Source organism: Streptococcus dentiloxodontae (assembly GCF_053206925.1).
Map to the genome: position 1 here is coordinate 1 of NZ_JBRUHR010000007.1, position 92449 is coordinate 92449.

At 41.2% G+C, this 92449-nt stretch carries 93 protein-coding genes, 2 tRNA genes, 4 pseudogenes and 1 other annotated feature; of the genes and pseudogenes, 82 read left to right on the top strand and 17 right to left on the bottom strand.

Annotated elements, in window-relative coordinates; genetic code table 11:
* The 6 genes from ACVRZ8_RS05055 to ACVRZ8_RS05080 form a co-directional block, all read left to right on the top strand.
* Positions 1-353 (top strand): hypothetical protein (locus tag ACVRZ8_RS05055; RefSeq protein ID WP_447448230.1); only part of this gene is annotated, 353 nt, incomplete at its 5' end.
* Between the two features lie 37 nt (positions 354-390).
* Positions 391-948: a hypothetical protein gene (locus tag ACVRZ8_RS05060; protein WP_447448231.1), complete on the top strand. Its 558-nt coding sequence runs from the start codon at positions 391-393 to the stop codon at positions 946-948.
* Between the two features lie 45 nt (positions 949-993).
* The gene (locus ACVRZ8_RS05065; protein ID WP_447448232.1) at positions 994-1407 is read left to right on the top strand and encodes a hypothetical protein; all 414 of its coding nucleotides are present in this window, start codon (positions 994-996) and stop codon (positions 1405-1407) included.
* 13 nt (positions 1408-1420) lie between these two features.
* Positions 1421-2932 carry a VirD4-like conjugal transfer protein, CD1115 family gene (locus ACVRZ8_RS05070; RefSeq protein WP_447448233.1) on the top strand — a complete coding sequence of 504 codons (1512 nt, stop codon included), beginning with the start codon at positions 1421-1423 and terminating at the stop codon, positions 2930-2932.
* A gap of 63 nt (positions 2933-2995) precedes the next feature.
* Positions 2996-3676 carry a hypothetical protein gene (locus ACVRZ8_RS05075; protein WP_447448234.1) on the top strand — a complete coding sequence of 227 codons (681 nt, stop codon included), beginning with the start codon at positions 2996-2998 and terminating at the stop codon, positions 3674-3676.
* 97 nt (positions 3677-3773) lie between these two features.
* Positions 3774-4307, top strand: a complete 534-nt coding sequence (locus tag ACVRZ8_RS05080) for a hypothetical protein (protein ID WP_447448235.1) — start codon at positions 3774-3776, stop codon at positions 4305-4307.
* A 314-nt stretch (positions 4308-4621) separates the two neighbouring features.
* Here ACVRZ8_RS05080 and ACVRZ8_RS05085 read toward each other — a convergent pair.
* A pseudogene (locus ACVRZ8_RS05085) lies at positions 4622-4756 on the bottom strand (helix-turn-helix domain-containing protein); the annotation flags it as partial.
* A gap of 287 nt (positions 4757-5043) precedes the next feature.
* Here ACVRZ8_RS05085 and ACVRZ8_RS05090 point away from each other — a divergent pair.
* From ACVRZ8_RS05090 to ACVRZ8_RS05150, 13 genes and pseudogenes are all read left to right on the top strand, one after another.
* A complete protein-coding gene (locus ACVRZ8_RS05090) occupies positions 5044-6897 on the top strand; it encodes an LPXTG cell wall anchor domain-containing protein (RefSeq protein ID WP_447448236.1) in 1854 nt (617 codons plus the stop codon).
* Between the two features lie 115 nt (positions 6898-7012).
* Complete coding sequence (locus ACVRZ8_RS05095; RefSeq protein ID WP_447448237.1) at positions 7013-7870, top strand: bifunctional methylenetetrahydrofolate dehydrogenase/methenyltetrahydrofolate cyclohydrolase; 858 nt, start codon at positions 7013-7015, stop codon at positions 7868-7870.
* Between the two features lie 4 nt (positions 7871-7874).
* Complete coding sequence (locus ACVRZ8_RS05100; protein ID WP_447448238.1) at positions 7875-8711, top strand: NAD(P)H-hydrate dehydratase; 837 nt, start codon at positions 7875-7877, stop codon at positions 8709-8711.
* 210 nt (positions 8712-8921) lie between these two features.
* Entirely contained in the window at positions 8922-11012 is a 2091-nt protein-coding gene (pbp2b, locus tag ACVRZ8_RS05105; RefSeq protein ID WP_447448320.1) for a penicillin-binding protein PBP2B, read from the top strand.
* 100 nt (positions 11013-11112) lie between these two features.
* Positions 11113-11709: a recombination mediator RecR gene (gene recR / locus ACVRZ8_RS05110; RefSeq protein WP_447448239.1), complete on the top strand. Its 597-nt coding sequence runs from the start codon at positions 11113-11115 to the stop codon at positions 11707-11709.
* Positions 11710-11883: 174 nt separating this feature from the next.
* On the top strand, positions 11884-12729 hold the full coding sequence (gene licT, locus ACVRZ8_RS05115; RefSeq protein ID WP_447448240.1) for a BglG family transcription antiterminator LicT: 846 nt from the start codon (positions 11884-11886) through the stop codon (positions 12727-12729).
* 19 nt (positions 12730-12748) lie between these two features.
* On the top strand, positions 12749-13321 hold the full coding sequence (locus ACVRZ8_RS05120) for a uracil-DNA glycosylase family protein (RefSeq protein WP_447448241.1): 573 nt from the start codon (positions 12749-12751) through the stop codon (positions 13319-13321).
* A 103-nt stretch (positions 13322-13424) separates the two neighbouring features.
* The gene (ybeY, locus tag ACVRZ8_RS05125; RefSeq protein WP_447448242.1) at positions 13425-13922 is read left to right on the top strand and encodes an rRNA maturation RNase YbeY; all 498 of its coding nucleotides are present in this window, start codon (positions 13425-13427) and stop codon (positions 13920-13922) included.
* Positions 13903-14307, top strand: a complete 405-nt coding sequence (locus ACVRZ8_RS05130; protein WP_447448243.1) for a diacylglycerol kinase family protein — start codon at positions 13903-13905, stop codon at positions 14305-14307. The genes ybeY and ACVRZ8_RS05130 overlap by 20 nt, the downstream gene beginning before the upstream one ends.
* A gap of 188 nt (positions 14308-14495) precedes the next feature.
* Positions 14496-15392 (top strand): GTPase Era, encoded by an 897-nt coding sequence (gene era / locus ACVRZ8_RS05135; protein ID WP_447448244.1) that lies wholly within the window; start codon positions 14496-14498, stop codon positions 15390-15392.
* A 30-nt stretch (positions 15393-15422) separates the two neighbouring features.
* Positions 15423-16208 carry an alpha/beta fold hydrolase gene (locus ACVRZ8_RS05140; RefSeq protein ID WP_447448245.1) on the top strand — a complete coding sequence of 262 codons (786 nt, stop codon included), beginning with the start codon at positions 15423-15425 and terminating at the stop codon, positions 16206-16208.
* A 4-nt stretch (positions 16209-16212) separates the two neighbouring features.
* Positions 16213-16320, top strand: a pseudogene (locus tag ACVRZ8_RS05145) (DNA mismatch repair protein MutT); the annotation flags it as partial.
* A 6-nt stretch (positions 16321-16326) separates the two neighbouring features.
* Positions 16327-16452: pseudogene (locus tag ACVRZ8_RS05150) on the top strand (oxygen-dependent tRNA uridine(34) hydroxylase TrhO); the annotation flags it as partial.
* Positions 16453-16507: 55 nt separating this feature from the next.
* Here ACVRZ8_RS05150 and ACVRZ8_RS05155 read toward each other — a convergent pair.
* The 3 genes from ACVRZ8_RS05155 to ACVRZ8_RS05165 all read right to left on the bottom strand — a co-directional run bounded on the left by ACVRZ8_RS05155 (position 16508) and on the right by ACVRZ8_RS05165 (position 18490).
* The gene (locus ACVRZ8_RS05155; protein WP_447448246.1) at positions 16508-17167 is read right to left on the bottom strand and encodes a DUF4386 domain-containing protein; all 660 of its coding nucleotides are present in this window, start codon (positions 17165-17167) and stop codon (positions 16508-16510) included.
* Positions 17168-17853: 686 nt separating this feature from the next.
* Complete coding sequence (locus tag ACVRZ8_RS05160; protein ID WP_447448248.1) at positions 17854-18069, bottom strand: helix-turn-helix transcriptional regulator; 216 nt, start codon at positions 18067-18069, stop codon at positions 17854-17856.
* A gap of 4 nt (positions 18070-18073) precedes the next feature.
* Positions 18074-18490 carry a hypothetical protein gene (locus tag ACVRZ8_RS05165; RefSeq protein ID WP_447448249.1) on the bottom strand — a complete coding sequence of 139 codons (417 nt, stop codon included), beginning with the start codon at positions 18488-18490 and terminating at the stop codon, positions 18074-18076.
* A 139-nt stretch (positions 18491-18629) separates the two neighbouring features.
* On the opposite strand from ACVRZ8_RS05165, the gene ACVRZ8_RS05170 reads away from it, so the two are divergent.
* The gene (locus tag ACVRZ8_RS05170) at positions 18630-18878 is read left to right on the top strand and encodes a hypothetical protein (RefSeq protein ID WP_447448250.1); all 249 of its coding nucleotides are present in this window, start codon (positions 18630-18632) and stop codon (positions 18876-18878) included.
* Positions 18879-18883: 5 nt separating this feature from the next.
* Here the strand turns inward: ACVRZ8_RS05170 and ACVRZ8_RS05175 are convergent, their stop codons facing one another.
* From ACVRZ8_RS05175 to ACVRZ8_RS05190, 4 genes are all read right to left on the bottom strand, one after another.
* Positions 18884-20596 carry an ABC-ATPase domain-containing protein gene (locus ACVRZ8_RS05175; RefSeq protein WP_447448251.1) on the bottom strand — a complete coding sequence of 571 codons (1713 nt, stop codon included), beginning with the start codon at positions 20594-20596 and terminating at the stop codon, positions 18884-18886.
* A 5-nt stretch (positions 20597-20601) separates the two neighbouring features.
* Entirely contained in the window at positions 20602-21312 is a 711-nt protein-coding gene (locus ACVRZ8_RS05180) for an ABC transporter permease (RefSeq protein ID WP_447448252.1), read from the bottom strand.
* Positions 21305-21952, bottom strand: a complete 648-nt coding sequence (locus ACVRZ8_RS05185) for an ABC transporter ATP-binding protein (RefSeq protein WP_447448253.1) — start codon at positions 21950-21952, stop codon at positions 21305-21307. Before ACVRZ8_RS05185 ends, ACVRZ8_RS05180 begins: the two co-directional genes overlap by 8 nt.
* 117 nt (positions 21953-22069) lie before the next feature.
* Complete coding sequence (locus ACVRZ8_RS05190) at positions 22070-22618, bottom strand: PadR family transcriptional regulator (protein WP_447448254.1); 549 nt, start codon at positions 22616-22618, stop codon at positions 22070-22072.
* Positions 22619-22927: 309 nt separating this feature from the next.
* Between ACVRZ8_RS05190 and ACVRZ8_RS05195 the strand changes: the two are divergent.
* From ACVRZ8_RS05195 to rpmG, 7 genes and pseudogenes are all read left to right on the top strand, one after another.
* A pseudogene (locus tag ACVRZ8_RS05195) lies at positions 22928-23368 on the top strand (NUDIX hydrolase).
* Positions 23369-23443: 75 nt separating this feature from the next.
* Complete coding sequence (locus tag ACVRZ8_RS05200; protein WP_447448255.1) at positions 23444-23968, top strand: mycothiol transferase; 525 nt, start codon at positions 23444-23446, stop codon at positions 23966-23968.
* Positions 23969-24027: 59 nt separating this feature from the next.
* A complete protein-coding gene (gene mutM, locus ACVRZ8_RS05205) occupies positions 24028-24849 on the top strand; it encodes a DNA-formamidopyrimidine glycosylase (RefSeq protein WP_447448256.1) in 822 nt (273 codons plus the stop codon).
* On the top strand, positions 24846-25451 hold the full coding sequence (coaE, locus tag ACVRZ8_RS05210; protein ID WP_447448257.1) for a dephospho-CoA kinase: 606 nt from the start codon (positions 24846-24848) through the stop codon (positions 25449-25451). The genes mutM and coaE overlap by 4 nt, the downstream gene beginning before the upstream one ends.
* A 95-nt stretch (positions 25452-25546) precedes the next feature.
* Complete coding sequence (locus tag ACVRZ8_RS05215) at positions 25547-27067, top strand: glycosyltransferase family 39 protein (RefSeq protein ID WP_447448258.1); 1521 nt, start codon at positions 25547-25549, stop codon at positions 27065-27067.
* A gap of 291 nt (positions 27068-27358) precedes the next feature.
* Positions 27359-28552: a multidrug efflux MFS transporter gene (locus tag ACVRZ8_RS05220; RefSeq protein WP_447448321.1), complete on the top strand. Its 1194-nt coding sequence runs from the start codon at positions 27359-27361 to the stop codon at positions 28550-28552.
* Complete coding sequence (rpmG, locus tag ACVRZ8_RS05225; RefSeq protein WP_447448259.1) at positions 28549-28695, top strand: 50S ribosomal protein L33; 147 nt, start codon at positions 28549-28551, stop codon at positions 28693-28695. Before ACVRZ8_RS05220 ends, rpmG begins: the two co-directional genes overlap by 4 nt.
* A gap of 32 nt (positions 28696-28727) precedes the next feature.
* Here rpmG and ACVRZ8_RS05230 read toward each other — a convergent pair whose 3' ends face one another.
* Complete coding sequence (locus ACVRZ8_RS05230) at positions 28728-29291, bottom strand: TetR/AcrR family transcriptional regulator (protein ID WP_447448260.1); 564 nt, start codon at positions 29289-29291, stop codon at positions 28728-28730.
* 134 nt (positions 29292-29425) lie between these two features.
* On the opposite strand from ACVRZ8_RS05230, the gene ACVRZ8_RS05235 reads away from it, so the two are divergent.
* The 5 genes from ACVRZ8_RS05235 to ACVRZ8_RS05255 all read left to right on the top strand — a co-directional run bounded on the left by ACVRZ8_RS05235 (position 29426) and on the right by ACVRZ8_RS05255 (position 35664).
* Complete coding sequence (locus tag ACVRZ8_RS05235; RefSeq protein ID WP_447448261.1) at positions 29426-30610, top strand: macrolide family glycosyltransferase; 1185 nt, start codon at positions 29426-29428, stop codon at positions 30608-30610.
* A 99-nt stretch (positions 30611-30709) separates the two neighbouring features.
* Positions 30710-30946, top strand: coding sequence for a preprotein translocase subunit SecG (secG, locus tag ACVRZ8_RS05240; protein WP_447448262.1), 237 nt, complete (start codon positions 30710-30712; stop codon positions 30944-30946).
* Positions 30947-31002: 56 nt separating this feature from the next.
* A complete protein-coding gene (gene rnr, locus ACVRZ8_RS05245; RefSeq protein ID WP_447448263.1) occupies positions 31003-33453 on the top strand; it encodes a ribonuclease R in 2451 nt (816 codons plus the stop codon).
* A gap of 53 nt (positions 33454-33506) precedes the next feature.
* Positions 33507-33974 (top strand): SsrA-binding protein SmpB, encoded by a 468-nt coding sequence (smpB, locus tag ACVRZ8_RS05250; protein WP_447448264.1) that lies wholly within the window; start codon positions 33507-33509, stop codon positions 33972-33974.
* A 316-nt stretch (positions 33975-34290) separates the two neighbouring features.
* A complete protein-coding gene (locus ACVRZ8_RS05255; RefSeq protein ID WP_447448265.1) occupies positions 34291-35664 on the top strand; it encodes an NAD-dependent succinate-semialdehyde dehydrogenase in 1374 nt (457 codons plus the stop codon).
* 59 nt (positions 35665-35723) lie between these two features.
* Here the strand turns inward: ACVRZ8_RS05255 and gloA are convergent, their stop codons facing one another.
* Together gloA and ACVRZ8_RS05265 are read right to left on the bottom strand one after the other, a co-directional pair.
* A complete protein-coding gene (gloA, locus tag ACVRZ8_RS05260) occupies positions 35724-36116 on the bottom strand; it encodes a lactoylglutathione lyase (RefSeq protein WP_447448266.1) in 393 nt (130 codons plus the stop codon).
* Positions 36117-36150: 34 nt separating this feature from the next.
* Entirely contained in the window at positions 36151-36828 is a 678-nt protein-coding gene (locus tag ACVRZ8_RS05265; protein WP_447448267.1) for an NAD(P)H-dependent oxidoreductase, read from the bottom strand.
* A gap of 169 nt (positions 36829-36997) precedes the next feature.
* On the opposite strand from ACVRZ8_RS05265, the gene ACVRZ8_RS05270 reads away from it, so the two are divergent.
* The 4 genes from ACVRZ8_RS05270 to gorA all read left to right on the top strand — a co-directional run bounded on the left by ACVRZ8_RS05270 (position 36998) and on the right by gorA (position 40940).
* The gene (locus tag ACVRZ8_RS05270; RefSeq protein WP_447448268.1) at positions 36998-37783 is read left to right on the top strand and encodes a hypothetical protein; all 786 of its coding nucleotides are present in this window, start codon (positions 36998-37000) and stop codon (positions 37781-37783) included.
* A gap of 9 nt (positions 37784-37792) precedes the next feature.
* On the top strand, positions 37793-38545 hold the full coding sequence (locus ACVRZ8_RS05275; protein ID WP_447448269.1) for a hypothetical protein: 753 nt from the start codon (positions 37793-37795) through the stop codon (positions 38543-38545).
* On the top strand, positions 38542-39438 hold the full coding sequence (locus ACVRZ8_RS05280; protein ID WP_447448270.1) for an ROK family protein: 897 nt from the start codon (positions 38542-38544) through the stop codon (positions 39436-39438). Before ACVRZ8_RS05275 ends, ACVRZ8_RS05280 begins: the two co-directional genes overlap by 4 nt.
* Positions 39439-39587: 149 nt before the next feature.
* Complete coding sequence (gorA, locus tag ACVRZ8_RS05285; protein ID WP_447448271.1) at positions 39588-40940, top strand: glutathione-disulfide reductase; 1353 nt, start codon at positions 39588-39590, stop codon at positions 40938-40940.
* A 111-nt stretch (positions 40941-41051) separates the two neighbouring features.
* On the opposite strand, the gene ACVRZ8_RS05290 is transcribed toward gorA, so the two are convergent.
* Together ACVRZ8_RS05290 and ACVRZ8_RS05295 are read right to left on the bottom strand one after the other, a co-directional pair.
* On the bottom strand, positions 41052-42296 hold the full coding sequence (locus tag ACVRZ8_RS05290; RefSeq protein ID WP_447448272.1) for a bifunctional folylpolyglutamate synthase/dihydrofolate synthase: 1245 nt from the start codon (positions 42294-42296) through the stop codon (positions 41052-41054).
* Positions 42297-42599: 303 nt separating this feature from the next.
* Positions 42600-43028, bottom strand: a complete 429-nt coding sequence (locus ACVRZ8_RS05295) for a DUF6556 family protein (RefSeq protein WP_447448273.1) — start codon at positions 43026-43028, stop codon at positions 42600-42602.
* A 232-nt stretch (positions 43029-43260) separates the two neighbouring features.
* On the opposite strand from ACVRZ8_RS05295, the gene ACVRZ8_RS05300 reads away from it, so the two are divergent.
* The 6 genes from ACVRZ8_RS05300 (at position 43261) to rpmA (ending at position 49776) form a co-directional block, all read left to right on the top strand.
* Positions 43261-44406 (top strand): cysteine desulfurase family protein, encoded by a 1146-nt coding sequence (locus tag ACVRZ8_RS05300; RefSeq protein ID WP_447448274.1) that lies wholly within the window; start codon positions 43261-43263, stop codon positions 44404-44406.
* Positions 44407-44561: 155 nt separating this feature from the next.
* Positions 44562-45776, top strand: coding sequence for a tRNA uracil 4-sulfurtransferase ThiI (thiI, locus tag ACVRZ8_RS05305; RefSeq protein WP_447448322.1), 1215 nt, complete (start codon positions 44562-44564; stop codon positions 45774-45776).
* A 292-nt stretch (positions 45777-46068) separates the two neighbouring features.
* Positions 46069-47577 (top strand): accessory Sec system glycosyltransferase GtfA, encoded by a 1509-nt coding sequence (gtfA, locus tag ACVRZ8_RS05310; RefSeq protein WP_447448275.1) that lies wholly within the window; start codon positions 46069-46071, stop codon positions 47575-47577.
* Positions 47570-48892 carry an accessory Sec system glycosylation chaperone GtfB gene (gene gtfB / locus ACVRZ8_RS05315; protein WP_447448276.1) on the top strand — a complete coding sequence of 441 codons (1323 nt, stop codon included), beginning with the start codon at positions 47570-47572 and terminating at the stop codon, positions 48890-48892. The genes gtfA and gtfB overlap by 8 nt, the downstream gene beginning before the upstream one ends.
* Before the next feature lie 136 nt (positions 48893-49028).
* Positions 49029-49102 (top strand) — a sequence feature (ribosomal protein L21 leader region).
* A 34-nt stretch (positions 49103-49136) separates the two neighbouring features.
* Positions 49137-49451: a 50S ribosomal protein L21 gene (gene rplU, locus ACVRZ8_RS05320; protein ID WP_447448277.1), complete on the top strand. Its 315-nt coding sequence runs from the start codon at positions 49137-49139 to the stop codon at positions 49449-49451.
* Between the two features lie 34 nt (positions 49452-49485).
* The gene (gene rpmA, locus ACVRZ8_RS05325) at positions 49486-49776 is read left to right on the top strand and encodes a 50S ribosomal protein L27 (RefSeq protein ID WP_447448278.1); all 291 of its coding nucleotides are present in this window, start codon (positions 49486-49488) and stop codon (positions 49774-49776) included.
* 213 nt (positions 49777-49989) lie between these two features.
* On the opposite strand, the gene ACVRZ8_RS05330 is transcribed toward rpmA, so the two are convergent.
* Positions 49990-50457 carry a DUF4190 domain-containing protein gene (locus tag ACVRZ8_RS05330; protein WP_447448279.1) on the bottom strand — a complete coding sequence of 156 codons (468 nt, stop codon included), beginning with the start codon at positions 50455-50457 and terminating at the stop codon, positions 49990-49992.
* 236 nt (positions 50458-50693) lie between these two features.
* On the opposite strand from ACVRZ8_RS05330, the gene ACVRZ8_RS05335 reads away from it, so the two are divergent.
* The 22 genes from ACVRZ8_RS05335 (at position 50694) to ACVRZ8_RS05440 (ending at position 73231) form a co-directional block, all read left to right on the top strand.
* Positions 50694-51389, top strand: a complete 696-nt coding sequence (locus ACVRZ8_RS05335) for a GNAT family N-acetyltransferase (protein ID WP_447448280.1) — start codon at positions 50694-50696, stop codon at positions 51387-51389.
* Between the two features lie 120 nt (positions 51390-51509).
* Positions 51510-52088, top strand: coding sequence for an MptD family putative ECF transporter S component (locus ACVRZ8_RS05340; RefSeq protein ID WP_447448281.1), 579 nt, complete (start codon positions 51510-51512; stop codon positions 52086-52088).
* Positions 52089-52216: 128 nt separating this feature from the next.
* The gene (locus tag ACVRZ8_RS05345; protein WP_447448282.1) at positions 52217-53122 is read left to right on the top strand and encodes a LysR family transcriptional regulator; all 906 of its coding nucleotides are present in this window, start codon (positions 52217-52219) and stop codon (positions 53120-53122) included.
* A gap of 9 nt (positions 53123-53131) precedes the next feature.
* The gene (gene lspA / locus ACVRZ8_RS05350) at positions 53132-53593 is read left to right on the top strand and encodes a signal peptidase II (protein WP_447448283.1); all 462 of its coding nucleotides are present in this window, start codon (positions 53132-53134) and stop codon (positions 53591-53593) included.
* Positions 53577-54473: an RluA family pseudouridine synthase gene (locus ACVRZ8_RS05355; RefSeq protein WP_447448284.1), complete on the top strand. Its 897-nt coding sequence runs from the start codon at positions 53577-53579 to the stop codon at positions 54471-54473. The genes lspA and ACVRZ8_RS05355 overlap by 17 nt, the downstream gene beginning before the upstream one ends.
* A gap of 228 nt (positions 54474-54701) precedes the next feature.
* Positions 54702-55223, top strand: a complete 522-nt coding sequence (gene pyrR / locus ACVRZ8_RS05360) for a bifunctional pyr operon transcriptional regulator/uracil phosphoribosyltransferase PyrR (protein WP_447448286.1) — start codon at positions 54702-54704, stop codon at positions 55221-55223.
* Positions 55224-55304: 81 nt separating this feature from the next.
* Positions 55305-56570 (top strand): uracil-xanthine permease family protein, encoded by a 1266-nt coding sequence (locus ACVRZ8_RS05365; protein WP_447448323.1) that lies wholly within the window; start codon positions 55305-55307, stop codon positions 56568-56570.
* Between the two features lie 36 nt (positions 56571-56606).
* Entirely contained in the window at positions 56607-57533 is a 927-nt protein-coding gene (locus ACVRZ8_RS05370; protein ID WP_447448287.1) for an aspartate carbamoyltransferase catalytic subunit, read from the top strand.
* Positions 57534-57588: 55 nt separating this feature from the next.
* Entirely contained in the window at positions 57589-58674 is a 1086-nt protein-coding gene (locus ACVRZ8_RS05375; RefSeq protein WP_447448288.1) for a carbamoyl phosphate synthase small subunit, read from the top strand.
* Between the two features lie 376 nt (positions 58675-59050).
* Positions 59051-62230: a carbamoyl-phosphate synthase large subunit gene (carB, locus tag ACVRZ8_RS05380; RefSeq protein WP_447448289.1), complete on the top strand. Its 3180-nt coding sequence runs from the start codon at positions 59051-59053 to the stop codon at positions 62228-62230.
* 605 nt (positions 62231-62835) lie between these two features.
* Complete coding sequence (locus tag ACVRZ8_RS05385) at positions 62836-64020, top strand: efflux RND transporter periplasmic adaptor subunit (protein ID WP_447448290.1); 1185 nt, start codon at positions 62836-62838, stop codon at positions 64018-64020.
* Between the two features lie 11 nt (positions 64021-64031).
* Positions 64032-64742: an ABC transporter ATP-binding protein gene (locus ACVRZ8_RS05390; RefSeq protein ID WP_447448291.1), complete on the top strand. Its 711-nt coding sequence runs from the start codon at positions 64032-64034 to the stop codon at positions 64740-64742.
* A 12-nt stretch (positions 64743-64754) separates the two neighbouring features.
* Complete coding sequence (locus ACVRZ8_RS05395; RefSeq protein ID WP_447448292.1) at positions 64755-65990, top strand: ABC transporter permease; 1236 nt, start codon at positions 64755-64757, stop codon at positions 65988-65990.
* Positions 65991-66031: 41 nt separating this feature from the next.
* Entirely contained in the window at positions 66032-66787 is a 756-nt protein-coding gene (locus ACVRZ8_RS05400; RefSeq protein WP_447448293.1) for a class I SAM-dependent methyltransferase, read from the top strand.
* Positions 66788-66960: 173 nt separating this feature from the next.
* On the top strand, positions 66961-67233 hold the full coding sequence (gene rpsP, locus ACVRZ8_RS05405; RefSeq protein WP_447448294.1) for a 30S ribosomal protein S16: 273 nt from the start codon (positions 66961-66963) through the stop codon (positions 67231-67233).
* 10 nt (positions 67234-67243) lie between these two features.
* Positions 67244-67483 carry a KH domain-containing protein gene (locus ACVRZ8_RS05410; RefSeq protein ID WP_447448295.1) on the top strand — a complete coding sequence of 80 codons (240 nt, stop codon included), beginning with the start codon at positions 67244-67246 and terminating at the stop codon, positions 67481-67483.
* A 139-nt stretch (positions 67484-67622) separates the two neighbouring features.
* Positions 67623-67694: transfer RNA gene (locus ACVRZ8_RS05415), tRNA-Gln, on the top strand.
* A 120-nt stretch (positions 67695-67814) separates the two neighbouring features.
* Positions 67815-67886: transfer RNA gene (locus ACVRZ8_RS05420), tRNA-Glu, on the top strand.
* A gap of 80 nt (positions 67887-67966) precedes the next feature.
* Positions 67967-68485 (top strand): ribosome maturation factor RimM, encoded by a 519-nt coding sequence (rimM, locus tag ACVRZ8_RS05425; protein ID WP_447448296.1) that lies wholly within the window; start codon positions 67967-67969, stop codon positions 68483-68485.
* On the top strand, positions 68475-69197 hold the full coding sequence (gene trmD, locus ACVRZ8_RS05430) for a tRNA (guanosine(37)-N1)-methyltransferase TrmD (protein ID WP_447448324.1): 723 nt from the start codon (positions 68475-68477) through the stop codon (positions 69195-69197). Before rimM ends, trmD begins: the two co-directional genes overlap by 11 nt.
* 168 nt (positions 69198-69365) lie before the next feature.
* Positions 69366-70364: an NAD(P)/FAD-dependent oxidoreductase gene (locus tag ACVRZ8_RS05435; protein ID WP_447448297.1), complete on the top strand. Its 999-nt coding sequence runs from the start codon at positions 69366-69368 to the stop codon at positions 70362-70364.
* 419 nt (positions 70365-70783) lie between these two features.
* A complete protein-coding gene (locus ACVRZ8_RS05440; protein ID WP_447448298.1) occupies positions 70784-73231 on the top strand; it encodes an FtsK/SpoIIIE family DNA translocase in 2448 nt (815 codons plus the stop codon).
* An 86-nt stretch (positions 73232-73317) separates the two neighbouring features.
* Here the strand turns inward: ACVRZ8_RS05440 and ACVRZ8_RS05445 are convergent, their stop codons facing one another.
* Positions 73318-73668, bottom strand: coding sequence for a DUF3397 domain-containing protein (locus tag ACVRZ8_RS05445; protein ID WP_447448299.1), 351 nt, complete (start codon positions 73666-73668; stop codon positions 73318-73320).
* Positions 73669-73841: 173 nt separating this feature from the next.
* Between ACVRZ8_RS05445 and ACVRZ8_RS05450 the strand changes: the two genes are divergently transcribed.
* From ACVRZ8_RS05450 to rplA, 3 genes are all read left to right on the top strand, one after another.
* Complete coding sequence (locus tag ACVRZ8_RS05450; protein WP_447448300.1) at positions 73842-75857, top strand: M13-type metalloendopeptidase; 2016 nt, start codon at positions 73842-73844, stop codon at positions 75855-75857.
* A gap of 181 nt (positions 75858-76038) precedes the next feature.
* A complete protein-coding gene (rplK, locus tag ACVRZ8_RS05455; protein WP_447448301.1) occupies positions 76039-76464 on the top strand; it encodes a 50S ribosomal protein L11 in 426 nt (141 codons plus the stop codon).
* A gap of 94 nt (positions 76465-76558) precedes the next feature.
* A complete protein-coding gene (gene rplA, locus ACVRZ8_RS05460) occupies positions 76559-77248 on the top strand; it encodes a 50S ribosomal protein L1 (protein ID WP_447448302.1) in 690 nt (229 codons plus the stop codon).
* A gap of 252 nt (positions 77249-77500) precedes the next feature.
* On the opposite strand, the gene vprA is transcribed toward rplA, so the two are convergent.
* Positions 77501-78961 carry a vinyl phenol reductase gene (vprA, locus tag ACVRZ8_RS05465; RefSeq protein ID WP_447448303.1) on the bottom strand — a complete coding sequence of 487 codons (1461 nt, stop codon included), beginning with the start codon at positions 78959-78961 and terminating at the stop codon, positions 77501-77503.
* Between the two features lie 100 nt (positions 78962-79061).
* Here vprA and ACVRZ8_RS05470 point away from each other — a divergent pair, with 100 nt between their 5' ends.
* The 14 genes from ACVRZ8_RS05470 (at position 79062) to ACVRZ8_RS05535 (ending at position 89372) form a co-directional block, all read left to right on the top strand.
* The gene (locus ACVRZ8_RS05470) at positions 79062-79628 is read left to right on the top strand and encodes a TetR/AcrR family transcriptional regulator (protein WP_447448304.1); all 567 of its coding nucleotides are present in this window, start codon (positions 79062-79064) and stop codon (positions 79626-79628) included.
* A 236-nt stretch (positions 79629-79864) separates the two neighbouring features.
* Positions 79865-80464, top strand: coding sequence for a hypothetical protein (locus ACVRZ8_RS05475; RefSeq protein WP_447448305.1), 600 nt, complete (start codon positions 79865-79867; stop codon positions 80462-80464).
* Positions 80465-80867: 403 nt separating this feature from the next.
* Positions 80868-81920, top strand: a complete 1053-nt coding sequence (gene hisC / locus ACVRZ8_RS05480; RefSeq protein ID WP_447448306.1) for a histidinol-phosphate transaminase — start codon at positions 80868-80870, stop codon at positions 81918-81920.
* Positions 81921-82024: 104 nt separating this feature from the next.
* Entirely contained in the window at positions 82025-83008 is a 984-nt protein-coding gene (locus ACVRZ8_RS05485) for an ATP phosphoribosyltransferase regulatory subunit (protein ID WP_447448307.1), read from the top strand.
* A complete protein-coding gene (gene hisG / locus ACVRZ8_RS05490; RefSeq protein ID WP_447448308.1) occupies positions 82998-83648 on the top strand; it encodes an ATP phosphoribosyltransferase in 651 nt (216 codons plus the stop codon). The genes ACVRZ8_RS05485 and hisG overlap by 11 nt, the downstream gene beginning before the upstream one ends.
* Entirely contained in the window at positions 83645-84928 is a 1284-nt protein-coding gene (hisD, locus tag ACVRZ8_RS05495) for a histidinol dehydrogenase (protein ID WP_447448309.1), read from the top strand. Before hisG ends, hisD begins: the two co-directional genes overlap by 4 nt.
* Positions 84915-85562: a phosphoserine phosphatase SerB gene (gene serB / locus ACVRZ8_RS05500; RefSeq protein WP_447448310.1), complete on the top strand. Its 648-nt coding sequence runs from the start codon at positions 84915-84917 to the stop codon at positions 85560-85562. The genes hisD and serB overlap by 14 nt, the downstream gene beginning before the upstream one ends.
* The gene (gene hisB / locus ACVRZ8_RS05505; protein ID WP_447448311.1) at positions 85559-86143 is read left to right on the top strand and encodes an imidazoleglycerol-phosphate dehydratase HisB; all 585 of its coding nucleotides are present in this window, start codon (positions 85559-85561) and stop codon (positions 86141-86143) included. The genes serB and hisB overlap by 4 nt, the downstream gene beginning before the upstream one ends.
* Complete coding sequence (gene hisH / locus ACVRZ8_RS05510; protein WP_447448312.1) at positions 86140-86745, top strand: imidazole glycerol phosphate synthase subunit HisH; 606 nt, start codon at positions 86140-86142, stop codon at positions 86743-86745. Before hisB ends, hisH begins: the two co-directional genes overlap by 4 nt.
* 273 nt (positions 86746-87018) lie before the next feature.
* Positions 87019-87738, top strand: coding sequence for a 1-(5-phosphoribosyl)-5-[(5-phosphoribosylamino)methylideneamino]imidazole-4-carboxamide isomerase (gene hisA, locus ACVRZ8_RS05515; protein WP_447448313.1), 720 nt, complete (start codon positions 87019-87021; stop codon positions 87736-87738).
* Between the two features lies 1 nt (position 87739).
* Positions 87740-88498 (top strand): imidazole glycerol phosphate synthase subunit HisF, encoded by a 759-nt coding sequence (gene hisF / locus ACVRZ8_RS05520; protein ID WP_447448314.1) that lies wholly within the window; start codon positions 87740-87742, stop codon positions 88496-88498.
* Entirely contained in the window at positions 88495-88836 is a 342-nt protein-coding gene (hisI, locus tag ACVRZ8_RS05525) for a phosphoribosyl-AMP cyclohydrolase (RefSeq protein ID WP_447448315.1), read from the top strand. The genes hisF and hisI overlap by 4 nt, the downstream gene beginning before the upstream one ends.
* A 29-nt stretch (positions 88837-88865) precedes the next feature.
* On the top strand, positions 88866-89180 hold the full coding sequence (gene hisE / locus ACVRZ8_RS05530; protein ID WP_447448316.1) for a phosphoribosyl-ATP diphosphatase: 315 nt from the start codon (positions 88866-88868) through the stop codon (positions 89178-89180).
* A 12-nt stretch (positions 89181-89192) separates the two neighbouring features.
* Positions 89193-89372: a DivIVA domain-containing protein gene (locus ACVRZ8_RS05535; RefSeq protein ID WP_447448317.1), complete on the top strand. Its 180-nt coding sequence runs from the start codon at positions 89193-89195 to the stop codon at positions 89370-89372.
* A gap of 190 nt (positions 89373-89562) precedes the next feature.
* Here ACVRZ8_RS05535 and ACVRZ8_RS05540 read toward each other — a convergent pair whose 3' ends face one another.
* Positions 89563-90339, bottom strand: coding sequence for a DUF6261 family protein (locus ACVRZ8_RS05540; protein ID WP_447448318.1), 777 nt, complete (start codon positions 90337-90339; stop codon positions 89563-89565).
* 457 nt (positions 90340-90796) lie between these two features.
* Here ACVRZ8_RS05540 and ACVRZ8_RS05545 point away from each other — a divergent pair, with 457 nt between their 5' ends.
* Positions 90797-92305 carry a type I restriction-modification system subunit M gene (locus ACVRZ8_RS05545; protein WP_447448319.1) on the top strand — a complete coding sequence of 503 codons (1509 nt, stop codon included), beginning with the start codon at positions 90797-90799 and terminating at the stop codon, positions 92303-92305.
* The last annotated feature ends 144 nt before the right edge of the window (positions 92306-92449 follow it).

The following is a 92449-nucleotide window of genomic DNA, read 5'->3' on the forward strand; positions in this document are numbered from 1 at the left end:
GCGACCGCATTACTAAACTGGATCCTGAGAAGGCAGAGGCTCTGGGTCTAAATGCTTCAACGTCAGAAGAGGGGACGGCTTCTCAAAAATCTGAGGCGCAGGAACAAGAAGATGAGCCGCGTAATCCCATGGGTGAGACGAAGTCGACCGTGACTGAGAGGGCGCAGAAGCAGCTGACGGCTTATGGCAAGTCTAATCCTGAGGTTGTTGAGGCGACCAAGGAGGAGCGAGGCCGGGGCGGAGGCCCCGATGGACCCAAGGGTCCCGAAAAAGGGCCAAAGGATCCTAAAGGCCCCAAGGGACCAAAAGGACCAAAAGGCCCGAGCGATTCAGACGGACCCGATGGACCGTAGGGGGTACTGGTCTTTATAGGAAAGGATGTAAGTTATAATGATAAGGGTAGAATATTGGGAAGATATTTCTGATAAGTGGTATTTGGTCGCAAATGATCATAATGGTCTAATCGTCAAAGAAGAAACTGACCTAAAAGATCCAGCACTCATTTTAAAATTCAAAAGTGAGGCTATACCGCTTACCAAAGCGAGGACACGGCTATTTCAGCATTATGTTTCCTCCAGAGTGAGGGTGAGCTCATTTGATATGAAAGAGTATTTTCTAAGAAAGATAGATTTAGAGAATCATAAAAAGGTCAATCGTTTGGCTAGTGAACATCCTAAGGCTATTTTTAGACAAATAAAAGCAGAGTTTGATTATTTTGGGAAAGCTTTTTTGAAAGGGTTTCTGGAAGTTTATCATATAAAATTGACCAATGAGGTTGATAAATATGAGCGGGCTCTGCATATTGTAGGAGAGAGCAACCTAGGCGGCGATGAGGATTTTTTCAGTATTGTAAAACCTACAAGAGGAGACGTAGAAGTTGTCGTATCCGGCTTTGTTGATTTTGAACATGCTAGGGAGAATTTGGATCGTTTTCTTGGTGGGTATTAGAAAGAATGACGAACCTTACAGAAATGATATAATGTGGAGGATTATATGAAAAAAAAATTGCTGGTTATAGCAGGTGTTGTAACTTGTATTATGTTGGAATATGTCTACTTGCTATTTGTAACGGCGGGTAAAGCTGTAGTAGATTTAAAATTGAATCTGACAACAGCTATCCTTTCTCAGGAGATAAAAGAAACGGCTAAGCATCCTATTCATGCAATGCTCGAGTATTTTACAGATAAAAATTGGTTTTTCATTATTGGTATGATTGCCATTTTATTAGGAATGGTTTTTCTTACAGTGAAGCGTATCAAAGAACTGGATAAAGAGTGGGAAAGCAGTGATGGCGGAACTCACGGAACAGCTAAATGGGGGTCATTTAAGAGTCTTGTTAAAGATGGAAATTTCAAGTACAAAACAGAAAAGCAGTTTTTTAATGAATGGCGGGAGAGCTTAAAATAGAGAGGATAAACGAATGAATGGGACAATTCTAGGTGTATTAGACAAAAAGGTTATTTATCAGGACAATGAAACAAGACCGAATCGCAATGTATTTGTTGTCGGAGGACCGGGCTCATTTAAAACACAGTCTGTTGTTATTACAAATGCTTTGGCAGAGACGGAGAACTCTCTCGTATTGACAGATCCAAAAGGAGAAGTTTATGAACTAACAGCAGGTATCAAGGAAAGACAAGGGTATGAAGTTCATGTTGTCAATTTTATGGATATGACTCGCAGCAGCCGCTACAATCCTCTTGATTATGTGACAAAAGATATTCATGCAACAGAAGTCGCAACAAAAATTGTTGACAGTGCTAATTCAGATGGTAAAAAGGATGTCTGGTATTATTCTCAACGAACATTGCTGAGGGCTCTTATTTTATACGCAATCTATGAGTTACCGCCTGTGGATCGTAACTTTAGGGGGATTACTGATTTCCTGCAAAATTATGATGTTGAAGAAGAAGAGGATGGCAGCAGCCAGCTGGATAAGGCATTTATGTCTTTAGATAGACGCCATCCTGCCAGAAGAGCGTATGAACTTGGGTTTAAAAAGTCTACTGGAAGAATGCGCAATTCCATTATCATGAGTTTATTGACTACCATCGCCGACTTTGTTGATGATGAAGTGGCTAACTTTACGAGTTTCAGTGATTTTCATTTGCAGGACATTGGCCGTAAAAAAATTGCACTTTACATCATTATTCCTGTTATGGATAATGCCTTTGAAGGACTTGTCAATCTATTTATCACCCAGCTTTTCTCTCAACTTTACCTTCTAGGTGCTGAAAATGGTTCAAAGTTACCGCGTCAGGTTGATTTTATTTTTGATGAATTTGTTAACTTAGGGAAATTTCCTAATTTTGAAGAATTTCTTGCCACTTGCCGCGGATACGGAATAGGAGTAACGACTATTTGTCAAACCATCACCCAGCTTCAAGATAAATACAGCAAGGAAAAAGCTGAAAGTATTCTGGGAAATCATAATGTTAAGATTTGTTTGACAGCAAGTAATGAGACGACGGCTAAATATTTTAGTAAACTTCTGGGTCAGGCGACCGTTAAGATTGAAACCGAAAGTAAGTCTGATTCTAAGAGCGGAGATATTTATTCTGTGATAAGCAGACAAACAGGCTCCGCCATCAATGAAAATGTGAACTATTCATCAAGAAGCTTAATGAATCCTGATGAAATCATGAGGTTGGCGCCAGATACTAGTATTATAGTTTTTAATAACAGACCGCCTATTCGAGCTAAAAAAGCATTCCAATTTGAATTGTTTCCAGAAGCTGTTACTTGGTTTCCAAAAAGCCAAAAAGATTACCATCCTATGACTAGCCCGCTGCAAATAGAACGCTTCCGAGAATCTGAACGTCTTTTCCAAGAAAAATTAAGAAATCAGCAGGGAATTCCTAATGAAATAGTTTCAGAAGATTTTTCCATTGATGGTGTAGAAGTACCAGACGAGCTTTTGTTTTCGGAATAATTTTTCAGGACACATATAGGAATAAGAATTATAGCTAGTTGCTTTAAGATAAAGAAAGGAAAAATGATGACAGAAGAAGAATTTTTTGAACAAATAGAAGAAAAACGAAAAACAGATCCTTTAATTGGTGCCAAGTTAGGAGCCCAATATATTTACAAACGTCTGTATGATAGTCTGATTGATCCTAACAATCGTATTAATATGACAGAATTTCTGTTATGGGGAAGCGGTTTAACAGGAATGAGCTGTCAAATGGCGGTACGAGAGAGTTTGAAAAAGGGTGATGATGTACCTCAAATGGCTCTTGTTCCGGTTGATTGCAAAAATGGGAGCAGGATTTTTATTGGTGAAGGAATTAACCATTATCTTTTTGAATCCGAAATGCCTGTTTGGAATTTTATCATGGCTACTTATCTTAAGTTAAATCCTGAGGCTGATCTTCCTGATATTAATGAAACTGTTGAAACAAGCCTGAAAAATGCAACCAATGAGGAATATAAAGTATGGGGAATGGAATATCCTAAAAACCTTCTTGGGCTATATCGAAAAATATGGTTTAATTTTGAACCAGCTATTAGACGTTACTGTCCTCAAGAAAGCGAGTGGCCTATCCTCTACGTCTTAGTTCTGCAAATGATCATAGAAGAAGCCGCAAAAGTTATAGATTTATCAATTGTTGTAAATAAAGCCATAGAAAATCTATTAGTCAGTTCAAAACTTGATTATTCGAGTAATGCTCAATAATCATAAGCAGTAAATACAACCAGCAATAGAAGCAATGTTATTAGTAAAACAAACAATAACATTGCTTATTTTTTATTAAGTTAAGAGAGGATCTAACATGAAACAGCAACCACAAGACCGCCTTTACCAGCTTTACCGCCATGCCTTCCAGCTTTTGGAGGAACAAATCGCTATTTACATCAAGGAGCATTACTCCGGAGTCAGCAAGATTGGATTCTCGCCTATCTTTATAGACGGTGACGGCCGATTTACGATGTTTAGTATAGATGTTGTACCGGTCATTTACGATAATGATGGCAATCGAGCAATATTAGGTGGGGAAATCGGTAATGTTATTTATGATTCTTATGGATTATTGAGTGGGATAGATTCACTTGACATAGATGTCTATGGCAATGATTTTATTTATTTATCAAACTCTGCAACAGGAGAAGAAATCAATGTTTCCAAGCATGATCATTTACCTGATGAGGCAAAATTGTCAATCAGTGAAAAAATTGATGAGAACATTGTGGCTTTGGTTGATAATCATCAGCTTAAACAGGTGTTCAAATCAAAATTAGGAAGTGTGGATTCTAAGATCCGTTACAATCTAAAAATTCAAAGGGGAGAGTATTGGGAATGGGATTGACAGATGAACAGATGCAAGAACTTCCAAAAATTGTCAAAGAAAAAGTAGCAGGGACTCAGGTTTATGCTCGGGAAGGGTTTCATACAAGGGCTATGAAGTCCACTGTCAATGCGGTAGATACCAACGGCGTTCTCGGTCTGAAGCAAGGACATTTGACCAAACAGTATGAGGCGGTCAAGCGTTTTTATGAAGAAACTATGGCCAAAATTGCACCTTATCAAGGCCGTGTTTCCAATATGTCTGGTTTCAGCCAGTCTGGTCCAGCAGTCGCCAAGCTTGCAGCAGACTACCATGTTGAGAAGGTGATCAATTTCATGGATTGGGGCAGTCAAATGGCGGTCAAGAATGGCGATATCACGATTGAAATGCCCTTCTTGGAGCCACCGCTCAATATTTCGACGGTCAGCTAATGTCAACTGTTTCCCTTTTGGTGTATAATAATCTTGCATCTCAGAGTCTTTCTAGTGTGTTTGTGGTAAATGACATTCTCTCTCTGAGATGTTTTTTAATACCTTTAAGTGGCTAACTTCATTTTAGAACTTTCACATAATCTATTTTTTCTATGAAAATCGACTGTTAATATTAAGTCAGTTGATTTTTTTTAATTTTATGATAAAATATTTTTGAATTATAAAGATTAAATGGAATTAATCTTAATTTTATATTTCACTAATGTTTAGAACTCTGAACTTCTGAATTAATAGTCAAATATAGGTCATGAGAAAAGGGGATAACTATGAATAAAAAACCTTTATTTGGTATAGCTCTTGCTGGTGCTGCTTTGGCAACGTTTTCATCTGCTGGTGCTGTGTTGGCAGATGAGACAACAGAATCAGATGCTGCCAGTATTTCTACAGCTAGCAGTGAACAGAGTACAGATCAGCAGATTACAAGTCAAGAAGCAGTAGTCAGTGAAACTCAAAATAATCTTGCTCAAGCTGAAGCAGATGTTGCAAAGGCACAAGCAGATGTGACCAATGCTGTAGAGACAAACCAAGCAATTGATGCTGCGGATCAAGCGGTTGATGAAGCGAAAACCCAGCTAGATCAAGAAGAATCTAGCTTAGAGACTGATATTTCTGAAGATGAGACTGCAGTTGCAGAAGCTGATAAGGGATTACAAGAAGCTATTCAAGCAGATGCCAAGCGTCAAACAGATATTGACGCTAAGCAGACTGAAATAGCTGAAAAGCAAGCTGCTATAGATTCTCTTAAAAATCAGCTGGGATCAAATAGCTCAGCTGCAGAAATAATAGAGACTCATGATATGGAAGCGGTTTTGGATGCTATTTACAAGGAACAAGAACAAGACGGTTATACAACTGCTCGTTTAAATGGCAGTGGGGAACCTGAAGTGGTTACCATTGTTGCAGATCCTAATGCATACAGTTTTAATGAATCAAATTATGATACCTATTTGAGACAGTATATTAGGGATGCAAGAAATGCTAATGGAATTAATACCAGTGTTCCGACTCGTAGTGAATCAGCTCAAGCAGATGCATGGGCACAGGCTCGCGCAGACGAGGAAATTGCAGAAGACAATAGTGCTGACCATGAAACCAGTTTAGATATAAAGAATTATATTTCTGATTATCCGAATGGAACAACATGGTGGCATAGTTCAGAAGATGTCTCAGTTACAAGCAAGGAAAGTTTTAATGTCGGTAGTGATCAGGAACTTGCTTATTATATAGTCATGCGTTATTTAACTGAATATATGAACATTAAGGGTACAGCTTCAGATATGACTAATAATGATAAAGCTATCTTTGGACATGCCATTTCAGTTTTAGCTGCTCGTGCTGATGAGTTTGGTGTGGGCGCAGCGCTTGACAATGCAGATGATGGTAACGATTATTTTGATACTGTTTTAGAGTTTATTCTTTTTGATAATAATCCAAACGGCGATACTATTGGTTATATTAAAGATCGTTTCACTGCTTCTAAAAATGATGCTGGTGAATACGTTCTTAATTTTGACGGTAAAGAAGTTAAAGGATTACCTTATACAACTTTCCAATACGTAACAGAAAATTATGCAACTTATTTGAATCTTGAAAATCAAATAGTAGCGAATCAGAAAGCGCTTGATAACCTGAAACAAACACTTTCAGACTTGCAGGCTACTCCTGAGAAAACAAAAGCTGCAGAGATTTCGCTTCAGGCGGCTAATGAAAAATTAAAAGCAGATCGTGACAGACTTGCTGCTCTTAGGGCAGCTTTGACCAGTGCGCAAGCAAATCGTGCCGCCTTACCGGCAAATAAAATTGATGTGGCGCCGCTTGAGGCTGTCTTAGCATCTGCTAAGGAAAACTTAGCAAATAGTCAAAATCAGTATCTTACTGAATTAAGCTTTTTAAATAATTTAAGAGCTTCTCAATTAGGAACTGTATATCAAGGAAACGATCCAGAGTCAGTCATTATACCAGTTAATTATAATAATAAGGCTTACGGAGTTCCTTCTCAAGGAGGCCTTCCAACAACAGGAGACGATTCAGGTTATTTAGCTGGTGTTGTGGGAGCTGGACTCTTAATGATGGCTTTGGGTCTCTTTCCTAGAAAACGAGAACAAGGGCATAAAAGATAAAATTATGCAGCGGCATTTTAGACAGTAATGAGAATATAGAGTTGTTAAACGGTATCACAGATGCCGTTTTTTTGGTAAAATAGAGCTAACGAATATTTCAAGGAGATAAAGATTTATGACCGCGCAAGTTATTGATGGGAAAGCTGTCGCTCAAAAAATGCAGGCCAGATTGGCAGAAAAAGTTGCTGTACTTAGGGAGAAAGAATGGATTGTTCCAGGATTGGTTGTGATATTGGTAGGAGATGATTCTGCCAGTCAAATTTATGTTCGCAATAAAGAGCGCTCTGCTAAAGTTGCTGGTTTTCGCAGTGAAACCGTTCGGCTTTCCGAAAATATCAGTGAGGAAGAACTGATTGATATTATCGAGAAATACAATGAAGATGATCTTTTTCATGGAATCTTGGTTCAGCTGCCTCTGCCTAATCACATTAATGAAAATCGAATTCTTTTGGCTATTGATCCCAAAAAAGATGTGGATGGCTTTCACCCCATGAATACGGGAAATCTTTGGAATGGCCGCCCTCAGATGCTGCCATGTACTCCAGCTGGTATCATGGAACTTTTACACGATTATCAAATTGATTTAGAAGGCAAGACGGCCGTCATTATTGGCCGCTCAAACATTGTCGGCAAACCAATGGCACAGCTTCTTTTGGATAAAAATGCGACGGTAACATTGACGCATTCTCGCACACATCATCTGGCTGCTGTCTGCCGTCAAGCGGATATTTTAATAGTTGCTATTGGCCGCGCTAACTTTGTTACCAAGGATTTTATCAAAGAAGGTGCTGTTGTCATTGATGTTGGTATCAATCGCGATGAAAATGGCAAATTGGTGGGTGATGTAGATTATGAAGACGTCCTTGATACCGCTGGCTATATTACACCTGTTCCAGGAGGTGTTGGGCCTATGACAATCACCATGCTTATGGAGCAAACTTATCAGGCAGCTCTTCGCAGTGCTAAGGGGTAGTTCCATGGAACTTAATCGTAAACTGGCGCAAAAGGTTATTAGACCGCGTCAAATAGTCAGTCATAAAGGCACTTATGGTCGCGTTCTGCTGATTGGCGGTTTTTACCCTTACGGGGGTGCGATTATTATGTCTGCCTTGGCTTGTGTCAATAGCGGAGCGGGGTTAGTGACAGTAGCAACCGAAAAAGAAAATATCCCTGCTCTGCATGCTCATTTACCTGAAGCTATGGCCTTTGAGGCAGGAGATTTAAATAGGTTAAATCAGCAAATAACAGCAGCTGATCTTGTCTTGATTGGTCCTGGTTTATCTGAGTCAGCTAAGGCCGAGCAGGTTTTCTTGGAAGTTTTGCATTCGATTAAGTCTAAGCAGGCTTTGATTATTGATGGCTCTGCCTTGAATTTGCTGGCAACAGATAAACCCGAATGTTTTGGAACAAAACAGCTGATTTTGACACCTCATCAAAAAGAATGGGAGCGGCTGTCGGAGTTAACGATTCCGCAGCAGTCTATTTCTAATACACAGGCAGCACTAAGTGATTTTCCAAAAGAAACCATCCTAGTTGCTAAAAGCCATGCGACTAAGGTCTTTCAAGGGCAAAAAGTGTCAGAACTCAAGGCGGGCGGGCCTTATCAGGCAACTGGAGGAATGGGTGACACCTTGGCAGGCATGATTGCAGGCTTTGCAGCTCAATTTGGTGCGAATTTTGAAGCAGTGGGAGCGGCAGTCTGGCTGCATTCGGCTATTGCTGATGATTTGTCCCATGAGTCCTATGTCACCTTACCGACAGCAATTAGTGCAGCTATTCCCAAATGGATGAAATCTATCAGTCAAGAAAATTAAATCAAGTATTTCAAGGTTCTTATCGGACTTTGAAATATTTTTATTTTTGAGCAGACGATGAACGACAACTGTAAAACCTGTGAAATATGCGCTTTAGGATTTTCTCAAAAGTTTACAGTTTCTTTAAGCTGACTGAAGAAATTTTATGATAAAATATAAGAGAATTTTTGATAGATGAGGCGATGATTAGTGAGGGACTTTTTTAAACGAATTAAGAACAAAAATAAGAAGCAGCAGGAAAAGGAAATTCCAAAAGCTGCCAAGCCAAGAAAACCAATAAAGATTTCGCGTCGCGTTTATATTTTGTTTGGAATTGTTTTGGCTATTTTTTTGGTGCTTTTTGGGCGCCTAGCTTATATGCAGGTTACAGACAAGCAGTATTATACAAATCTTTTAGAGAAAAACTCGACCTATACGGTAAAAACTGCCAGTGAGCGGGGACAGATTTATGACGCTGATGGTGTTGCTTTGACCACCAATCAGAGTAAGACTGTTATCACTTTTACCCGCAATAATCTTGTGACTTCTGATACGATTAAAAAGGTTGCTCAGAAACTGGCAACGATGGTCACTTTGACTGAAACAAATGTTTCTGATCGCGAGAAACGTGATTACTACTTGGCAGATTCTGATACCTATGCCAAGGTTGTTAAGGATTTGCCGGATAATAAAAAGTTTGATGATTATGGCAATAACCTGAGTGAGTCTACTATTTATTCCAATGCCATAGATGCTGTTACTGACGATATGGTTAATTATTCAGAAGACGAGCTCAAGATTGTTTATATCTATTCTCAAATGAATGCCGTCTCTAACTTCTCAACAGTAACCTTGAAAACAGGAGATTTGACTGAGGAACAGATTGCGCTTGTATCGGCAAAACAGGACGAATTGAGCGGTATTTCTGTCGCTACGGATTGGGATCGAGCAACAGTCAACTCTGCCTTGTCATCCATTGTAGGGACAGTTTCATCCTCGGAATCCGGACTGCCAGAAGAAGATGCCAAAGACTATCTTTCAAAAGGTTATTCTCTCAATGACCGAGTTGGGACATCTTATTTAGAGAAGGAATACGAATCTACCCTTCAAGGACAGCATACTGTGCGTAAAATAACGGTTGATTCAGAAGGTGCTGTTGAGTCAGATAAAGTTACTCAAGAAGGCAGTAAAGGACATAATTTACAGCTATCTATTGACCTTGATTTCCAGCAGGGGGTCGAATCAATTCTCAGTAAATACATGTCTGCAGAAATCGCTGACAACAATGCCACATACTCTGAGGGAATGTATGCCGTAGCTTTAGATGCTGACACAGGTTCAGTTTTGGCAATGGCAGGTCAGGCTCATAAGCAAGGAGCAGCAGATTTTACAGCTGATGCTCTGGGAACCGTCACTGATGTTTTTATTCCAGGGTCGGTTGTAAAAGGAGCGACTCTTGCAGCAGGCTGGAAGTCAGGTGTTATCTCTGGCAATCAAGTTCTGAATGATCAGCCGATTAGCATTTCAGGATCAGCTCCAATTACTTCTTGGTTCACAGGGTCAAGTTCCAGAGCGATTACGGCAGTTCAGGCTCTGGAATATTCTTCTAATACTTATATGGTTCAGATTGCCATGAAGCTTTTAGGTCAGGATTACAGTCCGGGTATGACCCTGTCAACAGATAAGATGGACGAGGCTATGAAGGCCCTTCGTGATACTTATGCTGACTTTGGAATGGGAGTCTCTACAGGATTGGATTTGCCGGGAGAATCAGAAGGTTATATTTCGGATGATTACAATGCTGCCAATGTTCTGACAGAAGCTTTCGGACAGTATGATTCGTACACTACGATGCAGTTAGCACAGTACGTAGCAACGATTGCCAATGGGGGAAATCGAGTAGCGCCGCACATCGTTTCTGGTATTTATGATGCAGGTGACAATGGTGAATTGGGGACGCTGAACTCAACGATTGATACCAAGGTGCTTAGTACTTTGCCTATTAGTTCAGATCAATTGGGAATTATTCAGGAAGGTTTCTATAATGTTGTTAATTCAGGAGATACCTTAGCAACTGGTAAATACATGAACAGCTCAGCTATTAGCATCAGTGGAAAAACAGGGACTGCTGAAACCTACTCATCAGATAAATCTGGTAATACAACATCAACTGTTAACCTTAATGTTGTGGCCTATGCAACGGCTGATAATGGTAAAAAAATTGCAGTTGCCCTCATGTACCCGCATGCTTCAAATTCTGATACGCATAATCACCAATATGCGGTAAAAGAGATCATGGAACTTTATCAAAACATGTACTAGACTTTATCATTTACCCTATCGATAAAGTACATGCCTTCGTCTTGCACGAGGGCTTTTTCTGTGTTATAGTTGTTAAGATTGAATTTAAGAGAGGTGTTTTATGCTTTATCCTACACCAATAGCTAAGCTGATTGACAGTTTTTCCAAGCTTCCTGGAATTGGGACAAAAACGGCAACCCGATTGGCTTTTTATACTTTGGGCATGTCTGACGAAGATGTTAATGATTTTGCAAAAAATCTCTTAACGGCCAAGCGGGACTTGACTTATTGTTCTGTTTGCGGCAATTTGACGGATCAGGATCCCTGTGTTATTTGTGATGATGAAACACGTGATCAAACTACCATTTTAGTTGTTGAAGAGTCTAAGGACGTGTCAGCTATGGAAAAAATTCAAGAATATCACGGCCTCTATCATGTTTTGCACGGCCTCATTTCTCCAATGAATGGCATCGGACCAGATGATATTAACCTTAAGACTTTGATTACACGGCTGATGGATTCCAAGGTCAGTGAGGTCATCATTGCAACCAATGCGACAGCTGATGGCGAAGCAACTTCGATGTATATCTCACGGGTACTCAAACCTGCAGGAATTAAGGTGACTCGCTTGGCGCGTGGTTTAGCAGTTGGATCGGATATTGAGTATGCAGATGAAGTAACTCTGCTTAGAGCTATTGAAAATCGCACAGAACTTTAATCTTGACGAAACATAGCTGTTGCAGAAAATAACTTGACTGATGAAATCTAAGAAGGGGAGATGCTCTCTCCTTCTTTTTTAGTTTGTTTTTGAGTAACTGTTTGAAGAAAATAGGCAGTGTTTGCATTTTTTTGGTAAAATAAGGGTATATTGAAAAAACAAAAGAGGCTGCATATGCGCATTGAGAAAGTTCTAAACAACAATGTGGTTCAAGTTATTGGGAAAAACGAGACGGAGTGCATTGTTATGGGGAAAGGATTAGGATTTCAAAAGAGCGCAGGAGATGAAATTGATCCTAAAAAAATTGAAAAGACTTTTATCTTAGATGATATGGAATCAGCCAAGGAGCTGACGCAGGCTTATGTAGATCTGCCAGCTGATGAGATGCAGGTATTTTTAAATATTATTACCTTTGCAGAAAGTGCCCTGCAAACAAAATTTGAGCCATCACTTTTTGTAGCTTTAGCAGATCATTTGCATTATGCCATTCAAAGGACAGCTGAAGGTCTTGCTCTGCAAAATCCTCTGGCTTGGGAAGTTCGGAAATTTTACCCGCGTGAATATGAGATTGGAAAGCAAGCGATTCGCTTAATTTCTCATCATTTGGGGGTGAGGATGGCTGAGGATGAATCTGCCTCTATAGCGCTGCATTTTGTCAATGCACAAAAAGATGGCGGAGCAATAGAAAAAAGCCATCAGGTCACAAAAATCGTCATGGATATTTTGGAGATTGTCCGTCTGCATTTTGGCTGTGTGCTAGATAATGATAGTATTTCCTATAATCGGTTTATCACGCATATTCAGTACTTTGCCCAGCGTGTGGTCAATGGTGTTCAGCAGGGTAAAAATGATGCTTTTCTCTATGAACAGGTCAAACTCAATTATCCCAGTTCTTTTACCTGCACACTTAAAGTTAAGGATTATGTAAAATCTGCTTATGACTTTGACATGAGCCGTGATGAACAGGTTTATTTGACCATTCATATTCAGCGTTTGGAGGAGAGTTCTTTGGAAAACTAATTATTAGGGAGGTGTTTTGATGTCTATTAAATCTCAAATAATGGCTGATGCCGACAATCAATTTTATACCGAACAGGGGATTGAGCCTTTGTATACAGCGCCAAAGACAGCTAGAATTATGGTTGTTGGTCAGGCTCCTGGTATTGTGGCTCAGGAGACGCGGCTTTTTTGGAATGATCGCAGCGGAGACCGTCTCAGAGACTGGATGGATGTGGATCGCGAAACCTTTTATGAATCCGGCCTTTTTGGCATACTGCCTATGGATTTTTATTATCCAGGTAAGGGAAAGTCTGGTGATTTGCCTCCTCGTAAGGGTTTTGCTGCAAAATGGCATCCGCAGTTATTAGAAGAAATGCCTGATTTGCAGCTGTTTCTCTTAGTCGGAAATTATGCACAACAGTATTATCTCGGTAAGGACTACCGTAAGAACTTAACGGAAACCGTTAAACACTTCGGCGATTATCTTCCCAAATATTTCCCTCTGGTTCACCCGTCTCCCCGCAATCAACTTTGGATGAGTAAGAATCCTTGGTTTGAAGAAGAGGTGCTGCCAATTCTAAAAGAAAAAGTAGCCGCAGCTTTGAAGGACTGATGAGGCTTTATTCATCGAAAAATTTTAAGCAGGTGCAAGCCTGTTTTTTATCTGCTCTTATGGTATAATGAAGTGATTAAAGTATTTGAAAGTAGTACCAAAGATGTACATAGAATTAATTGATGAGACTGGCCAGGTCTCTGAGGCAGTGAAAAAACAGACGATGGAATTGCTGGAATTTGCTGCTCAAAAAACCGGTAAAGAAAATAAAGAAATGGCTGTAACCTTTGTGACCAATGAACGCAGCCACGAACTTAATTTGAAATACCGTGATACAGACCGTCCCACAGATGTTATCAGTCTGGAATATAAACCTGATCTAACCGTTGCCGTTGATGAGAAAGATTTGGCTGCTGATCCTGAATTGGCTGAGATGATGGCAGAATTTGATTCTTACATTGGAGAACTGTTTATTTCTGTTGATAAGGCTCAGGAACAGGCTGAGGAATATGGCCATTCTTATGAACGGGAAATGGGATTTCTAGCGGTTCACGGATTTTTGCATATTAATGGTTATGATCATTACACGCCTCAGGAAGAGGCTGAGATGTTCGGTTTACAGGAAGAGATTTTGACTGCCTATGGACTTACGCGACAATAAACCACAAAGAAAGTGGAAAAACAGAGATTTCACATCTAGTTTAGAATTTGCTGTCACAGGTGTAGTGGCTGCCTTTAAAGAAGAACGCAACATGCGCAAACATGCTATTTCTGCGGTTTTGGCTATCTTGGCAGGCCTGGTCTTTCAAATTTCTGCTGTAGAGTGGCTCTTTTTGCTGCTGGCCATTTTTTTGGTTGTCACTTTTGAAATTATCAATTCGGCTATTGAGAATGTCGTTGATTTGGCCAGTGATTATCACTTTTCGATGTTGGCTAAGAATGCTAAGGATATGGCAGCAGGAGCAGTTCTGGTTGTATCTGGCTATGCGGTGATTGTAGGATTGATTATTTTTGTACCGCGTATCTGGCAGCTGCTGTTTGGTTAAATGGCGAACTGACTGATGGGCGTCAGCTTACCAGCTAAAGATAAGAGATTTTCGGTGAGAATTTATGTTTCTTTGGTTCTCTATTTAAATTTTAATATGAATTTTTAAAGAAAGGATGGAGCTTTCTGGTTTAGGGAAACAGCATGATGTGCTTTTGTTTGACTAGCTGGAAGGCTCCTTTATTAGTTATGTTTAAATCAGGATTTGTAGCGATTTTAGGTCGTCCTAACGTTGGAAAGTCAACCTTTTTAAATCATGTCATGGGGCAAAAAATTGCCATCATGTCTGATAAGGCGCAGACAACGCGCAATAAGATTATGGGGATTTACACGACAGAGACCGAGCAAATCGTCTTTATTGACACGCCGGGTATTCACAAGCCCAAGACAGCTCTGGGCGATTTTATGGTGGAATCGGCCTACAGCACGCTGCGCGAAGTGGAGACGGTGCTTTTCATGGTGCCGGCTGATGAGAAGCGCGGCAAGGGCGACGATATGATTATGGAGCGTCTTAAGGCTGCTAAAGTCCCTGTTATTTTGGTCATCAATAAGATTGACAAGGTGCACCCAGACCAGCTTTTGGAGCAGATTGACGATTTCCGCGGTCAGATGGACTTCAAGGAGGTTGTGCCTATCTCAGCGCTACAGGGCAATAATGTCGAAACCCTCATGACTATTCTCAAGGATAATTTGGAAGAAGGCTTCCAGTATTTTCCAGAAGATCAAATCACCGACCATCCGGAGCGCTTTCTCGTGTCTGAAATGATTCGCGAGAAGGTTCTCAAGCTAACCGAGCAGGAAGTGCCCCACTCGGTGGCGGTTGTCATTGAGTCCATGAAACGCGATGACGAAACAGACAAGATTCATATCCGTGCGACCATCATGGTCGAACGCGACAGCCAAAAAGGCATTATCATCGGCAAGGGCGGCGCTATGCTCAAGAAGATTGGTAAAATGGCTCGCCGCGATATTGAGCTCATGCTAGGCGACAAGGTCTATCTCGAAACTTGGGTCAAGGTCAAGAAAAACTGGCGGGACAAGAAGCTGGACTTGGCTGACTTTGGGTATAATAAGAAGGAATACTAAAGGTTTGTATCTACCATGGAGGTAGGGAATATGAGAAATATTCAACCATTATTCATTGAAGAAACGGGTCAGCAAAATACTAAGAGCATCGTCTTCCTGCACGCTTCAGGGTCTAGCAGTCGGATGTGGCGGCATCACTTGGCTGCGCTTGCCAATGACTTTCACTGTATCGTTATTGATTTGCCCGGACATGGCAATAGTCGTGATATAGACTGGACAAGTTTTGATGATGTGACGGAAAGGATTGTAGAGATTATCAAAAGCAGGGGGCACGGTAAGCCGCACCTTGTTGGTCTATCATTGGACGGCAGTCTCATTCTCAAGCTGCTGGAAAGTCATTCGGATGCAGTTGATAAGGTGATTGTTGACGGTGCCTGTCACCATCCAATAAAAGGCTATCGCAAAGTCATTGCCACGGTCTATGTTATGTCACTGTTTAAGAATACAAAGCTGATTGCCAATTTGCTGACTAGGATGATGCAGGAAGATGGGGCATCTGAGGAGGATTTCAGGCTCTTCGTAAAAGATTTACAAAGGGCTTCCAGAAAATCATTTCGCCGAGCGATGATTCAGGCTAATTTGCTGAATGTTGATTTAAAAGCTGATAATCCAGCTTTCTTTGTCTCAGGCGGCAAGGAATCTGAGACTATTCATGCGGCACATCAGCTATTAGCTAAGAAAAATACCGACAGCCAATGCGCTTATTATCCCAACAAGGGGCATGCTTGGCTGTTTAGTGATGTTGATACGCATATTCAGCTGCTGCGCTATGTCTTTCAAGATGACGCCTTTCCAGAGAAATTGAAGAGGTTTTAATCCTATGGACTACATTTCCTATATCCGCTCCAAGGTGGGGCATGACAAGGTTATCCTGACCTTTGCTGGCGGGATTTTGGCAGACGGAGCTGGGCGTGTGCTCTTGCAGCTGTGCAGCTGTTCGCCTGAATGCTGGGTTCATCCCCGCAACCGTTATGTTGAAGAACATGGCCTGACCCGCAAGGAATGGGCTCAGCGTCTGGCGGCAATTGGAGAAAACATAGCCGAAGTTCAGCAAGCCTAAAAACATAAAAACCTTTAGATCGGATAAATACCGGCATCTAAAGGTTTTTATGTTTTTAGGCTTGTGGATTAGTCAATTTTTTAATCAGTAACCGGACAGCAAAGGCTAATTCTCCAAAGGCTGAGAGAAAAAGAAGAACACTCACAAGCTCTTCTATGTCAAATGAAAAGAGAAGGGAGAAGCTTTTTGCTAGGTAACCGAGGCTGGCCAGCAGTAAAAGAAGGCCAAACAGCTTATGCACGTAACCTGACTGATAGACGAGGAGGCCTAGAGCAATCAGATGGACTCCAAAGAAAATCTGCCAGATAACTGTCCCTGATTCCTGAAAATTTAGCAAAGTGTATAGGGAGGTCTGTTCGCTTTCTTTGGCTGTAAGGCTTGTTAGAATGGTCAGTGATAGTGTGGCATTAAGCGCCTGAATGACTGTCATAGTCAGTCGAGCCGCTAGAGCAGTCAAAGATAGGCTTTGATTTGCTTTTTTGAAGGTCTGATAGAGCAGAATGCTAAGCAGTATTTCCAAGATGCAAACTATGATGGCAAGGCTGATTCCCAGTCGAAAGAGCAGCAGATGATCAAGGATATGCTGTGCCGTTTCTGCCATGTCATGATGGACAATCAGCTGCGAAGGAATATAGAGCATGGGAAGAGGTGACAAGGTGGCAATAAATAGATAAAGCCAGCCAGCGTACCGTGCCTGTTTCTGTGTCCTTTTCATAAGATTCACTCCTTACACAAGATACAGCGCCCGTAAAAAGCGACTGGAATTTTAGGAGGTCAACGATGTTTGCCTGCAAACAAAGCGACCTATCTAAGAACTTGTATTCATAAGAATTTTTGTGACAGTCTGCCTTAAGTGGTGGGGACGGCAGCGACCGACTAGGTCGTTCCATGCCTAATTTTCGAGCCTAATACTCTTTGAAAATCAAAACTATACTTTGTTGACTTCAGCTTGCCGTACTCCAGTACTGTCTGCGCTTCGTCGCCTCGTCTAATTTTGATTTTCTTTGAGTATAAGGTCTCGAAAATCCCCACGATTGTTGCCCGAAACGGGCAACAATCTCATCACCACGGCGGCAACTGTCGTCTTAGCGACCTTTCGGTCGCTTTTTCTACCTATATCATTCAGATGAATTTTGTGAATATAGGTTCTAAATTCCGAGCTTTTAGGGCGAGTTCAATTAACAAGATACAAAGCCGTTAAGCGACTCAAAGAATTTTAGGGAACTTGATGACGATGCCAAAGCATATAGGAAAGTGAGTCTAAATTCACAGAGTCGTAGGCGAGTTCAGTTAAACGAGATACAAAGGGAACCCGCGGATAAAGTCAAAATAGGAGTACGACGACGAATTACTAAAAATTCTAGTCGGCCTCATCTTTTTGACACAATCCGCAGCCCGTATTCAGCTTTTCTCCAGATAAAAGAGCGTCTCCACAGAAACTTGGAAAAGCCGTGCCAGCTTAAGAGAAAGTTCAATGCTGGGCAAGAATTTTCCTTTTTCAATAGCATTGATGGACTGTCTGGAAACGCCGACTTGGTCAGCCAGTTCCTGTTGGGTCATATGCTTGACTTCGGTTCGGTAATATTTTACCCGCGTGATGACTTTTTCTGTTTTCATGGCTTTACCCCGCATAGTAGTAAGCCTTGGTGATACCGTGAACGGCAATAAGGATAAAGAAGCCTATTCGCAATAATAAAAGAATAGGTTCATGTGAGACATTTAGAGCGAAGGCAGCCATCAGAATGACAAAGAAGATGGACAAGCCGTAGGCGAAATTACGCAGGATATTTTGATTGACAAAGTGTTCCCACTCACCAGCCACATGCTTTTCACGCGGCGTAAAAAAGGAAATCAGAATATCAATGACAATGGAAGCCGTAATAACTGTTGCCAGCATGATGAGAAAAGCAGTCCCAATCAGAGGCAAACCAACTTTTCCAGCATGAGCTCCCAGAGCAGCATGGTAGACCAAACTCACAAAGCAGGAAATCAGAAAGATTTTCACAATTTCCAAGAAAATATAAACTTTTTTTGACATGGCAGCTCTCCTCTTTTTGTCAAGTTTTATTTACATATTTAGTATAAACTAAAACCAAGTCAATGTCAAGTTTTGTTGACATTGACTTGGTTGTTTTACACAAAATAATTTTCATGGTAGAATGCCTCAATAAATTTTTATGGAGTGGCAAATCATGCCAAAGGCTATGATGGCAGCTGCCTGTCAGAAAATCATTCAAGCCGGCATGAAGATGGTCATGGTGGAAACTGGTGGTGATTCCGGCGCAAAACCTACGAAGCTTTCGGCTGTGAATCCTAGCTGGTCGCAAGGTATTTTAAAAAACTGTAAAACGAAAAGAGCGCCATTCAAAAGAGTAAATGGCGTTTGTTCTTATCCAAGAAAATTGCAGTCAGGAATTAGCCGCTAATTTCGTCACAAGACTCGTACGCTCAAGCCTCTGCAGCGGTTGAGTGCAGCCATGACTTCCTGTTTTCTTGGTAAGGCAAGGCTCCCCTGAATGCCAGCATAGGAAGTCAGGCTCTCAAGGCCATTCTTTTCGATGTGAATATAGAGCCTGTCCACGATGTCCTTAAGACTGGTTTGATTATCTAAGAGGTTATTTCTGATATAGGCCAGCATAATGGCGAGGCTATTTGTTTGACTGCTATCCACCAGCTGTTCCAGTCCGGATAAATCAATGGCCTGATGTCCGTATAATATCGTGTATTTTCCTTTCACCTTAAACCGTCCCTCTTTACCGGATAGGGGAAATGACGCCTTTAAAGGAATGCGCGCAGCTTGCAGCTGAAAAGGTTCCTCAAGGAGAAGGGTACGCTGACTTTCCAGCTCTGCAGCAATATCTTTCGCTTTGTCAGTGACGTTCTTCGGCAAATACTCATCCATCATGATAATGTCATCTGCCACATCAAAATAATCTCCAGAACCGCCTACAATCAAAATAGTAGAAACCCTTTGCTGCTGATATAATTGTCTGACACGATCAATAAAGGGTGCGATGGGTTCTTTATCTGATGTCACCAAACGCTGCATACGGCTGTCTCTAATCATAAAATTAGTAGCAGATGTATCCTCATCAATGAGCAGCAAAGAGGTACCAGTCTCTAAGGCTTCCATCACATTGGCCGCTTGGGAGGTGCTGCTGCTAGCATTTTCTGTAGAAAATTGCTTCGTGTCTTTTTCGTTAGGCAAATGATTGATGAAGGGGCTGACATTGACTTTCTCGACCTGACGTCCGTCCTCTGCACGAATTTTAACTGCATCATGCCTAGTAATGACATAGTCTCGTCCGTCATTTGGGATATGATTGTAGACATCCCGTTGCAAAGCTTCTAACAGAGTTGATTTACCGTGATAACCACCTCCGACAATTAGTGTGACACCCTCTTTGATGCCCATGCCTTTTATAACTTTGCCGCTAGGCAAGGCTATCTCTGCTTCATCACTTGCTGGACTTTGAAAAGGGGTACCGTCCTCTAGCGGTTTATCGGATATCCCGCTTTTACGCGGCAGCAAGGATCCGTTGGCAATAAAAGCAACCAGTTTTCTTTTGGCCAGTTCTTCTCTGATATGCTCCTGATCAATCATTAAGGAGACCTGATCGTTCAACTTTTCAGCGTCTATATGTTTATAATAAAATGCTTGCGTAACGGCCTGAGGGACAATGGAAGTGAAAATGCGGCTGGCTTTTTTCCCCAGTATTCTTCTTCCCGAAGCGGGCAAACCCACGTTAAAACGAATGTCGATTTCAGACTTTTTGATGGAGACAGCTGTCCGTTCGATCATTTCCTGTCCGCCGGCATCTATTAAAATCAATCCGCTTGTGTCAGTGCCGATGATATTTCCCTGCTGTTGCGAAACGGCTTTCTTAAACTCTCTCGCTAAAAAGTCTGCTGCAGCAATCCGTTTGGTTTTTGTATCCAGTAAATCATCAGGAATAGCTGCAATGTCTCTCTTGATAACGACTTTTATGCTGGAAGGCGGCGCATAGGGATCAATTTGGACCTGCTCAATGCAGAGGGTAAATGCGTGATAGGCGTAAACCCCACTGATTTGCTTATATGCGCCGTATCCCTTGCCGTCTATTGCCTCTAATTTTTTCTGTAAATCAGTTACTGTTGCTGTCATGACGTTTACCTTTCTTTTAATTGAAAAGTCTTTTGCACGAGCCATGCTGCCAGAAAGGCAGACACAGCCAGCAGACCAAGAATGAGCAGATAGTTGGCAATGTCATGAGCGAGAATGGTGCGATAGCCTTTTTGGAGCCATTCAAAAGGATTTATCCATGAGATTGTCTGAACCAATCGAGGAGCATGATTCAAGGACCAGAAAATACTGCTGGGCAAAAGCAAGGCAAACATGACTAAATTGGTAAAAGTACTTAAATGCGCTTCGTCCTTTAGAAAGCGCGATAAAATAAAACTAAATGTGCTAAAGAGAACAGCTTCTGCCAAAAACAGCGGGATAAAAGACATTGCTTCTAAAAAAGTGATTCCAATTGGAAACAGACTGCCCTCAATGATTAACAGCAGCAGAGCAATAAAACTGGCTAAAAAGGCTTGGCTTAGAACGATACCGCTCAAATACTTCCAGATAGAAAAGGGGGTGACTGACAGTAACTCGAATACGCCCCGTTTTCTTTGAGAAAAGATAGAGAAGGATTGCGTGATACAAGCTTGACAAAAAATACTAAAAGTGACGATGCCAAACAGGCTGTCGGCGCTTAATGCGACCTTAAAATAACGAAATCCGATAATAAAGGCTAAGGGCAGGCAAATGGCCCAAAACAAGAGGACGATATCTTTTAAACTGTTTTTTAATGAAATGGTAAAGACGTTAGACATAATCAGCCTCCTTATTTGTTAATGTATAAAAAAGTTCTTCTAAGTTTGTGACATGGTATTTTGTCATGAGCTCATCGGGAGCGCCGCTTTCTAAAATCCTTCCTTCATGGAGCAGCATCACACGGTCAGCTGTGTTTTTTATTTCAATCATATCATGGGAAGCAAAAAGAACACTCTTTCCTTCTTGTTTTAGTCGCTGAATCATTTGCTGAACGTCTCTCTGTCCGCTTGGATCAAGACCGGCTGAGGGTTCATCCAGAATCACCAAGTCCGGCTGGTGAATCGTTGTAATGATAATCGTCAGCCTTTTTTGCTGCCCCAGTGACAATTTAGCAGCCTTGGTTTTTCTTGCTTCATAAAGATTGTGTTCTTTTAGCAGTTTTTCAATGTCATTTTTAGACAGAGAAACATCGTAAAAAGTCGCAAATAACTTTAGGTTATCGATAATATTCAACGCTTCAAAGAAGGGAGTTGTCTGCAGCTGGGCGCCAATTCTTTTATTAAAGTCCGGCATCCCATAGCTTATCTTGCCTTGGTCAGGTTTTATAATTCCAAGCAGAAGCCGAATAGTAGTTGTTTTCCCCGCTCCGTTTTTTCCTAGCAGGGCGACGATTTCGTTTTCTTTGATCTTAAAATTCATATCCTTGATGATTTTTCAATCTTTAAATTGTTTATGGACATGATGATATCCGATTAAGTTCATAATACTCTCCTTTGTATAATCAACTTTGACTATATCGGTAAAAAGAAAGCCGGTTTAAGACTCATCCTTTTGTCGGCTCAAAATAGTCAGAGTTTTATCTATTAAGGCAATTTGAGATTTAACCACCTCAAACATGTGTTCAAAAATAATTTGGGTCAGTTCTGGGATATGGTTTCCCATTGATTTCTTTTTGCTGTCCATTCCTTTCCTTAACAGGTCGTATTCCATTTCAAGCTCTTCCTTGTTTTTTTGCAAATGCTCTATTGCTTCTTGTACAGGCAACTGGTCAGCAAAAGAAATGCCAGTGTAAAGATGGGTGGGATAGTAGATTTTATTAGCAGTTAAGCACTCTTTGACGAGTTCGGTTTGGTACTTTCTTCCCGAATCCGTTATTTTATAGATGGCCTTTTGCCTGTTTCCGTTCGTTTCAATGCTTTCGATTTCAATATGGCCGGCCCTTTCCAGTTTCTGCAAAGCATTGTAAATGGATCCCGGCAGTACCCCCGCCCACCTCTGAGTATCGCTTACCTCTAATAATGATTTAATATCGTAACCAGACATGGACTTTTCATTTAAGATAGCCAGAACTAACAGCTTGATCATTTGAACACTTCCTTTGTTTATTCAACGTTGAATATATATAGTGTAGCAGTATCTTTTTCAAATGTCAAGTTATAAAAGTTAAAAGATGTAATCCAGAAATAAGAAGTGTAGCTTTATTTTTGCAAAGTATGATAAAATAAAAGCAATAACGGAGAAAATCAGATAAAGCAACCAAAATACCCGCTTGCTATGGCCGGCTTAGTTTTGGGGCTCTTTGCTCTGGGCAGTCTTTTAGAAGCTATTCTGCGCTGTTGCGCTATGTTTTTCAAGATGACGCCTTTCCAGAGAGATTGAAGGGGTTTTAATACTATGGACTACATTTCCTATATCCGCTCCAAGGTGGGGCATGACAAGGTTATCCTGACCTTTGCCGGCGGGATTTTGGCAGACGAAGCTGGGCGTGTGCTCTTGCAGCTGCGCAGGGATAAGAAGACGTGGACAATTCTGGGAGGTTCCATGGAAGTGGGTGAGTCCACGCTTGACACTGCTAAGCGTGAATTTTTTGAAGAAACGGGAATCAAGGTGGAAGCGACGCGCTTGCTCAACGTTTACAGTAACTTTGAAGAGGTTTACCCAAATGGTGACAGGGTGCAGACGGTTGTCGTGATGTATGAATTAAAGGCTTTGAACGATTTTGATATTTCTGATTTCCACAATGAGGAAACCCTGCGCCTGCCTTTCTTTTCCAAAGAGGAAATAGAGTAGCTTTCAAATGTGTCGGATAAGCATCATCTCATGTTAGAAGAATAGTTGACCAATAGCTTTGCCATAGGATCTTAAAGGCTGGGCTGCGACCTAGCTTTGTTTATATAAGGAGGAAATGTTATGACTTATTTAGAAATGCTGATTGACAGTGTTAATCGTGCGCGTGAACGGTTTTTGCGGATGCTGGACGGGGTCACGGTGGTTGAAGCGAATGCTTTTCCAGCAGCTGAGACGGCAGCTCAGATTAAGTCGCTGACTTGGCTGGCTTGGCATACAGCGCGGGAGCTGGATTTTCAGGTTGCAGACTTGGCCTCCCAGGAGCCTGTTTGGTTCAGTCAAGGCTGGAAGGAAGCGTTTCATTTGGATCTGCCTGATGATACGCAAGACTGGTGTCACAGCTTAGAGGAAGCACAGAAAGTTCAGGTGCCAAACTTGGATATCTTGCGTGGATACTTGAATGCGGCAGCTGATATGACGGTGGCCTATCTGAATTCACTGGATGAGAAGAGCCTTGATGATATTATTGATGCTTCTTGGAATCCGCCTGTCACTCGCGGTGTGCGCTTAGTGTCCGTGATAGATGATGCGGCCATGCATTCGGGACAGGCCATTTATGCTCGGCGTTTGCTTGGTCTGTCTGATTGATTTTTTGGGGGAAATAGCAGAGCAGGTAAGCACTACTAAAAGAAAAAGAGAGGAAGTTTATGCCCGAATTACCGGAGGTTGAGACGGTCAGGCGTGGTTTGGAGCGTTTGATTGTCGGCAGGAAAATCATATCGGTTGATGTGCGCGTGCCCAAGATGGTCAAGACGGACGTCGAGGCTTTCAGACTGGATTTGCCTGGCCAGACGGTTGAAGCCATGCGCCGCCGCGGTAAATATTTGATTTTTGATTTGGGAAGACAGGTTTTGATTTCTCATCTGCGCATGGAGGGCAAATACTTGCTTTTTCCTGACGAAGTCCCAGCCAACAAACATTTTCATGTTTTCTTTGGACTGGACGATGGCTCGACGCTGGTTTATCAGGATGTGCGCAAGTTTGGTACCATGGAACTGCTGTCCAAAACAGCGGAAGCGGCCTATTTTGAAAGTAAAAAAATCGGTCCCGAACCAACTCCAAAAGACTTTAAACTGGCTCCTTTTGAGCGGGCTCTGCTATCTTCCCAAAAGTCAATCAAACCGCTCCTTTTGGAGCAAAAACTGGTCGCAGGGCTGGGCAATATCTATGTGGATGAGGTGCTGTGGGCGGCAAAAATCCATCCGGAGCGTGGGGCCAGAAGTCTAAACAAGGCGGAAATCAGACGGCTGAGGCAGGAGATTATCCGTATTCTGCAGCTGGGGATTGACAAGGGCGGCTCAACCATCCGCACTTATCGCAACGCGCTCGGTGAGGACGGAACCATGCAGGAGCATTTGAAGGTTTATGGGCAAACCGGCCAGCCCTGTGCCCGCTGCGCTACACCGATTTCAAAAATAAAAGCAGGAGGACGCGGGACGCATTTCTGTCCGCGTTGTCAGAGAAGATGACGAAAATAATAGGCATTACAGGCGGTATCGCCTCTGGGAAATCGACTGTTACACATTATATCAGGCAAAAAGGTTATCAAGTGATTGATGCTGACCAAGCTGTCCATGAGCTGCAGGCCAAAGGCGGCAAGCTCTATCAGGCTCTGTTGACTTGGCTGGGGCAAGACATTTTGGATGCAAGCGGTGAGCTCAATCGCCCCAAGCTGTCTAAGCTTATTTTTGCAAATCCGGAAAATCTGGAGAAGTCTGCCCAGCTGCAAAATGCTATTATTCGACAAGAGCTAGCTGAACGACGCGATCGACTGGCCAAGACGGAAGCAATTTTTTTCATGGACCTCCCGCTCTTATTTGAGCAGGATTATGCAGACTGGTTTGATGAAATTTGGCTCGTAGCGGTCAGCCCAGAAGTACAAATCCAGCGGCTGATGGCACGAAATGGCTATTCGCAAGAAGAAGCGCAGCAGCGCCTTGCCAGCCAGATGTCTCTCGGCGAAAAGTGCAAGCTGGCAGACAGGGTCATTGACAATGACGGAGACCTCAAGCAGCTGCAGGAACAAGTGGTAAATCAGATAAACCGTTTGGAAGATTCCGAACAGGGTTAATTGTCCATTTCTACCTGATGGGGTGGTCGTTTTTGCTGTAATAAACATTTTTTTATAATTGATAATAATGAGGTATAAATAGATTGGAACGATTCTTGGCTAGATGGTTCAGATATGGTGCGATTGCTTTAGTTAGTGCTCTCTTTTTGTCAAGCCTGTTAGTGCAGACGATTATTTATGTCGTCAAATATGAATGGGCTGAGATGATTGGAGTTCGCCCTTGGGTTTATCTCACGCTGTTGGGCTTCATTCCTTTAAGCATTCTCCTGAATCATCTCTTTAAGAAAATTACTGCGAAACAGCTTTTTTGGCTACTGTCGGCCTTATTTTTGACAGCTGGACTGGTTTTGATTGTGCTGACAACGGACAAAACTCGAGATGATGCAGCGACAGTTTTTAGGGCTGCTGTTCAAATGAATGACGGAGATTTTAGATCACTGTTTAAGGATGGCTACCTCTACCGCTATCCTCATCAGCTTGGCCTAATGAGCTTTGAACGCGTCATTTTGTACCTTATTCCTATTCCCAGCATGGTTATATTTTTTATATTAAATATTTTTGCTGTTCTGACAACACATGCCATGACTTGGAAAATAGGTGAGCAGCTTTTTAAGGATGAACAGACTCTCAAATGGACCATTTTTCTCAGTTTCGCTTTTATACCGCAGTTTTTCAATGTTTTGTTTGTCTATGGTATCGGTTATGGCTTGTGTCTGGCAAGTATTGGTCTCTACTTTTTACTGAACTATTTGAAAAAGAGCCAATTGAGAGATGGGATAGCAGCCTGCTTCTTTTTAGGCTTGTCCTACTGGATTCGAAATAACATGATTATCCTTCTGGTTGCGATTGCCTTGCTCTTGTGTTTAGAGGCTCTGAAGCAAAAGAAGAAAAGCTATGTCCTTCTAACTATAGCCTTGTTTGGCTTTGGTTTAGGAATGAATAAAGCGACTGGCGCCTATTATCAAAACATTTCCGGTCAGAGATTGGACGGTTTGCCTAAGATTGCCTGGCTGGCCATGGGACTTCAGGAAGCTGGTCATAGGAACCGCCAAGTCGGCTGGTACAATGGTTATGTTAGGAAGGTTTATTTCAAAAATCATGGCGATTATAAAGTTATTAAAAAGGATGCCGAAAAGCAAATTGATATCCAGCTTAATAAATTTAAAACCAATCCGGCTTATGCTCTTGCCTTTTTCAGAACGAAATGGCTGACAACTTGGACAGAATCAACCTTCCAATCCATCTGGTCTGGTCCCAGTCAGCCTGAGAAGCAGCCTTTATTTGACAGGCTGAGTCGTTCTGTTTACAATGGCGGCTGGGGCTACCGTATCATATATCAAATTAGCCATGCTTTTTTGATTCTTATTTATGGCGGAAGCTTAGCCTACCTTGTCTTGAAAAAGCCCAGAGAATTTATTTACTTTTATGCCTTTATTTATCTGGCTGGCGGTGTTCTTTTTCATTTGCTTTGGGAGACCAAGAGTCAGTATGCCACACCTTATGTTTATCTGTTGATTCCCTTTGCAGCTGCTGGTCTTTGCGAAACTGCTGAAGCAATATCAAAGAAACTGGGTAAAAACACATCGTTTGTGAGTAACAAATCAGAAGGAGATTAGACGATACGAACAGTTTTAGGATTATTGATGACATGCTACCTCAGCCAAATTGACTGAACGGTCATGATAAAAAGGTTGCTGCATTCATCAGAGATTTGCAAAATCTGCTAGGATTTCACTGTGTCAAACTGGACTGGGCAACCGGAATGGTGATTTTGACGAAGGAAATTGCGGCCTCTTATTTCTAATTTTCTCATCATAGGCTGACTTATAGTCTGATATTGTGCTATAATAATCAAAGTTAAACAGGAAAGAAGATGAAGACCTATATCTGAGCAGCCTATTTCAGAGATTAATTGGAAGCAGAATTTACGTGTCGCTTGGCTTGGTAATTTTTTTACGGGAGCCAGTTTTTCGTTGGTCATGCCGTTTATGGCACTCTATATTGAAGACCTTGGTGAATCAGGTTCTTTGGTTGAGTGGTATGCGAGTTTGGCGGTTGCCATTTCAGCTTTGGCCTCAGCTTTGGTTTCCCCAATTTGGGGTCGCTTAGCCGATAGGTACGGCCGAAAACCAATGATGGTCAGAGCAAGTCTTGTCATGACCTTTACAATGGGGGGAATAGCCTTTGTTCCCAATGTGTATTGGCTGTTATTTTTAAGGCTGATGAATGGCCTGTTTTCTGGTTATGTGCCTAATGCGACAGCGCTGATTGCCAGTCAGGTACCAAGGAGTAAATCAGGCTATGCTCTTGGGACCTTGGCTACTGGCTTGACAGCAGGAACCCTGATAGGGCCGCTTTTGGGCGGCAGTTTAGCGCAATGGCTGGGCATGCGTCAGGTTTTCGTTTTTGTCGGCCTTATTTTATTGATTTGCTGCCTGATGACCATTTTTATGATTAGAGAGGACTTTGAACCGGTTGAAAAGGCTGATATGGTTCCGACTCGGACGCTGCTCAAAGAGATACCGCATAAATCTATTCTGGCGGGTCTCTTTGTGACCAGCATGATTATTCAGATTTCAGCTCAATCCATCGCTCCAATTTTGTCCCTTTACATTCGTCATTTGGGTGAGACAGAAAATATCCTCTTTGTATCAGGGCTTATTGTGTCTGCCATGGGAATTTCCAGCATGCTGTCCAGTCCTCATTTGGGTCGGCTGGGTGATGCTATAGGCAACCATCGTCTTTTAGTTCTGGCTCTTTTTTACAGTTTCACCATGTACCTGCTCTGCGGCTTTGCACAGACTCCATTGCAGCTTGGCAGTTTGCGCTTTCTCTATGGCTTTGGTGTTGGTGCTCTCATGCCAAGTGTCAATTCTCTTTTGACAAAGCTGACGCCTAAGGAAGGCATTAGCCGAATTTTTAGTTTTAATCAAAGTTTCAGCTATTTTGGACAGGTTGCAGGGCCTTTTGTTGGCTCTGCTGTGGCAACTGGATTGGGTTATCGTTGGACATTCTTTGCGACCGCAGGCATTGTCTTTATCAATTTCACCTGGTCAGTTATTATCTTTAGAAAATACTTAGGAGTAAAAGAAATCACGTGAGAGTAAAAATTAACCTCAAATGCAGCCAATGCGGCTCTATTAATTACCTGACCAGCAAAAATAAGAAAAATCATCCCGAAAAAATTCAGGTTCTTAAATTTTGCCCTAAGGACAGAAAAGTAACCCTGCATGTTGAAAGCTAAGGAACAAAGCAACCTTAGCTTTTTAAATTTCTCTAATGAGTGATTTCCAGACGGCTGATCAAATCATAGCTTTCTTTGACAAACTGCTGTCGCTCATAAGTTTCATGGTTTAAAAGCCACTCAATCATAGCGATAAGACCAGCAATCCTAATATGTGTTGTAAACTCTTTGGAATCCGCCATATTGGCAGCGAAAAGATTTTCGTGATGACAAAAGAATTCTTTCAAAGCTTTGCGGGCAGATATCATAACAAAAGGATAGTTTGCCTCGCTGAAAAGCCTTTTAAAAAGAGCGGCATTGTCCATGAGGCAATCGTATAAAAGGCCGAGGCTTTCCTGTAATATCTGCTCTTGATTCTCACGGTAATAGGCATCGGTTATAAAAACATCAAAGGGGAGCAGACTCAGTAAATAGGCGTCCAAGAGAGCATACTTATCCTCGAAATGCAGGTAAAAGGTTGACCGATTAATATCAGCTGCTTGACTAAGATCATTTATGGTAACCTCTGAGAAGTCTTTTTCTAAAATGAGCTTGGAAAAAGCTTTCCAAATGGCTTTTTGTGTACGCTTGACACGTCTGTCATGACTTTGTTTCATAGAAGATTTTCTTAAACTTTCTAGACAATAATAGATATCCGTTGATTATACAACAAATATCTTATTTTGCCCATTGTTTTTAGGTGTCGATTTGATAGACTTAAGGGCAATCATTGATGAAAGGAAATTCTATCATGAAACGTATTATTTTTATGGGTGTCCCAGCTTTTGGACACACTAATCCAACTTTGATGTTAATCAAAAAACTAACCGAAAAAGGACATGATGTCTGTTATTACAGTGTATCTGATTTTAGAGAAACACTTGAAAATTACGGAGCAGATGTTGTTTGTTATGATGAAAAAATAGATTCTATGACGATTGATCACATCAATCAACTGACTTACAATCAAAGTGCCCATTTTGCGATTTTACTGTCATTTCTTTCAGAAGCAGCAGGAGATATTCTGGAGAATTACAGTGAAACTATCAAACGTTATAGACCAGATGTCATTGTGGGGGATTCTCTTGCGATTTGGGCTCGGATTATCGCCAATCGTCTGGAAATTCCTTTCGTTTTGTTCAACACGCATTTTGCCTTCAATGAGCATACTCCTAATCTGTTAAACGAAGCTTCCTCAGAAGGAAAATTGAGAATGATTTTGCAGTATTCTGACATCATGACACATTATAAAAAATTGAAAAAGCTTGGTTACCCAACTCAGAAGATAACTGATTTAGCTTTGACGAGAGAAGACAGTCCTGTCATTGTAACAACTTCCAGAGATTTTCAGCCGGCAGGGCATACCTTCTCTGAACGGGTTCACTTTGTTGGGCCTATCATCCGTGACAGCCAAGCTAAATGGGATAAGACAGATCGCCCCTTGGTTTACATTTCATTGGGCACCGTTAATAATCAAGCTAAAGATTTTTATAAAAACTGTCTAAAGGGACTTTCGCATGAACAGGTAGATGTTGTTTTATCGGTTGGTAAGCAGACAGATATTGCCGAACTTGGTCTCATTCCTGATAATTTTCAAATTTATCACAAGGTGAATCAAATCGCGGTACTTCAAGCTGCGGATGTATTTTTAACCCACTGCGGACTCAACAGTACTAGCGAGGGTCTTTATTATCAAGTTCCCCTTCTTCTTTTTCCGCAGACAGCGGAGCAGGACATGGTGGCTAATCGTGTGTTAGCATTAGGAGCAGGACTTAGGCTGGACAATGATAAACCTGAAAACATTGCCGATGCTGTCAAACGGCTTTTGACTGATTCCAAATACAAAAAGCAGGCTCAGAAAATATCACAAGACTTTGTCGCAAGCGGCGGCTGTCAGACAGCGGTTGAACTTATTTTAGATGCTTGTTCTGATTAGTTAAAAGGAGCCTGCTTGCAATCATTTGAAACAGTCCTCGTCCTTGAATTTTGCAACAATTTATGCTATACTGGTGAGGACTTTTTCGGAGGAATAACTATGTACGACTTATTATTAACCTTGCTGTTGGTTATGTCGGCGGTGATTGTGATTGCGATCTTCATGCAGCCGCAGAAAAATCCAACAAGTAATGTCTTTGATGGTGGTGGTTCAGAAGCACTTTTTGAACGCAGCAAGCCTCGTGGTTTTGAAGCCTTCATGCAGCGCTTCACTGGAATCATGGTTTTCTTATGGATGCTGGATGCGCTTGTTCTTGCCATCATCTCAAGTAAGTAATGGGCTGACAGAGGTTAGCTCATTTTTTACGTGATCAGTCGTTAGAAAAGGATATCATGAAAGAACAAATTATTGCTTATTTGAGGGAAAATGGCAGAACCAATGTTAATGATTTGGCTGCAGCGCTCAATATGGCTGGAGGAGAGAAGTTTCCCCTCCTCATCAAAGAAATTTCAAAAATGGAAAGTAAGCGTCAGCTTCGTTTTAGTAATGACGGAACAATCGCTTTACGCAAAGAAACACACAAAAAAGACCAAATTACAGTAGAAGGTGTTTTTCGTGCCAATAAAAATGGTTTTGGTTTTCTTCATGTAGATGACAATGAAGAAGACATGTTTATCGGTCGCAATGATGTTGGCCATGCCATTGATGGGGACACTGTTGCAGTTGTTATTAAGAAACCAGCTGACCGTCTTAAGGGAACAGCAGCAGAAGCGCGTGTTGTGGAGATTGTTGACCATGCGCTGAAAACGGTTGTGGGTCACTTTGTGCTGGATGATGACAAACCCCATTATGCTGGCTACATCAAGTCCAAAAATCAAAAGATTCAGCAAAAGATTTACATTAAAAAAGAGCCGGTTTCACTTGATGGCAGTGAAATTATCAAGGTTGATATTGAAAAATATCCCAATCGCCACCATGACTATTTTGTGGGGCATGTCCGCGAAATCATTGGTCATAAAGGAGATGTCGGTATTGATGTCTTAGAAGTTTTAGAATCAATGGACATTGTATCTGAATTTCCCGAGGATGTTATGGCAGAGGCTAATGCAGTGCCTGACGCCCCTAGTGAAGCGGATTTGATTGGCCGTGTGGATCTGCGGCAGGAAGTCACTTTTACTATTGATGGTGCGGATGCTAAGGACTTAGACGATGCGGTGCATATCAAACGCCTACCCAATGGTAACTTTGAGCTCGGTGTGCACATTGCCGATGTATCCTATTATGTAACTGAAGGTTCTGCACTAAATCGTGAAGCGGTGGCGCGCGGGACGTCCGTCTACGTGACAGATCGTGTGGTACCAATGCTGCCTGAACGTTTGTCCAATGGTATCTGCTCTCTTAACCCTAATGTCAATCGGCTGACGCAGTCGGCTATCATGGAAATCAACACTCAAGGGCGTGTGGTCAATCATCAGATTTGTCAGTCAGTCATCAAGACAACATTTCGTATGACCTACAGCGATGTTAATGAAATGCTGGCTGGAAACAGTGAGAAAATCGAGCAGTTCAAACCAATCATGGATTCTGTTTCGGCTATGGCTGAGCTTCATAAGATCTTAGAAGATATGCGTGAGCGTCGGGGAGCTCTTGATTTTGATACGTCCGAAGCCCGTATTTTAGTCAATGATAAAGGCTTTCCGACAGATATTGTCGTGCGTGAACGCGGGACAGCAGAACGCATGATCGAATCCTTCATGTTGGCTGCAAATGAGTGCGTTGCAGAGCATTTTGCCAAGGCCCAGCTGCCTTTCATTTATCGGATTCACGAAGAACCCAAGGCTGAGAAATTGCAAAAGTTTATTGACTATGCTAGCATTTTTGGCGTGCAGATTAATGGTACTGCTAATAAAGTATCTCAGCTGGCTCTCCAGGATTTTATGACTCGTGTGCAGAGTCAGCCAGGATCAGAAGTGATGAATATGATGCTGTTACGCTCCATGCAGCAGGCTCGCTATTCTGAACATAATCATGGCCATTATGGTCTTGCAGCCAAGTACTACACGCATTTTACCAGCCCAATTCGCCGCTATCCTGATTTATTGGTGCACCGCATGATTCGCGAATATACCAATAATATGTCGGAAGAAACGCGTCAGCATTTTGATGAGGTGATTCCAGAATTGGCCAGTTCTTCATCCACTTTAGAACGCAGAGCCATTGATGCAGAGCGCTTAGTTGATGCCATGAAAAAGGCTGAATTTATGGAGGAATTTGTCGGGCAGACATTTGACGGAGTTGTTGCCAGTGTGGTCAAGTTTGGTCTCTTTGTTGAACTGCCCAATACGATTGAAGGCTTGATTCATATCACAACCCTGCCGGAATTCTATAATTATAATGAGCGGACAATGGCGCTTCAAGGTGAAAAATCGGGCAAAACTTTCCGTGTCGGTCAGTCTATCCGAATCAAGCTTTTGCGTGCTGATAAAGCAACGGGTGATATTGACTTTGAATATATACCAAGCGATTACGATATCATTGAAAAGGTTGATCATAAAGCTAGAAAAGAGCGTGAAGAACGTGCTAAGAACTTCCAGCGTGGGAACCGTAACCGTCGTGATAGCAATTATGGCAATGGCAGAGGCAGGCGTGACGAATCTGATGGCCACAGTAAAAGAAGCAAATCATCTTCTTATGATGAAAAACGCAGATCCTCTAAAAAACCGGACAAGCGAAAAAACCAAAACCGTCCGCACAATGACAATAAGGGTCGTGAGTCAGGCCGTAATCGCAAGAAAAAAAGTAATAAACCCTTTTACAGGGATGTTGCCCGCAAGAAAAAGTAACGAAAGGCTGCTGATTTTTACGCAAATCAGTTAACTAGAATTGAGGTGATAGCATGTCAAAAGATGGCAGCAATGTCCTTGCTCAAAACAAAAAAGCTAGACATGACTATACTATTGTGGATACCATTGAAGCTGGTCTTGTTTTGACTGGAACTGAAATTAAATCTGTCCGCGCTGCCCGTATTCAGCTCAAGGACGGCTATGCTCAGGTTAAAAACGGTGAAGCTTGGCTGGTTAATGTCCACATTGCTCCTTTTGAACAGGGAAATATCTGGAACCAAGACCCTGAACGCACACGCAAGCTCTTGCTCAAAAAACGTGAAATTGCAAGGTTGGAAAATGAACTAAAAGGCAGCGGTATGACGCTTGTTCCTCTTAAGGTCTATTTGAAAAATGGCTTTGCCAAAGTTCTTATTGGTCTGGCAAAAGGAAAACACGATTATGACAAACGTGAATCCATCAAGCGCCGCGAACAGGAGCGGGATATTAAACGGGTTATGAAGAGTATGAATGTGAGATAGTGAGGTATTTGAGCTATTAGGACTTAAAAAGCAGGGGTTAATGCTTTTTACTAAACAGGTATTTTAAACCGTAATCAGAGTTTGGACCAAAAGAGCTCCAAACTCTTTTTTAAATAGCTAAGCACTAATTTTGTGCCTCCTTTGTAAAATACTACGCTCATATAACTTAGATTTTTAGAAGTATTAAAATCGGGAAATATCCTTCTAAAAAATTGAAATCGTTTTCTAAAGTGTTATAATAAACTTGTGAAAAATTAACAAAGGTTTGGCTAAGCCTGTTTGACTTAGCTCTGCTATTTCCAAAAGGAGGAAATTTATGGCCTACAAAACAATTTATCCCTATACCAATGAAGTGCTTAAGGAATATGATAATATTTCAGATGCAGACCTAGAAAATGCTTTGGCAACAGCTCATGGTCTTTATAAGACTTGGCGAAATGAAGACCATTTAGAAGCCCGTAAGGCTCAGCTGCATCAAGTGGCTAACCTGCTGCGCTGTGATCGTGACAAATATGCTGAAACGATGACTAAGGATATGGGAAAACTCTTTACAGAAGCACAAGGAGAAGTTGATCTTTGTGCGGATATTGCTGATTATTATGCTGATAAGGCAGATGAGTTTCTTGCTCCAACACCGCTTCAAACGGATACTGGCGAAGCCTATTACCTTAAACAGGCTACAGGTGTCCTTTTGGCTGTAGAACCTTGGAATTTTCCTTTTTATCAAATCATGCGCGTTTTTGCTCCTAACTTTATTGTGGGGAATACCATGGTTTTAAAACACGCTTCCAGCTGTCCTGCTTCAGCACAGGCCTTTGATGATTTGGTCAATGAAGCTGGCGCTCCAAAGGGAGCCTTCCAAAATCTCTTTGTTTCCTATGGTCAAGTATCACAGATTATCGCGGACCCCCGTGTAACAGGTGTCTGCCTGACAGGTTCTGAACGCGGCGGTGCCTCTGTTGCTGCAGAAGCCGGTAAGAACCTCAAGAAATCTTCAATGGAACTCGGCGGAAACGATGCTTTCATTATCTTAGATGATGCTGATTTCGATCTCCTGAAAGATACGATTTTCTTTGCACGTCTGTATAATGCAGGGCAAGTCTGCACTTCTTCCAAACGCTTTATCGTCATGGCTGACAAATACGATGAGTTTGTGGATATGGTCGTTGAAACCTTTAAATCTGCAAAATGGGGTGACCCAATGGATCCAGAAACGACTCTAGCTCCGCTGTCTTCAGCTGGTGCTAAAGAGGAAGTACTGGAACAAATCAAACTGGCAGTGGATAATGGTGCCAAGGCCGTTTATGGTAACCAGCCAATTGAACACAAAGGAAACTTTGTCATGCCAACAGTTCTGACTGAAATTACCAAGGACAATCCAATCTACAATCAAGAAATCTTTGGTCCAGTAGCTTCTATTTACAAAGTCAATTCGGAAGAAGAAGCCATTAAACTAGCCAATGATTCCAGTTATGGTCTTGGTGGTACAGTCTTTTCAAGCAATCCGGAACGTGCCGAACGTGTTGCTGCACAGGTTGAAACCGGTATGAGTTTCATTAATTCAGGTTGGGCATCCTTACCAGAATTGCCATTTGGCGGTATAAAAAATTCAGGTTACGGTCGCGAATTGAGTCAGCTTGGTTTTAATGCTTTTGTTAATGAGCATCTAGTCTACACTCCAAAACGGTAATGGGATTTATTGCTGAAAAAAGCGCTTGAACTTAATGGTTCAAGCGCTTTTCGTATTTTTTATTTTTCATTAAATTGGCTAAGGCGAATAACTTCAATCTTGTAGCCATCAGGGTCTGTGATGAAATAGTACATTTTTGGTTTATTGGGAAGACCTGCTAGATCAGTCACGGTATAACCAGCTTTCTGATGAGCTTGGTGAGTCGCTTCAAGATCATCAACACCGACAGCGATATGACCATAGCCATTACCGAGATCGTAAGCTTCGTGATCGTAATTGTAGGTCAATTCAAGCTCATAGTCTGGATCGTCTTCCAGTTTCAGATAAACCAGAGTAAATTTGTAGTCAGGGAAGTCATTGCGGCGGACTTCTTTGAAGCCGAGCGCTTCTTGATAAAATTTAAGTGACGCGTCCAAGTCCTTAACACGAATACAGGTATGTAAAAATTTCATAGATTTTTCCTTTCTTTTTGTCAATAGCAGAGCATTAGTCCAACCAAGTGATGACCTCTTGGCGAGGTTTGCGGCTTCGCGGATGTTTGGGATCACGCAAGCGATAACCAAAAGAAATCATACTGGCAATTCCTTCTTTATTAGAATTGATAACACCAGCTTCAGCTAGATAAGCATTGACCTTGTCATAATCAAATCCTTCAATTGGGCAAGAATCAATATTAATCATGCTAGCAGCAGTCATCATATTGCCCATAGCGATATAGGTTTGCTTGGCTGCCCAATCCCAGACGGCACGCGGATTGTCGGCGATTTTCATATTTTCCTCTTGGAATGTTTTGTAAAGATTGAGACGCATATCCAAATCCTCACCCTGAGAAATCCCGCGGCGAAGCAGACTCTCCTTGACGGATTCACTGTCGTAGCGAACATTTTTCTCAGCCAAAAGCAGAACCAGATGACTGGCCGTGTCTAATTGAGACTGAGCTCCCCAAGCCAGAACTTTTAGAGCTTTGCGGTGCTTGGCAATCTGCTTGCGACCTAAAACGACAAAGCGCCAGCCTTCCAAACCAATCGAAGAAGGGCTAAGCCAAGCAGTATCTAGGATATATTCCATATCTTCTTTGCTAATATCTTGATCATTATAGACGCGCACTGCGACACGACGATCAAAGGCAGCACGAACTTGTTTTTTTATAGCATCTTTTGACATAATAATAACCTCCTCTAAACGAGTTGTTAATTATGATAGCACTTTCGATGATATTTTTCTAGTCATAGATAGGCTTTGCGCTCATACTTTCTGTGGCTGAAATTTCATTGCCATAAAGGCAAGAAATACAGTATAATAAAAAGAAAACAATCAGGATATAAATATGAGAATGATAAATCGAAAAGATAAAGATAATTTTGCTCATTTAGCCGATGATTTGGAAAATCAAATTATTGACAATGAAGCGGAGGAACAGATCGCATCATTAAAATTAAAAGTTTGGATCGTCTTGTCACTTGTTGTTTCGGTAATTGCGATTGCCGGAGCTATGACCTACAATTATGTTAATCAAAGAAAGCACTACAGTCAGGACGAATTGAAAAGGTATGTAGAATCTTTGAAGACCGACAAGTCTAATTATGACTATTACTGGTCAATATCCGATTATAAGTCTTTAGTAATGGATGAATCAGGTGAAACAGGAACCAGTCTTGACGATATTATCAGCAAATATGGCCATCCAACCTCGACAAAAGTTTTAGATGATTTAGGTGAGAACAATCGCATTTCCATTAACTATGACGATCATTATTTTCATGGTATCGGGGTTCAGTTGGATTTTATTAATACCAATGGAACTTTTCGACTTTACAGTAAACATGCAAGCGGACTCTTTGTGAAAGGTGTGGAGGAAGCGACCGAAGATAATTATCAGTATAAATGGACAAAAGAAGGTTACCAGTCTTTAAAAATAGGAGACAGCTGGCAGGATATTAGGTCTAAGTATGGCGAACCAAGTATGGTTTCTTGTACAGGAACTGGAACAAATATTTCAGTTTTAGTCTCTTATAACAAGGAGTATGGCAACTTTAATTCTGGCAGTGTCACTTTATCTCTGAAACCTAAGGGAAAGAGTTATGTTTTAGATTCTATGAGTGAGAAAAATGCTTTTTAAGGAGATGGTATGGGACGAAAAAATAACTTTTCAGCTCTTGAAGAAAGAGTAGCGGCTAAAAGACGCTATTATCAACGAGTTTTGCTTGGTCTTTTGGGAGTTTTAATAGCAGCAATCATTGTTTTTGGGCTGCTGATTGTTAATCATAATCGTTTAGATAAGGTGACTGATACGCCATTACCAACAGGTCCTAAAGCCAAGTATCAAGCTAAGTCGGGAGACTTTAGATTTAATTGGACAATAAAGGACATCCTAGCCATTACGATTGATCAAAAAGATTCTGATTTTACAAGTACTACTGCAGATGAAATTGCAGATAGTTACGGACAGCCATCTTCTGTCGAATATTATGAGCAACATAACCAATTGATTTTTCAATACGACCAAGAACAGGATCCTCGTTACAAGGATAAGGACTTCTCTGAGAATTCCCAATCTGTCCGATTAGGTTTTTTTGGATCAGGAGATAGTTACTATCTCAACAGTATCACCGCTGATGATGTAGGCTATAGTTCTACTTATGATTTTGATATGCTAACTAAGGAAGAATTTGATGCATTGGTAACAGGAGAGCAAGGAACAACTCTTGAAGACATTTTTGAAAAATTTGGATATCCTAGCTTATATACCAAAAGTTATGGTGATTTATCTATATCCTACAGCCAGTATCCAAAACAGGCTGTATTACAATTTGAAGAGACTAAGGACAAACATATCAGGCTGTCAAAAAAAAACTATTATGGAGAGGAGGCTGCCTCATGACCATTTTTGCTCTTGATCTGGGAGGTACAGAAATCAAATCTGCCTTGATTTCGGAAACATTTGAAGTTAAAAAGCACTTTGCTGTTCAACCGTCACCTGATAATTTACAGGATTTAGAAGAACTCATTGACCGATTGCTAATACCTGTCAAAGATCAGCTTTCGGGTCTGGCTATTTCTTGTCCAGGTACCGTTGATACGCATAAAGGAACCATTTATAAAGGGGGGCTTTTGACTTATTTAGACGGTTTTGAGGCTAAGAGTTTTTTTGAAGCTAGATATCACTGCCCTGTTGCTCTTTTAAATGATGGCAAGTCAGCTGTGCTGGCCGAATTAGCAACTGGCAATTTAAAGGGGATTGACAATGGTTTTGCTCTTGTGCTGGGTTCAGGATTAGGCGGCGGTATTATTATCAATGGTCAGCTTTATCAGGGATCAAACTTTCAAGCTGGAGAGTTAACTTTTATGGTGACTCCTCAGGCTGCGCCTTTGCAAAAAGCCGATATGGCCGGATCGAGTGTGTCAGCAGTGGAAATGATAGAGCGCTGTGCTCTTGCTTTGCAGTTAGCAGATAAAAAAGACGGCAGAGCTGTTTTTGAATACATCAGACTTAAAGACCAGCGTGTTTATCCTATTTTTCAAGCTTACTGCCGGCAGATTGCTATCCATATTAATAATGTTCAAGCTGTGCTGGACGCTCAGCGTGTTGTTATTGGCGGCGGTATTTCCCAACAGCCGATTCTGATTGAAGAAATTAGTCGGCAGCTGGATCAGCTGGAGATGGAGGATGGTTTTGTTTTCCGTGTTGTTAATCGGCCAGAATTGTTCTCCTGTCGGCACAAAAACGATGCAAATCTTATCGGCGCAGCTTATTTTTTTGCGTCAAGCATCTAAAATAACTTGATTTCTAATGTCTATTAAAAAGGTTAGCTGTTTTTGCGTAGCAGAAAGTTGTCTGCTGCTTTTTTTTATGCTAAAGTTGATTTACCTGTTGAGCTGTAAAAATCGAGCTCTGCAATGAACAAAAACGAATGGAGAAAAAGATGGTAAAACAATATGACTATATTGTTATTGGCGGCGGATCAGGAGGAATCGCTTCTGCTAATCGCGCAGCTATGCACGGTGCCAAGGTTATTCTTTTTGAAGCTAAAGAAGTTGGCGGAACCTGTGTTAATGTTGGCTGTGTTCCCAAAAAAGTGATGTGGTACGGGGCTCAAGTAGCAGAGACCCTGAATCATTATGCTTCTGACTATGGTTTTGATGTGACTGCTAAGTCACTTGATTTCAAGACCTTGAAAGCTAACCGTCAGGCTTATATTGATCGTATTCATGGCTCTTATGAGCGAGGTTTTGACAGTAATGGTGTGGAGCGAGTCTATGACTATGCTAGATTTGTGGATGCTCATACGGTGGAAGCAGCTGGCGAGCTTTACACAGCACCGCACATTCTCATTGCAACAGGCGGACATGCTCTCTATCCTGATATTCCCGGCAGTGAATATGGGATTACTTCAGATGGCTTCTTTGAACTAGATGATGTGCCAAAACGCACGGCTGTTGTTGGTGCAGGTTATATAGCAGTGGAGGTGGCTGGCGTGCTGCATGCTCTAGGCTCACAAGTTGATTTGTTTGTGCGTCGCGACCGTCCTTTGCGTACTTTTGATAAGGATATTATTGATGTTTTGGTAAATGAGATGGCTGCTAACGGACCGCGTCTCCACACGCATTCAATTCCTAAAGAAGTCCTTAAAAATGCAGATGGCAGCTTAACGCTTATTTTGGAAAATGGTGAAAAATATACTGTTGATACGCTTATTTGGGCAATTGGCCGTGCTGCCAATACGAAAGGCTATGGTCTTGAGAAAACAGGTGTTGCTCTTAACGAAAAAGGCTTCATTCAAACCGATGATTTTGAAAACACCAATGTTGAAGGAATCTATGCTCTTGGTGATGTCAATGGAAAATTAGAATTAACGCCAGTGGCTGTCAAAGCAGGCCGTCTTTTGTCTGAACGCCTTTTCAATCATCAATCAGAGGCTAAAATGGATTACAGCAATGTTGCAACAGTCATTTTTAGCCATCCGGCTATTGGCGCTATTGGTTACACGGAGGAAAAAGCCAGAGCCGAATTTGGCAGTGAAAATATCAAAGTTTACCGTTCAAGTTTCACTCCTATGTACACAGCACTTGGCAATCACAGACAGCCTTCTACGATGAAGCTGGTAACTCTCGGCGATGATGAGAAAGTCATCGGCTTACACGGTATCGGCTATGGTGTTGATGAAATGATTCAAGGTTTCGCTGTTGCCATTAAGATGGGAGCAACCAAGGCTGATTTTGACCATACAGTTGCCATTCATCCAACGGGAGCAGAAGAATTTGTCACGATGCGGTAACGCGGCATTATTTTGTAAACGGCCAGCTGCTGTCTGGCAGTTAAGATGAATAGATAGGAGAAGTAAAAAAACTCCGCTGTTATACTTAAAAATAAGACTGGCTGCTCAGTCTTATTTTTGATTAATCAGGTAATTTCTGACTTCTGAGATAAAATAAAGAGAACCCGTCACGACATAAAGCTGGTCTGTTGCTTGCCATGCTTTTTGCAGCCAAGATCTGTAATCGCAGACCTTGGGATATTTTCTTGGATAATCCGCTAAGGGCAGCGCTTCTGGAAAATCAAAACTGGTAACCGAGACCTCATAGCTAGCTAATTTTGACAGCATATCTTCTAAGGCTTTTCGCTTAAGACCGGCAAAAAGAATGTGAATCGTCTTGTCAGAAAATTCCTTGTCAAGAAGGTCAATAAGGCTTTGAATTCCCTGTGGATTATGAGCTCCATCCAGCAAGACGGTAGGGGAAATGAGTTCCCCGCGCCCTGGCCAGCTGCTTTCTTCGAGACCTGATTTGATAGTGTTTGGCTTGATATTTGGAAAGTCTTGAGATAGGATGACAGCGGCCATGGCAGCCAAAGAAGCATTGGCTTTCTGGTGAGTGCCCAGCATTTTTAGATGAATAGCGTTGATCTGCATAGAATGACAGTCAAAATCAAAAGCTCTGCCATTTTCCTTAAAAGAAAAATCGCTTCCCAATTCAAAAGTGGGCGCCTGAAAATATGAGGCATTGCGGTAGAAAAGCTGGCGAACATCGCTGCGCACAGTTCCAAAGATAAAAGGGGATTCCATGCTTAGAGCACCAACCTTGTGCCTAGCAATTTGAACCAAAGAACTGCCGAGCGTTTCCATGTGATCCCTGCCAATGGAAGTGCAAATCAGCATCTTTCTTGAAAAGACATTGGTGGAATCGTAAAGACCGCCAATACCCGCCTCAATAACAGCAATATCAACCTTTTCCTGCGCAAAATACAAAAGCATAAGAAAGGTGACTAATTCAAATTCAGTCGGCCTTCCAAGATCGCTGTTTCTTTCAAGTTTTTGAAGAAGTGGCTGCGCTGTTTTCAGCGTATCCTCCAATTTTTGATTGGATATTTCCTGTCCATCAATAGCAATGCGTTCATTGAAACGTGTGATAAAAGGAGATGTGAAAGTACCTGTTTTGTAGCCTGCTCTTGTCAGGATATGCTGGAGAAAACTGGTGGTTGAGCCTTTTCCATTGGTGCCAACGATATGAACGGCGTAAAAAGCTTTCTGAGGATTGCCCGCTTCTTTCAGCAGCCAGTTCATGCGTTCTAAATTCGGCCGCCGGCCGTTTGCCTTATGAGCATGAATAAAATCTAAGGTCTCTTGATAAGTCATGCTTTCTATTATAGCAAAAAGAGAGTGGGACAAGTTAAAATGCCTGAAAGATATTTTAGCCAGAAAAAATTGCTTTTATCAGTATCTTTCTGAATTGTTTTGGCACAAAGCTTACCTTGTTTATTTCTTGGTTTCAGAAGGTTAAGGAACATTAAGTCGTGTTTAATGGGCTGTGCTTACGATGTCAAAGCTTGTATAAAAGTAAAGCTGAATCTATCATGGTCAGTCGGGTTTACTCCAATGATTGCGTCAAATGATTATATTTAGACTATTAAAAAAGGCAGGATCTTGTCCTCCTCTTTGTTATTGGGCAGTGTTTCCGCCAGCTGTATTGCCGGCAGTGTTTGTATCTGCAGCGCTTGAACTTTGGGAAGTATCAGCCGCTGAGCTGGACTGATTGGAATCCGCTGCGCCATTATCAGCTTGGCCATTGTCCTCAGTGGCTTGGTAGCTGCTTGAATAATAGGTCTGAGATGTTTGCTCATCGTCTCCCTTTTCGTAAACGACACTAGTAGTGGTTGAGCTGCTGGATTTATCGGTTTTGCTGCTGTCATCTTTATTGCTATGTGTATAGGTATAAAGGGTAATAGAAGCAACGATAATTGAAAAGATAGAGGCAACGGTTGCAATAATCTTTTGAAGGCCTGAAAGACCGGTTTTAATATGCTTAGTAGCCTTTATATCTGTTTTTTTAGTTCGATTAGTATTTTTTCGTGAGTAATTTTGAGACATGGTTCTAATTTATTGGAGGTTATAGAACAACCTCCCCTTTCTTGGTGCTCCTTCTATTATATGACTTTCTCTTAAAAAATGCTAAAGAAAACTCGAATTTCAAGAAACCCACAGGACAAGCTATCTGTGTTATAATAAAAAGGATTGAATTCTTGCAAAGAAAAGGAGAACCATAGGTTGTTTTTGAAGAAAACAAATTGTTTTCTCATCACTTCATCTGTGGACTGTAAACATGATTTATTTTGATAATTCAGCAACAACTCTTCCTTATTCAGAAGTGCTAAGGACTTATCAGGAAGTTGCAGCAAAAATTTGGGGGAATCCTTCCAGTCTTCACAGCCTAGGAACCTCGGCAAGTCGCATTCTTGAAGCTTCACGACAGCAGATTGCAGCGCTTTTAGGCAGAAGGGCAGATGAGATTTTTTTCACCTCAGGCGGTACTGAAGGTGATAATTGGGTGCTAAAGGGTGTTGCCTTTGAAAAAGAGCGCTATGGTAAGCATATCATAGTATCTGATATCGAACATCCGGCGGTTAAGGAGTCTGCCAAATGGCTGAGCCAGCATGGTTTTGAGGTTTCTTACGCACCTGTGACTGCAGATGGCTTTGTAGACGTGGAGCAACTGGCTGCGCTTTTGCGCCCAGACACGATTCTGGTGTCAGTCATGGCAGTGAATAATGAAATAGGCTCTATCCAGCCGATTATTGCTCTATCTCAACTGCTTGCAGATAAGCCAACCATTTCTTTTCATGTGGATGCCGTGCAGGCTATTGGCAAAGTTCCAGTTAGCAGCTACCTGACAGAACGTGTGGATTTTGCGACTTTTTCGGGTCATAAATTTCATGCCGTACGCGGAGTTGGTTTTATCTATAAAAAAGCAGGAAAGAAGTTAGCTCCGCTATTGACTGGAGGCGGACAGGAGCAGAACCTGCGTTCAACTACAGAAAATGTAGCTGGTATCGCTGCAATGGCAAAGGCACTGCGCATGACCATGGATAAGGAAAGCACAGCTCTGCCGCGTCTTGCCAAGATGAAAGCAATCTTCTATGATGAATTGGCTAAGCACGAGGAGGTTTGCATCTTCTCTGATAAGGGGAACACTTTTGCGCCCAACATTTTGACCTTTGGTATCAAGGGTGTGCGTGGCGAAGTGGTGGTTCATGCTTTTGAAGATCATGCCATTTACATTTCAACAACTTCAGCTTGTTCGTCTAAAGCCGGTAAGCCGGCAGGAACTCTTATTGCAATGGGAGTTCCTGCCAAATTAGCTCAGACTGCTGTTCGTATTAGTCTTGATGATGACAATGATATGGGACAGGTTGAGCAATTTTTGACTGTTTTTAAACAGGTTTGTGAAAGAACAAAGAAAATACGGTAAGTCAGCTGACTGTCGTTTTAAAGAATTTTTTCCACATTAATTCAAAAGTGAAAGGAATAAATCCAGCCTAAACGCTGAAAAAAGAAGATGAGCTGTCGGAATGTCAGGTTTGTCATCTTTCTTTTTACTGTGTAAGGGGTCTGGTATTTGATATGATGCAATATTCAGAAATTATGGTGCGCTATGGTGAACTTTCAACGAAAGGCAAGAACCGCATGCGCTTTATTAACAAACTCAAAAGTAATATCAAGGATGTTTTGTCCGTTTATCCTTTGTTGCGAGTGACTTTTGACCGAGATCGCGGGCATATTTTTTTAAATGGAACAGCTTATGAGCCTGTTGCAGAATCGCTGAAGCAAATCTTTGGCATTCAGGCTTTTTCACCAGTTTATAAGGTTGAAAAGGATGTTTCTCTTTTAAAAAAAGCGGTGCAGGATATTATGACAGAACTTTACCATGACGGCTTAACCTTCAAAGTATCCGCTAAGCGCAGCGATCATGATTTTGAATTGGACTCTCGGGAGCTCAATCAGGTTCTTGGTGCTGCTGTTTTCGAAGTTTTGCCAACTATTCAAGTGCAGATGAAGAAACCTGATATTAATCTTAAGGTTGAAATTCGTCATGAGGCTGCCTATATTTCTCATGAGAATATCAAAGGAGCTGGCGGTCTTCCTGTTGGAACAGCAGGAAAAGGCATGCTTATGCTGTCAGGAGGGATTGATTCACCTGTTGCTGGCTACCTATCTTTAAAACGAGGCGTTGATATTGAGGCTGTTCATTTTGCCAGCCCACCTTATACTAGCCCTGGAGCGCTTAAGAAAGCCCAGGATTTGACACGCAAACTGACTAAATTTGGCGGCAATATCCAGTTTATTGAAGTCCCTTTCACCGAAATCCAAGAAGAAATTAAAGAAAAAGCGCCAGAGGCTTATCTTATGACCATTACCCGCCGTTTCATGATGCGGATAACAGATGCTATACGTGCAATACGAGGCGGCTTGGTTATTATCAACGGTGAAAGTTTAGGACAGGTTGCCAGTCAGACACTGGAGTCCATGCAGGCAATTAATGCTGTTACAAAAACACCAGTCATTCGGCCTGTCGTGACTATGGATAAGCTGGAAATTATTGATGTGGCGCAGAAAATTGATACCTTTGATATTTCCATTCAGCCTTTTGAAGACTGCTGTACCATTTTTGCACCTGATCGTCCTAAGACTAATCCCAAAATCAAAAATGTTGAGCAATATGAAGCTCGCATGGATATAGAAGGTTTGGTGGCGCGTGCAGTTGCAGGAATACTAGTGACGGAAATTAAACCAGAGGAAGCAGCAGATGAGGTAGACGAACTTATCAGTGATTTATTGTGAAACGGGTGACAATCTCTATTCTTGATTTTTGATGAATTGTTGAGGCTTGTTCATTGGAAAGCAGCAGTGCTGTTTGAAAAAGGCTAAAAAGACCCTCTTAATCACTCACTGGCTTAACAAGCAAAAGGGTCTTGTCCAGCAAAGTCAGTCTTGAATAGGACTGCTTCCTGCCAGTTGGTTCTGCCTTGTTTGCAACAGGGCAGTTTGTTATAATGAAAAATAACATTCGCAGATTGATGGAGAAGATGTTAGGGAAAATATCGGAAATGAGATAGCTAGGAGAAGACAGTGCATGACCGTTTATAATATCAACTTAGGTATTGGCTGGGCCAGTTCGGGTGTCGAGTATGCTCAAGCCTATCGTTCAAAAGTTTTTAATACTATTGGTGTTCCTGCCAAGTTTATTTTTACAGATATGTTCCAACAGGTTAATTTGTCTGATTTAACCCGTAATTTAGGTTTTAGCGATGATCAAATTATCTGGCTTTACGGAGCTTTTACAGACATCAAAGTTGCCCCTACAACTTTCACTCTGGCGGATTTGGAAAATGAAATTCCTTTTGAAATCACTAAGCGTGAAACCAAAGGAATAACCACCAAGCTGTTTTGTGAAAAAGATGATATTTTCTATTCTGCCTACCGCTGCCGTGAGGGTGAGGATATTATTCACCGAGTAGAAATGGTGTCCAGAGGCAGTTTAATTCGTAAGGATTTTTATTCTTACACAAAAATGTTTACAGAGTACTACACGCCGCTTAACAACAAGGCCCATCTTTACCAGCGCCGCTTTTTCAATGAAAATGGAACCGTGGCTTACGATGAAATTATTGATGACAAAGATTCCGTTTTTCGGTTTAAGGATCGTATTTTATCTTCTAAGGAAGAACTGATTGCTTATTTTATGAAAAAACTGAATCTGACGGACAAGGATTTGGTTCTTATTGACAGAGCGACAGGGACAGGGCAGGCTATTTTGCGAACTGTTAAACCGGCAAAAGTAGGTGTTGTTGTGCATGCGGAGCATTTCAGCGAAAATGGAGTGACTGACCATACCATTTTGTGGAACAATTACTATGAGTATCAGTTTGACAATGCGGATAAAATTGATGTTTTTATCACAGCAACCGATCGTCAGCGCCATCTAATGACTGAGCAGTTTGCCAAATACACTCAGTACAGACCGGCTATTGTGACCATACCTGTAGGAAGTCTGGACAAGCTTCGCTATCCGGCTGCGCAGCGGAAGCCATTTTCAATAATCACAGCTTCACGTCTTGCCACAGAAAAGCACGTAGACTGGCTCTGTAAGGCGGTTATCAAGGCAAAAGCAGCAGTTCCTGAATTGACCTTTGATATTTACGGTAAAGGCGGTGAAGAGGCTAAAATTTCCCAAATTATTAAGGAAGCCGGTGCTGAAGATGCGATTCGTCTCATGGGGCATCAGAAATTAACCGAAGTTTACCAAAATTATGAACTTTATTTCACCGCTTCAAAAAGCGAGGGCTTTGGACTGACCTTGATGGAAGCTGTAGGGTCAGGGCTCGGCCTGATTGGTTTTGATGTACGCTATGGGAACCAAACTTTTATTAAGAATGGCGAAAATGGCTTTCTTATTCCGCGCTCAGAAACCGATGATGAGCAGACCCTTGTTGCAGCTCTCACAGACCAATTGATTGCTTATTTTAAAAAGACGAATCTCGAGCAAGTTCATCAGACTTCTTATGATTTGGCTCAAGATTATTTATCAGAGCAGATTGAAACCAAGTGGAAAACTCTTGTCAAGGAGGTAACAAATGATTAATTTATTTGAGACCTACGATCAGGCTAGCTGGGATCTCCATTACAGTCTAATTGTAGCTGGCTATAATAATCCTACCATCAGTTTAACCGACGATGGCTTTTTACCAGCAGATGTGACATCACCTTATGTGTATTTTACTGGTTTTGATAAGGTTAATGGGCTGGCGCTCTTTTTCAATCAGGTGCCAATTCCTGATTACTGGGAAATCTCTGGCAATAACAATTACGGAGAAATTCACCGTTTCAATAAAAAACGCGGTCATATTCACTATGGTAATCCAACTCACAAGCGTCTGGTCAAAGCCGTTGACTGGTTTGACGATTCTGGCCGTTTGCGCGTGACTGACCGCTATAACAATAAAGGGTATCGATTTGCCCAAACGGTATATAATACCAAGCAAGAAGCAGTGCTGACGAGCTATTTCAATGCTGACAATCAGGAGATTTTGGTCGAAAATCATAATACTGGCGATGTGACGCTTAATTGGAAAGATAAGGTTCACATTTTTAAAGGGAAACATGATTTTGTGGTCTTTTATCTCAAAGAAGCAGGCTTTAATCTGGATCGTATCTTCTATAATTCTTTGTCAACCCCTTTTATGACAGCTTATCAATTACCTCGTAGCGGTCGAGATATTCTTTTTTGGCAAGAAGCGATTACAGATACAGTTCCGGAAAATTTGCAGATGCTCTTATCAGGTGCGCCACGTGAGACCAAGATTGTTATTCAGAGATACGAGGCCTATCAGAATCTGCTCAAATTAATTTCCAAGCAAGAAGCACGCAAAGTTGCCTTTCTTGGGGTCATGTATCCATTTGCACGTGAAAATCAAAATGGCAATGAAGCATTGATTTTGACCAATTCAGACCAAATTGAGCAACTAGAAAGTCTTGTGCAGGAAGTTCCGCAGGTCGTTTATCACATTGCTGCTCTAACCGAAATGTCAGGGAAACTGATGGCACTGGGCAAGTACGCTAATGTACATCTTTATCCTAACGTTACAACAGCCCAGATTAAAAACCTAACAGCGCGCTCAGATATCTACCTAGATATCAATTATCAAAATGAAATTTTATCGGCAATCCGTACTGCTTTTGAAAATAAGATGCTGATTCTTGCTTTTGATACGACAGTTCATAATCGCCAGTACATTGCACCAACTAACATCTTTAAAGTTAGTGACAGCAACCGTTTAAAGACCGTTTTGGCACGTGCAGCTAAAGCTCCAGCTTTTCGTAAGAGCCTCTTGCAGCAACAGTTGGAACACGCTCATGTTGCAAATAAAGCTGACTATCAGCGTGTTATCGGCCATTAGTTTTTAATTGTTTTAAAGAATAGCAAAGCTGCTACTATGTCAAAGAAAAAATCTGAAAAAGATTAGGTGTTTTGTAAAAGTAAGTCTTGTAAATAGAGTAAAATTGTGCTATACTTTTAAAGTTGACTATATGCACATCTCTGTGCAACCGCGCGACTACCGTTTTAAGCAGTTTCGTACTCACGGTACAAGGCGAGTCTTCACGAGCGGAATTTCCGCAACAAAATTTTATGGGAGGTGCATCATGAGCACATACGCAATCATCAAAACTGGTGGAAAACAAGTTAAAGTTGAAGTGGGTCAAGCTATCTACGTTGAAAAACTTGATGTTGAAGCTGGAGCAGAAGTCACTTTTGACCAAGTTGTTCTTGTCGGTGGAGAAACAACTCAAGTTGGTACTCCAGTTGTTGAAGGAGCTACTGTTGTTGGAACTGTTGAAAAACAAGGAAAACAAAAGAAAGTTGTTACTTTCAAATACAAACCTAAAAAAGGTAGCCACCGTAAACAAGGTCACCGTCAACCTTATACAAAAGTTGTTATCAATGCTATCAATGCCTAAGCTAACAGCCTAATCTAGGAAAGGACACAGTATTATGTTGAAAAATCTTGAAAACTTGCAACTTTTCGCCCACAAAAAAGGTGGAGGTTCAACTTCTAACGGACGCGATTCAGAAAGCAAACGTCTTGGCGCTAAAGCTGCTGACGGTCAAACCGTTACAGGCGGATCAATCCTTTACCGTCAACGCGGAACTCATATTTATCCAGGAGCCAATGTCGGTCGTGGCGGAGATGATACACTTTTTGCAAAAATTGAAGGTGTAGTGCGTTTTGAGCGTAAAGGACGCGACAGAAAACAAGTATCTGTTTATCCAGTTGCAAAATAAGGTAATAGAATTACAACCAATAACAAAAGACTTCTTGAGAAATCAGGAAGTCTTTTATGTTTAAGCATTTATAAGATAAAATAGCAATATGTGGATTTAGTCTAAGCCACTTGAGTATTTATATGATAGTAACCAATTACCATCTGTTTGCTTCACGAACTGTAATGAAACACTCTTATAGTCATTTCCTCCAGCAGTATTATAGTCAACAAATTAATCCCCAGTTGTTGATTCTGAAGATGTAGTTGGCTCTCCATATTTTGCTACAATATCGGTATAATTTGTACCACCTGTGCCAGTAAGACTGTCACCAACCACTAAACTGTCAAACTCACTTTTTGTCCAAGTGAATTTATGATCAACTTCTTCTTGAGAAGATGAAACTGAACTAGTGTAGGAAGAGCTAGCCTTATCAATAGTATCGCTCATCTTATTTAGTGCATTACCATATATAGACTGTGTAACTAGTACAATGATAATTGTGAGTATAGATAATATAGTACCAATTAAAGATAATGTTTTAGTTCTTTTTCTATTACTAATGAGTGCAATAATGCCTAGGATTAAAGCGGGCAGTGCGATAACAAAAGAAGCGTTGTTAACAATTGGTATCCATGAGCCAAGCAGTGCTACTGTGGCGAGAACGGTTGCTATGATTGCCAAGACTTTCTTTTCTTGCATAAATAATCTCTCCTCTCAGCTTTTAACGTGGTTCAGGTTCTGCACGTTGTACTATTAGTTCACTTTGTAATAATTAAATGTTTTTCTTTTATTCTAATAGAATTTCCCCTAGCTAATAATTTACTAAATTTTTAATCATTCTAATAGCAACTTGATTTTAATCTCATCTTTTAGATTGTATTTTTGTTTTCTCGTGCTAGAATAATACTAGTAACTAAATAGAAAAGGAATTCACTATGGTTATTAATCAATTTAACCAAGAAATCGGAGAAAGATTGGAACATTTTACTGCTGGCCAAATGCCTGATGTTCAATTATTAGAGGGGCGCTACTGCACTGTCGAACACCTTAATGCCAAGAAACACTTTGAAGACATTTTAGATTTCTACTATACCAATGCTGTAGCCTCGGACTGGACCTATATGTTTGATGAGCCTTTTAGCTCTAAAGAAGCTGTGCGTCAGCGTTTGCAGGAGTATGAAGAGTCGCAAAATCCTTATTTCTTTGCCATTCGTGATAAACTGTCGGGTAAGGTTCTAGGGACTTTCTCACTCATGCGTATTGATCCCAAGAACTGCGTGTTGGAGATGGGGCGCGTGATTTATGCAGCAGCTTTGCAAAAGACGCGAGCAGCAACAGAAGCCCAGTACTTGGTGATGAAGTATGTCTTTGAAGACTTGCAGTATCGCCGTTATGAGTGGAAATGTGACAGTCTCAATAAACCGTCCTCCAATGCTGCTAAACGCTTAGGTTTCATCTATGAAGGCACTTTTCGCAATCATGTGGTTTATAAAGGGCGGACACGCGATACCGACTGGCTGTCTGTTATTGATAGTGACTGGCCTAGACTGAAAGGGCGTTTTGAAAAATGGCTGGCGCCTGATAATTTTGATGAAGAGAGACAGCAGATTAAGTCTTTGAAAGATTTTTAACTAAAAGGTCTTGGTATTTTTGACAAATGGCAGAAAAGAACTCAGCCGCTGCTATTTAAACCTTTTTAAATGCCAGCAGTCATGATACAATAAATAAGACTAATTTTAAGGATGGAAATCGTGATAAAAACCTTTTTTTCATACATAAAACGTCTTCTGCTGGTGACTGTCTTATATTTTATCTGTTTAGGTTTGGGTGTACTTTTGAACATGCTGGTCGGTCATAATGCCAATATGTTTTATGCACCGGCTTTTGCAGCGGTTTTTGGCGGCATTATTTATTTTGGGCGCATGCTTAGTGAGAAATCTTTTGGTTTTATCACCTTGACTGCCTGCTTATTGTCGCTTTTCTTTTGGCGCAGCGGGCATTTTGCAGGAACGGTGATTCCTTATATTTTGTTTGGTCTTTTGGCAGATGTAATGGCCTCTTGGGGACGCTATCAAGATAGGTTAAAAAATGCTTTGTCCTTTATCATCTTTTCTTTTACAAGCTCAGGTCCTATCTTTTTCATGTGGTTGGCTCCTAAGGCCTACAAAGCCAGTCTTTTAGCGCGTGGGAAAGATCAAGCTTATATTGACAATGTTATGCTGGAACCTCGGGTGAGTATTATTCTTTGGTTTATTGTTTCTATTTTGGCAGGCTCTTTGTTAGGAATTTTTCTTGCTCAAAAGCTCTTGATTAAACGAAATCAAGAGTGAGTTGGATGGAGGACTTTGGCTAATCGTTTAAGTTTTTCTTGCTATGAGCAAAGATAATGAGAGAAATTCACGCGCAATGCGTGTTTTTTTTGTATAATAGGAGAAGCAGTAAAAAAGAAAGCAATACTATGAATATTCAACAATTACGCTATGTGGTTGCCATTGCTAACAGCGGAACCTTTCGCGAAGCAGCCAATAAACTATTTGTCAGTCAGCCTAGTTTGTCTGTAGCTATTAAAGATTTAGAGCAAGAATTAGGTTTCCAGATTTTTACACGCACGACTACAGGTGCGGTTCTGACCAGTCAGGGCATGACTTTTTATGAGCGGGCTCTTGAAGTCGTACGAAGTTTTGATAGCTTTGAAAACCGCTACCTTAATGCTTCAGAATTGGGGAAACAGTTTTCGATTGCCAGTCAGCACTATGATTTTTTGCCACCGTTGATTACGGCCTTTTCAGAGCGTTATCCGGACTATAAGGATTTTCGAATCTTTGAAACAACAACTATTCAGATTTTAGATGAAGTGGCTAAAGGGCATTCTGAGATTGGAATTATCTACCTTAATCGCCAAAACAGTAAGGGTATCCTGCAGAATATGGATAAACTTGGACTTGAATCGGTAGATTTGATTCCATTTAGGACACATATTTATCTGCGTAAAGGGCATCCGCTGGCGCAAAAAGAGAGCCTAGTCATGGAGGATCTGGCTGATTTGCCTACAGTGCGTTTTACGCAGGAAAAAGATGACTACCTCTACTATTCAGAAAATTTTGTGGACACATCGGACTCGTCGCTTATGTTCAATGTTACTGACCGTGCCACTCTCAATGGTATTTTAGAACGGACAGATGCTTATGCTACCGGCTCAGGTTTCTTAGACAGTCAGTCTGTTAACGGCATTACGGTTATTCCTTTGGAGGATAATCTGGACAACCGTATGGTTTATGTGCGCCGCAAGGGCATTGCGCTGTCTTCATGTGCCCTTAAGTTTGTTAACGTTATGTTTGATTATTTTGAAACCTATAAACCTTAAGGGGATACTATGCGAAAATATACTATTTTTATAAGCATTTTTATCCTTATTGTTTTGGATCAGCTGTCCAAGTGGTGGGTAGTTGCCAATATCAGGCTGAATCAGGTCATTGCTGCTGTCCCCAATCTTTTTAGTTTGACTTATTTGCGTAATTATGGCGCAGCTTTCTCAATTTTGCAGAATCAGCAATGGTTTTTCACTCTTATCACTTTGACAGTTATAGGTGCAGCAGTTTTTTACCTTATCAGGCGTTATAAAGAAAGCCTGTGGCTGGTTATGGCGCTGAGCCTTATCATTGCGGGAGGTTTGGGAAACTTTTTGGATCGTTTGCGTCTTGGTTATGTCGTAGATATGATTCATCTGGATTTTATGGATTTTGCAGTTTTTAACGTAGCGGACTCTTATCTAACGGTCGGAGTTGCGCTTCTTATTCTTATCTTATGGAAGGAAGACGATGGAAGTCATCATTAAAGAGACAGGCGCTCGTCTGGATAAGGCTCTGGCTTGTTTGACAGATTTATCTCGCAGTCAGGCGAAAGATGCTATTAAGGCTGGTCAGATTTTGGTCAATGGCAAAGCTGAAAAGGCTAAGTACACTGTTAAGGCAGGTGATGTCATCAGCTATGAACTGCCCCAGGCAGAATCGCTCAGTTATGAAGCAGAAGCGATACCGTTAGATATTATCTATGAAGATGACGATGTGGCAGTTGTTAATAAACCGCAGGGCATGGTGGTACATCCATCTGCAGGACACCGCTCAGCTACCTTGGTCAATGCTCTTATGTATCATATTAAAGATTTATCAACTATTAATGGCGTTATTCGTCCAGGGATTGTTCACCGTATTGATAAAGACACGTCAGGGCTGCTTATGATTGCTAAAAATGATAAGGCCCACCAAGCTTTAGCGGCTGAACTAAAGGATAAAAAATCGCTGCGCCAGTACTTAGCCATCGTTCATGGGAATCTCCCCAACGATCGGGGAGTCATTGAAGCTCCTATCGGACGCAGTGAGAAGGATCGCAAAAAGCAGGCTGTGACTGCAAAAGGCAAACCAGCTGTCACACACTTTCAGGTTTTGGAACGTTTTGGGGACTACACGCTGGTTGAGCTGACATTAGAGACTGGCAGAACCCATCAGATTCGTGTGCATATGGCTTATATTGGTCATCCTCTAGCAGGTGATCCTCTTTACGGTCCGCGAAAAACCTTATCTGGGCAAGGGCAGTTTCTGCATGCAAAAACACTGGGGTTTACTCACCCTAAGACTGGGGAGACACTGAGTTTTACAGCAGAAGCGCCAGCCCTTTTTCAAGAAACCCTCGAAAAGCTCAGAAATAAGAGACCATAGCAAAAGACGAACGTTAATCAAAAAAGTTCCAGTCCTGTTAGCTTTTTCTTCTTGTTTTTTGGACTGGTTTTTGGTACAATAGGAAAAACTAAATAGTTCCTTTAAAAGTATGTCCAGAGAGGCAGGCAAGGAGTCAGTATAAGTGCAAAGCGTGGGCGGTTTTGCATACTTTTATAGTATCTCCTTGGTCAAAGGAGATTTTTTTATGCCCATAGAAAGGTTCTTTTTATGAAAAAAAAGGAAATCGTTGATGACGTAACAGTTAAACGTGCCATTACACGAATTACCTATGAAATTATTGAGCGCAATAAAAATCTTGATAACATTGTGCTGGCAGGTATCAAAACACGTGGTGTCTACATTGCAAAGCGCATTCAAGACCGTCTCAAACAGCTTGAAAACCTTGATGTTCCGCTTGGCGAGTTAGATACCAAGGCTTTTCGTGATGATATTAAGACTGATGAAAATACAACCGCGATGCCGGTTGATGTCAGCGGAAAAGATATCATTTTGGTTGATGATGTGCTCTATACAGGCCGTACGATTCGAGCGGCTATTGATAATGTTGTCAGTCTTGGACGCCCAAGTCGAGTAAGTTTAGCGGTTCTTGTGGATCGCGGGCATCGTGAGCTTCCCATTCGTGCGGACTATGTTGGGAAAAACATTCCAACCAGCGAGAGTGAGGAAATTGAGGTGCATGTGTCAGAAATAGATGGCGAAGATTCTGTTTCCATCATCAATCCTGACTAGAGCTTAAAAAAGCAGCAGTTTGAACTATAAAAGCTCTGCTATTTTTCCAAAATTCTACTTAGAAAGTGATCTTTGACAATCGTGAATGATGTGAAATATGATGTTAATGACAGACCAAAGGCGGGGATGCTTTTAGGGCTGTCTTTCCAACACCTTTTTGCTATGTTTGGCTCGACAGTGCTTGTGCCGATCTTAGTTGGCATTGATCCAGCTGTTGCTCTGCTTTCTTCAGGGCTTGGGACGCTGGCTCATTTGAGTGTGACCAAGTATAAGATTCCAGCTTATATGGGTTCTAGCTTTGCCTATATTGCTGCTATGCAGATGCTTATGAAATCAGATGGGATTGCGGCTGTGGCTCAAGGAGCTGTTACAGGCGGCTTGGTTTATCTGATTGTTGCTTTGCTTGTTCGTTTTGTAGGCAATGAATGGATTGATAAAATTCTGCCGCCGATTGTGGTTGGTCCCATTGTTATGGTTATCGGCCTTAGTTTAGCTTCAACAGCGGTTAATGACGTCATGTATGATGCAGCCGGCAATTATAGCTTGACTTATCTTCTTATCGGTTTGGTTACCTTGTTGGCCGTTGTCTTTTTTAATATTTTTGGTAAAGGAATTGTTGGTGTCATTCCAATTCTTCTGGGCTTGATTGTAGGCTATATATTTGCTCTTTTGGTTGGTCTCATAACAGGTCAGGATATTGTCAGCTTTACAGGTGTTTCTTCGGCAAAATGGCTGAGCCTGCCGTCTGTCGAGATTCCTTTTCTGACTTATGGTTTGAGATTTTATCCCAGTGCTGTTTTGACTATGGCACCAATCGCTTTTGTTACAATGACCGAGCATTTCGGACACATCATGGTACTTAATAGTCTGACGGAACGTGATTATTTCAAGGATCCGGGACTTGATCAGACTTTGACTGGAGATGGTCTGGCTCAGATTATCGCCGGTTTCATCGGTGCCCCTCCTGTAACATCTTATGGTGAAAATATCGGGGTTATGGCACTGAACAAAATTTATTCTGTTTATGTCATTGCAGGTGCGGCTGTTATTGCAGTTGTGCTTAGCTTTGTTGGAAAAATCTCTGCTCTTATCCAATCTATTCCAACGCCAGTTATTGGCGGGATTTCTATTGCTCTCTTTGGTGTTATCGCTTCAAGCGGTTTGAAAATCCTAATTGAAAACAAGGTTGATATGGATAAGAAGAAAAATCTCCTGATTGCTTCGGTTATTCTTGTTTCAGGAATTGGCGGGCTGATGCTTGAAATTGAAGGATTGCAAATTTCAGGCGTTGCCTTCTCAACCCTGCTTGGTATTATTCTTTATCAGCTTCTTCCTGAGGGCAAGTAGAAGCGTCAGCTATTTATCATAAAAAAGGAACTGCTTATGGCTATCACAAACGGTATGGTCTCTCTAAAACACTTGGTAACGATGGAGACTCTGTCTAATGAAGAAGTGCTGGGTTTGATTGAGCGTGGCTTGGCTTTTAAAAAAAAGCAGGCTGATTTCAAGCTTGAACGTCAGTATTTTGCGGCTAATCTCTTTTTTGAAAATTCGACACGAACGCATAAGTCTTTTGAAGTGGCCGAAAAAAAACTGGGACTTGATGTTATTGAGTTTGATGCGGGAACCAGCTCGGTCAACAAGGGAGAGACGCTCTACGATACCATTTTGACCATGTCAGCTTTGGGCATCGATATTTGTGTGGTGCGCCACCCAGATGTTGACTATTATAAGGAATTGATTGATTCCAGAACGATTCAGACAGCTATTGTCAATGGCGGTGATGGTTCCGGTCAGCACCCCAGTCAGTGTCTCTTGGATCTCATGACTATCTATGATGAATTTGGTCATTTTGATAATCTCAAGGTCTGCATTGCAGGAGACATTACGCATTCGCGGGTAGCTAAATCCAATATGCAAATTCTTAAACGCCTAGGAGCTCAGCTTTATTTTGCTGGGCCTAAGGAATGGTATTCTCACGACTTTGATGTTTATGGAAAGTATGTGGCCATTGATGACATTGTAGATACCGTTGATGTCCTTATGCTTTTGCGCGTACAGCATGAGCGCCATGATAGTGAAGGCAGTTTTTCCAAGGAAGGCTACCATAATTTGTACGGGCTTACGCAGGAACGCTACAGTCGGCTTAAAAGCTCTGCTATTATCATGCATCCTGCACCAGTCAATCGTGACGTAGAGATTGCAGATCAATTGGTAGAAGCGCCGCAAGCACGCATTGTCAGACAGATGCAAAATGGTGTTTTTGTCCGTATGGCCATTTTAGAGGCTGTGCTCAATGGCAAGGTCTAAGTACAGATAAGCGAACGTTAAAGGAGCCCTGTGAGGCTTCCACGAGGAGAAAATAATGACAAAACGACTACTTATTTTAGAAGATGGAACAATTTTTGAAGGACAAAGCTTTGGGGCTGAACTTGATGTTACAGGTGAAATTGTCTTTAATACAGGGATGACTGGCTATCAAGAGTCCATTACGGATCAGTCCTACAACGGTCAAATTCTGACCTTCACTTATCCGCTTGTCGGCAACTATGGTGTCAATCGTGATGATTATGAATCCATTACGCCGACCTGCAAGGGAGTGGTTGTCTCAGAAAATGCGCGCCGTGCAAGCAACTGGCGCAATCAGATGACTTTGGACGACTTTTTGAAGGCTAAGAATATTCCAGGAATTTCAGGAATTGATACGCGAGCTTTGACCAAGATTATTCGTCAGCACGGTACCATGAAAGCAACTTTAGCAACTGAAGGTGACAACATTGAGCACTTACAGGATCAACTGCGCGCAACAGTCTTACCAACGAATAATATCGAGCAAGTATCAACCAAAACGGCTTACCCAGCACCTGGTATTGGCAAAAATATTATTCTCGTTGATTTTGGTCTCAAGCATTCGATTTTACGTGAATTTTCAAAGCGTAACTGCAATGTGACTGTTGTGCCGCATACAACGACAGCAGAGGAAATTTTGCACCTCAATCCGGATGGTGTTATGCTGTCAAACGGTCCTGGGAATCCAGAGGATGTTCCTGAAGCTTTGGAGATGATTCGCGGCGTGCAGGGTAAGATTCCAATTTTTGGTATCTGTATGGGGCATCAGCTTTTCAGCCTTGCCAATGGGGCAACAACCTACAAGATGAAGTTTGGGCACCGTGGTTTCAATCATGCGGTGCGTGAGATTGCGACAGGACGTGTTGATTTCACCAGTCAAAACCACGGCTATGCGGTTAATCGTGAGACGCTGCCAGAGTGTCTCATGGTAACGCACGAAGAAATCAATGACAAGTCAGTTGAAGGGGTTCGCCACCGCCATTTTCCAGCTTTCTCGGTTCAGTTTCACCCAGACGCTGCACCAGGACCGCATGATGCCAGTTACCTCTTTGATGAGTTCTTGGAATTGATTGATGCTTTTCAATTGGAGTCTGCTAAGTGATACTAAAGTATCTACTTAGCAGACGCTGGTTGCTAGAGCGACTAGCTACTCTACTTACTAATTGTTTTGAAAAATTATTATCGAATTTTTCAAAACAGTGTCGCATTAGATTTTCTAATGGTGCTAAAGCCTCTATTTAGAGGACAGCAGCTTCTATAGAAGCTGTTTGGCAAAACACCGCAATCTTCAACTGCTAAACGATTTAATGTCGTCCAGAGAGACGACGAATGAAGAAAGGAGAAGATACAAGTAAGTTCACAAAAGTGAACACGCCTACGAGGTTTTGGAAAAAGATAAATGTCTCCTAGATGCTTTGCATCAGTGTCGCATTTCCTATTTTCCTGTACCTCGCTTAACGGCGTTTGTATCATAATTTATGCCTAAACGTACGGATATTAAAAAAATTATGGTGATTGGTTCTGGTCCTATTATCATTGGTCAGGCGGCTGAGTTTGACTATGCGGGGACTCAAGCCTGTCTTGCCTTGAAAGAAGAGGGCTACAGTGTTGTCCTTGTTAACTCAAATCCTGCAACCATTATGACGGATAAGGAAATTGCAGATAAGGTTTATATTGAGCCGATTACCGCTGAATTTGTAACGCGAATTTTAAGAAAAGAACGCCCAGATGCCTTACTGCCAACCCTTGGCGGGCAGACAGGTCTTAATATGGCCATGGAATTGTCAAAGGCTGGTATTCTTGATGAGCTGGGTGTTGAGCTTTTGGGAACCAAGCTGTCAGCTATTGATCAGGCTGAAGACCGTGACCTTTTCAAACAATTAATGGAAGATTTAAAGCAGCCAATCCCTGAGTCTGATATTGTCAATACGGTTGATGAAGCGATAGCATTTGCTGCTGAAATCGGCTATCCAGTGATTGTTCGCCCTGCCTTTACTCTTGGCGGAACCGGTGGCGGTATGTGTGCCAATGAGGCAGAGCTGCGTGAAATTGCCGAAAACGGGTTGAAACTGTCACCTGTAACGCAATGTTTGATTGAACGCTCTATTGCTGGTTTCAAGGAAATCGAATACGAAGTCATGCGAGACAGTGCTGACAATGCTCTAGTTGTTTGTAACATGGAAAACTTTGACCCCGTTGGTATTCATACTGGAGATTCTATCGTTTTTGCACCGACGCAGACACTGTCAGATATTGAAAACCAAATGCTGCGCGATGCTAGTTTGAAAATTATTCGCGCGCTTAAAATCGAAGGCGGCTGTAATGTTCAGCTTGCCCTTGATCCAAACAGCTTCAAATATTATGTCATTGAAGTTAATCCACGGGTATCCCGTTCTTCAGCTCTGGCTTCAAAAGCAACAGGTTACCCTATTGCCAAGCTGGCAGCTAAAATTGCAGTTGGTCTGACCCTTGATGAAATGATTAATCCTGTTACAGGAACGACTTATGCAATGTTTGAGCCAGCGCTGGACTATGTGGTGGCTAAGATTCCGCGTTTTCCATTTGACAAGTTCGAGCACGGTGAGCGCCGCCTTGGTACACAGATGAAGGCAACTGGTGAAGTCATGGCTATTGGCCGCAATATCGAAGAAAGTCTTCTCAAAGCTTGCCGTTCTCTCGAAATCGGTGTTTATCATAATGAAATGGCAGAGCTGGCAGACAGCAGTGATGATGCTCTTGTTGAAAAAATTGTCAAAGCGCAGGATGACCGACTCTTTTACCTGTCAGAAGCTATTCGTCGTGGTTATACCGTAGAAGAATTAGCAGAGCTGACTAAGATTGATATTTTCTTCCTTGATAAACTGCTGCATATTTTTGAGATGGAACAAGCACTGGCAGCTAACAGTGGTGACCTTGATATTCTCAAAGAAGCTAAGCGCAATGGCTTTTCTGATCGAAAAATAGCAGAGCTTTGGAAAATCAGTCCCGACCAAGTTCGTGCTTTCCGTACAGAGCATAACATTATCCCAGTCTATAAGATGGTAGATACCTGTGCTGCTGAGTTTGAATCAACAACGCCTTACTTCTATTCAACTTACGAGTGGGAAAATGAGTCCATCAAATCAGACAAGGAATCCGTCATTGTCATTGGTTCAGGACCTATCCGTATTGGTCAGGGTGTCGAATTTGACTACGCAACGGTACATTCAGTTAAAGCTATTCAAGCTGCGGGTTACGAAGCTATTATCATGAATTCAAATCCTGAAACTGTTTCAACAGACTTTTCCGTATCTGATAAGCTCTATTTTGAGCCTTTGACTTTTGAAGATGTTATGAATGTCATTGAGCTTGAACAGCCTAAGGGAGTTATCGTTCAATTCGGCGGTCAAACAGCCATCAACTTGGCTGAACCCTTGTCAAAAGCTGGTGTGACCATTTTAGGAACTCAGGTGGCTGACCTTGACCGTGCTGAAGACCGTGACCTTTTTGAAAAAGCATTGAAAGATCTAGAAATCCCTCAGCCGCCGGGACAAACGGCAACCAATGAAGAAGAAGCCCTTGAAGCTGCTCGAAAGATTGGTTTCCCAGTCCTTGTTCGCCCCTCTTACGTTTTGGGTGGACGTGCTATGGAAATCGTTGAAAATGAGGATGATTTGCGTTCTTACATGCGAACTGCCGTAAAGGCCAGCCCAGAACACCCAGTTCTTGTGGATTCTTATATTGTTGGGCGTGAATGCGAAGTTGATGCTATTTCTGATGGCAAAAATGTCCTTATTCCAGGCATCATGGAGCATATTGAACGTGCAGGTGTGCACTCAGGTGACTCTATGGCGGTTTACCCACCACAAACCCTGTCTAAACAAATTCAAGCAACCATTGCTGACTATACCAAACGCTTGGCTATCGGACTTAACTGTATTGGCATGATGAATATCCAATTTGTTATTAAAGACGAAACGGTTTATGTCATTGAAGTTAATCCACGTGCCAGCCGTACCGTTCCATTTTTATCTAAAGTAACAGATATCCCAATGGCACAGGTAGCGACTAACTTGATTCTTGGTAAATCTTTAGCAGAGCAAGGCTATCAGGATGGATTGTTTCCAGAAAGTCAGCATGTTCATGTTAAGGCGCCAGTATTCTCTTTTACCAAGTTAGCTAAAGTAGACAGCCTTTTAGGCCCTGAAATGAAATCAACAGGTGAAGTTATGGGGACAGATGCGACCCTTGAAAAAGCGCTCTATAAAGCGTTTGAGGCTAGTTATCTTCATCTGCCAGCCTTTGGTAATGTCATCTTTACCATTCATGATGATACTAAAGAAGAAGCTCTTGATCTGGCTCGCCGTTTTGAGGCAGTTGGTTATGGAATTTATGCAACGGCAGGCACAGCTAAATTCCTGACAGAGCATGGTGTCAATGCAGTGCTGGTCAATAAACTTGGAGAAGATGATGCTAATGATATCCCTGCCCTAGTTCGCACAGGTAAGGCGCAGGCTATTGTCAATACAGTTGGTAATAAACGTACCTATGACGAAGACGGAGCGGCTATTCGAAGTTCTGCTATTGAAGCAGGAATCCCTCTCTTTACAGCTCTTGATACAGCTGATGCTATGGTAAAAGTTCTTGAAAGCCGAAGCTTTACGACACAAGCTATCTAATATCTATGAGGCGGACAAAAGTCCTGCCTTTTTTATTAGGACTGTCTGGTCTGCTCATTTTAAGCTACTCTCATTAAAAACTTTAGCACTCTCAATCATTGGTGGTGGAAATGATTTATCTTGATTTCTTAAAATCTGTTAAACTGTTAGAGTGAAAAATAAAGCAGGTTAAGCTTGTACAAAATCGCTATAGAGAGGGAATATTTCAGGTTGACATCTCAAAAGAAAAATTGTTGATTAAATCATTTTCTTTTCCTGCAAAACTATTTTTCTTGTTTTTTTGTTTTTTATTTGACAGGTTTATGAAAAGGTTTTACAATATGTATTGTGTCAATGATACAACAACTGTCTAGCTTACAAAACTGTAAGTTTTACAGAGATTAAATTTGCTACAATAAGTTTATGAAAATGATACTGCTGTGATTATTTCAAAAACTAAAGAGTATAACGACTGCTGTGACTCATAGATAGCTTTTGTCTGATTTAGTCTGCTGTTGATTTTTACAGTGAAGCACTTCATTTGCTGCAAAGCCAGAGGTGCAGGGCATAAAAATAATTGCTCAGCTATTACCATTTTAAATATTAACGGATATAAGGAGAAGCATATGTTTAAGAGGAAAAACAAAGAACATGTAAAGACTAAAAAGACTTGGTCTGGAAAGAAAAAGTTAGGTTTTGGAGTTCTAGCTGTTCTGATTTTAGGAGCATGCTATCTTTATTTGTCTAGTCAAATAGGAGGCTCCGCAAAAGTAGAAAAAGGTTATACAAGTAGCGTTGTCAAACGTGGCAATATTGCTTCTTCAACGTTATTGACAGGATCGGTAAAACCTTTATCTGAACAGTATGTTTATTATGATAGTAGCAAGGGATCTAATGCAACGGTATCAGTTAATGTTGGCGATCATGTAACTGCCGGTCAGCAACTGGTTCAATATGACAGTACGGTGGCTCAAGCTGATTATGATACAGCTGTCCGTGCACAAAATAAAGCTGCGCGTGATTTAGAAGATTTCAAAAAAACAGGAGTAGCCACAACTGATGCAGAGACGGGAGAGACCGTCTATGTAAAATCTGGGACTACCTATGATCAGCAGCTGCAAAGTCTCAATGATGCTCTTGCAGATGCTCAGGCAGCGGTCGCTAAAGCTCAAACAGTGCTTAACCAAACGATGGTTCTAAGCGATGTATCTGGTACAGTTGTTGAGGTTAATAATGATGTTGATCCCTCATCAAAAGAAAGTCAAACCTTGGTTCATGTCACCAGCGAAGGACAGCTGCAGGTTCAAGGAACCTTGACAGAGTATGATTTGGCTAATGTTTCTACTGGTCAAGAAGTAACGATTACTTCAAAGGTTTATCCAGATAAAACGTGGAAAGGAACCATTAGTTCCATCTCGAACTACCCTAACAAGAAAGAGACAGGCAGTACAGACGGTTCGTCAACTGGAAAGAACAATAGTGCCGCAACCTACGATTATAAGGTTGATATTACCAGTGATCTTGGAGACTTGAAACAAGGCTTCACCGTCTCAGTCCAAGTGGATAATACTAGTGAAGCTCTGTTAGTACCAATCAGTTCGGTTGTCAACAAAGGAAATAAAAACTATGTCTGGGTTTACGATAAGAAAAGTAAAAAAGTAACCAAGACAGAGGTAACTATTGGAAATGCTGATGCCAGCCATCAAGCAGTTTCAACAGGGTTAAATGAAGGTCAGTCTGTTATCACAAATCCTGACAGTCAGCTAGTTGATGGTGACAAAGTTTCGGATGTAACTGCCGCTAAAGAATAGGGGTGAGGGACATGACTGAAAATCAAAAAGTTCTGATGACTCTGCAAGGCATTACTAAATCTTACCGTAATGGTGAAGAAGAACTGCAGGTTCTCAAAGGAATTGATTTGACTGTTTACAAAGGTGAATTTTTAGCCATCATGGGGCCATCTGGTTCTGGTAAATCAACCCTGATGAATATTATCGGGCTTTTGGATAAGCCCAGCGAAGGTGCTTATGAACTGTCAGGAACAGCTGTTGAAGAGCTGAGTGACAATGATTTGGCTCACGTTAGAAACGAAGAAATTGGTTTTGTTTTTCAGCAGTTCTTTTTGCTGTCAAAACTATCTGCTCAGGAAAATGTTGAGCTGCCATTGGTTTATGCGGGTGTCGGGGCTGGTGAGCGCCGCAAATTAGCTCAGCAGTTTTTAGAAAAGGTGGAACTCGGTCAGCGGATTAAGCACCGCCCTTCAGAATTATCTGGTGGACAAAAACAGCGGGTAGCTATTGCTCGCGCCTTGGTCAATGATCCAGCGATTATCTTAGCTGACGAACCAACAGGAGCATTGGATACCAAGACAGGTAATCAGATTATGGAATTGCTGACTCAGCTCAATCGCGAAGGTAAGACTATCATCATGGTTACCCATGAGCCTGAGATAGCCGATTATGCTACTCGTAAAATTGTCATCCGTGATGGCGAAATTACTTTGGATACGACTGACAGTGTCCGTATTGACTAGAGGAGGTTTTTTATGCAAAATTTTAAATTCGCCTTTAGTTCAGTTATGGGGCATAAAATGCGGTCATTTTTGACCATGCTTGGTGTTATTATTGGTGTAACAGCGGTGTCTGTTATTATGGCTATGGGAACTGGTATGAGTAAGTTCATTACCAAACTGGCGACAGAGTATCAGCATGATGTTCAGATTTACTATAAATCAGGTTCTAGCTCGGACGAGGAAGAAAGTGGAGATTATTCTTTATCAAAGGATGCTCCTAAAGTTAAGGACGAGTGGCTGCAGCAAATTGTCAAGCAAGTGGATGGTATTGACAACTACTATGTGACTAATTCAACCACTTCAAACATTTCCTATGGCAATAAAACGGGTAAGCAAATTGCAATTACGGGTGCCAGCCAGAATTTCTTCGGTGTCAAAAAATATAAAATCATAGCAGGCCGTCAATTGAATCAAAGCGACTATCAGCAGTTTTCGCGTTTTATTATGATTGATACCATGTTAGCTCAAAAGCTTTTTAACAGTCCAGAAGATGCACTCAATCAAATCGTTGAAGTAGGCTCTAAAAGTTATCGTATTGTAGGTGTTTACAAAGATCCAAATGCCGGAACTTCCAGCTATGGAACAGAGTCAGATGGTAATGCTATCTTAGCAAACACACAATTATCTTCTGAATTTGGTGTTGATGAGATTTCTTCTATTTATGTCCATGTTCCTAATGCTGTTGATTCTTCTCAGGCAGGTAAGCAGGCTGCAGCTCTTTTGACCAAACTATCTGGTGCTACCGACGGAAAGTTTACAATGTTTGATATTGGTCCGATGCTTAAGTCATCCCAATCACAAATCTCTGCTCTTACTTTCTTTATTGGTATTATCGGAGGGACTTCTCTTTTAGTTGGCGGTATTGGTGTGATGAACATCATGTTGGTGTCTGTAACAGAAAGAACACGCGAGATTGGCTTGCGTAAAGCTTTAGGAGCTACCAGACGGAATATACTGACGCAGTTTTTGATTGAATCTGTTGTTCTGACTTTATTAGGCGGTTTTATTGGCTTGTTGCTGGCTTACGGTTTAAGCGGTTTACTTGGCAGTATTTCTGGTCTGGTTAGTCAGATGGGTAAACCGGAGATTTCTCTAAATACCATTCTGGTCAGCATCGGTTTCTCCATGGGAGTAGGTGTTATCTTTGGTCTTCTCCCAGCTAACAAAGCTTCTAAGCTTGATCCAATTGAAGCATTGCGATACGAATAAAAAGAACGTTATCAGGCGTTCTTTTTTGCTATAATGTTTTTATGAACACTATTGTTACGACTTGCCTCAAGCAAAATTTGGCTGTAGTTGCCTATGCCAAATCAATCGCTGAGCAGTATCAGCTGCCTTATGTAGAGCGGCGCAAACAGTCTCTTCGCAGATTAATGCGTCAAAATGACAGCGACGGAGTTCTTATTGTCCATGCGAATGAATTGGTTTACAAAAATAAAAATGAAAGCCAACTTCGCTTTCATCCAGATACAGCTGTCTTGCGGATAAAGGCATCGCATGATCCGCTGGTCGAATTGCTTGGTGCAGGATCAAAATCTATCTTAGATACTACTATGGGATTGGCTAGCGACAGTCTTGTTATGGCAGCAGCTGGGCATAAAGTGACAGCTCTTGAGAGTCAGTTGCTGATTTATCTCATTGTTAGCCAAGGGTTAGCGGCTTATTCTTCAGGCAATGCTGAGCTGGATGCCGCCATGCGGACTGTCAAAACTTATTGTCAGGACAGTTTAGACTATCTCAAGCAGCAGCCAAGTCGGTCGGTGGATATCATCTATTGCGATCCCATGTTTTCAGAAGAAATTGCAGAATCTGCTAACCTTTCTGGCTTGAAGCCTTTGGCAAATAGGAGTTCTATTAGTGAAGACTGGCTAAAAGAAGCTAAACGTGTGGCTTCTGAGGCCATTATTATTAAAGCCCATTTCAGAGATACTATCTTTGAAGATTTGGGCTTTAAACGATATATCCGTCCCAATCAAAAATTTCATTATGGCAAATTACTTCTTTAAGATATACTGATTGTATAGGAAGTAGAACAATAGTTATTGAATTTTAGATATGTTTTTGCTGTCAAGTTTTTTTCTTGACAGCTCCTAAAAATCTGCTATAATAGTCAGAGTAAGTTAATAGCTCTGCTATTGACCTAATAAAAATTAAAAATAGAAAAGAGATTAGCTCAAAAATGGCAGTAAAAATCCGTTTAACTCGTATGGGTTCTAAGAAAAAACCTTTCTACCGTATCAACGTTGCAGATTCGCGCGCACCGCGTGATGGACGTTTCATCGAAACTGTTGGAACTTACAATCCGCTTGTAGCCGAAAACCAAGTGACCCTTAAAGAAGATCGTGTTCTTGACTGGTTGGCTAAAGGAGCACAGCCTTCAGATACTGTTCGTAACATCCTGTCTAAAGCTGGAGTTATGAAAAAATTCCACGAATCAAAATTTTCAAAATAATTTTTAGCCTATGGATACCATTGAAAATCTTATTATCGCCATTGTAAAACCTTTAATATCTCAGCCAGACAACCTGACCATCAAAATCAAAGATGGTTCGGAATTTTTGGAGTACCATCTTGATTTGGATCCGGCTGATATTGGCCGTGTTATTGGAAAAAGAGGCCGTACAATCACAGCGATAAGATCGATTGTCTACTCGGTTCCAACTCAGGGTAAAAAGGTTCGCCTTATTATTGATGAAGCGTGAGAAATGGATTCAAAACCTTTCTTATTGCATTCCAGAGTCAGTATTTTGTTTTTTTACAGGAAAATATTGAAAAAAATCATAAAAATAGTAAAAAACTTATTGACAAGTACCGTTGTTTTCGATAGAATAATAAGGTCTTTGGGGTATAGCCAAGCGGTAAGGCAAGGGACTTTGACTCCCTCATGCGTTGGTTCGAATCCAGCTACCCCAGTTAGTCAATCTTTAAGCAAAAGATTGATGATAAATTACCCGAAGCTCGTTTGGAAATGAAGACAAGATAAGACTAAGGTCTGTCAAGGACGACTGACAACAAGTGAGGGTAGTCAAACAAGGTCCGTTGGTCAAGGGGTTAAGACACCGCCTTTTCACGGCGGTAACACGGGTTCGAATCCCGTACGGACTATGGATTGCCAGTTGTTTAGCAACTGGTTTTTAAATACCCTTTTTGATAAAATAAAAGGCGACCATAAAAAGGATGTGACTATGAATTATTTTAATGTTGGTAAAATTGTCAATACACAGGGACTGCAAGGTGAGTTACGTGTCCTTTCTGTGACCGATTTTACAGAAGAGCGTTTTAAAAAGAAAAGTAAGCTGGCTCTGTTTGATGATAATGATAAGTTTGTCAGAGAAGTAGAAATTGCCAGTCACAGAAAACATAAGAATTTTGATATTATCAAATTCAAAGGGTTTTATCACATCAATGAAGTAGAAAAGTACAAGGGCTGCTCGCTTAAGGTCGCTGAGGACAATCTGACTGATTTGGATGAAGGGGAGTTTTACTATCACGAAATCATTGGATTGGATGTCTATGAAAATAATATCTTAATTGGACAAGTTAAGGAAATTCTGCAGCCTGGAGCTAATGATGTTTGGGTTGTTCAGCGTAAAGGCAAGCGTGATTTGCTCCTGCCTTATATTCCATCTGTTGTGCTCAATGTGGATGCAGCAAGCAAGCGTATAGATGTTGACATTATGGAAGGTCTTGATGATGAAAATTGATATTTTGACGCTCTTTCCGGAAATGTTTGCTCCTTTGGAACATTCTATTGTGGGTAAAGCTCAAGAAAAGGGACTGTTAGACATTACCTACCACAATTTTCGTGAAAATGCTGAGAAGGCGCGTCACGTAGATGATGAGCCCTATGGCGGCGGACAGGGAATGCTCCTGCGAGCACAGCCTATTTTTGACACTATTGAAAACATTAATGCTAAAAATCCACGTGTGATTTTGTTAGATCCTGCAGGTAAACAGTTTAACCAATCATATGCCGAAGAGCTGTCGCAGGAAAGTGAGCTCATTTTTATTTGCGGTCACTATGAGGGGTATGATGAGCGTATTAAAACGCTCATCACAGATGAAGTTTCACTGGGTGATTTCGTACTGACAGGCGGTGAATTAGCAGCTATGACCATGGTGGATGCGACTGTTCGCCTAATTCCTGAAGTCATTGGCAAAGAAGCCAGCCATCAAGAGGATTCTTTTTCATCAGGCCTTTTGGAGTACCCTCAGTACACACGGCCTTACGATTTCCGCGGAATGAAGGTGCCAGATGTGCTTATGAGCGGCCATCATGAGAATATTCGCCGTTGGCGTTTGGAACAAAGCTTGCGCAAGACTTTAGAGCGACGGCCTGATTTGCTGGAGAATTACAGTTTGACTGCTGAAGAAAAGTCAATTCTTCAAGCTATTCAAAAGGAAAAGCAAGAATGAAGCTCGTTTTTTGGCGCGGTTTGGAGCAAGACGCAAGTTTTTAAAGCAGATAAGTAAGACAATTCACAAGCTGATCAAGACTTGGATAACTGAGTAGAGTTCATTCAGAAAAAAGCAAGTATTATAAAATATTATATCGAAAAATGGCAATAGAAGAGGAGAGATAGAATGTCTGAACAAAAAATAACTGATATTACGATTATTGGAGGTGGGCCAGTAGGGCTTTGGGCGGCTTTTTACGCTGGCCTGCGCGGAATGACTGTTAAAATCATAGAAAGTTTGTCTGAACTTGGCGGTCAACCAGCAGTGCTTTATCCTGAAAAGAAAATTTATGATATTCCTGCCTACCCTGTTTTAACAGGTGCAGAACTGACGGATAATCTGTTAGAGCAAATTAAGCGTTTTGAAGACCGTATCGAAATTTGTCTTAAAGAGGAAGTGCTGACCTTTGACAAAGAAAATGATATTTTCACCATTCAAACAACAAAGGCACAGCATTTATCTAAAACAATCGTTATTGCTTGTGGCAATGGAGCTTTTGCACCTCGCCCTTTGGGACTGGACAATGAAACCGACTTTGCAGACAATAATCTTTTTTACAATGTTCACAAGTTGGAACAATTTGCAGATCAGAAAGTTGTTATTGCTGGTGGCGGTGATTCGGCAGTTGACTGGGCCAATCATTTAGATGGCATTGCTAAAAGTGTGACCCTTATTCACCGCCGTGATGCTTTTCGTGCTCATGAACACAGTGTTGAGTTATTGCAGCAGTCAGGTGTTAGGATTCTGACACCTTACGTCCCTCTTGAACTTACTGGTGAAAATGGCAGAGCTTCTAAATTGACTATTCAAAAAGTGAAATCGGATGAAACTATCGAATTGGATTTGGATGCTCTGATTGTCAGCTTTGGTTTTTCAACCAATAACAAGAATCTTAAAAATTGGAATATTGATTACAAACGCTCCAGCATTAATGTCTCTCCTCGTTTTGAAACATCACAGTCTGGTATTTATGCTATCGGTGATGCGGCGGCTTATGATGGTAAAATTGATTTGATTGCAACAGGGTTTGGAGAAGCTCCGACAGCTATCAACCAAGCTATACACTATATTGATCCAGAAGGGAAAAACCGTCCAGTGCATTCAACCTCACTTATCGAAGAATGATAACAAGTGAGACATAGTCGTAAGTCGCTGAAAACAGCTGATACTAGATTTTTAATTCATGTTATTAGCCTAAAATGCTCCATTTCAGAGCGCTTAACGCAAGCTTGGTCTGTTCTGTTTTTTCTGATTTCAATCGTTTTGTCTGTTATTTCTGATATCCTTCAAAGGAGGCTGGGCTTTTGTTCCGGCCTTTTAGTTAAAATTTCAAAAACAAGCAGAAAATGTTTTTTAGATCCCAACTTGGAAGCAAAAATAAACAGCAGCAAAATGCTTGATATTACAAAACTAAGAGACAAGAAGCTTTCTGCATAAAAGACAGAAGATGAATTTAAATCCAACTAACTCTCGTTAAGAGAACCTGATAAAAGAAGGGAGTGCCGTCCCTTTTTTCACTACTTAAAAAATGCTATAATACTATTATGACTAAAACAAGAAAAACTCAAAAAGGACGCGGCAAACGGCGTCTGACTAAGGCAGAATTGGAAAGACAAAAAGCGATGAAGCGTATGCTTTGGTCCTTCTTTTTTGCGTTACTCTTATTTTTTGCAGGCTTTAAACTAGGTGTATTTGGAGTAGCACTCTATAATTTTATCCGCCTTTTTGTCGGCAGTCTGGCTTATCTTTTTATTGCTGCCCTTCTCGTTTATCTGTTTGCTTTTAAATGGCTGCGTAGGCAGGAGAATTGTATAGCTGGCTTTAGCTTGGTCTTTTTGGGTCTGCTTCTGGAATACCATGCTTATCTTTTTTCCTTGGAACGTATGAAAGACGTAGCTGTTTTTTCTGGAACATTGGATTTGCTTTTTAATGAATTTCTCAATGGCCAAGTAGCTCGGTTTACTGGCGGTGGTATGCTGGGAGCGCTTTTTTATTTGCCAACCTCCTTTCTTTTTGCCAACATTGGAACCTTCTTGATTGGCGGTCTTATTATCTTGTTTGGGCTCTTTCTTATGAGTCCATGGGATATTATGGATATTACCGATTATCTGCGTGATGCTTTTTCGCGTTTTTCGGAAAAAAGAGCTGAACGCTCTGCTATTCGCCAAGAGAAAAAAGAAGCACAGCGTCTTCAAAAAGAACAAGAAGAAGCGGCGCATGTACAATCAGAGTCTTCAAACAGTCCAATGGTGGATGAAGAAACAGGTGAGATTTTAGAAGAAGCTACCAAGGCCGATTCTGACGTTAAGAATGCTTATCCTGAACCTGAAATTTTGTCTTATGAGCCTTTTTATGAAAACGAAAATTATCAGGAACAAGTGCCTCTTTCTCACGAAAATTTAGAGGCAAATCCTAGTTACCTGCCAGACTTTGAGGATAGTTTTGCTCAGTCTTACAATGGTCCAATCTATGAACAAGAGGCTCCTGAAGAAATCGTTTATGATATGACAGAAGATGAAACAGACGATTCGGTTGAAGTGAACTTTACCCCCAAACGAACTCTGCTTTATCAGTTGCCATCAATTGATTTATTTGCCCCTGAAAAACCTAAAAGTCAGACTAAGGAAAAAAATCTTGTCCGCAAAAATATTAAAATTTTGGAAGATACTTTCAAGAGCTTTAATATTAATGTCAAAGTTGAAAGGGCTGAAATCGGGCCATCAGTTACCAAGTATGAAGTTAAACCAGCTGTTGGTGTCCGTGTCAATCGTATTTCCAATTTGGCTGACGACTTAGCCTTGGCTCTAGCAGCTAATGATGTTCGGATTGAGGCACCAATTCCAGGGAAATCCCTGGTAGGGATTGAAGTTCCTAACTCTGAAATTGCAACAGTATCTTTTCGTGAACTTTGGGAACAGGCACAAACAGATCCCGATAAATTGCTAGAAGTGCCTCTTGGAAAAGCCGTTAATGGAACAGCACGCAGCTTTGATTTGGCTCGCATGCCTCATTTATTGGTGGCTGGCTCAACCGGTTCTGGTAAATCAGTTGCGGTCAATGGCATTATCGCCTCAATCTTAATGAAAGCCCGCCCCGATCAAGTCAAGTTTCTTATGATTGACCCTAAAATGGTTGAGTTATCTGTTTATAATGATATTCCGCATCTGCTAATTCCTGTGGTAACCAATCCAAGAAAGGCCGCTAAAGCTTTGCAAAAAGTCGTGGATGAAATGGAAAATCGTTACGAGCTCTTTAGTCAATTTGGCGTTCGCAATATTGCTGGTTATAATGCCAAAGTAGAGAACTGGAATGCTCAGTCACCAGAGAAACATATCCCGCTGCCGCTTATTGTTGTAATCGTTGATGAGCTGGCAGATTTGATGATGGTGGCTAGCAAAGAAGTAGAAGATGCCATTATTCGTTTGGGACAAAAGGCACGTGCAGCCGGTATCCATATGATTTTGGCCACTCAGCGCCCATCTGTTGACGTTATCAGCGGTCTGATTAAAGCCAATGTCCCATCTCGTGTTGCTTTTGCCGTTTCATCGGGGACTGATTCGCGAACCATTTTAGATGAAAATGGTGCTGAAAAGCTCTTGGGACGCGGGGATATGCTCTTTAAACCTATTGATGCCAACCATCCTGTTCGCTTGCAAGGTTCTTTTATTTCTGACGATGATGTTGAACATATTGTGACCTTTATCAAGGAGCAGGCTGATGCTGATTATGATGACAGTTTTGATCCTGGCGAAGTTTCTGATGATGATCTTGCTGCTTCCTCGACTAATGGCGGAGCTTCTGAAGGGGATCCTCTTTTTGAAGAAGCTAAAGCGCTTGTTCTTGAGACACAAAAAGCCAGTGCTTCTATGCTGCAGCGCCGTTTATCTGTCGGCTTCAATCGTGCTACACGCCTTATGGAAGAATTAGAAGATGCCGGTGTCATCGGACCAGCTGAAGGGACTAAACCAAGAAAAGTCTTGATGACACATTAGATTGTAAAAAGATGCTGTCTGTTCCACTTTCTTTTTGTTTTTCCTAAAGTATAAAAGCCCTGCCATATGGCAGGGCTTTTAACTATTCAGACAGAAAAAATAATAAAAATAGTTGCTAAATAAAATAAAAATGTGATAAAAAATCCGATTCTCCAAAATAACTTGATAAAACGTTTGAAAACAAATCGCTCTGATTTGCGCAGCATTCTCAGTGTTATGAATATCGCAGAAGAAGACATCATTATGGTGTAATAAGGCAGAAAACTGTGCGTGAAGAACTCAGAGGAAACCAGAAAAATTTCAAAGATATAAAGAAAAGTTGAAAGATCGGCAAAATTAAAGCCAGAACGTTTGCTTTTAAAAAAGGAGCAGACGATGTAGGAAAAAATAGGAGTTAAAACTAAGAAAGCCAGAGCAAATAATTTATAGATAGTCATAGGTCTATTTTACCCCCCAGGAAAGAAGTTGGCAACCTTTTTATCAGACTTCTTTTGTTGAAAAGATCATTTTTGACTGACAATAAATTTCTTGCAAAATTATTGTCATTATTGTATTATATAAGTATAACAAAATGTATTAATTCATATATACAATAGAAGGAGGCTCAAATATGAAAAGAAGAACGAAAATTATTTTACTGTCAACGGGTACTGTTTTAGCTTTGGGAGTTGCAGGCGGCGGTTTTTATGTTTATCAAAACTTTGTTCCGCATAAGATTGCTATAAATGAAAATGCAACAGCCAAGTCCAATTTTTATCAATATATCAATAAAGATTACTTAATTAAGACTGAGATTCCGAGTGATCAACCCGAGCAGGATGACTCCTATAAAATTCAAAATAAGATTGAAAAACAGCTTATTTCGGATTTGGATGGTTTGGCATCAGGTGACAAGTCATCGGATTTAACTGGAATGAATCAGACAAAAGATTATTATAAATTAGCGTCTGACAGTAAAAAACTGGAGAAAAACGGAACAGAACCGGCTAAGGCCTACCTCAAACGAATTGAGGAGCTTGATGATTATGGTGAACTAAACAGCCAGCTAAAAGAATTGAGTTTAGAGGGCTTTATTATTCCTTTTACCATGGGCATTGGAGCAAGGCAGAAAAATACAGATCAAAAAATTCTTTATTTCGGAGAAGGGGCTTCCATATTACCAGACACCAGTTATTATGAAGATAAGGCTACTGCCAAACAGTATTTTGATATTTACAAGGAGTCGGCCGTTTCTGTTTTAGAGGCTATGGGCTATGATAAGAATAAAGCTGATGACTTAGTGGATGCTACGATTCGCATGGACAAAAAGATGGCTAAAACTTATTTGTCTACTGAAGAGAAGGCTGATGATGATAATACTTACCATGAGGTATCAATCAGTGATTTAGCTTCTTATTCGGATAAGATTGATTTAGAAGCTCTAGCAACCGCTTTAGTAGGGCATTCTGTTGATACAGTCAATGTGGTTAATCTAGATTATTATAAAGCTTTCAATGAGATCTTCTCAGAAGCTAATTTTGATGACTTAAAATCATGGATGTTAGTGCGAAACGCTATGGACATGGCAACTTATCTTGACCGAGATACTCAGGAAAAGGCAGCACAATACACAATGAAGCTATCCGGTCAAAGTGAAATGCAAAGTGCTGATAAGATTGCTTATTATGAGACATCAGATTTGTTTAGTGAGCCGCTCAGTACTTATTATGGCAAATCTTATTTTGGTGATGATGCAAAAGAAGATGTGACTCAAATAGTGGATAATATTGTTGCCTCTTATAAAACACGTCTGCGGGAAAACGAGTGGCTGTCGGATGAAACCAAGGCAAAAGCTATTGAAAAGCTGGATAGTATGACTTATCAAATTGGCTATGGAGATGATGCTGAGGCAGAATTGTATGATCAAATTGAAGTAGATGAAAATTCCAGTCTTTTGGAGAACACTAAAAACATTTTCAAGATTGAAATTACTTATGAATTTTCTAAATTTGATGAACCTGTTGAAAAAGGTGAATTTGATATGCCGTCTTATGAAATAAATGCTCAATATAGTCAAGATGAAAATGCCTTTGTACTGCCAGCCGCAATCTTACAGGCTCCTTACTATTCATCAGACAGCAATGCTGCTGCAAATTATGGCGGTATCGGAGTTGTCATTGGACATGAGATTAGTCATGCCTTTGACAGTGAAGGTGCTAAGTATGATAAGGAAGGAAACAAGATAAATTGGTGGACAGATAAAGATCGCGCTGCCTTCAAGGATAAGACAAATGCTCTCATTAAACAGTGGGATGGTTTAAAGCTTTATGATATAGCTGTCAATGCAAAACAAACAGTAACAGAAAATGCAGCGGATTTGAGCGGTGTTAATGTTGCATTGCAGACGCTTCAAACTGAGGATAGAACAGCTAATTTGAAAGATTTCTTTGTGAATTATGCAACCATTTGGCGCAAAGTTGCTACAACTCAATATTATCAATATATTTTATCAGTAGATACGCATGCGCCAGCTGAGCTACGGGTCAATCAGGTGCTGAAAAATATTAATGACTTCTATGATATATATGGTATCAAAAAAGGAGACAGTATGTATCTCCCAGAAGACAAACGTTTAACGATTTGGTAAGCAATGATTTCTCAGCCTTCACTTTGAAGGCTGTTTTCATGCTCAAATTTTTAAGTAAATTAGCCAAAAAACTTGCATCTTAAAATTATTTCTGTATAATAGGTAAAGTATGCAGTTGCATATTTGTGGGAGGTGAAAATATTGATTTACCGAAAGAACCACAACAGGAGGATTTTTTAAAATGGCTAAAAAAGTCGAAAACATTGTAAAACTTCAAATCCCTGCTGGTAAAGCTACTCCAGCTCCGCCGGTTGGACCAGCACTTGGTCAAGCAGGCATCAACATCATGGGATTCACAAAGGAGTTTAATGCTCGCACAGCTGATCAAGCTGGTATGATTATTCCAGTTGTTATCTCAGTTTATGAAGACAAATCATTTGATTTTGTTACTAAAACACCGCCAGCTGCTGTTCTTTTGAAAAAAGCAGCAGGTGTTGAAAAAGGTTCAGGCGAACCAAACAAAACAAAAGTTGCATCTGTTACACGTGCACAAGTTCAGGAAATCGCCCAAACTAAAATGCCAGATTTAAACGCTGCAAACATTGAGTCTGCAATGCGTATGATTGAAGGTACTGCTCGTTCTATGGGATTCACTGTTACTGACTAATCAGTAAGATACCCTAGACCCGCTCACTTCATCATTTACTAAGTGATGTGGGAGATGAAAGTCGTTAGAACCACAAAACAAGGAGAAAATTATCATGGCTAAAAAAAGCAAACAATTGCGTGCTGCTCTTGAAAAAGTTGACAGCACAAAAGCATACAGTGTAGAGGAAGCTGTAGCGCTTGCAAAAGAAACTAATTTCGCAAAATTTGATGCAACTGTAGAAGTTGCTTACAATCTTAATATTGACGTTAAAAAAGCTGACCAGCAAATCCGCGGTGCAACAGTATTGCCAAACGGTACTGGTAAAACACAGCGCGTGCTCGTTTTTGCTCGCGGTGCTAAAGCTGAAGAAGCTAAGGCAGCAGGTGCAGACTTCGTAGGTGAAGATGATCTTGTTACCAAAATTAATGGCGGCTGGCTTGACTTTGACGTTGTTATCGCAACACCTGATATGATGGCTATCGTTGGACGCCTTGGACGCGTTCTTGGTCCTCGTAACCTCATGCCAAACCCTAAAACTGGTACAGTAACGATGGATGTTGCTAAGGCAGTTGAAGAGTCTAAAGGCGGTAAAATCACTTACCGTGCTGACAAAGCTGGTAATGTACAAGCTATCATTGGTAAGGTATCATTTGATACAGATAAGTTGGTTGAAAATTTCAAAGCTTTCAATGATGTTATTGTTAAAGCAAAACCAGCTACTGCTAAAGGTGCCTACATTACAAATCTTGCAATTACAACAACACAAGGTGTTGGTATCAAGGTTGATCCTAACTCATTGTAATGTAACTATAAAAAATCTGGCTTAGAAGTCAGATTTTTTTGATTATTGGCTGTACTGCAGTGAACTAACTTATCTTAATAGTAAGAGAAAATAGCGTTTGTTCTCTGTAAGTCATAGGAGATTTTTACAAAATCAAAAAGACTGGAGAAGATAATAATCTGCACCTCAATGGGTATTTCTCCAGCCTGAAAAATAAATAGTAAAGATTCAATGATGTATGTTTATGTTAAGTAGTTTGTCAGTCAAATCCAACTAAGAATTAAGGTATTTCTTAGCATGTTGAGCCGCATGGCGACCTGAATAAAAGGCGTATCCCACACAGCTGCCGGGTTTATCTGGCCCATAAGTGTCACCGACCAAACCTGATGAGTCATTTCCGACAGCATAGAGTCCTTTTATTTTTTGACCGTTTTCTTGTAGAACTTCATTATCAGTAGAGATTTTTAAGCCTCCCATCGTGCAGAAGGCACCTACTCCTAATTCAAAAGCATAGAATGGTCCTTTATTTACAGGATACAAATATTCCTTGGGTTTATTATAATCTTCATCTACGCCGTTAGCTGCGAAGCGATTGTAAGTCGCAATCGTTTCAGTCAAAGCTGCTACTGGCAAGCCAATCTTTTTAGCTAAGTCCTCAATGCTATCAGCTTTGGTCACAAATGGTTTATTATCTTCAAGAGCCTGATCAATTTCTTCTTGAAGTTTATCCATTTTTGCACCACGGTTAATATAGACACCAAGTCCCATAAAATTACCATTTTCTGCCATATAATCAATAACACCCTTGTCAAGAATTGAATAGACCTTATCTTGAGTATAGAGGGCATTACCTGCTTCTGAGAAGTTGTAGATGACTTCTTCATTAACAAACCGCTGTCCGCGCTCATTTACCCAAAGCAAGGGTTGCTGACCAGCTCCTACACACATTTGCGAATGCATCATCTTGAAGTTTGGCTCTTCTGGATCATTAAGATAGCCGCCAAACAGCATGGCCATACCTGAGCCATATTCCCGTGCTCCAATATTCCAAGCCATTCGCATGCCATCACCAGTGTCTTTACCACATGTGACAGGCAATAAACGCTTGATATCATAGTGAGTCTTTTCCTGTATCATTTCTGGATTATCCAAAAAACCGCCAGTAGCCAAAATAACTGCTTTAGTACCAACTTTTTGAGTCTCTTTAGTGACACAATTTTCAATAGTGATACCAGTAATTTTATCACCATCTTTGTGCAATTCTTTACCTGCAGTAAGTGTCAGTATTTCAACGCCATATTCGATGGCTTTAGGAATAAAGGTACCATGAATAACATTGTCACCAAATCCTTCATAAATATGCCAGGACTGAACGCCAGCTCCCATTTTTTGAACACGCAGAAAATGAACTCCTAAATCACGCATCCAGTTGATGGTATCTGCACTGCCATCAACATAACTTTTCCATATACCAGCATCTGCACGATAATTAGAATAAATCAATTCTGATTGGACAATGGCATTCTTATCGATTTTAACGCCAGCCTCCTTCTGAAGATAGGAATCAACAGCAAACATGCCTTCCGTATAATTGGAAGATCCTCCAGTCGTTTTACCCTTTTCAAGAAGTAAAACAGACAAACCATTTTGTGCAGCTGTAACTGCGGCAGACATTCCGCTTGCACCAGTTCCAACGACTACCACATCATAACTATTTTTACTTGCAATTGTCATTTTAGAACCCCCTAAATGTTTTTATATGTGTTATAATACACAATATAGGATAAAGTTACTAGAAATAAAATTTCAAAAGTGTACCAATGCGAAACAAAGTATGAAAGCTATTTCATTTATGATGGGGAATGCACAAATGAAGAATAAGTTACTCATTGTTTATACACTAGAACGTCTTTTAAAAACCATGACCTTTAGTGACATCACAGTCAAAAAACTAATCGCTGAATCAGGTGTTTCGCGTTCTACTTTTTATCGGAATTTTAAGGATAAATATGATGTTGGCAATTGGTACTTTAGAATGCAATTTCAAAAGGTATTTGACAATCCAAACAATCAGACGTTAAAAGATATCTATTACGGTTTATCGCTTTTTATGGGACAGGAAGACCGAGATTTATTAAAAGCAATGGTTGATGATATTGGTCAGAATAATACATTTGATTTTATTTCAGATACCTTCTATGATTTTTGGAAAGAAAAATACGAAAAATCAACTGGATATAAATTAAGTGAGTCCCAAGCTTTTCAACTAGCAATTTTAGCCAAGGGCGGTGTCGCTGTTTGGAAGCACATACTCAAGCATCAAAAGGTCATTGACCCTCAGTTGATTTCAGATAACTTTGTTTACTGTACTCCTGACTTTTTAAAACAAATGATGGAGTGATGAGAATTTTCCTCTATTTTACAAACCTTGATCATGGTTTCTGCTGTTTATTGTATACCTATAAAAACAGGTTCTATCATATCTGAAGTGGGTAAATCCGCTTAAGATTTATAGAGCTTTTTTCTTGTCTGTGACTGTCGTTTGTAGACGAAGGCTTGATATACTAAGCACATCAAGTATTGACTTAACACTCAATACTTAACTGACTAGCCTTCACCACTCTAAGGAGAATTCACATGAAAAAAGTTCTAACACTTGGTCTATTATCACTTAGCCTGCTTACAATAGCAGCTTGCTCTAACCAGTCCAAATCAGGATCCGCAAGCAATGCTTCTGCCAGCAGTTCTCAAAAGCAAAAGATCTCTTACGACGACAAGGGCCTGCCAACTGTTTTGAAAACAAGCTATACAGGCTCATCCTCTAGCCACGCTGATGAGAATGATAGTTATGGAGGATTCTTGCTGGAAGATAACGGATCAGGTACTATTACTTTTGACAAAGAAAAATTAACAATCATTGATAATGAGCCTAGAACGATTGAAGCCGCTCCTTTTGCAGTATTGAAAGAAGATGATTTGACTGCTACTGATAAAGGCAAATTCAATCAATATAAGAGCCTAACTGAAGGCAATCCCTACTTTATCATGCTTACTCAAAACGATGATTCTGAAATCACCGATGAGGCGATAGAGAATTATAAAAATGGTGAAAGTACTCCATTTATCTATATCGTCATTTTAGAAGATAACGGAAATAAGATAAGGATTATTGAGCTACCCAACGAAGGCAGCACAGAAGACGCCTCTACTCTTGATTTCACAGGTGAAGCGGATTAATCTCTCTCATACTTAGAAAACTTCTATATCCAATAGGAGTTTTTGTTTTTTATTTTCCTAAAAATGATGGTGATAAGGGCTTGCAATATTCAGAATTTTCCAGTAGAATAATGGTATAATAAAAGCGTTGATAGAAACAGTTATGGACATTCTACAGAGAGTGTGAGTAAGCTGAAAGCACACAAGTCCAAAAACAACACATTCTTGAGTGCAGGTGCGAAATCTAAGGAGTGTAGTGCTTGACGGGTGGTTCCGTTATAAACCAGAAGTTGTCAGAAACTTCTTGAGGAACAGTGGGTGACTGCTGTTTAACGAAAAGGTGGAACCACGTGAGAGCGTCCTTGCAAAAGTAATTTTTGCGAGGACCTTTTTCTTTACGATAATATATGAAGAGGGATCCGATATGGAAATCAAAGGACTGCGGGCTATTGAGCCTTATGTGGCAGGTGCTCAGCCAAAAGAAAAAGACATGATTAAATTGAATACAAATGAGAACGCTTATGGCTCAAGTCCGAAAGTTCATGAGGTTCTTGCGCATTTTGATGCCAATCAGTTGAGACAGTATTCAACTTTGGACCAAGAAAGTCTGAGAAAGGCGCTAGGAAAGCAGCTGGAAGTAGATGCTGAACAGATTATTGTGGGGAATGGCTCAGATGATGTTTTATCCATGGCTTTCTTGGCCTTTTTCAACAATGATGAACCAGTCCTTTTTCCAGATGTGACCTATGGTTTTTACAGGGTCTGGGCTGATCTTTATCACATCAATTACCATGAAATTCCTCTCAATGAGAAATTCGACATTGAGACAGCAGATTATATCGCTGATAATGGCGGTATTGTTTTGACCAATCCCAATGCACCGACAGGAATTTTTAAACCTCTTTCTGAAATTGAAAAGATTGTCAAAGCCAATCAAGATGTTGTTGTTATCATCGATGAAGCCTATGTTAACTTTGGCGGCGAAACTGCACTGCCTTTGCTCGAAAAATATGATAATATCTTCATTACGCGTACCTTTTCAAAAGATGCTTCTTTGGCTGGGCTTCGTGTGGGCTATGGCATCGGAAGTCCTCGTCTCATATCTGTTATCAATGCAGTTAAGAATTCTATCAATTCTTACAGTGTTGACAGCATTGCTGAAGCATTGGCAACAGCAGCAGTTGAGTCTTGGGATTTTTATGAAGAATCCTGCCAAAAAATTATAAAGACACGTGACTGGTTTTCTGATGAGTTAAGAGCAATTGGTTTTAATGTTTTAGAATCGAAAACCAATTTTGTCTTAGTTGAACCTGTTGGTATTACTGCCGAGCAGTTGTTTACTTATTTGCAGTCTAAAAAGATCTATGTTCGTTTCTTCCCAAAAGTAGAACGGCTTGCTAATAAACTGCGTATTTCCATTGGTACTCAAGAAGAGATGGAAAAAGTTATCATGACCATAAATGAACTGTTAAGCTAAAATTAGTCTTGACTGGTTCAGTCGCAGCAGTCTTTGAGAAAACGTTTCATTTCCTAATAGCATTTGTTTGAGACGCTGTATTACTTAGTTCAGGAGTTATATTAATGAAAAAAACAACCTTGCCAGTTGGCATGCACGATAAACTTTTCAAGCGTGCGCGTGCCATGTATACGATTGAGCGTGATATTTCTGATCTTTTGATTACTAAAGGCTTTAATCGTATTGAGACACCGACACTGGAGCATTTTCAGGTTTTTGGTGATGAGGTAGACGCGAATCATTACAATCTTTTTGATAAAAAGGGCGAGTTGTTAAGCTTGCGGCCGGATATTACCAGTCAGGTTGGACGCGTTATTGCCTCTACACGTGTGCAGACTCCGATTAAGTTTTCTTATTCGGGGAAAGTCTTTAATTACAACGAAGAAAATCGTGGGCTGTCCAATGAACACACTCAAGCAGGCGTAGAAATCGTTGGCTATCCTGTTCAGAAAGCACTGCAGGAGGCGGTTCAGTCAGCCAAAGAGGCTTTGGAAACTGCAGGCGTTAAAAATTACCAATTTGAATTTTCGCACGCCCGTATTTTGCAGTTGATTTTTGAACAGCTAGATCTGACAGCGTCTGAAACTGCAAGATTTGCTCAGCTTATTCGAGATAAGTCTATCACTGGACTTAATGAATTCACCAAGGCGCACCCAAGTGAATTTAATGGGTTCATCAAGAACCTGCCCTTCTTATTTGGAGAAAGCAAAGAGGTCTTGATTAAGGCCCGATCTCTCGTCACAAATGAGGCGCTGCTTCAAGCCCTTGACAGTTTGGAAGTTCTGACGGCTGGCCTAACTGAGGTTTTGCATGAGACTACACTTGATTTGGCGCAGATTTCAAGCATGCCTTATTATACTGGCATGATGTTTAAGGTTTTTGGCAATAAGGTGCCCGACGCTTTTGTGTCTGGCGGCCGTTATGATAAGCTTTTTGAACGCTTCGGAGCCAAAGAACTGACCGCTGTGGGCTGGGCGATTGATATTGATTCTATCTATCAGGCTATTCATGATGATTTGGATTTTGGAGGTGAGCGCCATGACAGCTAATCAAATTACCATTGCCTTAACCAAAGGACGGATCGAGCAATCGGCAGTTGAGCTTTTAGAAAAAGCAGGTTTTGACATGTCTTTTATGGCTAATAAGGGGCGCAATCTCATTTTTGAAAGTCCAGATAAAAAGTTTCGTTTTTTACTGGTCAAAGCTCCTGATGTGACAACCTATGTACGACATGGTGTGGCGGATATCGGTGTTGTCGGTAAGGATGTTTTGATGGAGCATCCAACAGGCTATTTGGAAATGCTGGATTTGAATTTTGGGCTCTGCAAATTCTCAGTGGCTTCTATTCCCAGCTATGACCCGACAGACCACAAACGTAAGCGTATCGCCACAAAATACCCAACAGTGGCCAGAGAGCATTTTAATAAAACAGGCGAAGATGTTGAAATCATCTCTATCCAAGGAAGTGTTGAGATTGCTCCAGTGATTGGTCTGGCAGATGCTATTGTTGATATTGTTGAGACGGGGAATACCCTCGTGGCTAACGGACTTGAAGTTTTTGAAGATATTTGTCGGATCTCAGCTCGGCTCATTGTCAATACTGCTGCGCTGAAAAATAATCCTGACTTGCTGCCTTTTATCAGAAAAATTGAGGAAATTGTTGGAAATGAGGAGGTGCCTTTCAAATGAAACGATTGACAGGAACAAATGAAGAAATTGCGGAGCTTCTGTACCAGGAACAGCTAGAATTGTCAAGAGAAAATCTGGATGTCGAAGAGACGGTACGTTCCATTATCGAAGATGTCAAAGAACGTGGTGATGCCGCTCTGCGCGACTACTCGCTCAAATTTGATAAGATTGAGCTGACAGATTTTGAAGTCGGCCAAGATTTGATTGACCAGGCTTTTGCAGAGGTGGATAAAGATGTCCTTGAGGCTTTGAAAAATGCTCAAGCCAACATTGAGTCCTATCACCGCCAGCAGTTGGAGACTGGCTTTGAAGATCAGCCGTCTGATGGTGTCATTCGCGGACAGCTCATTCGACCTATTGAAAAAGTTGGTGTCTATGTACCTGGCGGTACTGCCGCTTACCCGTCATCAGTTCTTATGAATGTCATTCCAGCCAAGATTGCAGGTGTCAAAGAAATTGTCATGATTACACCGCCGCAGGAGCATTTCGTTCCAGCTATTCTGGTAGCGGCTAAACTGGCTGGTGTTGATAAGATTTATCAGGTAGGCGGTGCACAAGGGATTGCTGCTTTGGCTTACGGAACGCAGACACTTCCTAAGGTTGATAAGATTACAGGTCCCGGCAATATCTTTGTCGCGACGGCTAAGAAGCAGGTTTATGGAATCGTTGGAATTGATATGATTGCTGGGCCTTCTGAAATTGGTGTCATTGCGGATAGCTCTGCCTCCCCTCGCTATGTCGCTGCCGATTTACTGTCACAAGCTGAGCATGATGTGCGGGCGCGGGCGATTTTGGTGACGGATTCGGAAAGTTTAGCTGATGCTGTTGAGCTTGAACTCGAAAAGCAGCTGCAAGCTTTACCACGTGAGGCTATTGCTCGTCCCTCTGTGGAAAATAACGGCCGTATTATCATCGCCAAGGATGCTGATAGTATGTTTGCTCTCATGAATCTGGTAGCGCCAGAGCATTTGGAAATTGCTATGGATAATGCTTACGATTATCTTGACAAAGTTGAAAATGCAGGATCAATTTTCCTCGGTCACTATACCAGTGAGCCAATTGGTGACTACTATGCGGGTGCCAACCATGTGCTTCCAACAACGGCAACCAGCCGCTTTTCATCGGCATTAGGAGTGCATGACTTTGTCAAACGTATCCAGTATACGCAGTACAGCAAGACTGCTGTTAACAAGGCAGAGCATGACATCACAACCTTAGCCTATGCAGAAGGCCTGCAGGCTCATGCCAAAGCAATCGAGGTGAGAAATGACACAGACTAAAGGGCTTTTAGTTATGGATGTGGACTCAACTCTGGTTCAAGAAGAGGTCATTGACCTTCTGGGCGAAGAAGCTGGTGTTGGACAAAAGGTAGCAGACATTACTGAGCGTGCCATGCGAGGTGAGTTGGACTTTAAGGAAGCTCTGGCTGAGCGCGTCGCGACTTTAAAAGGTCTGCCCGAATCCATTTTTGATCAGGTTTATGCCCGCATTCATTTCAATAAAGGGGCCAAAGAGTTGGTGGCTGAATTGCATGCGCGTGGTTACAAGGTCGGTCTGGTTTCAGGTGGCTTTCATGAAACGGTTGATCGTCTGGCTGCTGAAGCTGGGATTGATTATGTCAAGGCAAACCATCTGGAAGTGATTGATGGTGTGCTAACAGGAAGAACTTACGGCGATATCGTGACCAAGGAGATCAAAGTTCAAAAGCTTCGCGATTGGGCTGCAGAAAATGGACTTGACCTTTCACAGACCATTGCCATGGGTGATGGTGCCAATGACCTGCCCATGATAAAGACAGCTGGAGTTGGTATCGCCTTTTGCGCCAAGCCTATCGTGCGCCAGCAGGCAGCTTACCAGATTAACCAGCCAGATCTGTATCAGGTGATTAACATTTTAGATGGGGTGAAAAAATGAGACAAGCAGAAATTGAACGCAATACTTTTGAAACGAAAATTAAGTTGTCCCTTAACTTGGATACTCAAGAACCTGTTGATATTGATACAGGAGTGGGTTTTTTCGACCATATGCTGACGCTTTTTGCCCGCCACAGCCGTATTTCGTTGGTGGTTAAGGCTGATGGCGATCTTCATGTGGACAGCCATCACACGGTAGAAGACGTCGGCATTGTTTTGGGGCAAGCTATCAAGGAAGCTTTAGGTGACAAGGCAGGTATTAACCGTTACGGGACAAGTTTTGTGCCAATGGACGAGACGCTTGGAATGGCTAGCCTTGATTTGTCAGGGCGTAGCTATCTAGTCTTTGACGCGGAATTTGACAATCCTACATTAGGCAATTTTGATACTGAATTGGTGGAAGAATTCTTCCAAGCGCTGGCTTTCAATGTGCAGATGAACCTGCATTTGAAGATTCTGCACGGTAAAAACAACCATCACAAATCAGAATCACTTTTCAAAGCAACAGGCCGTGCACTGCGCGAAGCCATTACCATAAATCCTGAAATTCATGGTGTCAATTCAACAAAGGGGATGCTATGATAATTGTCATTGATTACGATGCGGGCAACACCGCAAACGTCCTGCGGGCGCTGGACAAGCTTGGGGTAAAAGCCGAGCTGTCAGCGGATAAGGAGAAAATTCTGGCAGCTGATGGTCTGATTTTACCAGGCGTTGGTGCCTATCCTTCGGCAATGGCAGAGCTGGACAAGCGCGACTTGGTCTCTGTCATCAAAGAAGCAGTAGCTGCTGGCACACCGCTTTTAGGGATTTGTCTTGGCATGCAAATTTTAACGGAGAAAGGCCTAGAACATACTGAAACAAAAGGCTTAGGCTTTATTCCAGGCGTCTGCCGAGAAATTCCAGCCAGAAAAACCATGCCAGTCCCTCATATGGGGTGGAATGATTTACGAGTTGAGCAGGAGTCACCGCTGACAGCTGGTTTGCAAGATCAGTCTGTCTACTTTGTGCACAGCTATTTTACAGATGTTCCAGAAGACTATATTGATGTGACGGCGGATTACAGTATTAAAGTGCCAGCTATGATTCACAAGGATAATGTCTACGGCGCCCAATTTCACCCCGAAAAGTCAGGTGATGTTGGATTAGGAATTATTGAGAAGTTTGTCGCGCTCTGCCAGTAAATAAAAATCATACCCTAGAACAGAAAAAAGCAACGTTCAGTCGGAGTTTTTCGAACTGAACCCGTGCTAAAATCCTAGTGAAAAAGATAAATCAGATAGTAAATCTGGATTTACTACTGATTTCCTATTTTCGATATTGTCAACTTATTTTAAGAGAAAGGAAATGAGTTCGAGCTAAAAGCTCGGAATTTAGATAAGTCGTCTAAGGAATCAGGATTCCTTGCCGCCTTCCTAAAATTCGGTCGCTTTTTAGACGCTCTCACATCTTATATTATGCAAATTCTTCCTGCTATTGATATTAAAGACGGTCAGGCGGTTCGTCTTTTCAAAGGTGATTTTAATCAAAAAACAGTGGTCAATCCTGATGTGCTTGATCAGGCTAAGACATTTGCCGAGGCTGGGATTGATTTTATTCATGTGGTTGATCTGGACGGTGCAGTGGACGGTCGTGCAACCAACCGTGACTTGATTGCTCAGCTGAAACAGGTTTCTGGTCTGGGGGTTGAAGTTGGCGGTGGTATCCGTACCTTGGAGCAGATTGAGGATTACCTCAATGTCGGCATTGACCGTGTCATTGTCGGTTCTATGGCGGTTAAAAATCCTGATTTTGTCAAAGCTGCGCTGGAGCAATTCGGCAGTGACAAGATTGTTGTTGGTATTGATGCTAAAAACGGTTATGTGGCAACCGAAGGATGGCTGGAAACCAGCACGGTTGACTACATCAGCTTGGCCAAAGAAATGGAAAAAATGGGCGTTAAACTCTTTGTTTATACGGACGTTGACCGTGACGGCACTCTGACTGGTCCCAATTATGCCCACTATGAACGCTTGGTTGCAGAACTCACAACTGCCAAGGTCATTGCTTCCGGCGGCATTGCAGAGCTTGGCAATTTAACCAAACTCCAAGACATTGGAGTGGCAGGAACTATTGTCGGCAAGGCCTACTATAATGGCAATATTAGCTTAGACGAGCTCAAGACCTTTGGAGGTTAGTATGCTGAAAAAACGGATTATTCCTTGCTTAGATGTTAAGGACGGACGTGTGGTTAAAGGCGTTAATTTTGTCAATCTGACAGATGTCGGAGATCCAGTGGATTCTGCGCGTGCCTACTATGAAGCGGGCTGTGATGAATTGGTCTTTCTAGATATTACAGCAACTTCGGACAATCGTGAAACGACAGTGGGCATGGTGCGCCATGTGGCTGATCAGGTCTTTATCCCTTTTACAGTCGGCGGCGGTATTCGGTCAGTTGACGATATGAATAAGATGCTCAAAGCTGGTGCGGACAAGGTCGCTGTCAATTCATCTGCTGTTGCCAATCCGCAGCTAATCAAGGATTGTGCGGAGAAATTTGGCAGTCAATGTGTCGTCGCGGCTATTGATGCCAAAAAGCAAAACGACGGCAGCTGGCATGTCTATGTCGCAGGTGGCAGAAAAGACACTGGCAAAGATCTGATTGAATGGGTCAAAGAAGTGGTTCGTCTGGGAGCAGGTGAAATTCTTCTGACTTCTATGGATAAGGACGGTACCAAGTCCGGTTTTGACTTAGATATGCTAAATAGCGTTGCAGCCGTTGTTGATGTGCCTATCATTGCTTCAGGGGGTGCGGGTAATATTGCGCATATGGTGGAAGTCTTCCAAAAAACGACAGTCACTGGTGCCTTGGCCGCTTCTATTTTCCACTATGGGGAAGTTGCTATCGCTGATACCAAAAAAGCCATGGCTGACGCGGGAATTGAGGTGAGGCTATGACAGACATCAAACTGGATTTTAAAAAGCAAGGCGGCCTGCTGCCCGTCATTGTGACAGACTTTCAGACAGGACAAGTCCTCATGCTGGCTTATATGAATGAAGAATCTTACCGTCTGACTTTGGAAACAAAGCAAATGCACTATTGGAGCCGCTCTCGCAACGAACTCTGGCATAAGGGAGACACCAGCGGTCACTATCAGTATGTCAAATCCATCAAGACAGACTGTGACCAAGACACCCTGCTCATCTCTGTAGAGCAAGTTGGCGCAGCCTGCCATACCGGAGCTTATTCTTGCTTTTTCAATGAGATTTATAGCCAAGAACAAGATGAAAAATAAGCTCTGCTATTTTCAAAAGGAGAAAATCTATGTTAAAAACTTTATACAAAGAAGCACTGGATCGCAAACAAAATCCTAAAGAAGGTTCTTACACTAACTATCTTTTTGATAAGGGTTTAGACAAGATTCTCAAGAAAGTCGGAGAAGAAGCGACCGAGGTTGTTATCGGTGCAAAAAATGCTGACAAAAATGAAATTGCCAATGAAACAGCCGATGTCCTCTATCATTTGGCTGTTATGCTAGTTGAAACAGGCGTGACGCCAGCTGATGTTGAGGCAGTCCTCAAATCCCGTCAAGGCAAGCAATCCAATGTTCATGACCGTAAGGAAATTACAGATTATTAGAGAGTAGCAAAAATGATAACACAAAAAGATATTTTTGAAAAAAAGTTTTCCACGAAGTTACGCGGCTATAATCAAGACGAAGTTGATGAATTTCTTGACGAAGTTGCAGCAACCTTGGATGCTCTGGAGAAAGAAAATCAATCCCTTAAACGGCAAGTGAAAAGACTGAAAGATGATCAGTGGGATTTATAAATTATTCAAAAAGCTGTCAAACATTTTGACAGCTTTTTTGATACTCTTAAAAATTAATCTTCAAAAATATATTGGTAAAGTTGCACAACCTTTTGAAAAGCCCCAGTATATCGTGCCCATTCAGTGTGTACTAAAAAGAGTATTTTCGTCAACAATTTCTATCAAAAAAAGCCATCTTCTCAAATGGCTTTTAACTGACTTTTTCAATAGAAGGTGCGATGTCTTCTTTGGATTCATTGGCTGACGCTTTGGCGTTGCGGCGTTGGATAAGTTCGCTAAAGCGCTGGCGAATGTCATTAAAAAGGAGCAGTGCTTTTTGGCTGGTGTCGTCTTGTTCAACCAGATGTGACGTCAGCAAATAGTTGTAAAGCAACTGATAGTCAGCCTCAATAGCCTTTCTGATCTGCGTAGCCGTTGGCAGAGCGACCTTTTCACTATTTGGGTCAGCCTCCAGATAAATCTGATAAAATTGATCTTGGCTAGCCTTCAGATTTTCCAAAAATTCTGTGGCATTAAGCTGTTTAAGATAATCCATATAATTAGGCTGAGCTAATTTTTCAAAAAGATTTTTCAGAAGAGCCGTTTCTTTCTCATAATTAGCTGTCTTGATGCCCTTATAACCTTGAAAAAGCTTGTTCAGTGCTTTATAAGCTGCCTGCTTTTCCTCTATACGACTGTTTTTGTAAACTTTGATGATGGAAAACAGCGCCTGAATGTCATGATCACGAATAGCATCCGCTTCTTTGATGGTCATGGTCAAGGGAGTAGCTTTTTCTTGCTTGATTGATTTTTCATATTGGGGCAGAGCTGTTTGCAGACGATCAATTAAGGTTTGAAGGCGTTTATCAGTAGAAAAATCAAGTTTTTGCTTGGAAAAAGCATCCAAAGTATGCGCGATGCATTGGGAAGATTCAAGCGTTGACAGTCTTGAAATAGCAAGTGGTACTTTTTTGATAGTATCTGACATAAATAGACCTCTTTTATAGTTATTTTTAAAGGATAAAATATCCTTCACCTATATTATTCGCAACAGCTAAGCAAAAAAAGAGAAAAACAGGAAAAATTTTTTCAAAATAAATAAACTAAAGCCAATTGTTCATCAACAGTTGGGTGTAACAGAAAAAAGCAGGCAAATGTCAGACAACATTTTGCCTTATCCTAAAAAAAGCGGTCAATTGTTGACCAACAAACGCTTAAAATAAAAAAAATCCAATCAACTGTCGGCCAACAAATACCCAAAACTAAAAAAAGCAGGCAATTGTCAAACAACAATTACCATTAACTAAAAAATCCAGCCGATTGTTGAAGGATAATTGGAGAAGAATAAAAAAGATGGTGTGAAATCAATCAAAATTCTTATGAAATAATGGTATAATAATTATTGTAGCATATGAAATTGAATATAAAATTAAAGGAAACATAGAATGGCAAAAAAGACAAACGCTAATATTGGATTTGAAAAAGAATTGTGGAATGCTGCAGATGCTTTACGCGGACATATTTCTGCATCAGAATATCGAAAAGTTGTGATTGGACTTATCTTTTTGAAATATGTTTCAGATGCTTTTGAGGAAAAATATAACGAACTTGTAGCAGAAGGTTCAGGATTTGAAAATGATCCGGATGCTTATGTAGAAGATAATATCTTTTTCGTTCCTGAAGAAGCAAGATGGTCTTTTATTGCCAGTCATGCTCATTCTTCAGAAATTGGGACAATTTTAGATGAAGCCATGCGTGAAATAGAAGATGATAATCCAAGTTTGGATAACGTTCTTCCTCAAATTTACGCCAGTCCTGATTTGGATAAACGCGTTTTAGGTGAAGTGGTTGATATTTTCACTAATATCAATATGTTTGAAGGTGCAGAAGAAAAAGATCTATTAGGACGTGCCTATGAGTACTGTATTGAACAATTTGCAGCGCATGAAGGCAAGCGTGGTGGTGAATTCTATACACCAACCAGTATTGTTAAAACAATCGTTGAAATTTTAAAACCTTTCCGCGGGCGTGTCTATGATCCTGCTTGTGGGTCAGGTGGCATGTTTGCTCAGTCTGCAAAATTTGTGGAAAGTCATAGTGGTAATATTGCCAATCTGTCTATCTTTGGTCAAGAATCTAATGCTGATACTTGGAAAATGGCTAAAATGAATATGGCTATTCGAGGTATTGATGCTAATTTTGGCGAGCATCAAGATAATACCTTCTATAATGACTTACATCCAACCCTAAAAGCCAATTATATTATGGCCAATCCGCCTTTTAATATTTCAAATTGGGGTGCGGATACACTCAAAGACGATATTCGCTGGAAATACGGTACTCCCCCAGATGGCAATGCGAACTATGCTTGGATTCAGCACATGATTCATCATATGGATCCAAGTAATGGGAAGATTGGTTTAGTTTTGGCCAATGGTTCTCTTTCTTCTACTACAAAGGGTGAAGGAGACATTCGTCAAAAGATTATTGAAGATGACTTGATTGAAGGCATTATCGCTCTGCCTTCTAACCTTTTTTACAGCGTGACGATTCCGGCTTGTCTCTGGTTTATCAGTAAAAATAAAAAACAAAAAGGCAAAACAGTCTTTATTGACGCCCGCAATATGGGTGAAATGGTTGACCGTAAGCACCGAGATTTTAGTGATGACGATATTAAAAAGTTAGCAGACACCTTTGCAGCCTTTCAAAATGGAAAACTAGAAGATGTCAAAGGTTTTTGCGCAGTTGTAGAAACGTCAGAAATTGCTAAGCAAGACTATATTTTAACGCCGGGACGCTATGTTGGTATTGCAGAACAGGAAGATGATGGAGAACCATTTGAAGAAAAAATGGAGCGCTTAACCAGTGAGCTATCAGAACTCTTTACCAAATCGCATGAACTGGAAAAGGAAATCAAGGAACGATTGGGGGAGATTGGGTTTGAACTCAAGTGATTGGAAGAAAGTAAAATGGCTCTTTGTCAACTGTAGTGGGTGACTTATAACTAAGCACGAGAGAGAATCAGATTGGTTCTCTCTCTTTGCATGTTCAAAGCGATAAGAATTTTAGTTTTAAAGTTTTTGAAGTTTCGAAAGCCA

Excerpts from the sequence above, each read along its gene's own strand:
- ACVRZ8_RS05060 (WP_447448231.1), top strand. The coding sequence starts at position 391 with ATGATAAGGGTAGAATATTGGGAAGATATTTCTGATAAGTGGTATTTG.
- ACVRZ8_RS05065 (WP_447448232.1), top strand. The coding sequence starts at position 994 with ATGAAAAAAAAATTGCTGGTTATAGCAGGTGTTGTAACTTGTATTATG.
- ACVRZ8_RS05070 (WP_447448233.1), top strand. The coding sequence starts at position 1,421 with ATGAATGGGACAATTCTAGGTGTATTAGACAAAAAGGTTATTTATCAG.
- ACVRZ8_RS05075 (WP_447448234.1), top strand. The coding sequence starts at position 2,996 with ATGATGACAGAAGAAGAATTTTTTGAACAAATAGAAGAAAAACGAAAA.
- ACVRZ8_RS05080 (WP_447448235.1), top strand. The coding sequence starts at position 3,774 with ATGAAACAGCAACCACAAGACCGCCTTTACCAGCTTTACCGCCATGCC.
- ACVRZ8_RS05090 (WP_447448236.1), top strand. The coding sequence starts at position 5,044 with ATGAATAAAAAACCTTTATTTGGTATAGCTCTTGCTGGTGCTGCTTTG.
- ACVRZ8_RS05095 (WP_447448237.1), top strand. The coding sequence starts at position 7,013 with ATGACCGCGCAAGTTATTGATGGGAAAGCTGTCGCTCAAAAAATGCAG.
- ACVRZ8_RS05100 (WP_447448238.1), top strand. The coding sequence starts at position 7,875 with ATGGAACTTAATCGTAAACTGGCGCAAAAGGTTATTAGACCGCGTCAA.
- recR (WP_447448239.1), top strand. The coding sequence starts at position 11,113 with ATGCTTTATCCTACACCAATAGCTAAGCTGATTGACAGTTTTTCCAAG.
- licT (WP_447448240.1), top strand. The coding sequence starts at position 11,884 with ATGCGCATTGAGAAAGTTCTAAACAACAATGTGGTTCAAGTTATTGGG.
- ACVRZ8_RS05120 (WP_447448241.1), top strand. The coding sequence starts at position 12,749 with ATGTCTATTAAATCTCAAATAATGGCTGATGCCGACAATCAATTTTAT.
- ybeY (WP_447448242.1), top strand. The coding sequence starts at position 13,425 with ATGTACATAGAATTAATTGATGAGACTGGCCAGGTCTCTGAGGCAGTG.
- ACVRZ8_RS05130 (WP_447448243.1), top strand. The coding sequence starts at position 13,903 with ATGGACTTACGCGACAATAAACCACAAAGAAAGTGGAAAAACAGAGAT.
- era (WP_447448244.1), top strand. The coding sequence starts at position 14,496 with ATGTTTAAATCAGGATTTGTAGCGATTTTAGGTCGTCCTAACGTTGGA.
- ACVRZ8_RS05140 (WP_447448245.1), top strand. The coding sequence starts at position 15,423 with ATGAGAAATATTCAACCATTATTCATTGAAGAAACGGGTCAGCAAAAT.
- ACVRZ8_RS05155 (WP_447448246.1), bottom strand. The coding sequence starts at position 17,167 with ATGAAAAGGACACAGAAACAGGCACGGTACGCTGGCTGGCTTTATCTA.
- ACVRZ8_RS05160 (WP_447448248.1), bottom strand. The coding sequence starts at position 18,069 with ATGAAAACAGAAAAAGTCATCACGCGGGTAAAATATTACCGAACCGAA.
- ACVRZ8_RS05165 (WP_447448249.1), bottom strand. The coding sequence starts at position 18,490 with ATGTCAAAAAAAGTTTATATTTTCTTGGAAATTGTGAAAATCTTTCTG.
- ACVRZ8_RS05170 (WP_447448250.1), top strand. The coding sequence starts at position 18,630 with ATGGAGTGGCAAATCATGCCAAAGGCTATGATGGCAGCTGCCTGTCAG.
- ACVRZ8_RS05175 (WP_447448251.1), bottom strand. The coding sequence starts at position 20,596 with ATGACAGCAACAGTAACTGATTTACAGAAAAAATTAGAGGCAATAGAC.
- ACVRZ8_RS05180 (WP_447448252.1), bottom strand. The coding sequence starts at position 21,312 with ATGTCTAACGTCTTTACCATTTCATTAAAAAACAGTTTAAAAGATATC.
- ACVRZ8_RS05185 (WP_447448253.1), bottom strand. The coding sequence starts at position 21,952 with ATGAATTTTAAGATCAAAGAAAACGAAATCGTCGCCCTGCTAGGAAAA.
- ACVRZ8_RS05190 (WP_447448254.1), bottom strand. The coding sequence starts at position 22,618 with ATGATCAAGCTGTTAGTTCTGGCTATCTTAAATGAAAAGTCCATGTCT.
- ACVRZ8_RS05200 (WP_447448255.1), top strand. The coding sequence starts at position 23,444 with ATGACTTATTTAGAAATGCTGATTGACAGTGTTAATCGTGCGCGTGAA.
- mutM (WP_447448256.1), top strand. The coding sequence starts at position 24,028 with ATGCCCGAATTACCGGAGGTTGAGACGGTCAGGCGTGGTTTGGAGCGT.
- coaE (WP_447448257.1), top strand. The coding sequence starts at position 24,846 with ATGACGAAAATAATAGGCATTACAGGCGGTATCGCCTCTGGGAAATCG.
- ACVRZ8_RS05230 (WP_447448260.1), bottom strand. The coding sequence starts at position 29,291 with ATGAAACAAAGTCATGACAGACGTGTCAAGCGTACACAAAAAGCCATT.
- ACVRZ8_RS05235 (WP_447448261.1), top strand. The coding sequence starts at position 29,426 with ATGAAACGTATTATTTTTATGGGTGTCCCAGCTTTTGGACACACTAAT.
- secG (WP_447448262.1), top strand. The coding sequence starts at position 30,710 with ATGTACGACTTATTATTAACCTTGCTGTTGGTTATGTCGGCGGTGATT.
- rnr (WP_447448263.1), top strand. The coding sequence starts at position 31,003 with ATGAAAGAACAAATTATTGCTTATTTGAGGGAAAATGGCAGAACCAAT.
- smpB (WP_447448264.1), top strand. The coding sequence starts at position 33,507 with ATGTCAAAAGATGGCAGCAATGTCCTTGCTCAAAACAAAAAAGCTAGA.
- ACVRZ8_RS05255 (WP_447448265.1), top strand. The coding sequence starts at position 34,291 with ATGGCCTACAAAACAATTTATCCCTATACCAATGAAGTGCTTAAGGAA.
- gloA (WP_447448266.1), bottom strand. The coding sequence starts at position 36,116 with ATGAAATTTTTACATACCTGTATTCGTGTTAAGGACTTGGACGCGTCA.
- ACVRZ8_RS05265 (WP_447448267.1), bottom strand. The coding sequence starts at position 36,828 with ATGTCAAAAGATGCTATAAAAAAACAAGTTCGTGCTGCCTTTGATCGT.
- ACVRZ8_RS05270 (WP_447448268.1), top strand. The coding sequence starts at position 36,998 with ATGATAAATCGAAAAGATAAAGATAATTTTGCTCATTTAGCCGATGAT.
- ACVRZ8_RS05275 (WP_447448269.1), top strand. The coding sequence starts at position 37,793 with ATGGGACGAAAAAATAACTTTTCAGCTCTTGAAGAAAGAGTAGCGGCT.
- ACVRZ8_RS05280 (WP_447448270.1), top strand. The coding sequence starts at position 38,542 with ATGACCATTTTTGCTCTTGATCTGGGAGGTACAGAAATCAAATCTGCC.
- gorA (WP_447448271.1), top strand. The coding sequence starts at position 39,588 with ATGGTAAAACAATATGACTATATTGTTATTGGCGGCGGATCAGGAGGA.
- ACVRZ8_RS05290 (WP_447448272.1), bottom strand. The coding sequence starts at position 42,296 with ATGACTTATCAAGAGACCTTAGATTTTATTCATGCTCATAAGGCAAAC.
- ACVRZ8_RS05295 (WP_447448273.1), bottom strand. The coding sequence starts at position 43,028 with ATGTCTCAAAATTACTCACGAAAAAATACTAATCGAACTAAAAAAACA.
- ACVRZ8_RS05300 (WP_447448274.1), top strand. The coding sequence starts at position 43,261 with ATGATTTATTTTGATAATTCAGCAACAACTCTTCCTTATTCAGAAGTG.
- thiI (WP_447448322.1), top strand. The coding sequence starts at position 44,562 with ATGCAATATTCAGAAATTATGGTGCGCTATGGTGAACTTTCAACGAAA.
- gtfA (WP_447448275.1), top strand. The coding sequence starts at position 46,069 with ATGACCGTTTATAATATCAACTTAGGTATTGGCTGGGCCAGTTCGGGT.
- gtfB (WP_447448276.1), top strand. The coding sequence starts at position 47,570 with ATGATTAATTTATTTGAGACCTACGATCAGGCTAGCTGGGATCTCCAT.
- rplU (WP_447448277.1), top strand. The coding sequence starts at position 49,137 with ATGAGCACATACGCAATCATCAAAACTGGTGGAAAACAAGTTAAAGTT.
- rpmA (WP_447448278.1), top strand. The coding sequence starts at position 49,486 with ATGTTGAAAAATCTTGAAAACTTGCAACTTTTCGCCCACAAAAAAGGT.
- ACVRZ8_RS05330 (WP_447448279.1), bottom strand. The coding sequence starts at position 50,457 with ATGCAAGAAAAGAAAGTCTTGGCAATCATAGCAACCGTTCTCGCCACA.
- ACVRZ8_RS05335 (WP_447448280.1), top strand. The coding sequence starts at position 50,694 with ATGGTTATTAATCAATTTAACCAAGAAATCGGAGAAAGATTGGAACAT.
- ACVRZ8_RS05345 (WP_447448282.1), top strand. The coding sequence starts at position 52,217 with ATGAATATTCAACAATTACGCTATGTGGTTGCCATTGCTAACAGCGGA.
- lspA (WP_447448283.1), top strand. The coding sequence starts at position 53,132 with ATGCGAAAATATACTATTTTTATAAGCATTTTTATCCTTATTGTTTTG.
- ACVRZ8_RS05355 (WP_447448284.1), top strand. The coding sequence starts at position 53,577 with ATGGAAGTCATCATTAAAGAGACAGGCGCTCGTCTGGATAAGGCTCTG.
- pyrR (WP_447448286.1), top strand. The coding sequence starts at position 54,702 with ATGAAAAAAAAGGAAATCGTTGATGACGTAACAGTTAAACGTGCCATT.
- ACVRZ8_RS05370 (WP_447448287.1), top strand. The coding sequence starts at position 56,607 with ATGGCTATCACAAACGGTATGGTCTCTCTAAAACACTTGGTAACGATG.
- ACVRZ8_RS05375 (WP_447448288.1), top strand. The coding sequence starts at position 57,589 with ATGACAAAACGACTACTTATTTTAGAAGATGGAACAATTTTTGAAGGA.
- carB (WP_447448289.1), top strand. The coding sequence starts at position 59,051 with ATGCCTAAACGTACGGATATTAAAAAAATTATGGTGATTGGTTCTGGT.
- ACVRZ8_RS05385 (WP_447448290.1), top strand. The coding sequence starts at position 62,836 with ATGTTTAAGAGGAAAAACAAAGAACATGTAAAGACTAAAAAGACTTGG.
- ACVRZ8_RS05390 (WP_447448291.1), top strand. The coding sequence starts at position 64,032 with ATGACTGAAAATCAAAAAGTTCTGATGACTCTGCAAGGCATTACTAAA.
- ACVRZ8_RS05395 (WP_447448292.1), top strand. The coding sequence starts at position 64,755 with ATGCAAAATTTTAAATTCGCCTTTAGTTCAGTTATGGGGCATAAAATG.
- ACVRZ8_RS05400 (WP_447448293.1), top strand. The coding sequence starts at position 66,032 with ATGAACACTATTGTTACGACTTGCCTCAAGCAAAATTTGGCTGTAGTT.
- rpsP (WP_447448294.1), top strand. The coding sequence starts at position 66,961 with ATGGCAGTAAAAATCCGTTTAACTCGTATGGGTTCTAAGAAAAAACCT.
- ACVRZ8_RS05410 (WP_447448295.1), top strand. The coding sequence starts at position 67,244 with ATGGATACCATTGAAAATCTTATTATCGCCATTGTAAAACCTTTAATA.
- rimM (WP_447448296.1), top strand. The coding sequence starts at position 67,967 with ATGAATTATTTTAATGTTGGTAAAATTGTCAATACACAGGGACTGCAA.
- trmD (WP_447448324.1), top strand. The coding sequence starts at position 68,475 with ATGAAAATTGATATTTTGACGCTCTTTCCGGAAATGTTTGCTCCTTTG.
- ACVRZ8_RS05435 (WP_447448297.1), top strand. The coding sequence starts at position 69,366 with ATGTCTGAACAAAAAATAACTGATATTACGATTATTGGAGGTGGGCCA.
- ACVRZ8_RS05440 (WP_447448298.1), top strand. The coding sequence starts at position 70,784 with ATGACTAAAACAAGAAAAACTCAAAAAGGACGCGGCAAACGGCGTCTG.
- ACVRZ8_RS05445 (WP_447448299.1), bottom strand. The coding sequence starts at position 73,668 with ATGACTATCTATAAATTATTTGCTCTGGCTTTCTTAGTTTTAACTCCT.
- ACVRZ8_RS05450 (WP_447448300.1), top strand. The coding sequence starts at position 73,842 with ATGAAAAGAAGAACGAAAATTATTTTACTGTCAACGGGTACTGTTTTA.
- rplK (WP_447448301.1), top strand. The coding sequence starts at position 76,039 with ATGGCTAAAAAAGTCGAAAACATTGTAAAACTTCAAATCCCTGCTGGT.
- rplA (WP_447448302.1), top strand. The coding sequence starts at position 76,559 with ATGGCTAAAAAAAGCAAACAATTGCGTGCTGCTCTTGAAAAAGTTGAC.
- vprA (WP_447448303.1), bottom strand. The coding sequence starts at position 78,961 with ATGACAATTGCAAGTAAAAATAGTTATGATGTGGTAGTCGTTGGAACT.
- ACVRZ8_RS05470 (WP_447448304.1), top strand. The coding sequence starts at position 79,062 with ATGAAAGCTATTTCATTTATGATGGGGAATGCACAAATGAAGAATAAG.
- ACVRZ8_RS05475 (WP_447448305.1), top strand. The coding sequence starts at position 79,865 with ATGAAAAAAGTTCTAACACTTGGTCTATTATCACTTAGCCTGCTTACA.
- hisC (WP_447448306.1), top strand. The coding sequence starts at position 80,868 with ATGGAAATCAAAGGACTGCGGGCTATTGAGCCTTATGTGGCAGGTGCT.
- ACVRZ8_RS05485 (WP_447448307.1), top strand. The coding sequence starts at position 82,025 with ATGAAAAAAACAACCTTGCCAGTTGGCATGCACGATAAACTTTTCAAG.
- hisG (WP_447448308.1), top strand. The coding sequence starts at position 82,998 with ATGACAGCTAATCAAATTACCATTGCCTTAACCAAAGGACGGATCGAG.
- hisD (WP_447448309.1), top strand. The coding sequence starts at position 83,645 with ATGAAACGATTGACAGGAACAAATGAAGAAATTGCGGAGCTTCTGTAC.
- serB (WP_447448310.1), top strand. The coding sequence starts at position 84,915 with ATGACACAGACTAAAGGGCTTTTAGTTATGGATGTGGACTCAACTCTG.
- hisB (WP_447448311.1), top strand. The coding sequence starts at position 85,559 with ATGAGACAAGCAGAAATTGAACGCAATACTTTTGAAACGAAAATTAAG.
- hisH (WP_447448312.1), top strand. The coding sequence starts at position 86,140 with ATGATAATTGTCATTGATTACGATGCGGGCAACACCGCAAACGTCCTG.
- hisA (WP_447448313.1), top strand. The coding sequence starts at position 87,019 with ATGCAAATTCTTCCTGCTATTGATATTAAAGACGGTCAGGCGGTTCGT.
- hisF (WP_447448314.1), top strand. The coding sequence starts at position 87,740 with ATGCTGAAAAAACGGATTATTCCTTGCTTAGATGTTAAGGACGGACGT.
- hisI (WP_447448315.1), top strand. The coding sequence starts at position 88,495 with ATGACAGACATCAAACTGGATTTTAAAAAGCAAGGCGGCCTGCTGCCC.
- hisE (WP_447448316.1), top strand. The coding sequence starts at position 88,866 with ATGTTAAAAACTTTATACAAAGAAGCACTGGATCGCAAACAAAATCCT.
- ACVRZ8_RS05535 (WP_447448317.1), top strand. The coding sequence starts at position 89,193 with ATGATAACACAAAAAGATATTTTTGAAAAAAAGTTTTCCACGAAGTTA.
- ACVRZ8_RS05540 (WP_447448318.1), bottom strand. The coding sequence starts at position 90,339 with ATGTCAGATACTATCAAAAAAGTACCACTTGCTATTTCAAGACTGTCA.
- ACVRZ8_RS05545 (WP_447448319.1), top strand. The coding sequence starts at position 90,797 with ATGGCAAAAAAGACAAACGCTAATATTGGATTTGAAAAAGAATTGTGG.